The following is a 113482-nucleotide window of genomic DNA, read 5'->3' as shown; positions in this document are numbered from 1 at the left end:
AACAGTTCATGAAAAGCAATATGGGTGTTTTCATGAACATTATTCTCGGCATTATCGGCGCCATCGTCGCCAATTTCCTTCTGGGGCTCGTGGGCATTTCGCTCGGAGGCTGGATTGGTTATCTCATCGCCGGTTTCATCGGCGCCTGCATTCTCATCGCCATCGGGCGGGCATTTCGCCGCTAAGGGGAGGACACCATGAGCTTTTTCGACAAGATCAAGAACGCGATTTTCGGCAAGGCCGAGGCCGCACCTCAGACTTCGGCTCCGGCCGGAACACCGCCGACCACTGCAAGCCCGACCGCAGCAAGCCCGGCATCACCAGCCCCGACAGCGGCGGCTCCGGCGCCGACGGGCAATGTCGATGTCGCTTCCATTCTGGATGCGGCTGTCAAGAAGAACGGCCAGAAGCTCGACTGGAAACACTCCATCGTCGATCTTCTCAAGGCCCTCGACCTCGACAGCAGCCTGACGGCCAGAAAGGAACTGGCCGGTGAGCTCGGCTATACCGGCGACACCTCGGATTCGGCGACGATGAACATCTGGCTGCATAAGGCCGTCATCAAGAAACTGTCCGAAAACGGCGGCAAGGTTCCGGCCGACCTTCTGGATTGAACCGATAAACGGGAGAGCCGCGATGGACGACTATTCCAGCCTTCGAGAGCAGATCGGCCAGGACCTCGACACCCTGCACAGGACCGAGCATCCGAAGTCGATCTTCGAGATCGCCGACGACTATCTTCTGGGAAATCCAAATCTCAACAGAGTCATCGTCGAAGACATCATCAAGGAAGAAGCGGACAAGCGCGGCATCGCGATCCACTGAAGCCGCGCATCGCAGGCACGGCTGTTGTAACAAAAGGGCGGCATCCTAACCGGATGCCGCCCTTGTATATTTGGCAGAGTTGCATCATCCGCATTCCGTCACCCCGGACCAGATCCGGGGTCCAGCGCGATCAAGTCCTTGATCGCAAAAAGACTCTTCTCATGGCGCAGACGCGCCGTGGCTGGATGCCGGATCTAGTCCGGCATGACGGAGGAGAGGTTTTCGCCAAAGCTTTATTTATCCAGCTTCGCTTCGGCCTTTTTCGCGTTTTCTTCCATCAGCTCATACCACATCGCGTTCATGACGGCGAAGATGGCGGCGAGAGGCAGGCCGAGCAGCCAGGCGAAATACCACATGTTCGATCTCCTTCTTTCTTGATCAATAAGCGTGACCGCTGTCGTCGCGGATCGCCTTTTCGTCCACCTTGCCCCACAGCACGCGATAGACCCATGATGTATAGGCGACGATGATCGGGATGAAGATGAGGGCGACGACCAGCATGATGAACAGCGTCATATGGCTGGACGATGCATCCCATACCGTCAGGCTCGATTTCGGATCAACCGAGGACGGCAGGATGAAGGGAAACATCGCTAGCCCTACCGTTGAGATGATGCCGAAAATGGCGAGCGAGCTGGAAAGCAGCGCCAGCACCTCCTTGCGGGCCCTGAACAAGATGAAGGCCACGAGCGGGAAGACAAGACCGAGCGCCGGCGCCAGCATCATCCATGGATGCGCCGCATAGTTGGAAAACCAGACGCCGCTTGCGACCTCGACCGTCTTCGACAGCGGATTGGACGGACCATCGGTCACGATGTCAGAGGTGAAGCGATATCCATCGATACCGAGCCACAGAAAGACGCCGCCGAGCGCAAACAGAACTGACGTGGCAAGGGCCGCGATGCTGCCAAAAGCGCGGGCGCGGGCCGCCACCGGACCATCCGTCTTCAGCACCAGCCATGCCGCACCATGCATGATGAGCATGGCGACGGATACGAGGCCGCAGAGGATGGCGTAGGGGTTCAGAAGTTCGAACAGCGTCGTGCCGTCGTAGAAAATCCTGAGGTCGTCATTCAGGTGGAAGGGAACGCCCTGCAGCACATTGCCGATCGCCACGCCGAAGATCAGCGCGGGAACGAAGCCGCCGATAAAGAGCGCCCAGTCCCAGCCGGTGCGCCATGCGGTGCTTTCACGCTTGGAGCGATATTTGAAACCGACCGGACGCAGGATCAACGCAAACAGGGTGGCGAACATCGCCAGGTAAAAACCTGAAAACGACACCGCATAAAGCGGCGGCCAGGCGGCGAAGATGGCGCCGCCGCCAAGGATGAGCCAGACCTGATTGCCTTCCCAGACCGGGCCGATGGAATTGATGACGACACGCCGCTCGATATCCGTTTTCGCCACGAAAGGCAGCAGCGCGCCGGTGCCGAGATCGAAACCGCCGGTAACGGCGAAACCGATCAGCACCACGCCGAGCAGCAGCCACCAGATGACGCGGAGGATTTCGTAGTCGATGAGTTGGTGCAATATCATGATCGTTTACTCCGCAGCGACGAGTTTTTCAGGAACGAGCGGCGCTTCCGGCTCATGGTCCGGATCAGGCCCCTTGCGGATCGCCTTCAGCATCAGCCCCATCTCGACGATGAACAGCACCGTGTAGATGGCGATGAAACACAGGAGCGTGATGAGGACCGTAGAGGCGCTGAGGCTGGAAACGGCCGCCGCTGTTGGCAACACGCCCTCGATAATCCATGGCTGGCGGCCGAATTCGGCCACGACCCAGCCCATTTCCGCCGCGATCCACGGCAGCGGAATGGCGAAGACCGCCACTTTCAGCAGCAACGGATAATGATCCAGCCGGCGGCGGGCCGAAAGATAAAAGAACGTCGCCGTCAGAAGGATGAAGAACATGCCAAGGCCGACCATGATGCGGAACGCCCAGAACAGTGTCGGCACATGCGGAATGGTATCCGCCGCAGCTTTCGCAATCTGCTCTTCGCTCGCCTGGCGCGGATCATCGACATATCGTTTCAGCAGCAGGGCATAACCAAGCTCGTGGCCGAGTTCCGCAAAGGTGCCGCGCACCTCTTCGGGCAGTTGCGCGCCTTTACCGGTGGCGCGTATCTGCATCAGCGCGTCATAGGCCTTGATGCCGTCGCGGATGCGGGTCTTGGCCTGCTCCACCAGATCGTTGATGCCCGGAATTTGCGTATCGAGCGAGCGGGTGCCGATAAGACCCATCACCCACGGGATCTTCACCGCGAAATGCGTCTCGCGCGCTTCCTGATCGGGAAAACCGATGACCGTGAAGGGTGCCGGGGCCGGCTCGGTTTCCCACATGGCCTCGATGGAGGCGAGCTTCATCTTCTGGTGTTCGGTCGAGAGATAACCGCTTTCGTCACCCAGCACGACGACCGACAGCGCCGATGCGAGACCGAAGGAAGCGGCGACCGTCATCGAACGCTTGGCCAAATCGACATGGCGGCCTTTCAGCACATACCAGGCCGAAACGCCGAGCACGAAGATGGAGGCCGTCACGTAACCGGCGGAAACCGTGTGAACGAACTTCGCCTGCGCCACCGGGTTGAACAGGACCTCGAAGAAGTCCGTCACTTCCATGCGCATGGTCTGGGGATTGAAGGCAGAGCCCGTTGGGTTCTGCATCCAGCCATTGGCGATCAATATCCATAGCGCCGAAAAATTCGAGCCGAGCGCCACGCACCATGTCGCGACGAGATGGCCGAGTTTCGACAATTTATCCCAGCCGAAAAAGAACAGCCCGACGAAGGTGGCTTCCAGGAAGAAGGCCATCATGCCCTCGATCGCCAGCGGCGCACCGAAAATATCGCCGACATAGTGGCTGTAGTAGCTCCAGTTCATGCCGAACTGGAATTCCATGACGATGCCGGTGGAAACGCCAAGCACGAAGTTGATGCCGAACAACGTGCCCCAGAATTTCGTCATCTGCCGCCAGATCGTGCGGCCGGTCATGACATAGACCGTTTCCATGATGGCGATCACCACCGACAGCCCGATCGTCAGGGGAACGAACAGAAAGTGATATAAAGCCGTCACCGCAAATTGCAGGCGCGACAGCGCCACTATGTCGAGTTCCATAGTCTTACCCACCTTTTCCGGAAGGCCGGCCTTCCATTTCAAAGACGACGCCGGCTCTCAAAAAATCTCAGTCCGGGCGCAGTGTATTCAGCACTACGCCGTATTCCGGGGCGCCGCTTTGACATTCATCAAATTGACGCCCCTCTTTCAGCACGATGATGCGCTCGGCAAATTCCGCCTCGCGGCGATTATGGGTGATCATCACGACAGTCTTGCCGTGCGCCCTCGCAAACAGCCGGGTGAGGACGTCGCGGGCAGTCTCGCCGTCGAGCCCCTCCGTCACCTCGTCGAGAAGCCAGAGCGGCCGGTCGGCGAGCAGGAAACGGGCGAGCGCCAGCCGGCGCGACTGGCCGCCGGAAAGCCCCTGGCCTGCCTCACCAAGCCTTGTCTCCAGCCCGGCGGCCAAGGATTTGACATGTTCGGCAAGGCCTGCCGCCGTCAGCGCATCCCACAATTCATCCGCGGTTGCGGCGGGTTTCGCCAGCCGCAGATTGTCGGCGATGCTATCGCGAAAAAGCTGGCTGCGTTGCGTCATAAGAGTGGACGGCAGCGCGCTAACCGTGCCCGCAGCCGGCCGCAATTCACCCGCCAGAAGCTGGATGAGGCTCGTCTTGCCCGCGCCGCTCGGGCCGACGATCGCAACCCTCTCCCCGGCAGCGATTGCAAGGTTGATATTCGTCAGGACCGGATTGTCGTTCCCCTCCCGCTCCAGACGCACATCTTCGAGTTTTGCCGCCATCCCGCTGACCGGCAAGACGGGACAGCGACCCTCAACCGTTGCCGAGAGACGCGGCGCGATGCGCCGTGCGGAGAATAGCGTACGCCCAAGTTCCATCGCCCCACGACGCAGCGCCGTGAAAGGCTCCAGCGCAGCAAAACAGACGAGCAGCCCGAGCGCCGCAGCAGGCGCGCTCACCGCCCCCTGTTCCGCAAGCCAGGCCATGCCGAGAAGGGCTGCGCTCAAAAAAACGGCCGCTGCAACTCCGAAGGAAAAACCGGCATTGGTCTCGATACGGTTCAGGCTATCGTCACAGGCAGAGAGGTAATCATCCGCCCGTTTCACCGCCGCGACCTGCGCGGAAAGGCGGCCGGTGGTCAAGAGCTCCGTCTGTCCGCTCACGAGGTCGGCCGTGCGGGCCCGAAGCGCTTCAAGCCCGATTGCCCGGCGGCGCGAGAATGTTTCCGCCCGCAGGGCGGAGCGCGCCGAAATTCCAAGCCCCGCCACGATCAGGAAAGCTGCCGCCAGAATGCCGGCCATCGGATGGAGAAAAGCAAGCCCGAAGCCTGTTGCAATCGCGGCGAGGATCGCCACGGCGGCGGGAACCAGCACGCGCAGATAAAGCGAATCCAGCGCGTCGATATCCGCTGTCAGCCGGTTCAGCAGGCGGGCAGGCCTTGCCTCCAGGGATTTCGCGGCCTGCGGCGCGGCAAAACCGCGAAACAGCTTTTCCCGAAGGGCTGCAAGCACGGAAAGCGTGGCTTCATGGGTGGTCATGCGCTCGCCATAGCGGGCGGCGGTGCGCGCCAGCGCCAGAAGACGAATGGCGGCCGAAGGGGCAAAGACATCGAAGGCATAGGCCGTTGCGGGCAGAAGACCGGCAATCGCCGTTGCGGTGATGAACCAACCGGAAACGCCGAGAAGGCCAATGCCCGCCAGCACCGTCGTTACCGCCAGAACCGCGCCCGCCAGCAGCATGCCGCGCCGCGCCGACCAGAACAGGGCGATAACGGGTCTCAATATCGCAAAACGCGCGATCATGGCTGCCCCCTCGAATGGATCGCCGTCATATCCACGATCCTGTCCATGCGCGCCGCAAGCACCGGATCATGGGTCGCGACGATCAATGTCCTGCCATTTGCCAGTTGCAGCAGGTTATCCGTGACGAGAGCAGCCGTTTCCCGGTCGAGATGGGCTGTCGGCTCATCGGCCAGAACAAGCTGCGTTGCGGGGTCTGCGAAAGCACGCGCAATGGCAAGCCGCACCGCCTCCCCGCCCGAGATTCCATATCCGCCATCGCCGATCTGCAGATGCCGGCGCGCATGCGTCAATTCATCGAGCCCTGTGCGGCGCAGCGTCTCTTCCACCATGCCATCACTGACACCGGAACGACCGAAACGAATATTCGCCTTCAGCGAACCGGCAAAAAAGAACGGCTTCTGGCTGACCCAGCCGATCGTCCTGCGCAGCCCATCGGCCGTCGCATTATCGAGCTTTACGCCGCCGATCCTGATCGAGCCCTCTCCAGCCTCGGCCAACCCGGCAATCAAGGAGAGTACAGTGGATTTGCCACAACCGGAAGACCCAAGAATCGCAACTCGCTCACCCTGCTGAACCGTCAGGTTGAGATTTTGGATGACCGACGGGGTGTTCGGATAAGCGAAGGAGAGATTGTCGATCTCCACGAAGCCAGGCGTCGGGGATGGGACAGACGCCACATCCGCACCCTCGCCCGCGATGGCCGCACCACCAGCCGTCAGTTTGCAGAGCGCATCAAGCGCCGCTTCGCCGGCCGCGCGGTCGTGCCAGACGGCGGAGAGTTCCCGCAGCGGTTCGAAAAACGCCGGCGCCAGAAGCAGGATGAAGAGGCCTTCGGCTAGCGTCAGCTTGTGGCCCCAGGCGCCGAAATCCAGAAAACCGAGCAGATGAAAACCGATATAGACGGCGGTCATGGCAACGCCGAGCGCTGCGAAAAGCTCCAGCACCGCCGAGGAGAGAAAGGCGATCCTGAGCACCGCCATCGTCCGCTTCTTGAGGTTCTGCGCATCGGCGCTGAGACGCTCCGCCGTCAGATCGACGGCTTCGAGCGTGCGGATCGTTTCCAGCCCGCGCAGGCGATCAAGCAGGAAGGCATTCATATTGCCCGTCTCGGCAAGCTGCTTTTCACTGGCGGCCTTCGCCTGCCAGCCGATGAGCGCCATGAAAAGCGGGATGGTTGGCATGGCGAGCAGCAGCACCAGCGCCGCGATCCAGGTGAATGGCAGGATCGCCAGCACGAAAACCAGGGGAATGATGGTGGCCTTCATCCGCGCCGGCTGGAAACGGGAAAGATAGGGCACCAGCGCTTCCGCCGCCTCGGCCAAAACACCCGCCGCCTCACCCGAGGCGGTGCGCGACAGATCGAGCGGGGAAACCTTCGCCACAGCCTGCAGCGCTTCCAGCCGCCGCTGCGACAGCACCGCGCGAGCGGCACGAAACGACAGCCGTGCCGCCATCTTTTCCAGCCATGCCTTGACGAGGCCGAGGATGAGAACCGCAGCCGCAGCCGGCACGATCGCCATCATCGGCGCGCCATCGGCAATTCTTCCGACGGAAAAGGCAAGCAAAGCCGCCTGCGGCAGCCACAGTAAAGCCGCCAGCACATGCAGCAGGGCAACGGATCTCCCCACCACCGGCGCGCGTGTCATTTTCGCCCGCCCATCGGCTCTGTCGCGAGAGGTTCTGCGGTTGGCGTTACGCCGACCCATCGCATCGGGCGAGACTGCAGCCGGCGCGGGACAGACTGCGCCGTCACCATCGGCTCCCTGGCGGATTTCCACTGACATGCTCACGGCCGCTCTCCTCACCCGTCCTTCTTCGTGCCACGGGGTCTGGCAAGGGAGACGATCTTGTCCTTGGCCTCCAGCAGCTTCGTGACCTTCGAACCGAGCGCGAGAAGCGACGCCAGCCTTTCCGTCTCCAGCCGCTTCACATCGTCATACCAGCCGGTGAGCTGCTCGATCAGCGTCTTCATCTCGTCGATGCGCTTTTGCGCATGCCGCTCATCTTCGTTTTCCGGCGTCTCCATCAGAATTTCACGCAGCACGCTGAGCGTCGGATCGATCTCGCGTTTCTTGCGCTCCTCGGCAAGGGTGCGGAGAATTTGCCAGACATCGTCAGGCGTCGTGAAAAAATCGCGCCGGTCGCCGGGAAAATGCTTGAGAATTGCAAGGTTCCACGCCTGCAGCTCCTTCAGGCTCATCGACACGTTGGAACGGGAAATGCCAAGCGCCTCCACAATATCGTCCGCACACAACGGCTGCGGCGAAATGTAAAGCAAAGCATAGACTTGGCCAACGGTGCGGTTAATGCCCCAGCGGCTGCCCATCTCACCGAAATGCAGCACAAAGGACTGAACGAGCGGGGAGAGATTGGTTGGCATTTCTTTGTTTCCTGAATTTTCAGTAATTTCTGAAATTTCGATAACGCAAAAAAAGACAGGCGGCAAATCACCTTTTTGACCTGCGTCAAAATGTGCAAATGGGCAGAGACGACATCGGTGAAGATGCTCGTGGGTGCAGCCAGGGCAAAATATGCGGCAGTCGTGTTGGGGCTTTATGACAGGCTGGGCGTTTGCTCGGGTTCGTCACCCTCTCTCCGTCATTCCGGTCTTGAGCTGGAATAACGCACTCCAAAGCAGTTGATGATATCGATAACATAGCTGCAGGCCGCCGCAGGCAAAAATCCACCCATAAAAAATCGGCGGCGGAAAGATCCGCCGCCGATCGAAACGTCCGCACATTCCCCGTGCGGCAAAAGCGCTTACGAAAAAGCGATCTGCACCTTCATGGCGCGACTGCGGTCGGAGGCGAATTCGAAGGCCGAGATGGCGTCGTCGAGATCGACGGTCTGGGTGATGAACGGCTTGACGTCGATCAGGCCCTTGCGCATCAATTCCACACCGGTGGCGAACTCCTCATGGAAGCGGAAAGAACCGCGCAGATCCAGTTCCTTGGCGGTGATCGCCATCATCGGCAGGCTCATATCGCCACCAAGACCGAGCTGGACGATGATGCCGCGCGGACGAAGCGCCGTAATACCACCGGCAAGCGCCACCGCCGCACCCGAGCATTCATAGAGAACATCGAAAGTTCCCTTGTTCGCCCCATAAGCGGCAAGCGCGTCGGGTTCATCCTTGCTGTTGATGACACGGTCCGCACCCGCCTCACGCGCCTTGGCGAGCGTGAAATCGGAAAGATCGGTGGCGACGATTTCAGCCGCGCCGGCACGGCGCGCGGCCAGAATGGAGAGGATTCCGATCGGGCCACAACCCGTGACAAGCACACGTTTTCCCAGCAAATCACCGGCGCGGCGGGTGGCATGCAGCGTCACCGCGAGCGGCTCGGCCATGGCGGCCTCGCCGGCGCTCAGGCCATCGGCCGGCACGCATTGCAGGGCGTCCGCCACCAGAACCTCACGGAACGCACCCTGAATATGCGGAAAAGGCATGGCGCTGCCATAAAAGCGCATGTTGAGGCACTGGTTGTGCAGGCCTTCCTGGCAGAAGCGGCAGGTTCTGCAGGGACGGGACGGCGAAACGGCGACCAGACCGCCGACCTTCAGCCCTTCGACGCCCTCGCCCAGTTCTTCGATGACGGCCGAGACCTCATGGCCCAGCACCATCGGCTCACGAAGCCGCACCGCGCCGAAGCCTCCGTGATTGTAATAATGCAGATCGCTGCCGCAAATTCCGCCCCGGACCAGACGAAGCCGTACTTCTCCCGCTCCCGGCGCTTCCTCGGGCCGTTCCTCGATGCGCACATCCTTGGCCCCATGGGCAACAATCGCTCTCATAAATATCTCCCGTTCGACATCGCGCCTGAGCAGCACGACAAATAATCCGCATCCCTGTCACCGCCGCCTGCCGTGCATTTGCACGCCGTGCAGCCTCCCCGCCCGCCCGATCCGTACCGAAACCGGGCGTTTAAGCCTTGACATCCACGTCTGAAAGGGATGAATGTTATCGATAACATAAACCGGTATGAATGCAATGTCGAGAGACTGGAGGAAACAGTGGGCCTTAATTTGTTCGATCTTTCCGGCCGCCGCGCCCTGATCACGGGTTCGTCCCAGGGCATCGGCTTCGCGCTGGCGCAGGGGCTGGCGGAAGCCGGAGCGGAAGTGGTGCTGAACGGGCGCGATGAAGCGAAGCTGAAGGCCGCCGCCGCTGGCCTCAAGGGTGCGAAAACACTTGCCTTCGACGCCACCGATCATGGCGCGGTGCGCGAGGCCATCGACCGTTTCGAAGCGGAGGTCGGCCCCATCGATATTCTCGTCAACAATGCCGGCATGCAGCACCGCACGCCGCTTGAGGATTTTCCGGCGGATGCCTTCGAGCGCCTGCTGCAGACCAACATCGCCTCGGTGTTCCACGCCGGACAGGCTGCCGCGCGACATATGATCAGCCGTGGCCGTGGCAAGATCATCAACATCGCCAGCGTTCAGACCGCCCTTGCCCGCCCCGGCATCGCGCCCTACACCGCCACCAAGGGCGCCGTCGGCAATCTGACGAAAGGCATGGCGACGGACTGGGCCAAATACGGCCTGCAATGCAACGCCATCGCGCCCGGCTATTTCGATACGCCGCTCAATGCGGCTCTGGTTGCCGATCCCACCTTTTCGGCATGGCTTGAAAAGCGCACGCCGGCCGGCCGTTGGGGCAAGGTCGAAGAGCTCGTCGGCGCCTGCATCTTCCTGTCATCCGATGCCTCGTCCTTCGTGAACGGGCATATTCTTTACGTCGATGGCGGCATCACCGCTTCGCTTTAAAGACGCTAAAACCGGATGGCCGGCTGCTGCCGCCACCCGGTTTTGAACCGATGACACCACGACACTTTGGGAGGAGGCCGTGAACACCATGACCGAGAAGAACAAAGTCGCGCTGATCGGCGCCGGCGCCATGGGCGGCGCGATCGGCACACGGCTCATCGAGACCGGCAATCAGCTGACGGTTTTCGATCTGGATGCGGAAAAGGTGGCGGCGTTGACGAGCCTCGGCGCGCAGAGCGCCGGCACGGCGGCGGAAGCGGCTTCAGTTTCCGATGTGGTGATCCTCAGCCTCAATTCCCCGAAAATCGTTCGCATCGCCGTCTTCGGCAAGGATGGCGTGGCGGCGGGGGCAAAGCCCGGCACACTCATTATCGACATGTCCTCCATCGATCCGGAAGCGACCAAGGAGCTGGCGGCCGATGCTGCGGAAAAGGGCCTGCGCTGGGTGGACAGCCCGCTTTCGGGCGGTGCGCCCAAGGCGCTTGTCGGCCAGTTGACGCTGATGGCCGGCGGCAGCGAAAAGGATGTCGCCGATGCGCATCGCGTGCTGCGGCATGTGGCCAGCAACTATACCCACATGGGACCCTGCGGCGCGGGACAGACGACGAAACTCATCAATCAGGTTCTCTGCGGGCTGAATTTCCTTGCGGTGGCGGAAGCAACACAGCTTGCGCTGGATGCTGGCGTCAATGCCGCCAAAATCCCGCAGGCGCTGAAGGGCGGCCGCGCCGATAGCGCCATCCTGCAGGAATATATGCCGCGTTACGTGGCAAAGGATTACCGCCGCACCGGCCGTATCGACAATATGGTGAAAGACCTCAACGGCGCGCAGGATCTCGCCCGGCGCACCAACACGGCCATGCCGCTGACGGCACTTTGCGCCGAAGTGCACCGCATGCTGACGGCGGCAGGGCTGGGTGGAGAGGATCAGGCCGCACTGATGGAGTTTTTCAGCGGCGCGAAACGCACCTTTCCGGACTGATTGCCCCATGGGCATGAAATGGCAGGAGCCTGTTGATACAGCCCCCACGAGCCATTGCGAAATTGTCCTTCAGCGAAGATGATCGGGCGAATCGGCACGGCAGTTGCCCCGATCATCGCAGATGCATCCATGCAAAGGACAATTTCCCGATGACTACCTCCACGACAGGCACGGGGATTGCCGGTCTGACCGTTTCCGGAAACGGTTTCATTGCCGAAATCGCTTTTGAGGGCGCGACGCTTCTGAGCTGGCGGCCGATCTCTGCCGATGGCGGAGAAGGCGAAGATCTTGTCGACGGATATTCGACGCCTGCCGAACTGCAATCGCAAAACGGCGTGAGAAACGGCATTCTCGCACCCTTCACCAATCGCATTCCGGATGGCCAATTCAGTTTTGGCGGGCAGGCGCACCGCATTGAACCGGTGCTTGCCCATGAAACTCTCGTCTTCCACGGATTTGCCAGAGCCCTGCCCTTCGCCCTCGCGCAATCTTTTGAGGAAAACGGCGCTCACATCCTCGTCTTGCGCACTGAAATATCGCCTGCGGATTTCAAGGGTTATCCCTACCGTCTCGCCATCGAGGTGGAATATCGCTTCGCCGGCCATGAGGTCACCATCGACATACGCGGCATCAATCGCGACGACCGGCCCCTGCCTTTCGCCGCCGGCTGGCATCCCTATTTCCGCCTGCCCGGCGCGACGTCTATCGACGACCTTCTTCTCACGCTGCCCTCGCGCACGACGATTGAAACAGACAACGATCTGATCCCCCTTCGCGACCCACAGGGCGGGATAGTCAAACGGGACGACACCCGCTTTCTCTATGCGCCGCTGGCCGGCCATGTACTCGATGTCTGCTTCACCGATCTGGTCGCATCCGAAAACGGGCTTTACGAGACGAGGCTCGAAAACCGGCACGATGGTTCGAGCCTGACGGTATGGCAGGAGCGTGGGCACATGCATGTCTTCACCGGCGATACGCTCGCCCGCGACAGGCGGCACTCCATCGCGCTTGAACCCGTGGAAACACCAACCAACGCCTTCAACCACCAGGAACTCGCGGATGCGATTACCCTGCAACCCGGCGAGACTCGAGGCTTCCGCTTTGGCGTCCGTTTCAAGGCGGCGCGCTGATAAGGCTCGATAAGCCCTCAGATATGCGTCGTCGGCAGCGAAGATGACAGCTTAACCGTCTCCATGGAGATATAGGCGGACATGTCGTAAAGCTGCACGCGGCGCAGGATCTGTTTATAGACCGTGTCGTAATATTCGACATTCGGCAGCACCAGCTTCAGAATATAGTCGAAATTGCCGGTCAGCCGGTGAACCTCAACGATCTCAGGTATGGTGCTGACGGCGGCATGGAACCGGTCCAGCCAGTCCTCCGCATGCAGGCCCGTTCTCACCAGCAGAAAAACCGTGGTCGGCAGATTGATCTTCCGCCGGTCCAGCAGCGCCATCGTGCCCGTCACATAACCTTCCGTTCGCAGCCGTGTGATACGGCGCGAACAGGCCGATAGCGACAGGGAAACCTCCTCTGCGATATCCGCGAGTGGGGTTTCGGCATTTTCCTGGAGAATCGCAAGGATTCGGCGGTCACGGTCGTCAATCATCCGTTAAGAATGCACCGGTTAACGCAACGGCGCAAGAAATTTGCGATATTATCTAATATGGCGCGTTACATTTGCATACTTGCCGCGCAATCCTCTAAAAAACGCATGCCGTTTTCGTTTCGGTGGTGGCATTCTTGTCTTCAATCAAACTTGATAAGGGAACTCTTATGAAACGGATCGGCCTGATCGGCGGCATGAGCTGGGAATCTACCGCAACCTATTACCGCATGATCAATGAGGCCGTGCGCGACAGCCGCGGCGGCCTGGTCTCGGCCGATATCGTCATGCATTCGCTCGATTTTTCCGAGGTCGTCGCCCTTCAGAAAGCCGATCGCTGGGATGAGGCAGGCGCACTTCTGGGCGCTGCCGGTGCACGCCTTGCCAATGCGGGCGCCGATTGCGTGCTGATCTGCACCAACACCATGCATCTTGTCGCTGACACCGTAGCGAAAATGTCCGGCGTGGCGCTGATCGACATCATCGATGAAACCGCAGCAGCCCTGAAGGCGGATGGACGCCGCAAGCCGCTTCTGCTCGCCACCCTCTACACGATGGAGCACGGCTTCTACACCGACCGCATGCGCCGTCACGGCGTCGACGTGGTCGTGCCCGATGCGGAAGACAGGGCTGCGATCCACGACATCATCTTCGGCGAACTCTGCCAGGGCGAGATCAAGTCCTGCTCGCGTGAACGCTATCTCGCGGTCATCGACAAGGCTCGCGCACTCGGCGTCGATTCCGTCATTCTCGGCTGCACCGAAATTTCGCTGCTGATCGACCCCGACGCCCTGCCGCTGCCGGGTTACGATTCGACCGCCATTCACGCGAAGGCCGCCGTCGGCTTCGCGCTCGGAAACAAGGCTTTCGACAGAGCCGCATGAATGTGCCGCCTCTTTGCCTATTCCGGTAAACCCGTCTGGCTCGACAGCCTGCTGATCGAGCCGGAAGCATCACTGGTCAGCCAGTCCATGGCCGCAAGGGAAGCGAAAACCGTCGTCAATGGCGATGGTTGCGGCCTTGGCTGGTATGGTGACCGAGGAACGCCCGGCGTCTTTCGTGATACCAGGCCCGCCTGGTCGGATGCCAATCTCGCGGCACTCTGCCACCAGCTTCGCTCGGGCATGTTCATGGCCCATGTCCGCTCCGCCACCTCAGGCGAAGTATCCCGCGCCAATTGCCACCCCTTTGCCCATGGCCAATATCTCTTCATGCATAACGGCCAGATCGGCGGCTACGAGCAGATCAGGCGCGACATCGACTCCCTTATCCCCGACGATATCTATGCATCCCGACGCGGCACCGGCGACAGCGAAGCAATATTCCTCATCGCCGCCGGCCTTGGCCTTGATGCCGATCCCGTGCGCGCAATTTCCACCGCCCTTCGTCTCTGTCAGGAAAAGATGGTCGCGGCGGGCGTTTCCTCCGCACTGCGCTTCAGCGCCGTGCTGATGGACGGCGATTGCGTGCACGCCTTCCGCTGGTCGAGCGATGACAAGCCGCCGACGCTCTACTGGCGCGGCCTGGAAGAAGGCATCGCGTTGAGTTCGGAGCCCTTTTCCTTCGATTGCACTCCCTGGTGCGCCGTTCCGCCGAATACCCGCGTGACGATCCGCGCCGGGGAAATGACGACAGAGCCTTTTTTCCTGCCGTAAACATCGTCTTCGAGGACGGTGTTACTCCGTTTTCACACCGCCGCCACGCGAGACAAACATGGCTGTGGCGGCGACCCGTTTATTTTCATTGAATTTTTGCGGCCGCGAAGGCTAGTGTGTGATTTAGAGCATCGGACCGAAACATATGCGCGGTTTTCGGTCTGGTGTGTAAAGATAATAGAGCGAAACAGATTTCAGGACCGGTGAACCATTTAAAAGTGTTGCAACCTCTCTCCCTTTTTTGAACGATGCCCGGCATCGCGACCACCACGCAAACCTCTTCAGGAACGGCGGATAAAGGGCCGGCAATGCCTTCGGCGATCCTTGGGACGCGGAAGAAAAATTCTTATTTTTCATAAACCTAAGCCGTTCAACTTTCCGCAAAAAATGCTGTTGCCACACCTCCATATCGATGCATAAACTGGCATCAGCAAAGGCAACACGGATCGACCTCATCAGACCCTCTCCTCCCACCAAGGTGCTGACCGACCAATGATCAATAATCTAAACGCCGCCGATCTTCCCCGCCCCGCCCCGCGCAGTTCCAACCCGGAAATCATGGCGTCGGAAATCATCGAACGCCTCACCTACCGCATCGGTAAGGACGTCAAGGTCGCCAAGCCGCACGACTGGCTGACCGCAACCATCCTCGTCGTCCGCGACCGCATCATCGACAAATGGATGGAATCCACCCGCAAGGCCTATCACAACAATTCCAAGCGCGTTTATTACCTGTCGCTCGAATTCCTGATCGGCCGCCTGATGCGCGACGCCATCTCCAATATCGGCCTGATGCACGAAATCCGCGATGCGCTGTCCTCGCTCGGCGTCGATCTTGACGTCATCGCCGGTCTGGAGCCGGATGCAGCCCTTGGCAATGGCGGCCTTGGCCGTCTCGCCGCCTGTTTCATGGAATCCATGGCGACCGTCGATATTCCCGCCTATGGCTATGGCATCCGTTACGTGCACGGCCTCTTCCGCCAGCAGATGGCGGATGGATGGCAGGTGGAACTGCCGGAAACCTGGCTGGCGCATGGCAACCCCTGGGAATTCGAGCGCCGCGAAAGCTCCTATGAAATCGGCTTCGGCGGATCGGTGGAGACGATCGGCGGTTATGAAGATCCGCAGCGCTTCGTCTGGAAACCGGCCGAACGCGTCATCGCCATGGCTTACGACACGCCGGTCGTCGGCTGGCGCGGCACCCGCGTCAACACGCTTCGCCTGTGGTCGGCGCAGCCGATAGATCCCATTCTTCTGGCCGCCTTCAATGCCGGCGACCATATCGGCGCATTGCGCGAAAGCAACAAGGCGGAAAGCCTGACGCGGGTTCTCTACCCCGCCGATGCGACGCCGGCCGGTCAGGAACTGCGCCTGCGGCAGGAGTTCTTCTTCTCCTCCGCTTCGCTGCAGGACATTCTGCGCCGCCATCTGCAGCAGTACCCGGATTTCACCTCGCTGCCCGACAAGGTTTCGATCCAGCTTAACGACACGCATCCGGCCATTTCCATCTGCGAAATGATGCGCCTTCTCTGCGATGTCCATGGCCTTGAATTCGACGAAGCCTGGAAGATCACACAGGGAACCTTCTCCTACACCAACCACACGCTTCTGCCGGAAGCGCTGGAAAGCTGGCCGGTGCCGCTGCTCGAGCGCCTTTTGCCCCGGCACATGCAGATCGTTTACGCCATCAACGCCAATACGCTGCTCTTCGCCCGCAAGGAAAAGAAGATGGCGGATCAACAGATCCGTTCCATCTCTCTCATCGATGAAGGCGGCGAGCGCCGGGTGCGCATGGGCAACCTCGCCTTCATCGGCTCGCATTCCATCAACGGCGTTTCCGCACTTCATACCGAGCTGATGAAGGAAACGGTCTTTGCCGACCTGCACAGCCTTTATCCTGATCGTATCAACAACAAGACCAACGGCATCACGCCGCGCCGCTGGCTGATGCAGTGCAACCCCGGCCTGACGGGATTGATCAGGGAAGCGATCGGCGACGATTTCCTCGATGATGCGGAAAAGCTGACGGCACTCGACCGTTTCGCCGACGATGCCGGTTTCCGCGAGAAATTTGCCGAGGTGAAGCGTCTGAACAAGGTGCGGCTTGCCAATACGGTGGCGCAGCGCATGGGCATCCGCGTCGATCCCTCGGCCATGTTCGACATCCAGATCAAGCGCATCCACGAATATAAGCGCCAGCTTCTGAACCTTGTTGAGACTGTCGCCCTTTACGACCAGATCCGTTCCCACCCGGAACTGGATTGGGTGCCGCGCGTTAAGTTCTTCGCAGGCAAGGCGGCGCCGAGTTATCACAACGCGAAGCTGATCATCAAGCTTGCCAACGATATTGCCCGGGTCATCAACAACGATCCGGCCGTGCGCGGGCTTCTCAAAGTGGTGTTTGTTCCGAACTATAACGTCTCACTTGCCGAAATCATGGTTCCCGCCGCCGATCTTTCGGAACAGATTTCGACGGCCGGCATGGAAGCCTCCGGCACCGGCAACATGAAATTTGCGCTGAACGGTGCGCTGACCATCGGCACGCTCGATGGCGCGAATGTGGAAATGCTCGAACATGTCGGCGCTGAGAACATCGTCATCTTCGGCATGACGGCGGAAGAAGTGGCCAGAGCTCGCGCCGAGGGCCACAATCCGCGTGCCATCATCGAAGGGTCTGCGGAATTGTCGCAGGCTCTGTCGTCCATCGCGTCGGGTGTGTTTTCACCGGATGATCGTTCGCGGTTTTCTGCCCTCATCGACGGCATATACAACAGCGACTGGTTCATGGTCGCCGCCGATTTCGACGCCTATGCCGACGCACAGCGCAAGGTGGACGCGATCTGGAGCGATCAGGATAGCTGGAACACCAAAGCAGTGCGCAACACGGCGCGTATGGGCTGGTTCTCGTCCGACAGGACGATCCGCCAATATGCCACCGAGATCTGGAGAGCCTGATGAAAAAACCGCTCAATTCGGCCGAAGAGAAAAAGACTGGCGAAATCACGAAGGCTGAAATCGAGGCGATCAAGAGCGGTTTGCATTCCAATCCCTTTGCCCTTCTCGGCGTTCACGAGACGCCGGAAGGGTTTTCCGCCCGCTGTTTCATTCCGGGCGCCGAGGAGGTTTCCGTCCTCACGCTGGATGGAAATTTCGTAGGTGAATTGAAGCGGCTTGATCCTGATGGTTTTTTCGAAGGCCGGATCGATCTTTCAAAGCGCCAGCCGGTGCGGTACCGCGCCAGCCGCGACGATGCCGAATGGGCGGTGACCGACCCCTACAGCTTCGGCCCTGTTCTCGGACCCATGGACGATTATTTCGTCCGTGAAGGATCGCATCTCAGGCTCTTCGACAGGATGGGCGCGCATCCGCTGAAACTCGAAGGCGTCGAAGGTTTTCACTTCGCCGTGTGGGCGCCCAATGCGCGGCGTGTTTCCGTCGTCGGCGATTTCAACAATTGGGATGGCCGCCGGCATGTGATGCGCTTCCGCAAGGATACCGGCATCTGGGAAATCTTCGCGCCTGACGTCTATGCCGGCTGCGCCTACAAGTTCGAAGTCCTCGGCGCCAATGGCGAGCTTCTGCCCCTGAAGGCCGACCCTTATGCCCGCCGCGCCGAATTGCGGCCGAAGAACGCTTCCGTCACCGCGCCGGAACTGACGCAGAAATGGGAAGATCAGGCCCACCGGGAACATTGGGCGCAGGTGGACCAGCGCCGCCAACCGATCAGCATCTATGAGGTGCATGCCGGCTCCTGGCAGCGCCGCGAGGACGGCACCTTCCTCAGCTGGGATGAACTCGCCGCCCAGCTCATTCCCTATTGTACGGATATGGGTTTTACCCATATCGAATTTCTGCCCATCACCGAACATCCCTATGATCCCTCCTGGGGTTACCAGACGACCGGCCTTTATGCGCCATCCGCCCGTTTCGGCGATCCCGAGGGCTTTGCCCGTTTCGTCAATGGCGCGCACAAGGTCGGTATCGGCGTTCTTCTCGACTGGGTTCCGGCGCATTTTCCGACCGATGAGCACGGGTTGCGCTGGTTCGACGGCACCGCGCTTTACGAGCACGCCGATCCGCGTCAGGGTTTTCACCCCGACTGGAACACGGCGATCTACAATTTCGGCCGTATCGAGGTCATGTCCTACCTCATCAACAACGCGCTTTATTGGGCCGAGAAATTCCATCTCGACGGCCTGCGCGTCGATGCGGTCGCCTCGATGCTCTATCTCGATTATTCCCGCAAGGAAGGCGAGTGGATCCCCAATGAATATGGCGGACGCGAAAATCTCGAATCCGTCCGCTTCCTGCAGAAGATGAATTCGCTCGTCTACGGCACCCATCCCGGCGTCATGACGATCGCGGAGGAATCCACCTCGTGGCCGAAAGTGTCCCAGCCCGTCCACGAGGGCGGTCTCGGTTTCGGCTTCAAATGGAACATGGGCTTCATGCACGACACGCTGAGTTATTTCGCGCGTGAGCCGGTGCATCGCAAGTTCCACCATCAGGAACTGACCTTCGGCCTGCTTTACGCCTTCACCGAGAATTTCGTGCTTCCGCTTTCCCACGACGAGGTGGTGCACGGCAAGGGATCGCTGATCGCCAAGATGTCCGGCGATGACTGGCAGAAATTCGCCAATCTCCGCTCCTATTACGGCTTCATGTGGGGTTATCCCGGCAAGAAGCTGCTGTTCATGGGGCAGGAGTTCGCACAGTGGAGCGAATGGAGCGAAAAGGGGTCGCTCGACTGGAACCTGCGCCAATATCCGATGCATGAGGGCATGCGCCGCCTCGTGCGCGATCTCAACCTCACCTATCGATCCAAAGCTGCCCTGCACGCCCGTGACTGCGAACCTGACGGCTTCCGCTGGCTTGTGGTCGATGATCACGAGAATTCCGTCTTCGCCTGGCTGCGCACGGCGCCCGGCGAAAAGCCGGTGGCGGTCATCTGCAACCTCACCCCGGTCTATCGGGAAAATTATTATGTGCCGCTGCCTCTGGCGGGGCGGTGGCGGGAGATTCTCAACACCGATGCCGAAATTTATGGCGGTAGCGGCAAGGGAAATGGCGGACGCGTTCAGGCGGTCGATGCCGGCGGCGATATCGGGGCGATGCTCGTCCTGCCGCCGCTTGCCACGATCATGCTCGAACCGGAAAACTGACAGACAGAGAGGGAGGACACCATGTCGGAAAAAAGAGTTCAGCCTTTGGCGCGTGATGCAATGGCCTATGTCCTCGCAGGCGGCAGAGGCAGCCGCCTGAAGGAACTGACGGACCGCCGGGCAAAACCCGCCGTCTATTTCGGCGGCAAAGCGCGTATCATCGATTTTGCGCTTTCCAACGCGCTCAATTCCGGCATTCGCCGCATCGGCGTCGCCACGCAATACAAGGCGCACTCCCTCATTCGCCACCTGCAGCGCGGCTGGGACTTCTTCCGCCCTGAACGGAACGAGAGCTTCGACATTCTTCCCGCCTCCCAGCGCGTTTCCGAAACGCAATGGTATGAAGGCACCGCCGACGCGGTTTACCAGAATATCGACATCATCGAGCCCTATGCGCCGGAATATATGGTCATCCTCGCCGGCGACCATATCTATAAGATGGACTACGAATACATGCTGCAGCAGCATGTCGATTCCGGCGCCGACGTGACGATCGGCTGCCTTGAAGTGCCGCGCATGGATGCGACCGGTTTCGGCGTGATGCATGTGAATGAAAAAGACGAGATCATCGATTTCATCGAAAAGCCGGCCGATCCACCAGGCATTCCCGGCAATGAAGGTTTCGCGCTTGCCTCCATGGGCATTTATGTCTTCCACACGAAATTCCTGATGGAAGCGCTGCGCCGCGACGCCGCCGATCCGACCTCCAGCCGCGACTTCGGCAAGGACATCATTCCCTATATCGTAAAGCACGGCAAAGCCGTCGCCCACCGCTTCGCAGACTCCTGCGTCCGCTCGGATTTCGAGCATGGTCCTTACTGGCGCGACGTCGGCACCATCGATGCCTACTGGCAGGCCAATATCGATCTCACGGATGTGGTGCCTGACCTCGATATCTACGACAAGTCCTGGCCGATCTGGACCTATGCGGAAATCACCCCGCCGGCGAAATTCGTGCATGACGATGAGAACCGCCGCGGTTCGGCCGTGTCTTCGGTTGTTTCCGGGGACTGCATCATTTCCGGTGCGGCCCTCACCCGCAGCCTCCTGTTTACCGGCGTGCGCGCCAATTCATACTCCCGCCTTGAGAATGCCGTAGTACTGCCGAGTGTGAAGATCGGGCGTCATGCCCAGCTCAGCAATGTCGTCATCGACCATGGAGTGGTCATTCCGGAAGGACTGATTGTAGGAGAAGACCCAGAACTGGATGCCAAACGTTTCCGCCGCACTGAAAACGGCATCTGCCTTATCACCCAATCGATGATCGACAAGCTGGACCTGTAGAGCCCATGAATGTCCTTTCGGTTTCATCCGAAATCTATCCCCTGATCAAGACCGGAGGGCTCGCCGACGTTGCCGGCGCGCTCCCCATCGCGTTAGAAGCCCTTGGCGTCAGGACGCGGACATTGATACCCGGATATCCGGCGGTGAAAGCCGCCGTGACGGACCCCGTCAAATGTCTGGAATTTGCCGATCTGCTCGGCGAAAAAGCCGATGTGCTCGAAGTGCGGCATGAGGGGCTCGATCTCCTCATTCTCGATGCGCCCGCCTATTACGAGCGCTCCGGCGGCCCTTATCTCGACCAGACCGGCAAGGATTATCCAGACAATTGGAAGCGCTTCGCGGCGCTGTCGCTGGCAGCGGCCCGTATTGCCGCCGGCGCTCTTCCCGGTTGGCGGCCGGATATGGTGCATGCGCATGACTGGCAGGCCGCCATGACCCCTGTCTATATGCGTTATGCCGAAACGCCTGAGATTCCGAGCCTTCTGACCATCCACAACATCGCCTTTCAGGGCCAGTTCGGCGCCAATATCTTCAGCAAGCTGGCGCTGCCCCCGCATTCCTTCGGCATGGAAGGCATCGAATATTATAATGATGTGAGCTTCCTGAAGGGCGGCCTGCAGACGGCGACGGCGCTCAGCACCGTCAGCCCGTCCTATGCCGAGGAGATCCTCACCCCGCAATTCGGCATGGGCCTGCACGGCGTCATTGGCAGCCGCGCCCATGTGCTGCACGGCATTGTCAACGGCATCGACGCCGATGTCTGGAACCCGGCAACGGACCATCTGATCCACGACAATTATTCGGCCGCCAATCTCAAGAACCGCGCGCTGAACAAGAAAGCGGTCGCCGAACATTTCCGCATCGATGATGATGACAGCCCGCTGTTCTGCGTCATCTCCCGCCTCACCTGGCAGAAGGGCATCGACCTCATGGCGGAAGCCGTGGATGAGGTTGTTTCGCTCGGCGGCCGTCTCGTGGTGCTTGGCGCGGGCGATGTGGCGCTGGAAGGCGCGCTTCTGGCGGCGGCATCCCGCCACCATGGCCGCGTCGGCGTTGCCATCGGTTACAACGAACCGCTCTCGCATCTCATGCAGGCGGGCTGCGACGCGATCATCATTCCCTCGCGTTTCGAACCCTGCGGCCTCACCCAGCTTTACGCGCTGCGTTACGGCTGCATTCCGGTCGTCGCCCGCACCGGCGGCCTTGCCGACACGGTGATCGACGCCAACCATGCCGCCATCGCCAATAAATCGGCGACAGGCGTGCAATTTTCACCCGTCACGCTTGATGGTCTGAAACAGGCGATCCGCCGGACCGTCCGTTATTACCACGACCCGAAACTGTGGACACAAATGCAGAAACTCGGAATGAAATCCGATGTTTCCTGGGAAAAGAGCGCCGGCCTTTACGCCGCGCTATATAGCCAGCTTATTTCGAAAGGCCATTGAAACAATGATCAAGACCATCAAGACGACCCCCTTTCAGGACCAGAAGCCGGGCACATCCGGCCTGCGCAAGAAGGTGCCGGTCTTCGCCCAGGAAAATTACGCCGAGAATTTCATCCAGTCGATCTTCGACGCGCTTGAAGGCTTTCAGGGCCAGACGCTGGTGATTGGCGGCGATGGCCGTTATTACAACCGCGAAGTCATCCAGAAGGCGATCAAGATGGCCGCCGCTGCCGGTTTCGGCAAGGTTCTGGTCGGTCAGGGCGGCATTCTTTCCACACCCGCCGCCTCCAACGTCATCCGCAAATTCAAGGCCTTCGGCGGCATCGTGCTTTCCGCCAGCCATAATCCCGGCGGTCCGACCGAAGATTTCGGCATCAAATACAATATCGGTAATGGTGGTCCCGCACCTGAGAAGATCACGGACGCTATCTATGCCCGCTCGAAAGTCATCGACAGCTACAAAATCTCGGATGCCGCCGATATCGATCTAGACAAGATCGGCAGCTTCAAGGTGGACGAGCTGACGGTCGAGGTGATCGATCCGGTTGCCGACTACGCCGCCCTGATGGAAGAGCTGTTCGATTTCGACGCCATCCGCACGCTTATCGCCGGCGGCTTCAAGGTCGTGGTTGATTCCATGAGTGCCGTTACTGGCCCTTATGCCGTGGAAATCATCGAAAAGCGCCTCGGCGCACCGAAGGGTTCCGTCCGCAACGCCACACCGCTGCCGGATTTCGGCGGCCATCATCCCGACCCGAACCTTGTCCACGCCAAGGAGCTTTATGACGATGTCATGAGCCCGGAAGGCCCCGATTTCGGCGCCGCTTCCGATGGCGATGGCGACCGCAACATGGTCGTCGGCAAGGGGATGTTCGTCACGCCATCAGACAGTCTGGCCATCATCGCCGCCAATGCCAAACTCGCCCCCGGTTATGCGGCCGGCATTTCCGGTATCGCCCGCTCCATGCCGACAAGTGCGGCAGCCGACCGTGTCGCCGAAAAACTCGGCCTTGGCATGTATGAGACGCCGACCGGCTGGAAATTCTTCGGCAACCTCATGGACGCCGGCAAGGTGACGATCTGCGGCGAAGAAAGCTTCGGCACCGGCTCCAACCATGTGCGCGAAAAGGATGGCCTCTGGGCCGTGCTCTACTGGCTGAACATCGTCGCCGCGCGCAAGGAAAGCGTGAAAGACATCGTCACCAGGCACTGGGCCGAATATGGCCGCAACTATTATTCGCGCCACGACTATGAGGAAGTGGATTCGGATGCGGCGAACACGCTGGTCGCCACCCTGCGCGAAAAACTCGCGACGCTTCCCGGCACCAGCTACGGCAATCTGAAGGTCGCGGCGGCGGATGATTTTGCCTATCACGATCCGGTCGATCAGTCCGTCAGCAAAAATCAGGGCATCCGCATCCTCTTCGAAGGTGGTTCGCGCATCGTGCTGCGCCTTTCCGGCACCGGTACTGCGGGCGCGACGCTTCGCCTTTATGTCGAGCGTTACGAGGCGGATGCGGCCCGTCATGGCATCGAAACGCAGGAAGCGCTTTCCGACCTGATTGCCGTTGCCGATACGATCGCCGGCATCAGGGCCCATACCGGCCGCAACGCGCCGAGCGTTATTACGTAAGGGCTTGTCGCCCGCTCATGAGGGACGCACTGAAAGCGTCCCTCACTCGGCTTTGCCTCCCTTTCCGTTCTGGGAGAGAAACACCGTCCCCGGAGAGACTGATCATGCAGACAACTTCCGTTTTCCCCAAAGGCGCAATCCAGACGGAAAACGGAACGGAATTCACGGTCTATTCCCGGCATGCCTCCCAGATCGATCTCTGCCTTTTCGATAAAACCGGCGAAAGAGAAACGGCGCGCCTGCCGATGGTGCGCGGCGCAGACGATATTCACAGATTGATCGTCGCCGACGTCGGCCTCGGCACGCGATACGGCTTTCGCGCTCACGGCATTTACGCCCCCGAACACGGCCTCTGGTTCGATCCCGCAAAGCTGCTGCTCGATCCCTATGCCACGGAGATCGACCGCCCCTTCCGGCACGATCCGGCGCTTTACACCTTTGGCGCGGAGACCGGCGGGATCATGCCGAAGGCGATCCTTTCTGAGCACGAACCGGTCAAGCGCCATCAGCCGCATTTTGCCGAAGGCGGGCTGATTTATGAGCTTGCCGTCAAATCCTTCACGCAGTTGCATCCCGAGGTGCCGAAAGACATCAGAGGCACCGTCGCAGCACTTGCCCATCCCGCCATTCTCGCACACCTGAAAAAAATCGGCGTCGATGCGGTGGAATTGATGCCGATCACCGCTTGGATCGACGAGCGCCACCTGCCGCCTCTCGGCCTTTCCAATGCCTGGGGTTATAATCCCGTCGGCTTCATGGCGCTCGATCCGCGCCTCTGCCCCGGCGGCGTGCGGGAATTGCGAGATACGGTTGCGGCGCTGCATGCGGAAGGCATCGGCGTCATTCTCGATCTCGTCTTCAACCATACGGGTGAAAGCGATATCGAGGGCTCGATCCTGTCGTTGCGCGGGCTCGACAATCTCACCGCCTTCCGTCACCCACAGGGAAAACCGGGCGTGCTGGTCAACGATACCGGCACCGGCAATACGGTTGCCTGCGACCATCCCTATATTCGCCAGCTCATCGTCGATTCCCTCAGGCATTTTGTTCTGAATGCCGGTGTGGACGGCTTCCGTTTCGATCTCGCGCCGGTGCTCGGAAGAACGGCCGCCGGCTTCGACATGGCGAGCGAGACGCTGGCCGCCATGCATTCGGACCCGGCGCTTTACGACCGGATATTGATCGCCGAACCCTGGGATATCGGTCCCGGCGGATATCAGCTCGGCAATTTCCCTGAAAGCTTCCTCGAGTGGAACGATCGCGCCCGCGACGACATGCGCCGTTTCTGGCGTGGTGATGCCGGCACGACCGGGGCGCTGGCCAATGCGCTGTCCGGCTCATCGCCGATCTTTTCCCGCCATGGCCGCGCGAAAAGCCGCAGCGTCAATTTCCTTGCCGCCCATGACGGTTTTACCCTGTTCGATCTTGTCAGCCATGAACGCAAGCACAATGAAAGGAACGGCGAGAGCAATCGCGACGGCCACAATGACAACCGTTCCTGGAACAACGGTTTTGAAGGCCTGACCGATGATCCCGCCATTGTCGCCGCCCGGCTTGCGGATGTGAAAGCGCTGCTTTCCACGCTTTTCGTCAGCCGCGGCGCCCTGATGCTGACGGCGGGCGACGAGGGCGGCCGCAGCCAGCAGGGCAACAACAATGCCTATTGCCAGGACAATGAGATCAACTGGGTCGACTGGTCATCGCTTGTCCCCGAACTGATCGACCACACGGCCTTTCTTGCCGCATTGCGCAAACGTTTCGGCGTGTTTTCTGAGACGGGCTTCTTTTCCGGCAGGGACGATGTGACATGGCTTGCCCCCGCCGGAGAACCGATGACGACAGCAGATTGGGAAAGACCGGATGCGCAGGCCTTCGCCATGCTGCTTTCCACCCCGGACCGGGAGACCGGCGAGGATACCGAGCTTGCCGTTCTTATCAATCGCGGCCGCGAGATCGTTCCCTTCACCCTGCCGGGTGATGGCTGGCGCGCCATAGGTACGGATTTCGGCAATCCCGCCTTCCTGCCCGCCCGTTCGGTGGTGTTTTATCTGCGCAGTTGATCCCTTCGCGTCACGAGCCGTATAAGTCGCGGGAAACAATGCGGACGAGGTAACATGACAAAAGAAATTGCGCTGGCGGAAATGAAGGATCGCGTCGGCACGGAAATGGGCGTTTCCGACTGGATCACCGTTGACCAGACGATGATTGATGCCTTCGCAAAAGCGACGCTGGACGAACAGTTCATCCACACCGACCCGGAACGCGCCAAAGCGGAAAGCCCCTTCGGCGGCACCATCGCCCATGGCTTCCTGACGCTCTCCCTGCTTTCGGCCCTGAATTACGATGCCCTGCCCCGCATTCGCGAACAGACCATGGGCATCAATTACGGCTTCGATGCCATCCGTTTCGTCACGCCGGTCAAAAGCGGCGCGCGGGTGCGTGGCCGTTTCACGCTGGCGGAAGCGCGTTTTCGCGGGGCCGCCATGCTGATGACGACTTATGACGTGACGGTGGAAATCGAAAACGAGAAAAAACCGGCGCTTACCGCACGCTGGACCACCATCAGCCAGTTCAACCCGGAGGACAGGCCGCAAGACGCCTGAAACCGCCGCAAGGGAGAGAGCGCATGCATGACGAAGCCGTAAGGAATGCGTTTCTCGTGCAGGCAAGAGCCTGCGACAGCCTTGGCTCGCCCTTTACCGCACGGCTATGCCGCGCGGTGGCAGCAAGGCTCGACCGCCAGACGGAGGTGGGCGAGCGGATTTTATCCTGGCCCGGCGATGTCGGCCCCTCCGGCGATTCCGTTCCCCTGCGGTTGGCGGGCGCCCTGCATGCGCTTGCCATCAAGGAAAAGATCGCGCCGCTTGTCGATATCCCGCCGGAAGACGAGGAGGCTCTCTGGCAGGCTTGCGCCAGCGCCCTGCGTTTTCATTCCGCCTTCATCCTTGAAAGGTTGAAATCACCACCGCAGACCAACGAGGTTCGCCGTTCCGCCGTGCTGCTGCCGGGCTTTCTTTCGATTGCGGAATTGACCGGCAAACCGCTGGTGCTTTCCGAAGTGGGAGCCAGCGCCGGCCTCAACCTGCAATTCGACCGTTACCAATATCACCTCGGCAAACTCACCTGGGGCGAACAATCCGATGTTATCCTGTCACCAGAATGGCGCGGCAATACCCCACCCCATGGGCGGATCGAGGTTATCGAGCGCGCCGGCTGCGATCTCAACCCGCTCGATCCGTCATCGGCCGAGGATCGTCTGCGCCTGATGTCCTATGTCTGGGCCGACCAGACCGACCGTCTGGAGCGTACCGCCGCCGCATTACGGATTGCGGTGGAGAACGGCCTGCAGGTCGAAAAGGCCGACGCCGTAGACTGGCTGAAACGCCGCCTTGCCACGCAATATCCGGGTACTGCCCACGTCGTCTATCATACCGTCGCCTGGCAATATCTGCCCGATCCCTTGAAACAGGCAGGCGAGGCACTGATCGCCGAGGCCGGAACCCGTGCCACGCTGGAGGCCCCGCTTGCCCGCCTGCAAATGGAGGCGGATGCGACGTCCGGCAGTGCCGCCATTACCCTGCAAATCTGGCCGACCGGCGAGAAGCAGGAAATCGGCCGCGCCGATTTCCATGGGCGATGGGTGCAATGGCGGGGCTGGAAATAAGGGCAAAAAAATTTAGACGAAGAGATCGCCCAAAATCCAACTAGTACTTGTAAAATGAATACAACCATGCTCCTCTTCTTGAGACCTTATCTAGAGGGGGATTCTAATTGCGTATCAAAACCCCAAAAATCATAAATATTCTTATGTTTTGGACGTTAATTTCGACCCCGGTGCTCGCCCAGCAACAAATGGGATCGCAAGCCGCCATGAATGCGTGCGCAAACATTGCCACCTTACTGCAGATGGGAGGGCCACAACTGCAATCTGCATTTGGGCAGCATGCACTATTTGCAATTTTTCAACAAACTGGTGGAACAGGTCGCTATCTACCCCTAGTACAACTTGGACCTGTTCATAACGTTATGATAGGCGGGGAAAATGTACTTCCGTTGGGCAGTTTTTTGACTTGCCGGACCGTTCATCAGAATGGATATGCGGATTGGCAGCTTGCATTTTCTCAAATGACGCAGAGATTTGAGAATTTTCAGTTCAATTCGGTGCCTGGTGGAAACCCAAATCCAAACCCGACTCCGAATCCGACGCCAAATCCCAATCCCAATCCCAACCCGAATCCCACACCGAATCCGGTGCCAAAACCACCTTCGGATAATCAGGCCTGTCAAAAATTTCCCGAACTTTGCCCCTGAGGTGAACGCCATGATTACGAGACGCAGTCTTATTGTCGGATGCGGCGCAAGCCTCGCACTACCCGGGATATGCCGATGCCAGACATATAACGGATGCACGCTAACCGCCTCGGAGATTGCATCCGAAACGGATAACAAAACGATGGAGTTCTCCTACGTCGACGGCCAGGCTCCAATCGCCACGTCTGGAGACAAAGACTTCGACTACGCGCTGGCGCAGACCCTGAACTATCTCAGTAATCTTTTCGATGTCCTGCCCGGCTTCACTTATCTCGACGACGCGAAGGGGAAAAATGCCTATGCCAGTTCGGCCAACTATATGGGGCGCTCGGACGGTACGGTTCTTTTTGGCCTACGTTTTCTACAGGAATTTCTCAATCAGCCAGCCTATCCCGCCGCTTACATCGCAGCCGTATGCGCTCATGAGTTCGGGCATATCGCACAATATAAATATGGAATAGACGACCGATTGCGCGGGCAGCCGACCGTAAAAAGAATAGAGCTACATGCGGACTATCTAGCGGGATATTTTGCGGGCAACCGCAAGCTAGATAACGCAAATTTCCCGGCAGCGGTTATCGCCCAGGCACAATTCAGCGTGGGAGATCACGCAGTTGATAATCCCGGGCACCACGGCACGCCGGACGAGCGCGGAAATGCCGTAAAAGCCGGTTTTCTTGCCAGTTATCGTCAACGCCTAAAGTTCAAAGATGCACTGGAAGCCGGCGTTGCATATGTCCAAACCCTCTAAATTAAACACCCTGCCTGACTTTGGCTTTAAAAACTCCATGTCTTCAGACAGATATAAGCCGCTCTCTTTTTAAAGCGCTTGAAGAGTCTAAACCGCCACGTCCGCCGCCGCCTCCTGCAGCAGCCCGCCGACATATTCGGCAAAGGAGCGCCAGCATTCCACCCGGAACGTATCGTCCGCGGTGCGCAGCAGCACCACTTCCGCCTTGCCGAAGACGGTGCGTGAGCAAGCGCCGACAGGGAATTTTGCGTGAGAAAGGTCCTGCGGGCAGCCGGCATTGAGCGCTGCTTCCGCGCCAGCGCCGGAGACGATGACGGCCGTGTTGCGGTGGGAAACATCGGTTGCCGAAAACAGGCCCGCAACATTGGCGAGCGCTGCCATCAGGTCGCTTTCGCCCTGATCAATCACCAGCCATTCATCCGGCCCAATCCACAGGGCGGAACGCAGGCCCGACGTGACGGAACTCTTCGGGCTGGTGGGCAGCGCAAGACCGAGCGCTTCGGACAGCGCCGGTACGGCGCTTTCCCGTGCGCGTAGCGACAGCCGCGAGGCGGAAGCCGCAGGCTTGAGCGATACGAAGGGAGAGCCGCCGTGAAAATCCTCAAGCACGGATTTGCGTTTTGCGTGCAGCATGTCAGCCATTGAGACGGGCTCCTTCCTTGTCGAGGAAGACCATGTCGGTCACTTCGACGGCAATGGTTTTATCGGCAAGTGGAATATAGAGCGTTTCGCCCATGCGCGCCCTGCCATCCGCCACCAGCGCAAAAGCGATGGAATGGCCGAGATTTTCCGACCAGTAGGCGGAGGTGACATGGCCGAGCATGGTCATCGGTTTCGGCTGGTTCGGATCAACGACGATCTGGCCGCCCTCATCCGGAACGGTCAGCCGGTCCTTGGTCTTCAGGCCAACAAGCTGCTTACGGCCGGAGCGCGTGAGATCGGGGCGTTTCAGCCCGCGGATACCGACGAAATCCGTCTTCTTTTTCGAAACGGCCCAGGCAAGCCCGGCATCGTCAGGTGTCACCGTTCCGTCCGTATCCTGCCCTACGATGATGTAACCCTTCTCGGCACGCAGGATATGCATGGTTTCGGTGCCATAAAGGCAGCCGCCGACGGCTTCCGCCCTGTCGCGGATCGCACTCCAGACGGCGGCGCCATAATCGGCCGGCACATTGATTTCGAAGCCGAGTTCGCCGGTGAAGGAGACGCGGAAGAGGCGCGTTGGCACACCGCAGAACTTGCCTTCGGCTACCGCCATATGCGGGAAGGCTTCCGGCGACAGATCGATACCCTCAACGAAGGGCGCGATGACTTCCCGCGCCTTCGGCCCCTGCACGGCAATGACAGCCCACTGTTCGGTTGCCGAGGTGAGCCAGACGTCGAGATCGGGGAATTCGGTCTGGAGATAATCTTCCATGTGCTGGAGAACGCGGGGCGCGCCGCCCGTCGTGGTCGTGACATGGAACCGGTCTTCGGCAAGACGGCCGACAACACCGTCATCGTAAACGAAACCGTCTTCACGGGTCATGATGCCATAACGGCAGCGGCCGGGTTTCAGAGTATCCCAGGCATTGGTGTAGATAAGGTTCAGGAACTTCGCCGCATCCGGGCCGACCACCTCGATCTTGCCGAGCGTGGAGGCATCGAACACCCCGACGCTCTCACGCACCGTCTTGCATTCGCGGTTGATCGCCTCATGCATGTCCTCGCCCGCCCGCGGGAAGAACCAGGCGCGTTTCCAGTTGCCGACATCCTCGAACACCGCGCCGGCCGCAAGCTCTTCCTCGTGCATCGGCGTCTTGCGGGTGGGGTCAAACAGCGCGCCACGCGAATGGTTGATGAGCGTGCCGAAGGTGACCGGCGTATAGGGCTGGCGGAAGGTGGTGAGACCAACCTTGGGCAAATCCCGCCCAAGTGCCTCCGATGCGATGGCGAGACCATGCATGTTGGACATCTTGCCCTGATCCGACGCCATGCCGTTGGTGGTGAAGCGCTTGATATGCTCGACCGAATGCATGCCTTCGCGCACGGCAAGGCGAATATCCTTGGCGCAGACATCGTGCTGGAAATCGATGAAGGCCTTGACGCCGGTGCCCTCACCCGCGCCTTCGGCGGCACCGATCATGCCGCCCGTCCAGGCGCGCGCATTCTCGCCGGAAAACGCCACCGAACCGCCACCGGCAGCTGCCGCTTCGGCAATGATCGCGGAAAGATCATCCGTGCCGTTGCAGGCGCCGATGGAAACGCAGTTCTGCACATGGATATCCGGCAGGAAACGCTGGTTAGCCGCGTCAAACTTCAGCTTGCCGCGCGATTGCGAGAAGAGATGCACCGAGGGTGTCCAGCCGGCGGAAACGACAAGCGCATCGATGGCGATCTTGCGCTTGTTGGAGCCGCCATTGCGGCCAACGGTCATCGAGGAGACGCGCAGGCGGCCGGCGGTGTTGTAAACACTGTGACCCGCCAGCACTTCAATGCCGAGCGCCCGTGCTTCGTCCAGCAGGCGCTGATCCGGGTTCTCGCGGCAATCGACGATGGCGGCGATCTTCACCCCCGCCTTCTTGAGATCGAAGGCCGTCTCATAGGCCGAATCATGGGCGGTGTAGACCCCGACATTATGGCCGACGGCCACACCATAATGGTTGAGGTAGGTGCGGGCGGCCGCAGCCAGCATGATGCCCGGGCGGTCATTGTTAGCGAAGACCATGTGGCGCTCGATTGCGCCCGCCGCGAGCACGATCTTCTTCGCACGCACTTGCCACAGCCGCTCACGCGGCTGGTGTCTGGCGGGCGTGGCGAGATGGTCGGTCACGCGCTCGGCCAGCGCGACGAAATTGTGGTTGTAATAACCAAAGGCGGTGGTGCGCGTCAGAACCCGCACATTGGGCAGGGCTTTCAGTTCGGCGAAAACCTTCTGCGCCCATTCATAACCGGGCAGACCATCGATGGCTGCACCGGTATCGAAACGCAGCGCGCCGCCAACTTCGGCATTTTCATCCACCAGAATGACGCTGGCCCCGGTCTTTGCAGCAGCGAGCGCCGCCGTCAGGCCGGCAACGCCGGCGCCGGCGACCAGCACGTCGCAATGGGCATAACGACCGGAATAGTGATCCGCATCCGGTTCGCCCGGCGCCTTGCCGAGACCGGCGGCGCGACGGATCAGCGGTTCGTAAATCTTGTGCCAGGCAGCCTTCGGCCACATGAAGGTCTTATAATAGAAACCGGCCGCGAACATCGGCGACAGAAGATCGTTGATAGCGCTCAGATCGAAGGACAGCGACGGGAAACGGTTCTGCGAGGCGATGATCGCGCCGTCGAAAACCTCCTGAACCGTGGCGCGCACATTGGGCTGCTTGCGCAGGCTGTCGCGTGAGACATCGATCAGCGCATTCGGCTCTTCCGGTCCGGCGGAAAGGAAACCACGCGGCCGGTGATATTTGAACGAGCGGCCGATCAGATGCACGCCATTTGCCAGAAGCGCTGACGCGACCGTGTCGCCCTCCAGCGCCGGATAGATCTTGCCGTCGAAGGTGAAGCGTGCGGTTCTGGCGGGGGTCAGACGGCCAGCGCCCTTGATACGATAATCGCCGCTCATTTCCCGGCTCCCTTTTCTGCGGAAAGGACCGTTTCAGCATCGGGTTTCGGTTCACCCGCCTTGTAGGTCATCAGGAATTTGTCGCTCACCGAATCGCGGGCGGCGTTGAAGAAGCGGCCGCAGCCGTGAATGTGACGCCAGCGCTCGAAAACGAGGCCCTTGTCATTGTCGCGGATGAAGAAATACTCCGCGAAGGCCTCGTCGGAAATATCGGCGATGTTTTCCGGCCGGGCAATGTGGGCTTCGCCCGCCCAGCGGAATTCCAGTTCGGAACGGTCTTCCCCGCAATAGGGGCAATGGATCAGAAGCATCGTCGCTCCACCTAGAGAGAATTTTCCGGAAGCGCTGTTCCGGCGGGTTGGTCACACAGCCGTCTGCCCATCGAAACGAACGGAGAAAGCCGCTTTAAAAGTTGCTCGAAATTATCGAATGGCCTCAGCGCCGAGGCCCGGCCCATATTGACGATGGCAACCGCCATCATGTCGGTGTCGATCGCGAAGGGGTAGTCCTGCTTACCGTCGTCCTGCTCGCCGACGAAATAAACCATCTTCGTCGTAAGGCTCGGCGCGCAGAGAAGCAGGCCCTTTTCCGCCACGAAGGGCCAGTCTTTCTCACCCTGCATTTTCGCAATCTTCTGGCTGCGGAAATCCTTAGCCTCGGGAATGACGCTGCCGGCGGGCACGGCTGCAGCCGCGCCAGATATATTGAGCGCAAGCATAGCCGCCGCCAGCATCAATGCGCCACCGCGGCAGCGGCAGCCTCGTCGATAAGACGGCCGGTGCGGAAGCGGTCAAGCGTTAGCCCCGCCGCCAGGCGATGCGGTTCGCCACGGGCGATGAGATGCGCGAAGAGATTGGCCGAACCCGGCGTCGCCTTGAAACCGCCCGTGCCCCAGCCGCAATTGACGAAGAGGTTCTGCACCGGCGTCACGCTCTGGATAGCGGAACGATCAGGCGTGTTGTCGGTGATCCCGCCCCATTGCCGCATCATCTTGACGCGGCGGAAGATCGGGAACAGCTCGCAGATGGCGTCGAGCGTGTGGGTGATGATCTGCAGGCCGCCGGTCTGCGAATAGGAGTTATATTGGTCCGTGCCAGCGCCGATAACCAGCTCGCCCTTGTCGGACTGCGAGATATAGGCATGCACCGTGTTGGACATGACGACACAGGGGAAGATAGGCTTTAGCGGTTCCGACACCAGCGCCTGCAGCGGGTTGGAATGCAGGGGAACACGCACGTCCGCCATCTTCATGATGACCGAGGAATGACCGGCGGCGGAAACACCGATTTTTTTCGCGCCAATGAAACCGCGATTGGTCTCCACGCCCGTCACCGCGCCATCAGGCCCGCGGCGAATGCCCGTGACCTCACAATTCTGGATGATGTGCACGCCGCGGTCTGAAGCCGCGCGCGCATAACCCCAGGCTACCGCATCGTGGCGGGCCGTGCCGCCGCGACGCTGAAGGGCTGCACCATTGATCGGGTAACGCGCATTGCCGGATATATCGAGCGGCGGGCAATAGGCTTTCGCCTGCTCCGGCGTCAGCCATTCATTGTCGATGCCATAAAGACGGTTGGCATTGATATGGCGGCTGAAGGACTGCCGATCATGGATATTGTGCGACAGCATCATCACGCCGCGCGCCGAATACATGACGTTGTAATTGAGATCCTGGCTCAAGCCTTCCCACAGTTTCAGGGAATGCTCGTAAATATCCATGCTCTCTTCATAGAGATAATTGGAGCGGATGATGGTGGTGTTGCGGCCGGTATTGCCGCCGCCGAGCCAGCCTTTTTCCAGAACTGCGACATTGGTAATGCCGTGTTCCTTGGCAAGGTAATAGGCCGCTCCGAGCCCATGCCCGCCGCCGCCGATGATGACGACATCATAATCCTTGCGCGGCTCGGGTGAAGCCCATTGCGCATCCCACCCTTTATGACCCCGCAACGCCTCACGCGCCACGGCAAAAACGGAATATTTGCGCATTCGCAGTCTGCTCCTCAAGAACCGGCCAGAGGCCGTAAACATAGTTCCGGCCCGTATCATACACATGGCAAATCGGGATGGGAGGCAATATTCATTTTGCGACGTCGCAATGATTTTGTTTCGACATCGCAGGCGGAATTCCGGGCAGGCCGCATTTTGCTGGTTGATTATGCGCTAGCGGCTGGACTTGCTGCAAATGATCTGTTATTGCACGTCACCAATCGCCCAGCTCGACAGCCGGACGAACCATTTTTTGTTTGCGTGTGAATGCCTTTATTCACACAGCAAGATAACCAAACTAAAGGAACGGGTTTAACGTGCAGGTACTAGTCCGCGACAATAACGTTGATCAGGCGCTCCGCGCCCTGAAGAAAAAGATGCAGCGCGAAGGCATTTTCCGTGAAATGAAAATGCGCGATTATTACGAAAAGCCCTCCCAGAAGCGCGCCCGCGAAAAGGCTGAAGCCGTTCGCCGCGTTCGCAAGCTGGCACGCAAGCGTGCACAGCGCGAAGGTCTGGTTGCAGGCCCCCGCGCAGGCCGTTAATAGGCCGTCTTTTGGACGTTTTTGAATGCTTGTTGGGCGGGGGCGATCAATTCGCCGCCGCTCTTTGTGTTTGTGGCCGGAGAATGTTCTTGAGAATGATCGTGAGACCGGCCTGCGAGGGAACCCACACCGAATGATCGCTGTCGACGCCTGTGTTGTGAAAAACTCCGATGCCTCCACGCGCCGGGTGCCATTGAAAAACAACAGAGGGTTCCGCGCTTCTCTGGTCATCTGTACCGTCCTTGCCGGTCTTTCCGGCTGCGCGACATCCAACCAGACGGAAGATGTGTTCCGGATCGACCGCGCCCAGGGTTCGCAGGAAAATATCGCCTCGCTCACCTCGGTCATCAACGCCAATCCGCAGGATCCCGAAGGCTACAATGTCCGTGGCTCGGCTTACGGCCGCGCCGGCGATTCGCGCCGCGCCATCGAGGATTTCAACAAGGCGCTGCAGCTGAACCCGCGCTTTTACCAGGCCTACGCCAACCGCGCATTGGTTTACCGCAATAGCGGACAGCAGCAGCAGGCCTTGCAGGACTACAACGCCGCCCTGCAGATCAATCCGAGCTATGACGTGGCGCTGATCGGCCGTGGCAATCTTTACCGCCAGTCCGGACGCGTGAACGAAGCTTTCAACGATTTCTCCCGCGCCATCGAGCTTGAAACCACCGACGGACGCGCCTGGCACAATCGCGGCCTGATCTACCAGCTGCGCAACCAGCATGCCCAGGCCATCGAAGACTTCTCCAAGGCGATCTCGCTGTCGTCGACATCGCCGGAGCCCTATAACGGCCGCGGCCTTTCTTACGTCGCACTCAATGACGACGAAAACGCCTTCGCGGATTTCAACCACGCCATTTCGCTTGACGGTAATGTGGCAGAATCCTGGGCCAACCAGGCGCTCGTCTATGAGCGGCGCGGCGAGATGGCCAAGGCCGCCAAGTCCTATGGGCATGCGGCCCGGCTCGACCCGAAATACAAGCCTGCACTTGACGGCGTTGCCCGCACACGCGGCGCCGGCGCCTCCTGATCAAACGGACACGAACAAAAAAGCCGGCGGGTCTGTCACCCGCCGGCTTTTTTATGGAAAACCCTGAGGCTTCAATGGCTGTCTCGGCGTGCCTCGGGTGTGGCGTCACCCGCCCACAATTCCGCCTGCACCGCATTTTGAAACTCCATGACTTCACGCCGCATAGCGGCGTCCTCATAACCGAGTTCCGTCAGATAGGCGGCCAGTTCACGGCACTCCCTGCGCCAGAAATCATTCGCCTCCACACCATGCAGCCGGTCGAGCATGGTTGCACATCGTTTAACGTCGGCAATACGGTTCTTTGCCGGAAAGGCTATTACTTCTGAACTCGTTGTCACGCGGGCACCTTGCTCTTGCTGAGGAATCAATACCGACTTTTTAAAGGCGAGATGGTTAACGAAGTCTGCAGAGGACGTAAGACAGCGAGCAATGGCCGCAAGAGAAGGCTTTTATGCCTCTCAAAAGCATGGAATCGCATGGTAAGGCAGCCCCGATCGGGGGAAGTCAGCAATTACCGAGGAATTTACCAATCAAGATTACCGAAATTTCATGCCGCAACCGTTAGAAGAAGTATATGTGTGTTGAAACAGCACCGGTCTCATCGTATATTTCTTGCAAAGAAAAAAAATGCCGCAGCGCAGTCAAAAATGGAGAAATCGTTCTCGGGAGGAGAGCACCATGTATGCACCTCGTGTTTTTTTCAGCATGATCGGTGCATTGCTTGCCTTTGCGGTTGCGACATATTTCATCCACGGCTCCTTCTATACGGCATTCATCCAGACCCTCATCTGTGCGGTCATTCTGCAAGTCGGTTATTTTATTGGGATTCTTGTTCTGGTCGCCCGGGAAAAACGGCGCATGCGGGAAACCTTCGCGGGGGACCGTGGCACCGAGGCAATACAGGCGGACGCCGTAAAAAGCCCGCCGCCGCATGGCGCCAAACTGACCGATATGTGAGTTTTTACGCAGCTTCTTTTATTGCGTCGCAAAAAAATCGCTTGCATCCACACGCCTGACACTTTCTGCTGGCCAAATCCTGACGGTTGGTCAAAGCAGAAGGACAACACATGGTGAGTGGTTCACAGCCCATTTGCGTCATCATCGCTGCGAAAAATGCATCCGAAACGATCGATATAGCCATCCGCTCCGCCCTTGTGGAGCCGGAGGTCGGGGAAGTCGTGGTTATCGACGACGGTTCCACCGATACGACGAGCGATGTGGCGCATGCGGCGGATGATGGCACGGGCCGTCTGCGGGTCGTGCGATTCGATGTCAATCGCGGCCCTTCGGCCGCGCGCAACCACGCCATCTCGATTTCATCCGCGCCGTTGATCAGCATTCTCGATGCGGACGACTTCTTTTTCCGGGGTCGTTTCGCCGCCATGCTGGCCGATGACGACTGGGATCTCGTGGCCGACAATATTGCCTTCATCCAGCAATCGGTCCCCGGCGCATCCTCCATGCAGCCGGTCCGTTTCGAACCGCAGGCGCGGTTTCTGTCGCTCACGGAATTTGTGGAAGGTAATATTTCCAGGCCCGGTGTGGAGCGCGGGGAGACCGGCTTTCTGAAACCGGTGATACGCCGCGCTTTTCTCGACAAACATGCATTGCGTTACGATGACGGCCTGCGGCTTGGCGAGGACTACGAACTTTACGTGCGGGCGCTGGCCGCCGGTGCACGTTACAAGGTCATCCGCCATTGCGGTTACGGCGCGATCGTGCGCGGCAACTCGCTGAGCGGCCGTCACCGCACCGAAGATCTTCGCCGCCTATATGAGGCGGATAAGGCCATTCTCGCCGGTTGCCGGCTCTCGGCAGAGGAAACGGCGATCCTGCGCGAACATGAAAAACATATCCGCGCCAAATTCGAGCTCCGTCATTTTCTCGATGCGAAAAAGCAGAAGGGCATGGGCGGTGCGCTGAGCCACGCCCTGACGCGGCTGCCCGCCCTGCCCGCCATCACGCGCGGCATCTGGACCGACAAGACCGCGCGCTTCCGCAAACCGTTGCCAGTGCGGGATGTTCGTTATCTGCTGGATGGCACGCCGGTTTCGTGAGGGTAGAACCCACTGCCGCAAGAACGACGACAAGTCCGCCGTTCCCTCCTCCGTCATGCCGGACTTGATCCGGCATCCAGCCACGGCACACCTACTCCGTGAAAGAGTCTTTCGCGATCAATAACTTGATCGCGCTGGACCCCGGGCCAAGCCCGGGGTGACGGCCTGCGGATGCTCCGCTTTGCCAAACGCATAGGTGCCGCTGCACTTTATCCGTGGCGCGAAAGGAAGCACCGCCGCGGACTATCTTGGACCCTCAGAGATAGTCCCGCTTCACCGTTTCCAGAACGGCGGCGAAACGCTCCTTGCGCTCCTCCAGCCGGCCATCCGGGCTGAGACGCGGCTCCGCACGGCTTGCCTGCCAGAGCGCCAGTGTGGAAGGCGCGGCCAGCACCTGCTTGGCCAGTTTGCGCAGGGATCGGGGCTGCGTCTCCTGCGGTCGCACCAGCACATCGCCCTCATGCGCCGGGCCCCCATGCATCAGAACGGAACCGGTCTCGGCAATGACCGGGCCTGGCGGCGGCGGGAAACTCATGCCCCAGAAGCGCGAGCCCTTTTTCGCCGCCTCGGCGCGGGTTGAAACCGGCACGTAGCGCGGCTGATATTCGACACCCACGCTGCCGGCCCAGTCGCTCCATTTGAAGCTGTTGATCGACGGCGAGGTGCTGACCGCGACCCACGGCACGCGGAAGGCATCGGCAAGGATTGCGCCATGCATGGATTCGGCGACGATGAATTCCGACTGGGCGATGGCGCAGATGACCGCTTTCGCCTCGCCGCGCGGGTCGAGATAGGTTAGCCCCGCCGGTTCGCAGACCGTTTCCCACATGCCGAATTCCGCCGATTCCCAATGGGGAACGAAGGTCTTCCTGTAGAGCTTCGGCAGGCCTTTGAAGTCAGGCATCTCGGTGACCATGACAGCCGGGTCGACAATGCCCTTTTCAGGGGCGAGCCCGAGCTTGGCGGCGGTTTTGTCGCCGCGCACACAGCGAATATCCCAGAACTCGGTGCTGGTATCCGGCACTGCGCCATAACCATAGCCGCTGCCGATCACCAGCTTGCGCTGCTTTGCGGGCAAAAGAACATCGTTCAGCACGGTGCCGACGCCGACCAGCATGACATCGTCATGCACATCGCGCAGGCCCGGAAGCAGAAAGTCCCACAGCCACAGGTTGAGATCGTCACCGAAATTGCCGTGATGAGATTCCCAGTGGTAAGGTTTCATGAGGTCACTCCTGGGTGAAAAACATATAAATTCTTGTGGGCGAGAATTCGCTCATCTCGAGCGGACGATTTTTCCGGCACCGAGTTCGAAAGCAGCACGCAGCAGTGCGGGATCGCGCATCGCCCATTTCAGAAGCAGTCCGAATTCGGGCGCCTTGCGCCGTTTCAGATTGCCCGCCTGACTCCACAGCGCCTGTTTGCGCGCCGTGTTTTTATAGGAAGCGATGGAGGCGACATCGTCCGGCCGGCGTGAAAAACGGCCCTCCAGCGTATCGAGCGCCACCCAGGTATTGAACTGCTGGCGCAGGAATTCCGGAGAGGTATTGTCGATGCTGTGGAAGATATTGACGCCCATGCCACGCATCGCGCCGGCATCGTCACACAGAAGCGTCCGCTTCGATGCGAGGATGGAATCACAGAAAAACAGCACGTCTTCCGCCGCCAGACGCAGCGCCGGGTCGAAGCGGATCTTCTCGAAAAGAGGACGGCCGATCACCATGCAGGAGAGATGCAGGAAGCTCCAGTTGCGCAGCATGACACTTGCCAGATCCGGCAGTTCGATCACCAGCGGCTTCTCGGAAAGCCTTGCCGCACCCTCATTTTTTTCCAGCTCGGAAATGGCGAAATGATAATAAAATTCGTCACTTGCCTGCATTGAGGCCCAGTAGCACTCGCCGCCATAGGTCTGAAGCGCGAAGGCGGCATTGCGCAGATGATCGGGTGTCCAGATATCGTCGGAATCCAGAAAGGCGACATAGTCGGTGCCATCAGGGACATTGTCCAGACCGGTATTGCGGGCGCCGCCCGGTCCGCCGTTGGACTGTTTAATGACGATAATCCGGTCTTTCTGTTCCTGCGAAATTTCCGCAAGTTCCTGATCGATCGGGTATGGCGATTCGTCATCGACGATGACAAGATCGAAGTCCTGGTAAGTCTGCGCAAAAACCGATGCGAGTGCACGTCCCAAGATACCGTGCTGCTTTTGGTAGTAGGGAATGACGACAGTAAATCTTGCCATTGTTTCGCCCCTTGCGTTGATCAAGAAGTGTCGGGCCCGATCCTAAAAGCGGCCCCGATGGTATCGGCAACTCCCAACCGGCTTCCTCCCGCCGGCCTCCAGAAACAGGATGCTTGTATGCCCCCAGCGCCAAATGTAAAGACCATCACCACGAATGTCGGCTGGAGCGTTTTATCAAAAACAGGGACATTCGGGCTTAAATTTGTCACGGTCCCCATTCTCGCACGGTTGCTTTCCCCGGAGGAATTCGGGGTGGTGGCGGTAGGACTAACGGTTGTACAGTTTCTGACCATGATCGCCGGCGCGGGGCTCACCTCTGCCCTCATCGTCGAAAAGGAAGAGGATATGGAAACGATCCATACCGTCTTCTGGGCCAATCTGGCGATCTCCTGCACCATGGCTGCCGTCCTCTACATCTGGGCGGAGTTTTTCGGCGGGCTGCTGGGTGCAGTGGAAAGCGCCTATCTGCTGCGCATCATGGCCTTCCTCATTCCGCTGCAGCTTGCTGGCGATGTTGCCTATTCGCTGCTCGCCCGGCGCATGAATTTCAGCAAGGACGCGCTTTGGAGCATGGCGTCGGAAAGCATCGCCGCGGTTGTCGCCGTGGTGCTCGCCCTTCTCGGCTTCGGCGTCTGGGCGCTCATCATTCAGCTTTTCGCCGCCGCCCTCATCCGGCTTGTCGGGCTGTATGCCGTTTCCCGCTACTGCCCGCGTTTCGTCATGAAACCGCGCCGTCTCGTGCCGCTTCTCGGCTTCAGTTCGGGGCTGATGGGATCGGAAATCGCCAATTTCGTCACCTTCCAGTCACCGATGGTGGTCATTGCCCGACACCTGGGTCTGGCGGATGCCGGCGCCTATTCCGCCTCCAATCGTTTCGCCAGCATTCCCAATCAGGTGGTTCTGTCCGCCGTCATGGGCGTTCTGTTTCCCGCCTTCAGCCGCATGATGGACGATCCGCAGCGCCGTCGTGATGCACTGATGTTCAGCACGCAGGTTCTGACCGTGCTCTTGGCGCCGATGATGTTCGGCCTCTGGGCCGTGGCCGAGCCCGCCATGCTTGTCATCTTCGGGCAGAACTGGGCCTATGCCTGGCCGGTTCTCGGCCTGCTGGCGCTATCGAAGGCCATTCTGACACCATGCAGCACCTTCATCCCCTACCTGAAGGGTGCAGGTTACGGCCGCGTATTGTTCTGGTCGGCGACGATCCGCGCCATCGTCACCACGGTGGCAGTGTGGCTCGCAGCACTTTACGGCACGCTGATCGACGCCATGGTCTGGCTCTGCATCGTCAATGCGGTAACGCTGGTCGCCTATTCCTGGGCGGTGTTCAAGGCGAGCGACACACCGTTCTTCCGCGGCCTTTATGTCAGCAGCAGGCCGATGATCGCGGCACTCGTGATGGCCGTTGCGGTGCGTTATCTGCTTCACGTTCTGGCTGAGCGCATTCCCAGTGCCACCCTTCAGGTTCTCATCGGCGCAGCCGTGGGCGGCGTCATCTACGGGGTGCTGATCCTGCTCACCGAACGCGCGCTGCTTGGGAAAATCTTAGGCATGGTCAAATCGCGGCGTATGCGGGACACTGCAACCCAAGGTTAGAAATATAGCGGAAAAATGCGCCTCATTTCCGCCGTTAAGCGCCCTCGCCGCGAGGTTTTCATTCACCGCGGCGAGGTAAAGTCACCCGTCTTTTTGCAGCGCAACATCACGACAAATGACAAATTCACACGCTTCAGCGATTTTTAACGATGTGTGAGTTTGTAAAAATTGCAGTTATTTCAATTAGTTGACTTCTATTCAGCGAAGAAATGGCGCTGACGCCAGACATTCACCCGCAAAATCTAATCTTGTGTTTTTCCCGCGTCGCCACATTTTATCCCAAAGTCGAAACCAGACTTTCCAGTGCGGGCTTACGTTCGCTCTGGTTGCAACGCGGCGTGGGTGGACGCCGCCCAATAGGGGTGACTGATGTGACTGTCGATCAGAACCTATCCTCCCGTATCAACTTGATGCGCATATTGCTGATATCAGGAATCGTGTTCGTCCATGTGCCGCACGATGCCGAGACCAGCCCGTTTCTTGGCCTTTACGGCTTCTTCGACTGGCTGCGGGTTTTTCTGGGCGATGCGCTGTTTCGCATCGGCGTTCCCTGTCTCAGCGCCATTTCCGGCTATCTGCTGTTTCGCCGCGGCATGAGCGGGTTCGATTATCCGGCGACGATCCGCTCCAAGTCGAAAACCGTGCTGCTGCCTTTCCTTCTGTGGAATGGCGCGCTGTTTGCGGCCGTATTGCTGATCCAGCTCTTTGATGTCGGCATCGGGTATTTCCCCGATCTGTGGAATGCCAGCCCGCGTGAAATCATCAGCCATGGAACCGCGCTCGAAGAGCTGCCGGTAAATGTGCCGCTTTATTTCCTGCGCGACCTGTTCGTCTGCATTCTGCTGTCGCCGGTGCTCGCCTTTCTGATGCGCCGCTTCGCCCTGCCGACCCTCGCCATCCTGCTCTTCATCACCGCCATGCCTGACCTGACGATCTTCATCGTCCAGAAGAAATCCATTCTCTTCAGCTTCTCGCTCGGCATCGCGCTTGCCCTCCACCGTATCGACGTCAAGGCGCTCGACCCCTACGCCGTGCCGATCATGGCGCTGACCTTTGTCGCCTCGGCCATGTTGGCGACGGGACTTTATCTCACCGGGCCGGAATTCACCTTCTGGCTCAACATGTCGCGCAATCTGCTTGCCGTCTTCGGCGCGCTCGGCTTCTGGGCATCCTCCGCGCTGTTGATCCGCAGCCGGCTTGGCCAGCGGCTTGCCGAAACCGGCAGCCTGAGCTTCTGGATATTCTGCGCCCACTATCCCCTGCTCGTCATCATGTGGATGGTCTGGAACAAGGGCGGGCCGGACTTCTATCCCGCCTTCTATATCACCGCGACACTTTCCGCCTTTGTCATTCTGATCATCAGCAACGCGCAGACGCGGAAATATCTACCGGCCGTCTATTCCGTGCTCACCGGAAGCCGCAACGGCAAACGCAAGACGATGACCGATTTTGCGACCAAACGGGCCTCCATGATCGGCCCGCCCACATCCGAAACACTTTATTCGCAACGACAGAGGTGAACCAATGACAACATTTGTCACCCGCGTTCAGACACGCATTCTTCTTGCCACGGCTCTTTCGGCCGCAGCTTTTGCAACGCCGATCCACGCGCAGGAAGGCAACGGCACGTCCTTCATCGAGAACTTCGATTCCATGGACCGATCTTTCTGGTACGTTTCGGACGGCTGGAACAACGGCGCGCATCAGAACTGCACCTGGTCGAAGAAGCTGGCAACGGTGGAAAACGGCCAGCTCACGCTCGGTTTCGAGGAAGCCAAGGCCGGTGATCGCAACTTCGCCTGCGGTGAAATCCAGACCAAGGGGCGTTATCGCTACGGCACCTATGAAACACGGATGAAGGCCGCCACCGGCTCCGGCCTGAACTCCGCCTTCTTCACCTATATCGGCCCGACCGACAAGAAGCCGCACGATGAAATCGACTTCGAGGTTCTCGGCAAGAACACGGGCAAGGTGCAGCTGAACCAGTATATTTCCGCCAAGGGCGGTAATGAGAAGCTGGTGCCTGTGGAAGGCGGCGCCGATGCCGGCTTCAACGACTACGCCTTCGTCTGGGAGCCGCAACGCCTGCGTTATTACGTCAACGGCAAGCTCGTCCATGAAGTGACGGACGAGACGAAAATCCCCCAGAACGCCCAGAAGATTTTCTTCAGCCTGTGGGGTACCGACACGCTGAAGGACTGGATGGGCCGGTTCTCCTACGCGGGACCATCACAAATGATCGTTGACCGGTTTGCCTTCACGGCGCTCGGTGACAAATGCCAGTTTCCAGAGTCCATCGCCTGCGCCCTTAACTGACCGCATTTTTGAACCGCTCCGATTTTTTGCACCAAAACCTGAGCTGCGGCGTCTCTGACGCATGAAACCAACCGGAACCCTGCATGACCCATGTTCTTTATCTCGCGCATGATCTGTCGGACCCCGCCATTCGTCGGCGGGTACTGACCTTGCTTGCGGGCGGGGCACGGGTCACGCTGGCCGGTTTCCGGCGTGGGCAGAACCGGCTGGCGGAGATTGAAGGCGTCGTACCCGTTGTGCTCGGGGAAACCGCCGACGGGCAGTTTCTGCAGCGCATGGCGGCGGTGGCGAAAGCCAGCCTCTCGCTGGGCAAGACCCTGAACGACATCCCCGCGCCCGATGTCATTCTTGCCAGAAACCTGGAAATGCTGGCTTTGGCAAAGCGGGCCATGTCGATCTATGCCGGGCAGCCGGCACTGGTTTATGAATGTCTCGACATTCACCGCCTGCTTCTCAACAAGGGCAAGCCCGGGCAGATGCTGAACGCCGCCCAGCGTTATTTCGCCCGCGACGCGAAACTGCTGATCACCAGTTCTCCGGCCTTCGTGGAGCATTATTTCAAGCCCGTGTCGGGCCTCGACCTTCCCGTCCTGCTGCAGGAAAACAAGGTGCTGGCGCTCGACACCGCCGTTGCCGCCGCCCCGCAACCGCGCCCGCCCGCCCCCGGCGAGCCGTGGAAAATCGGCTGGTTCGGCGCGCTTCGCTGCCGCAAATCACTTGAGATCCTCGCCGAATTTGCCGGACGCATGCAAGGCAGGGTCGAAATCATCCTGCGCGGCCGGCCGGCCTATTCGGAGTTTTCAGATTTCGACGGTTTCGTAGCCGCCGCCCCGCATGTGCATTTCCACGGACCTTACAAGAACCCCGAAGACCTCGCCGCCATCTATAACGAGGTGCAGTTCACCTGGGCTATCGACTTTTTCGAGGAAGGCCAGAATTCGAGCTGGCTTCTGCCCAACCGGCTTTATGAGGGTTGCCTTTATGGCACCCTGCCGATTGCACTTGCCGGCACGGAAACTGCGCGTTTCATCGAAAAGCGCGGTATCGGCTTTGTCCTGCAGAATGCCGACGCTGACGATCTTGCCGCCCTGTTTGCGGAGATGACCCCGCAAATCTATGCGGACGCCTTCAACACCCTCTCGACAACAGACAGGAAACAATGGCTGACCGACCGCGACGATTGCCGTCAGCTGGTCCAGCACTTGTCCTCTCTCGCCAAATCCGCCTCCGGCCACGCCCGCGAAGCGCAGTTTTCACCCGTGTAGTGCGTAGGGGGCAAATCATGGAAGGTCTTGGTCATTCCGGCATCAGAACGCTGATCGTCATACCCTGCCTCAATGAGGCGAAGACGATCGAGCGGCTGCTTGTCAAATTTACCGATGCGATGCAAGGGCGTCTCTTCCGCATCGTGGTCGCAGATGGCGGCAGCACGGATGGAACCCGCGATATCGTTTCCGCCTTTGCCGCAAAGGACGATCGCGTCACGCTTCTCGCCAATCCGAAGCGCATCCAGAGCGCCGGCATCAATCTTGCCGTCGCCACCTTCGGCGAGGATTTTGATTACCTCATCCGCATCGACGCCCATGGCGATTATCCCGATGATTATTGCCAGAGGCTGATCGAGGACGCCGAGCGCACCGGCGCGGATTCCGTCGTCGTCGCCATGGATACGGTCGGCCACGGCCTGTTCCAGAAGGCGACGGCCATCGCCCAGAATTCCAAGCTCGGCAATGGCGGCTCCAAGCACCGCGAAGGCGCCAAAGGCCACTGGATCGACCACGGCCACCACGCGCTGATGCGGATCGCCGCTTTCGATGCGGTGGGCGGTTATGACGAGAGCTTCAGCCATAACGAGGATGCCGAACTGGATTTCCGGCTGCGCAAATCCGGTTTCCGCCTCTGGATGACCGACAAGACCCGCATGACCTATTATCCGCGCGCAAGCGTCATGCCGCTGTTCAGGCAATATCTCGCCTATGGCCGTGGCCGGGCAAAGAACCTCCTGAAACATCGCTCGATCCCGAAAATCCGCCAGATGATTCCGCTCGCCGTCCTGCCGGTTTTCATCCTCGCGCTACTGTCGCTCGTGCATTGGGCCGCACTTATTCCGCTCGGCCTCTGGATCGCCGCATGTGTGGGTTATGGCTTGTGGATGGCAATAGGTCAGCAAAACCCATACGGCCCGCTCGCCGCCTTTTCGGCGATGGTGATGCATCTGGCCTGGTCCACCGGCTTCTGGCTGGAACTCCTGAAATTCCGGGGAAGAAAGGCTGTCTCATGACCGACAACACCGTCACCGGCACGCAAAATCTCAAGACCGTCGATATCGGCATCTGCACCTACAGACGCCCGGCGCTCGTCGCCACACTTCTGTCACTCTTCGAGCTGGACGTGCCGGAAGGCGTGAAAGTTCGTCTGATTGTGGCCGATAATGACGAGGAGCCGAGCGCCAAGGCAAGCGTCGATCGCCTGCGTGAAACCGCGCCCTTCGAGATCACCTATGTTCATTGCCCGAAATCGAATATTTCGATTGCCCGCAATGCCTGCCTGTCGGAATGCAGCGCGGATTATCTCGCCTTTATCGATGATGACGAGACCGCCCCGCCGCATTGGCTGGCCGCCCTTCTGGAAAAAGCAGACGAGACCGGTGCAGAAACCGTCCTCGGCCCCGTAACGGCGGTTTACCGGGACAATGCGCCGGGCTGGATGAAACGCGGCGATTTCCATTCGACAGTTCCGGTGTGGGTGAATGGCGAGATCATCACCGGCTATACCTGCAACACGCTGCTCAAGATGGATGCGCCTTCGGTGAAGGGCCGGCGCTTCGCGCTGGCGCTCGGCCAGAGCGGCGGCGAGGACACCCATTTCTTCTCGCATCTTCACGCCGCAGGCGGCCGTATTGTCTTTGCTGAAGACGCCGTCTTGTCGGAGCCGGTTCCGGAAAATCGGGCAAGCTTCATGTGGCTGGCCAAACGCCGCTTCCGCTCCGGCCAGACCCACGGCCGCGTGCTGGCTGAAAAGAAACCCGGTGCACGCCGTGTGGTTCAGGTGCTGAAGGCAGGTTCGAAAGTGCTGTATTGTGGCGTATTCGCCGCCTTGAACGGCTTCAACGCCGTGCGCCGCAACCGTTATGCGCTGCGTGGCGCGCTGCATATGGGTTCGATGAGCGGCGCATTCGGTGTGCGCGAAATCCGCCAGTATGGCGCGGTGGAGGCGACCTGATGGAAAATCTCACCTCCCCGCCCGATATCAGCTTCGTCATCGCCGCCTATAATGCCGCCGATACGATCGAAGCCGCCGTTCAAAGCGCGCTCGACCAGCAGGGTGTGACGCTGGAGGTCATCGTCGTCGACGATCGTTCCGCCGACGATACCATCCCCTTCGTTGAGGCGATTGCCGCCATCGATCCCCGCATCCGCCTGCTTGCGCTCGAAGAAAACCGCGGTCCGGGTGGTGCACGCAATGCCGGCATCGAGGCCGCGACGGGACGCTGGATCGCCGTGCTCGATTCCGACGACGTCATCCGCCCGGAGCGTTCTGCCTGCATGATGTGCCGGGCGGAGGCCGCGAATGCTGACATCGCTGTCGATAATCTCGATGTGGTCTATACCGACGGCAGGCCGATGGAGACGATGTTTCCGGAAGAGTTTCTGGAGGAACGATCCACCCTCACGCTCGAGGACTTTATTTCCTCCAACATCCTGTTCCGCTCCACCTTCAATTTCGGCTACATGAAACCGATGTTCCGGCGCGATTTCCTCAATAGCGAGGCACTGCGCTTCCGCGAGGATATCCGCATCGGCGAGGATTATATCCTGCTCGCCTCGGCGCTCGCCGCCGGCGGCCTCTGCGTCATCGAACCGAAGCCGGGTTACATTTACAATATCCGCGAAGGCTCGATTTCGCGCGTGCTCGAACTTCATCACGTCGAAGCGATGATGCGGGCGGATCAGGAATTCCTGAGCCATTACACTCTGCTGCCCGCCGCCATGGATGCGCAGCAGGCGAGAGCCCGCAGCCTGCGGCTGGCGCATAATTTTTTGACATTGGTGGAAAACATCAAGAGCCGCTCGGTACTCGGCGCCTTGAAGACCACAATCCGAGATCCTGCCGTGCTGGGGCACTTAAGAATGCCGATTGCAGTGCGGCTGAGGAGGCTGCGGGACGCATGTTTGCGCCCGGAGCGAATACAGGGGTGAAAAGACAGATTTCGTGAAATTTACGCGTAGACGAAATCTGCGCGGGGACTGGGGACAGATCAAACCTTGATGAAGGAGAACGCGATGGACCTGAACAAAACTGTCAGAAAAGCCGTCATTCCGGTAGCCGGCAACGGCACGCGGTTTTTGCCCGCCACCAAGGCGATGCCAAAGGAAATGCTGACGATCGTCGACCGTCCGGTCGTGCAATATGCTGTCGACGAAGCCATGCAGGCCGGTATCGAGCATATTATTTTCGTCACGAGCCGCAACAAGACCGCCATCGAAGACTATTTCGACAGCGCGCCTGAACTCATCAATACGCTGACCCGCTCCGGCAAGACCGTGCAGGTACTGCAGCTGGAAAAGATGCTGCCGGTTGCCGGCACCGTCAGCTATACGCGCCAGCAGGTGCCGCTCGGCCTCGGCCACGCCGTCTGGTGTGCTCGCGAACTGGTGGGCAAGGAGCCTTTCGCGCTGCTTCTGCCTGACATGGTGTCCTATGGCGCACGCGGCTGCATTGCCGGGCTGATGGAGCTTTATGACGAAGTCGGCGGCAATATTCTCGGCGTCGAGGAATGCCTGCCCGAGGAAGTGTCGTCCTATGGCGTCGTCGGCGTCGGCCAGAAGGTCAATCACGGCTTTGCGGTCACCGAAATGGTCGAAAAGCCGGAACCATCCAAGGCGCCTTCGAATTATTACCTGAATGGCCGTTACATCCTGCAGCCGGAAATCTTCGATATTCTCGCCAAGCAGGAGCGCGGCGCGGGCAATGAAATCCAGTTGACCGACGGCATGAGGCGGCTTGCGGAAAAGCAGTCTTTCCATGCGCAGAAATATAGCGGTCGCACCTTCGACTGCGGCAGCAAGCAGGGCTTCATTGCCGCAAACGTCGCCTTCTCGCTGTTGCGCGCCGACATGGAAGCCCAGGTTCTCGCTTCGGTGAAGGAACTGGTGGCGAACCACGAAAGCCGCGTCCAGGCGGCCTGACTTTAATCGCGCCGCCGGGGGAGGCGGCCGGCGCACCAATAACGGGGGGCGGGAAGGCGAGTTTATTCGGCTTCCCGCGTACCATTTTTAATTCACAAGGTAGGTCCATGCACCACAAGACCTTTAAATCCAATATCGGTTTTCCGGAGTCCGGCAAGGATTCCGACACGTTCATCGACCTCGACCGCCTGTGGGCCGCCGTGGTGCGTCGTGCCAATGTCATTGCCGCCTCCGTCATTGCCGCCGTGGTTCTGGCCGGCCTTTATCTGGTGCTTGCGACCCCCGTTTACACCGCGATGACGCAGGTGCTGCTGGATGAAAGCCTTTCCCGTTATGCGGAAGAGGAATCGCCGGTGCCCGCCGCCCAGATCGTCGACAACCGCATCGCCAGCGCCGTGGAAATTCTGAAATCCAAGGAAATGGCGCTGACAGTGGTCGACAAGGCCAAGTTCGACGAGAATGACATCATCGTCAATCCGCCGATGTCGCCGGTCGAACTCGTCAAAACCTCCGTGCGTGGTATCCTTGATCTCGTCCTGCCGGGCGATCCGCCCGTCTCCGAAGCAGCAATCCGCGCCGGACGCCGCGAGAAGGCCGCCGCCGTGCTGCAGCAGTCCTTGACGGTGGAACGTGTCGGACGCAGCTCCGTCATCGCGATTTCCACCCGCTCGACCGACCGTCAGCTGGCAGCGCAGATCGCCAAGACCTATGCACAGGCCTACCTCACCGAACAGCTGAACGCCAATTTCGACGCCAGCGAGCGCGCTTCTGTATGGTTGCAGGAACGCATGACCGACCTCAACCAGCGCGCCCAGGCCGCCGAGCTTGCAGTTCAGAAATACAGGTCTGACAACAATATCGTATCCTCACGCGGTGAGCTTATGTCGGAAAGCCAGCTTGCCGATCTTAATGGCCAACTGATTTCCGCACAGGCGGATGCAGCTACTGCCTCTGCCCGCTACAGCCAGTACAAGTCGATTATCGACCGCGGGCCGGAGACAGCTGTCGACAATGCCGTCGTGTCGGCCCGTGATACCGACAACTCGGTCATTCAGGATTTGCGCAAGCGCTACATCACCATTTCCGACAGGCAGCGCGGCATCGTCCAGCAATTCGGCGCCGACCATCCGCAGGCGGCCGCGCTCGACGCCGAGAAAAAAGAGATTTCGCAGCAAATCTTCCAGGAATTGCAGCAGCTGACCGGCAGCTTCAAGAACGAGGTCGACGTTGCCAATTCGCGCGTGCAGTCATTGCGTGACAGTATCGACAAGGTAGCTGGTCGCAATTCTCAAGCCAACATCACCATGGTGCAGCTGCGTGAACTCGAACAGCGGTCCACGGCGCTGCGCACCCTTTATCAGTCCTATCTCGGCCGCTTCGAGGAAGCCTCGCAAAAGCAGTCGCTGCCGATCGCCAAGGCACGCATCATCTCCGAAGCGGGCCTGCCGACATCGCCTTCCAGCCCGAAAAAGACCATGACCATGGCGCTTTCGGTCGTTCTCGGCCTGATGCTGGGCGGGGGTATCGCGGCGCTTCTCGAGTTCCGGGACCGCTTCTTCCACACCGGCAATGACGTGCGTGACAATCTGCGCATGCGCTTTCTCGGCTACCTCCCCTTCATTGGGGAAAGGGGCGTGGAAAACGCCAAGGCCGGCACCAGCGCTGCCACCCCCGGCGGCGAACATGCCACGCTTGACGAAAGCGGGCAGGTCTCGTTCCAGAAAATGCTGCGCCTTGCCGTCGACAGCCCGCGCTCCAGTTTCGCGGAAACGTTGCGCAACGTGAAGCTGACCGCGGATGTCGTCATTCAGGAACGTCAATGCCGGGTCATCGGCGTCATTTCCTGCCTGCCGAACGAGGGCAAGTCGGTCGTGGCGCTCAATCTCGCCGGTCTGATCGCCTCCACCGGCAAGCGCACCCTCGTCGTCGATGCGGATATCCGCAATCCCGGCCTCAGCCGCATGCTGACGACGCGGCAATCCGCCGGTCTGGTGGAAGTTGTGCTCGATGAAATTCCGTGGACGCAGGCGGTAAAGGTCGATACGCGCACGAAAATGGGCATCCTGCCGGTTTCGACCAGCAACCAGTTCGCCCATTCGAGCGAGTTGTTGTCCTCCTCCGGCATGCGCAAATTCATCGACTCGGCGCGCGAGGCCTGCGATTACATCATCGTCGACCTGGCGCCTGTCGTCCCCGTCATCGATGCCAAGGCCTTTGCACCGCAGGTGGACGGTTTCGTCTTCGTCACCGAATGGGGCAAGACGCCGATCCAGATGGTGCAGAACCTGATGGCCAACGAGCCGCAGATCGCCAACAAGACGCTCGGTATCGTGCTGAACAAGACCGACATGACGGAACTGCAGCGTTATGCCGGCCCCGGCGGTTCGGAGCACTATCACGAGAAATTCTCGGCCTATTACGGCGATGCGAAGCCGCCGGTGAAGGAAGAGGCGTGATCGTGAAACGGCCCGGTGAAAACCGGGCCGTTTTATTCTGTGGAAGATTTGAACGATAAACCCATGGTATTGCCCCCCGAAATTGCGCATTGATGGCGTAAAGCTAAAATCGCAAGCAGGATCAGTCCCATGCCATCACCCATCGCCTTTGTTTCACGGATGAATGCGGAAACGGAAGCCGTCTGGAAACAGGCGCTACGCGCCGCCATGCCGCAGGAGGACATCCTCTCCTTCTCCGAATTGACGGACGAACAGCGACGGGCAGTGGACTTTGCCATCGTCGCTAATCCCGATCCCGCCGATATCGCCGCGCTTCCGGGCCTCACATGGATTCACAGCCTGTGGGCGGGCGTCGAGCGGCTGGTGCTGGAGCTGGGCGACAAGGCTCCCCCCATCGTCCGGCTGAAGGACCCGGAGCTTTCCCGCGTGATGGCCGAAGCCGTTCTGGCATGGACCTACTATCTGCAGCGCGACATGCCGGCCTATCGTGAAAACCAGCAAAAGGCCCTTTGGCAGGAGCTGGACTACCGCCATCCCGGCGAGATGACCATCGGTCTCCTTGGCCTTGGAGCGCTTGGCACCGCTGCAGCCGAACGCCTCACCCATGCGGGCTTCAACGTCGTCGGCTGGAGCCGCTCGGCCAAGGTGATCGAAGGCGTGGAAACGCTGACCGGCGATGCCGGGCTGCAAGCCCTGCTGGAAAAAAGCGACATTCTCGTCTGCCTCGTCCCGCTCACCGACGCGACGCGTGGCCTTCTCGATGCCGGCCGTCTCGCCGCAATGAAACAAGGGGCGGCGCTGATCAACTTCGCCCGCGGTGCGGTCATCGTCGCCGACGACCTGATCGCGGCGCTCGATTCCGGCCGCCTTTCGCATGCCGTTCTCGATGTCTTCGAACAGGAGCCGCTGCCCACGGCTTCGCCATTCTGGCAGCACCCGAAAGTCACGGTCCTGCCGCATATTTCCGCCCCGACAAGCCGCGAAAGTTCGGCGCGGATCGTCGCGGGCAATGTTCGCGCATGGCGCGAGACCGGCAGGCTGCCGGAAACGGTTGACATGATCAGAGGTTACTGAGCCGGCAACAAAGCGGCGGGCGTACTATTCCGCCACGGCGCTCTTTGCCGTATGGGCCTGCTCGACCGCCGAAACGATCTGCTGTTCGTCATAGGGCTTGGTGAGCAGCACCGCGCTTTCGGGCGCCCCTTCCGGCAAATGGCTGTCGCCCGTCGCAAACACGATGGCAAGCCCCGGCTTGCGGCGCAGAGCCTCCACCGCCAGCTCGCCGCCCTTCATGTCGGGCAGACCGAGATCGGTGACGAGAACATCTATGCGGTCTGCCTCGATCACCTTCAGCGCCTGAGCCGCATTTCCGGCCTCGACGACGGCAAAGCCGCTCTCCGCCAGCATCTCCGTCGAATTCATCCGGATCAGCTCGTCATCTTCGACCAGAAGGACGCGTATGGACCGGTTTTCGTTTTCGACCGTCCTCACCGGTTCGGAAGGCTTGGAATAACCCGGCGCAACTGCCGGCCGCGCTCTCGCCAAAGAAACCTGCTTGCGGTTGGCAATCACATGGCGGATGCGCCGTGCCAGCGCTTCGCGCGTATAGGGCTTGGAGAGAAGCTCCACCCCGGCATCCAGCTTGCCGCCATGCACGATGGAGTTTTCGGTGTAACCCGAGGTGAAGAGAACGGCGAGGTTGGGCAGCCTTTCCTGCGCGCGGCGCGCCATTTCCCGGCTTTTCAAAGGCCCGGGCATTACCACGTCGGTGAAGATGACATCGATCGGAATGCCGCTTTCCACCACCGTCAAACCGGCCTGCGCATCACGGGCGGTGAGCACCCGGTAACCGAGATCGCTCAGCGTCTCGACGACGGTGTTGCGCACTTCCTCGTCATCTTCCACCACAAGAATGGTTTCCGTTCCGCCCTCCACGGGGCCGGTCGGCATCACTACTTCCCGGTCCTCATCGGCGGCGGAGCGCGGCAGATACATCTTCACCGTCGTGCCCTGCCCCACCTCGCTATAGATGTTGACGTGGCCGCTGGACTGTTTTGCAAAACCATAGACCATCGAAAGGCCGAGACCGGTGCCTTTGCCCTCCGGTTTGGTCGAAAAGAACGGCTCGAAGACTTTTTCGAGGATCTCCGGCGACATGCCCGACCCGGTATCGGTGACGGCGAGCATGACATATTGCCCCGCCGAAACCTCCGAATGCTTGCGGGCATAATCGCGGTCGAGCACCGCATTGCCCACTTCAATGGTCAGCTTGCCGTGCCCTTCCATGGCGTCGCGCGCATTGATGGCGAGATTGAGAAGCGCGTTCTCCACCTGGTTGGGATCGGCATAGGTGTTCCAGAGACCGCCCGAGGTGATGACCTCCACCTCGATCGCCTCACCGAGCGAACGGCGAAGCAGATCGTCCATGCCGGTCACAAAACGGGAAATATTGATGACGCGCGGTTCCAGCGCCTGACGGCGGCCGAAGGCCAGCAGCTGGTTAGCCAGCTTTGCGCCACGATGGACACCGGCCAGCGCATTTTCCAGCCGCCTTTCGGCGCGCTCATTGCCGATCACATCCTTGGAGAGCAATTGCAGATTGCCGGCGATCACCTGCAGAAGATTGTTGAAATCATGCGCGACGCCGCCGGTCAGCTGGCCAATGGATTCCATCTTCTGCGCCTGTTGCAGGGCCTTTTCGGTCTGGCGGCGCTCCGCCATTTCCGCCTCGACACGGGCTTCAAGGCTTTCGTTCAATTGCCGAAGCTGCTCTTCCGCCCGGATGCGGTGGCGGATTTCGCGCTCGAGATTGCTGGCATGTTCCTTGAGGGTGTCTTCGGCCCGCCGCTGCTCGGTTATGTCGGTGTGGACGCCGACCCATTCGGCAATGGCGCCGGACCTGTCGAAAATCGGCACGCCGCGAATCAAAAAAGTGCGGTAGACGCCGTCATGACGGCGCACGCGGTGTTCCCAGACATAGGTCGACTTTTCCGCGACCGCGCTGTTCCAGCTTTCGACAGACCCCTGCCTGTCCTCCGGGTGGACGGCGTCCGCCCAGCCAAAGCCCTGATATTCTTCCGGAGTCTGGCCCGTCAGCGCCGCCCAGGCAGGCTGCTCGCCCAGCATCCTGCCATCGGCGCTGTTGGTCCACAGCACGCCGTGCACCGCATCCACCGCCGCACGGAAACGGTTGTTGCTGATGAGGATTTCCTGTTCTGAGCGCTTGCGGTCCTCGATATCGATGATCAGCACATAGATGCCATCGATGGAGCCATCCGTAATATAGCGCGGCACATAGCGGATTTCGGCGGCGCGCATGGTGCCGTCGGGCCTGCGGATCACGGTGTCGGAAACGATCTTCTCGCCGGCGAGCGCACGATCCAGATAGGCCCTGCGCGCCTCAAAAAACGCCTCGCCGACGATTTCGGGAACGCTGCGGCCGATCACCTCCTCGGCACGGCGGCCGAACCATTCCAGGTAGCCGTCATTGGCGAATTTATAAACGTAATCACGATCGACATACCCGACCAGAATGGGCAGGGCATTGGTGAGCCGGCTTAGTTCCTTGCGGCTCTGCTCCAGCGCCTCCACGGCCTTCACCTTGTCGGTATTTTCGAGCACGGTACACAAAACGCCGTCCACCGTGCCGCCCTCATTGTAGATCGGCGTGTAGAACAGATCGAAGATCACCTCTTCCGGCAGGCCATGTCGCATCAGCGTCATCGGCTGGTCGCGATAGGCCATGACCTCACCGCGAAAACCGGCTTCCAGAATACGGCTGTTCCAGTCCCATATTTCCGGCCAGATGCCGGGCACCGTTCCGCCCAGCGCCCGCGGGTGATAATTGCCGGCGATCTCCGCATAGCCGTCATTGTAGATCATCACGTGATCCCTGCCCCACATCAGCACCTGCGGAATGGGGGAATTGACGACGGAATTAGCCTTTTGCCTCAGATTTTGCGGCCATTCGCAAATAGGACCGAGCGATGTCTTCGACCAGTCGAAGCGGCGCACAAGCTCACCCGTTTCACCACCACCGATCGGCCATACCGGGGCAGCACGAAGATTGGTCATTCAACATCACCACAAAAACCGAGAGGAAATCTCCCGTAATACAGAACAAGATAAAAGTCCAAGAAAACAGAAACTTCCGTTTATTGTTCCCCCGGGTTTCTTCAAATACTGAAAAAGTTCCATTCTTCCGAAATATTGGGATGCGCGAGCGCAGGGGCACGTCGAATGCGGTGTCTCCACACCACGGATTTCAGGCTCGCATTCGCGGGACCGGATAATTGATTGATAATTGCCATCCTCAATACGCCAGAATCTGCCGCAAACGGAACGGCCAGAAAGCAATTATTAAGCCTCAATAAAGGCGCTGGCGGTCGCGGTGCCGTCAGCACCCGGGTCTTCGCCACACCGCGACCAGAGGGAACAAAAATGAAAATACTTTTGGGTGCCACAATTCTTTCCGCCGGCTTCGCCTTTTCAGGCGGCGCAGCCTATGCTGCCGACTGCGGAAACGTGACAATCGCCAGCATGAACTGGCAATCCGCCGAAGTTGCCGCCAACCTGGACAAGTTCATTCTTGAAAAGGGCTATGGATGCTCCGCCGAAATCGTGACCGGCGACACCGTGCCGACACTGACCTCCATGGCCGAAAAAGGCCAGCCGGATATTGCCCCCGAGGCATGGGTCAGCCTGCAGCCGGAAATCGTCAAGCAGGGTCTGGAAGGCGGCAAAGTGGTCGCGGCCGCAAAAATTCTTTCCGATGGCGCTGTTCAGGGCTGGTGGATCCCGAAATACCTCGCAGATGCCAATCCCGATCTCAAGACCATTCCGGACCTCTTCAAACATCCCGAGCTCTTCCCGTCGCCGGAAGACAAGTCGAAGGGCGCCGTGTTCAACGGCCCGCAGGGCTGGGGCGGCACTGTCGTCACCGCGCAGCTGTTCAAGGCTTTCGGCGGTGAAAAGGCCGGCTTCACCCTCGTTGACACCGGCTCCGCCGCAGGTCTCGACGGTTCCATCGCCAAGGCTTACGAAGCCAAGCAGCCATGGGTCGGCTATTATTGGGCGCCCACCTCGCTGCTCGGCAAATACGAGATGGTAAAGCTCGAATTCGGCACGGACTATGATGCGGCAGAATGGAAGCGCTGCACCTCGGTTGCCGATTGTCCGGACCCGAAGCCGAACGCATGGCAGGTGGACGACGTGCAGACGCTGGTCAGCAAGTCCTTTGCCGATCGTGCCGGCCCCGCTATGGACTATCTCAACAAACGCTCCTGGACCAACGCGACCGTCAACAAGCTGATCGCCTGGATGACGGATAACCAGGCGACCGGCGAAGATGGCGCCAAGCAGTTCCTGAAGGAAAACGAAGCTCTCTGGACGGGCTGGGTTTCTCCCGAGGTCGCGGAAAAGGTCAAGGCCGCCCTTTAAAAGCCGGTCCTTACATATCTGCCCGGCAACCGGCGTTCGCCAGCGGCAACGCCGCGCCCGCACCGGCTCCGAAATGCCCAAGGCTTTCGGTGGCGATGCGCCGGTTCAACAGAGCGTTCCGCCTTGCGTCCTGAAGGATGCGCGGCGCTCTGGCGATTTTGCTCCCGGAGCGCGGAGGACATCGATCCCCGCCTCCGGTTCGTCATGGAGAACAGGATATGGAATGGCTTTTCAAATTTCCGACCATGAATGACGATGCTCTGCGCGCGCTGAAAAAAGTCATCGACGAGGGGTTCCGGGCTTTTACCCGAACCTATGGCGGCGCAATCGAGGGGCTGTTTACCCCCCTTCAGAGCTTCCTCATCTGGGCGGAAAGGCTTTTGATCGGCGCACCCTGGCCGGTCGTTATTCTTATTGTCGCCGCGCTCGCCTGGTTCGGCAGCCGCAGCGCCACCATTGTTTCGCTGTGTTGCGGCATTCTCTTCGCCATCGGCTGGTTCGGCATGTGGGAAGACACGATGAAGACGGTCTCGATGATCTTCGTCTGTGCGGTGCTGTCCATCGTCGTCGGCCTGCCGATCGGCATCGCCATGGCGCGCTCCAACCGCCTGCAGAGCGTGGTCAATCCCGTTCTCGACGTGATGCAGACGATGCCGAGTTTCGTCTATCTCATTCCCGTCGTCATGCTGCTCGGCATCGGCCGCGTGCCTGGCGTCATCGCCGTCGTCATCTATGCCATTCCGCCGATGATCCGGCTCACCAATCTCGGCATCCGCATGGTCGACCGCGACGTGCTGGAGGCTGCCGATGCCTTCGGCTCCTCGAAGCGCCAGAAGCTTTTCAAGGTGCAGCTGCCGCTCGCACTCCCCACCATCATGGCCGGCATCAACCAGACCATCATGATGGCGCTCGCCATGGTCGTCATTGCCTCGATGATCGGCGTGCAGGGTCTTGGCCAGCCGGTGCTGAAGGCCATCGCCAACCAGTATTTCACGCTCGGCGTATTCAACGGGCTTGCCATCGTCGGCATCGCCATCATCTTCGACCGCATCAGCCAGGCCTATGGCCTTCGCCTGCAAAAACACCGGGAAGTGGCGCATGGCTAGTCAATCGATCGAAATTCGCAGCCTCTACAAGATTTTCGGCCCCAAGGCGGCCGACTATGTCGACCCCGTCAAGGCCGGCATGTCCAAGGCGGATCTCAATGCCAAACATGGCCACGTGCTCGGCCTGCGTGATATCAACATCACCATGCCGGGCGGGCAGATCACCGTTATCATGGGCCTTTCCGGCTCCGGCAAATCGACGCTGATCCGCCACGTCAACCGGCTGATCGACCCGACCGCCGGCGAAATCCTCTATGGCGGCACCGATGTCTGTCGCCTCAACGAAGCGGACCTGCTGGAATTTCGCCGCCACAAGACGGCAATGGTGTTCCAGAAATTCGGCCTCTTGCCGCATCGCAACGTGCTGCAGAATGTCGTCTATGGCCTTGAAGTGCAGGGCGTCGACAAGCGCGAGCGGGAGGAAAGGGCGGAAGTCTGGATCAGGCGCGTGGGGCTGGAAGGCTTCTCCAACCATTATCCCAACCAGCTTTCCGGCGGCATGCAGCAGCGTGTGGGTCTGGCGCGGGCGCTCACCAATAATGCCGAAATCCTTTTGATGGACGAAGCCTATTCTGCGCTCGATCCGCTCATCCGCGTCGACATGCAGACGGTGCTTCTGGAACTGCAGAAGGAATTGAAAAAGACCGTGGTCTTCATCACCCACGATCTCGACGAGGCGCTGCGGCTGGGCGACAAGATCGCCATTCTGCGCGATGGCGAAATCATCCAGCAGGGCACGGCAGCCGAAATCGTCATGTCGCCGGCCGACAGTTATATCGAGGCCTTCGTGGAGGAGGTCAATCGCGGCAGGGTCATTCGCCTCGGCGCCATCGTGCAGCCGGAGTTTTCCGGCCAGTCGCGGCTTCAGCTCGATGCGGATATGACGGTTGAAGAGGGCCTGCGCGCGCTCGTCCGGGAAAATGTCAGCAGCGCCACGGTCGTTGGAGAAAATGGCAAGGCGCTCGGCGCCGTCACCACCGACGCCATCATGCGCTGCCTCGTCAGGACCGCCTCGGGTGAGGAAGCGGGCGCGGCGGAACGGCTCTCAGGCTGAGCCTTCAAGCCACCCGGCCATGCCCTTCGCGGCGGCCTTGCCGGTGGCGAAACAGGCGGTGAGCAGATAACCGCCGGTCGGCGCTTCCCAATCCAGCATTTCCCCGGCAGCGAATATGCCGGGGAGCCTTTCCAGCATGTAGCTTTCATCAAGGCCGCTCCAGGCAATACCGCCGGCCGACGAAATCGCCTCGGCAATCGGTCTCGCCTGCAAAAGCGGTATCTCCGCATGTTTTATTCTCGCGGCGACAAACTCGTCCGGCATGGCGGCGATATCGGGAAATATTTCCCGCAGAAGCCCGACCTTCACAGCCGATAAGCCGGCCGCCTTGCGCATACGGTTTGCAAAACTCTCCTTCCGGCCGAGCTTCCCCAGATCGAGGCTGAGACGTTCCACCGTACGTGCCGGTGCAAGATCAATCGCGAGCGATACTTTGCCCGCCTGTTCCAGCCGGTCGCGCAGGGCGGCGGAATGGGCATAGATCACGCTGCCCTCAATGCCATGCTTTGTTATCACGAATTCGCCCTGAAAGGCTCCTGCCGGCGAAATGGTGACCGTGGATTTCACCGCTTCACCCGCAAAACGCTCACGGAAGACATCACTCCAGTCAACGTCGAAACCGCAATTGGCCGGGCGGAACGGGGAGAGCTCGACGCCTTTGGCCGCAAGCGCCGGAACCCATGCGGCATCGGAGCCGAGACGCGGCCAGCTGGCGCCGCCCAGCGCCAGCAGCACGGCATCGGCGTTGATAGTGATCTCGCCCTCCGGGGTCGAAAAAACCAGGTGCTCTCCGGAAAAACCCGTCCAGCGATGCCGCGTTCTGATGGTTACGCCCTGCGCCTCCAGCCGGGCGAGCCATGCCCGCAGCAGCGGTGAGGCCTTCATGACCGTGGGAAACACCCGGCCCGAGGTGCCGACAAAGGTCTCCTGCCCCAACCCCAGCGCCCAGTCGCGCAACATATCGGGGGTGAAATCATCGAGGGCGGCAAGCAGCCGTGGTTCCGCCTCGCCAAACCGCTGACGGAAACTGTCGTAGTCTTCGGCATGAGTGATGTTGAGGCCGGATTTTCCGGCCATCAGCAATTTGCGCGCCACGGTCGGCATCGCTTCGAACACCGTCACGGCATGGCCTGCGGCCGAAAGCACCTCGGCCGCCATCAGCCCCGCCGGCCCGCCGCCGATAACAGCAACCTGCCTCGCCTTGCTCAAAACCCTCTCCATCGCCATCTTCGCCATTCCGAGCCTTATACCGATTTCCGCATGCGAATATATGCGTTATTGAAACGCCCATGTTCACGCTCGACCGCCCCGTTTCCTTTTCGCAGGATATCAAGAAAAGCCGCTTCATCGCCTTTGCCGCGCCGGTGACGGGCGAAGAGGACGCGAAGAACTTCCTCGCGGCGCATTCCGATCCCGACGCGAACCATAATTGCTGGGCATGGCGAAGCGGCCAGACCTATCGTTTCAGCGATGACGGCGAACCCTCGGGAACGGCCGGGAAACCGATCCTTCAGGCCATCGACGGCCAGGCGCTGGATAATGTCGCGGTTCTCGTCATCCGCTGGTTCGGCGGCATTCTCCTCGGCAGCGGCGGGCTCATGCGCGCCTATGGCGGCACGGCGGCGGCCTGCCTGCGGTTAGGCGAGACGTCACCGGTCATCGCTTATGTCAGCGCCACGCTGAGCTGCCCCTTCTCCGATCTGGCGCTGGTGAAATCACGCCTGTCCGCCACCCAGAACCTGCGGATGGAAAGGGAAGATTTCACCGGCACCGGCGCGGATATGCTGCTCTCGGTTCCGGTCGAGGAAGCCGAACGGCTCACCCGGCTTCTGAGCGACCTGACCAGCGGGCGCGTCAATCTCCATATTCCCGACTAGCGGCCTGTCCGAATGTGCAATTCGTGCTAAGGAAGCGACATGTCATCCGAGCTTTCCAACCCCGTCTATAATCCGCCACTCGACCCCTGGCTCACCATCGTGCACCGCGACGAGGACCTGCTGGTGCTGGATAAGCCGAGCGGACTTCTCTCCGTGCCGGGGCGCGATCCGGCGCTTTCCGACAGCCTGATGGCGCGTGTGCAGAAACAGTTCCCGAAAGCGCTGATGATCAACCGGCTGGATAAGGACACGTCAGGCATCGTGTTGATGTCCCTGAACCGCAGGGCGCATGCGGCGATTGCGTCGCAGTTTGAAAACCGCCAGACGCGCAAATCCTATGTCGCCATTGTCTGGGGAGAGGTTGCCGGAGAGGCGGGAGAAGTGGATCTGCCACTCGCCATCGATCCCGAAAACAAGCCCCGCCACTGGGTCGACCACGAAAACGGCAAGCCCGCGCAGAGCCTTTGGCGGGTGCTGGAACGATTGCCGCTTCCGGCAACGCGGCTGGCGCTGACACCCCTCACCGGCCGCACCCACCAATTGCGGGTGCATATGAAAGCGCTTGGCCATCCCATTCTCGGCGATGAATTTTATGCCGAGGGTAAGGCGCTCGCCGCCGCACCGCGCCTGATGCTGCATGCGCAGGAGGTTGGCTTCCGCCATCCGGATGGGCGTGACGTCACCTATACCGTGCCCTGCCCGTTCTGAGGTCGCAGATGAAGGAACAAAACGAAAGCTTCGTGGTGGATTTTGTCGGCGGTGCGGTCGGACACCGTTTCCGTTCCGGCGAAGGGCGCGGACAGGCCCTGCCCAAGGCCGCGGGTTTCACCAAAGGCCGCACGCCAAAGATCGTTGATGCCACGGCGGGGCTGGGGCGCGATGCCTTCCTGCTCGCATCCCTCGGAGCTGACGTCACCCTCATCGAACGCTCGCCGGAAATGCATGCCCATCTCGCCGATGGCATTCGCCGCGCCCTGGAAGCGGGCGGCGCCTATGCCGAGGCGGCAGCGCGCATGACGCTGCTCAACGGCGATTCACGCTATCTGCTGAAGGAGCTTTCGCCCGAGGTGGTGATTGTCGACCCCATGCATCCGCCACGCCACAACACGGCGCTGGTAAAAAAGGAAATGCGGGTGCTGAGAGAACTGGTTGGCGCCGACCCGGACCAGGTGGAGTTGATGGAGGCTGCACTGGAGAATGCGACAAAGCGGGTGGTCCTGAAATGGCCCCTGCGCGCCGAGCCGATGCCGGGCATTCGCAAGCCTTCGCATCAGATAATGGGCAAGAACACCCGTTATGATGTCTTCATGATCTTCGGAAAATCTCTCGACGAGGAAGAATAATCAGCGGAAGCTCGGCTTGCGCTGCGCATTCATCAAAAGCTCGTGCCGCGAGGCGAACTCGCCGAACAGCTTTCTGAGCCTGGTCTCCTCCGCCTTGTCCAGCCGGTAACGCCGGCAGAATTCCGCGACGTTCAGGATCGGTCTGGTTCTGTTGCCGTCTATGGTCTTGTTGTCGATGATCTGCATGGCGCCCTCCTCATAACAGAGGCCAAACGTCGCTCACGCCTTGCGGTTCCCTATGAATTCGCATGGATGAGAAAAGAGCGTGCAGCCTGCACACGGACTGATCAAGTTTTCTTGAAACTATCGCAGGAAACGAAATCCTCCCCAAATGGTTCTCTGCCTGATGTAACGATGGAAGGGAGACCCATGTTCCACAACAACCGATTTCTGAGTTCGACGATCCTGTGTGCGCTGCTCGCCGTGCCCTTTGCCGGCGCTGCACACGCCCAGACCGCCCCGGCTGCCGAAACGAAACGGCCGAATGCGCCGGATCAGAAGCCGGCTTTTGAGGGCCAGACACGCGCGCCGCAGGCCGCCTCCCAGCCGAATATCGAAAAAACCATCGTCGCCGAGGGGCTGCCGCACCTGTGGTCCATGGAATTCCTGCCGGATGGCCGCATGCTTGTCGCCGCCAAGGAAGGGGCCATGCATATCGTCGCCGACGGCAAGGCCGGCCCGGCGATTGCCGGCGTACCGGAGGTGGCGTCCGACGGACAGGGCGGACTTCTCGACATCGCGCTCGCGCCCGATTTCGAAACATCGCGCACCATCTTCTTCTCCTTTTCCGAACCGCGCGATGGTGGCAACGGCACCTCCGTCGCGTCGGCCAAGCTGACCGAAGATGGCGGCGCGGCGAAACTGGAAAATGTCTCGGTGATTTTCCGCCAGATGCCGACCTATGACGGCGACAAGCATTTCGGCTCGCGCCTCGTCTTCGGACCTGACAACGAGCTTTATGTCACCGTCGGCGAGCGTTCGGATTCAAAGCCGCGCGTGCAGGCGCAGGATCTGTCGAGCGGGCTCGGCAAGGTCTTCCGCATCGATGCTGAAGGCAAGGCCTTTGAAGGCAACCCCTTCGCCGGCCAGCAGAACGCCCTTCCCGAAATATGGAGCTATGGCCACCGCAACCTGCAGGCCGCGGCACTTGATGGTCAGGGCAGGCTCTGGACCGTGGAACACGGGCCAAAGGGCGGCGATGAGCTGAACCTGCCAAAAGCGGGCCTGAATTACGGCTGGCCAGTCATCACCTATGGCGTCGAATATAGCGGCCGGTCCGTCGGCGAAGGCACCACCGCCAAGGAAGGCATGGAGCAGCCGGTCTATTATTGGGACCCGGTCATCGGCCCCTCCGGCATGGCCTATTATGATGGCGACCTTATTCCCGAATGGAAGGGCGCCTTCATCGTCGGCGGTCTGGTGAGCCAGGGCCTCGTCATCCTGCACATCGACGGCGACAAGGTCGCGACCGAAAGCCGTCTGCCCCTCGAGGCGCGCATCCGTGACGTGAAGGTCGGGCCTGACGGCGCGGTTTATGCCGTGACCGAAGAGCGCGGCGGCGGTGAATCGCAGATTCTGCGGATCGCCAAGGCCGGCTGAGAAAACTTACGACCGGAACGACAGGCCGCCGGAACGAAGGCGGCCTGTTTTTCGTTTGCCGCAGCGTGAAACCTGCCGGAAAAAACAATGCCACAACCGCCCACCCGCCTTCTTGCCAAAATCGGACTTGCCTATGTCAACGATCAGGAGCCGGGTATTTCCCGCGAAAAACGCGGGCGCGGTTTCTGTTACCGCCTGCCGGGCGGCGAGCTTCTCTCCGACAGCGTCGAACTGAAACGCATCAAATCGCTCGGTGTGCCGCCCGCCTATAAGGACGTCTGGATCTGCATCGACCCATCAGGGCATCTGCAGGCAACCGGCTTTGATGCACGCGGGCGAAAACAGTATCGCTATCACCCCGACTGGCACGCGCTCAGGGGCGAAACGAAGTTCTTCCAACTCAAAAGCTTCGGCAAGGCGCTACCCGCCATCCGCCGCCGCGCCATCGCCGATATCGAAAAGCAGGATCACGGGCAGGAGATGACGCTTGCCGCGCTCACGCTGCTGCTCGATGCCGCCTATCTGCGCGTCGGCAACCGCTCCTATCTCGAAACCAACGGCACCTATGGCGCAACGACATTGCTCAAGCGCCACGTTTCCTTCGGCGAAACAATTGAACTGCGCTTCGCCGCCAAGGGCGGGCAAAAGGTAAGACGGCAATTGCGCCACCCGCGCCTGCAGAAAATCCTCGAGGAGATCGCCGATCTGCCCGGCAAGGAACTCTTCGTCTGGCAGGATAGCGAAAACCGGGTGCATTCGGTCGATTCCAGCGATCTCAATGCCTACCTCTCGCGCATCGGCGGCACCGGCATTTCCGCCAAGACCTTCCGCACCTGGGGTGGAACGCTCGCGGCCTTCTGCAACGCAATGGAGCATGTGGCATCAGGTGAAAAACCGAGCATAAAAGGCATGTGCCAGGCGGCGGCAGTCGAGCTTTCCAATACGCCCGCCATCTGCCGCAAGAGCTATGTGCATCCCGCCGTTCTCGACATAGCGGCTGAGGAAAAAGCCCAGAAAAAACTCGGCCGCATCTTGAAGGTCGGGGCAAAGCCCGTCTCCGGCCTGAGGGCGGATGAAAGACGGCTGCTGGCCTTCCTGCCCTGAGGGGTCAGCGGCTCCCCGCCCATTCCGCCAGTTCGCGCTCGGCCCTTTCCAGCGCGCTGTAATTCAAAAGCTTGCGCAGAAAAGCGACGGTGACGGCGCGGGTTCGAAGATTATATCGCCCTTCCGCCTCGTCGTCGCCGGCTGCCTGATGCACGTTCAGTTTCTCATACAGGCTTTGCAGGCGGTTCTGCACGCTGCGCAGCGACAGGTTGCGGCGGCGCGCAATCGCCTTGTCGGTGAGGCCGAGCGCGACATCGACAAGGATTTCGTATTCGGAATCGGTAAAGCCATGCGCCTTGCCGAGGCTCTTTTCCTGCAGCCCGCGCACTTCCCGGTCGATCACGCATTGCGCCTCGATAAAGATGCTGCGCAAGGCCAGCCGCAGACGGTCATCGGATGCCGATTTCAGCACGTAACCATAAGCAGCACCCTCTGGCACGATGCGGGAGACACCACGCACATAGGCCTCGTCGGAATAGTTGGACCAGAACAGGATGCGGGTGTCCGGCCGCTCCTTCCAGATGGTGCGCGCCGCCTCTATGCCGTTGCGCTCGTTCATCTGCAAATCCATGACGATGTGGGCGGCGCGATTTTCCCGCGCCAGCTTTTCGCCGGTTCTGCCGTTGGCCGCCTCCAGCACATTGTCGCATTCCGGCAGGGCGGCTCTCACCGCCTCGTTCAGATAGGCGCGGTGCAGCGCATCGTCCTCAACGATCAGCACGTCCATGTCATAAATCCTCCCGCCGGTCGAAAGCATCCGCCGGCAAGGTCACTGTGATGCGGGTTCCCGCCCCCTTGCCGTTGCCGCCAATATCGAACCTGGCTGAAATCAGCCGCGCCCGCGTCTTCATGTTGCCGATGCCGAGGCCGCCGGACGCCCCGCCTTCGCCGCCGCCGCTGCCGTCATCACTCACCGTCACCCGCAAGCCTCCATCGATGGCGACAAGCGTTACGGCAATGGTTTCCGGCTGGGCATGGCGAATGGCATTGTTCACTGCCTCCTGTACGATGCGGAACAGCGATATCGCCACCGTCTTGTCGAGCCTTTCCACCAGCCCTTCCGTCTCATCGCTCACCGACCAGTCGATTGCCGACCCGCTGTCGCGCACGGAGCGGTCTACATAGGTCTCGATGGCCTCGACAACGCCGAACAATTGCAGGATGGAGGGTTTCGCCTCCTCGATGATCTCGCGCAGATCCTGCATGCAATGCTGCAGGCTGCGCACCACCGGCTCCAGCATTTCGCCCGAAACGTCGGGGGTATGGCTCATGCGTTCGATGCGCCGTGCAAGCCGGGTCAGGTCCGCCAGCGTCTGGTCGTGCAAATCCATGCCGATACGCTGCCGCTCGGCCTCCAGAGCCTCGGTCAATTGCAGCGCGCCAAGGCGCAGGCCCTCCTCGCGGGCATTGGCGCGCGCCTCCTCGATGGCAGAGCGTTTGGCCTGTTCGGCAGCGCGGATGGCGTAGAAATAGGGCGCCAGCAGATCCGCAACCGCGCGGGCGTTCGTCACATCCTCCACCGTATAGGCGTTCGACTGGTGCGACGAGCAACTGAGCGCGCCAATGATATCGCCGTGCACCTTCATCGGCACATGCAGGCGGCTATGCAGATTAAGTTCGATGATCGGGCTGGAAAACGCCCCTTCGAAGTGGAAGCGCGGATCGGAGCAGGCGTCACCGCTTAACAGGTGCTCGACCTCGCCTGACAGCAGCGAACGGATCGGGCTTCCGGTGAGAAGGGCGGGCGGCTGCCGGCTCCAGGCGCTGACGAGACCGCTCTCATAGGCGATGTGATATTTGTCATCCAGCTGCTTGATGCAGACATCCATATGGTCATGCGGGATGATATGGCTGATCTCGGTGGCGACCGCCTGAATGATGGCATTAAATTCCAGCTGCCCGGCAAGCAGCCGCGAAATGCCCATATAATGGTGAAAAAGAGCGCTTTTCGGCGTATCCAGCATGTGCGGACGCCCTCCCAAGCGTCTGCCTTCGACCTCTGCGGCGAAGTTTGAACCCATTGGGTGCCGCATCACACATTCTGCGCCCGGCAGTGGCGTTTCGTCCTGCGGGTTCCCGCAAGCTTTCTGCGGAAACCCGCAGGAAGATTGCCGCGATCCGCCTATACAAGCCAAATCTTCTTGGTCATTCTCGCTTCTACTGGGGAAAGGAGCTCCAGTGCAAAGGAATTCCACCTGCCGCAGAGGAGATTTGCGGCGCGCAGGAATTCCGGGCTCGAAAAGGGCAAGCCACGAGGGAGGAAATCAAATGGCTTTCAGGAAGATGCTTTTGGCATCGGCCGCTGTCGCATGCGCAGCTCTGCCGATCACCGCTCATGCCGATACGTCGGCCAAAAAAATCGCGCTTTCAAACAATTACGCTGGAAATTCCTGGCGTCAGGCGATGCTGACCAGCTGGGACAAGATCACCAAACAGGCGGTTGCCGACAAGCAGGTTGCCGCCGCAGACGCCTTCACGACCGCCGAAAACCAGGCAACCGAACAGGCGGCGCAGATCCAGAACCTCATTCTTCAAGGTTATGACGCCATCGTCATCAACGCCGCTTCGCCGACCGCCCTCAACGGCGCGGTGAAGGAAGCCTGCGATGCCGGCATCACCGTCGTGTCCTTCGACGGCATTGTCACCGAACCATGCGCCTGGCGCATCGCTGTTGATTTCAAGGCGATGGGCGCAAGCCAGATCGACTATCTCGCCAAGGCCATGCCGAAGGGCGGAAATCTGCTCGAGATCCGCGGTCTGGCCGGCGTTTCGGTCGATGATGAAATCCATGCCGGCATCGTCGACGCCGTCGCCAAAAACCCGCAGTTCAAGATCGTCGGTTCGGTCAACGGCGACTGGGCGCAGGATGTTGCCCAGCGCGCCGTTGCCGGCATTCTGCCGAGCCTTCCCGAAGTTGCGGCTGTCGTGACGCAGGGCGGTGACGGTTACGGTGCGGCACAGGCTTTCGCCGCCGCCAAGCGCCCGACACCCACCATCGTCATGGGCAACCGTGAAGACGAACTGCAATGGTGGAAACAGCAGAAGGATGCGGGCGGCTACGAGACCATGTCGGTCTCCATCGCTCCCGGCGTCTCGACGCTCGCTTTCTGGGTGGCGCAGCAAATCCTCGACGGCAAGGACGTGAAGAAGGACCTGACGGTTCCTTTCCTGCGCATCGACCAGGGCAATCTTGAGGAAAACCTCAAGAACACCCAGAAGGGCGGCGTGGCGAATGTGGAATATTCGCAGGAAGACGCCCAAAAGGCCATCGCATCGGCCAAGTAGGCCTCATCGGGTCACAGTATGAGTTGCGGCGCTCCTCAAGCGAGCGCCGCAACATCAATCGATAATATCCGATTTCAGATTACTGGCGTAATTGCTCATGAATGACATCATCGAGACGGAAGAAGTCGTCGCCGCGCGCGGCGTGAAGGTCGTGTTCGGCGCGGTCAAGGCGCTGGATGGCGCCGATCTCGTTATCCGCGCGGGGGAATGCCTTGGGCTCGTAGGCCATAATGGCGCCGGAAAATCCACCATCGTCAACGTCATCAATGGCGGGTTGACACCGCATGAGGGTTCCATCTCCTACCGCGGCGAGCAAGGCCGTCACGGCATCGCGGCCGCCCGCGCCAGCGGCGTTCGCTGCGTGTTTCAGGAATTGTCGCTCTGCCCCAACCTGACGATCAGCGAAAACGTCCGCATCATGCATGCCGCGATGAGCGGGCGGAACTGGCGTGGACGCGCGCTCACCATGATCCGGCATACGCTGGACGAGATTTTTCCCGGCCACGGCATCGATTGCGAACTGACGATCGCCGAACTTTCCATCGCCGAGCGGCAGATGGTGGAAATCGCCATCAATTTCTGCCAAACCCCTGATGCTCCGAGACTTGTCATCCTCGATGAGCCGACCTCCTCGCTCGATGCCGGTCTTGCCGAGCAGTTGATGGATTATGTCCGCCGTTTCGTTCGCACGGGCGGCTCCGTTCTGTTGATCTCGCATATTCTCGGCGAGATTCTTTCGACAGCCACCCGCATCGTGGTGATGAAGGACGGCCGCGTGGTCGCCGACCGGGCGGCGGCCGAGTTCACGACGCGCACGCTGGTGGAAGCCATGGGCAGCGTCGTCAAGGAACAGGACAGGCAAAAAGGCGAAAACCGCAAGGCGGGCGAAAAGGTGCTTGCCATGCCGGCGCGCCGGGGCGAAGGCCTCGCCTTCGAGGCTTTCCGCGGCGAAATCATCGGCCTTGCCGGTCTCGGCGGCCACGGCCAGACGGAAGCGCTTCTCGATCTTTATCTTGCCCGCAACAGCAGCTGGCTACCCGCACGCAAGACGGATATCGCCTTTGTCGCAGGCGATCGCAGCCTGAACGGCACCTTTCCGCTGTGGAGCATCCTCAAGAACCTTTCCATCGCCTCGCTGCGGGATATTTCATCCGCGGGCATGGTGGACAGGGGCAAGGAAACCGAACTCGGCGCGCAATGGAAAAAGCGCATCGAAATCCGCACGCCCGACATGGGCAACAAAATTCTTTCGCTCTCCGGCGGCAACCAGCAGAAGGTGCTATTCGCCCGCGCACTCGCCACCACGGCCAGTACCGTGCTGATGGACGACCCGATGCGCGGCGTCGATATCGGCACCAAACAGGAAGTCTACGATATCTTGAGAACCGAAGCCTCCCACGGCCGCACCTTCATCTGGTACTCCACCGAAATGGACGAAATCCGCCTTTGCGACCGCGTCTATGTTTTCCGTGACGGCGCTATTCAGGCCGAACTGGTGGGCGAGGACATCACCGAGCAGAATGTGCTGGCCGCCTCCTTTTCCGGAGAAGACCACGCATGAAACTCTCCGCCAGCGCCCTTCGCCTCATCATTCCCGCCGCCTCGCTCGCCTTCCTGCTCGCCGCCGTATTCTACATGCAGCCGCGCGCCATGAGCTATAACGGCCTCAACCTGCTGTTCAATCTGGCGGTACCGATTGCGCTTGCCACCATTGCGCAGATGCTGATCATGTCCGTCAACGATCTTGATCTGTCGATGGGCACCTTCGTCAGTTTCTGCGCCTGTGTCACCGCCACCTTCCTGCAAACCACGCCATTGCTCGGCATTGCGATCTTTGCCGGTGCGATTGCGGTTTATGCGTTGCTTGGCGCCATCATCCATATCCGCGCCCTGCCCTCCATCGTTGTCACGCTTGGCATGAGTTTCGTCTGGGGCGGCCTTGCCGTTCTCATTTTGCCCTCGCCCGGCGGCCAGGCCCCCGCCTTCATCCGCGCACTGATGACGGCAAAACCGCCTTTCGTGCCGATTGCCATCGTCGCCAGCATCGTGATTGCGGTCGTCGCCCATTACATCGTCATGCGCTCCTCCTTCGGCGTGCTGATGCGCGGCGTCGGCGGCAATTTCCGCTCGGTCGAACGCTCCGGCTGGTCGGTCGTCGGCATCCGCGCCGCCACCTTTGCGCTGGCCGGTTTCTTCGCGGTGCTGTCTGGTATCGCACTTGTCGGGCTGACGACATCGGCTGATGCCAATATCGCGCTTCGCTACACGCTGCTGTCGATTGCAGGCGTTATTCTGGGCGGAGGCGAATTCGTCGGCGGCCGGGTTTCGCCTATTGGCGCCGTCATCGGCGCGCTGACGCTGACGCTCGCCGGCTCTTTCCTGTCCTTCATGCGAATTTCCCCGGATTGGCAGATCGGCGCTCAAGGGGCGATCCTCATCATCGTGCTTGCGCTGCGCATCCTGCTCAACCGTCTCGAAAAGCGGGAGAAAAACCAATGAACGGGCTTTCGTCCTTCTCGAAAAAACCATGGGTCTGGTCGTTCGCCGCAACGGCTGCGGTGTGGATCGTGACCGTCATGTTCACCGGCGGCGCCAGCTCCTTCGGCCTGTCGCACGCAGCGCTGACCTTCGCGGCCTTTTCCGTGATCGTCGGTATCGGCCAGATGTTCGTCATCACGCTCGGGCCGGGCAATATCGACCTCTGCGTTCCCGCAACGATGACGCTATCAGGCACGCTGGCGCTGAAATTCATGGATGTGTCCGATGGTCTCATCCTGCCGGGATTGCTGATCGCCATTCTGATCGGCATCGCTATCGGCATCGGCAATTACACGCTGATCAAGCTCCTGCGCATCCCGCCAATCATCGCGACACTCTCCATGAGCTTCATCGTGCAGTCCATCGCCATCTGGTCGAACCGCGGCCTGCGCATCAAACCGCCGGAGACACTGGCCACATTCGCCACGTCGAGCTCTTTCGGCATTCCGAACGTGGCGCTCGTCGCGCTGCTGCTCTCGGTCATCGCCTGGCTGCTGCTCGACCGCACATTTTACGGACGCTGGATTTCCGCGATCGGCCAGAGCACCTTCGCCGCCCGCATGACAGGCATTCCGGTGGATGGAACCCGCTTCGTCACCTATGTGCTCTGCGCGGTGCTGGCGGCGATTGCCGGTTATCTGCTCGCCAGTTTTTCCGGCGGCGCAGCACTCAACATGGGATCGGAATACCTGCTGATGTCCATCGCCGTCGTTGTCATCGGCGGCACGGCGGTGGCGGGCGGCGATTCCAATGTTCCCGGCATCTGGGGCGCTTCGCTCTTCATGTTCCTGGTGGTATCGATGCTGAATACCTATGGTTTCGGCGCGGGTATCCGCCTCATCCTCACCGGCCTCATCATCATATCAGTCATCCTTCTGGCAAGCGGCCCCAAGGCCACGCGCTGAACCCCGAACGACAAGCCCTCAAGCGGACGACGCTCATGACCACAGACAAGACCTCCCCTTACGAAATCCACGATGACCGCTTCCGCCATCTGATCGTCGGCAACGCGGAACTGGAAGAGCTTTATTCCGGCTGCCGCTGGGCCGAAGGACCGGTGTGGGTTGCCGATCTGAACTGCCTGCTGTTCAGCGATATTCCCAATGAGCGTATGTTGCGCTGGGTGCCGGATGGCGGGATCTCGGTGTTCCGCCAGCCTTCCAACTTCACCAATGGCAACACACGCGACCGGCAGGGGCGACTTGTCTCCTGCGAACATGGCGGCCGTCGCGTCACCCGCACCGAAGTCGACGGCTCGATCACCGTTCTCGCCGACAGCTATGGCGGCAAGCGGCTGAACTCCCCCAATGACGTGGTGGTGAAATCCGACGGCAGTGTCTGGTTCACCGACCCCACCTACGGCATTCTTTCCGACTATGAGGGATACAAGGCAGAGCCAGAACAGAAGACGCGCAATGTCTACCGGCTCGATCCCGCAACCGGAAAGATCGACATCGCCATTGACGACTTCGTGCAACCGAACGGTCTCGCGTTTTCACCTGATGAAACGAAGCTCTATGTTGCCGACAGCTCCTACAGCCATGATGTCTCCCGCCCGCGCCATATCCGCGTTTTCGACGTGGTGGATGGCGTGAAGCTCGCCAATGGCCGGGAATTCTGCAATCTCGACAGCGGCCTGCCGGACGGTTTCCGTCTGGATACGGCTGGAAACCTCTGGACCAGCGCCGGTGATGGCGTCCACTGCTTTGCGCCTGATGGTACGCTCATCGGCAAGATCAAGGTGCCGCAGACAGTCGCGAACCTCACCTTCGGCGGCCCGAAAAAGAACCGCCTCTTCATCACCGCAACAAAATCGCTCTACTCCGTCTATGTCGCCGCAACCGGCGCGCAAACGCCTTGAGGTGGTGAAAAACCGGAGGACACGGGCCGGGAGCGAACTGGCAAGACGGCTTCACCGCGCTATAAAAGCGGAATGAACGATGATTCCAGCCCTTTCCTGACCGACGATATGGCCCTGGATGGTGAAACGCCGGCCGTTGAGCCCACCAGCCGCATGCAGTCCTGGGCGCGCAATTCCGCTCTCTACCGGCTGGAACAGCGCATGATGACGGAAAAGCAGCTGCGCGACGCCATCATGCGCAAGGCGCGGGAAAAATTCGAGGATATCACCCCGGCGCAGGTGAAGGCGCTCGGCGAATTTGCCGTCACTTTTGCTTATGGCATCAAGGCGCTCGACGACACCGCCTATGCGGAAATTGCCGTGCGGAGCGGCCAGCGCAGCGGCAAGTCGAAACGCGGGCTTGCGCAAAAACTTCAGACCAAGGGCGTCGCCCGGGAAACGGCTGCAGTCGCGCTGCAGGAAACCAATGATCTGGTCGCCGCCGTCATCTTTGCACGCAAGCGCGCCTTCGGGCCTTTTCGCCGGGTCGAGCTGGATGAAAAACGTAAGGCCAAGGAATTCTCCGCCTTCGCCCGCAACGGCTTCAGTTTTGAAATCGGCGCAAGAGTGATGGCGATGACGGCGGAGGAGGCCGAGGAGATTATCGCCGAAGCACCGCTCTGACACCTATTGCGGCATGGGATGGGTTTTCAGATAGGCGATCAGATCGGCTATATCCGTTTCGCTCCAGAGGCCGAAAAAGCGCATCGCATTTCCCGGGATAGCCTTCTTCGGGCTGGAAAGGAATTTTTGCAGTTCCTCCTCAGACCATACCCGGTCAGCCGCACCGGCATCCTTCAGCGCCTGCGAATAATGGCCGTAATCAGCCACGGAAGCCATCGGCCTGCCCACCACGCCCATCAGATGCGGCCCCATGCGGGTGCGCGGCGTGTCAACGCTGTGGCAGGTGGAGCAGCGGCTGAAGACCTTCTCGCCATGGGCCGCATCGCCCTCGGCAAAGGCGCTCGACGCAAACAGGAGGAAGAACGCGGTCGCCGCTGCAGCTTGTTGGGACATGAAAATCATGGTCCGGATAATACAACGCCCTCTCCGTCTGACAACGAAGAGGGCGTTTTTGACATGCGACAGAATGCCCGGTCAAAACACCGGGCATTTCGCCGATCAGTTCGTGGCCGTCAGCGTCACGGACGTACCGGTGGCAGCGAGGTTGAGACCAACCTGGCCGGTCACGCTGACCGTCTGCAGCTGGATGGAGCCGGAAGTGCCGCCAACGAGAACGTTGGTGCCGACGCCGAGACCGACGGTGACTTCAGCCGTAGCGCCCTGATAAAGGCCACCCAGCGAACCGCGGTGGTAACCGGCGGTCGGGGCGAAAACGGCCCAGACCAGACGGCCCTGCGTGGTGAAACCGAGGTCGACACCCATCTTGCGGATGGCGCCGGAGTAATGGTCGGTGCGACGGGCGCCCATGGTGGACTGGAAAGTGCAATCCAGTTCCTTGGCCGAGCCGAGAACGTAACCGACGCCGCCGCCGATATCGCAGGTGAGGTAACCGATCTTGACGCCGTTGCGATCGTCCTGCTCCTGCGGAGCCGGCTCATATCTTGCAAGGTCGGCAGCGAGGGCGGATGCGGTTCCGCCAAGGCCCATCGTCAATGCGGCAAAAGTTACGGCAACAGCCTTTTTCATCTGATTTTCTCCTGTTTTATTCCTACCCGCAGCAGCCCTTCTTGCCCTCTCCGGATATTGAATTCCGCACTGTTAACGTTTGTTCCCTGAAATCGATCCAAAACAACTTAATTGGAGGCGATGAAAGCGGAACGGTTAACAGTGTCTGATGGCGGTAGGATGCCATTAAGACATTGTTAGGGCGGGAAATGCGTGCGGAATCGCCATCAACAGCCAGCGTTGCCGGCCGTTGTTTTGCTGCAACAACTCAAAGCGGCAGAGCGACGGGAAAGCCGGTGGCGGCATGGGTCATGACATCCATGCGAACGCCATAGATGCGCTGCAACGTCTCCGGCGTCATGATCTCCTGCGGCGTTCCCCGTGCGATAAGCTGGCCGGAATGAAGCGCAACGATCTCATCGCAGAAGCGTGCTGCCATGTTGACGTCATGCAGCACCACGATGACGCCAAGACCCTTTTCGCGCGACAGTCTCTGAACCAGCGAAAGCACTTCGATCTGGTGCGCCATGTCGAGTGCGGAGATGGGCTCGTCTAGAAGCAGGCTTTCGGCGTTCTGGGCCACCAGCATGGCAAGCCACACGCGCTGGCGCTCGCCGCCGGAAAGCGTATCCACCAGCCGGTCGCGGAAGGCGACGGTATCGGTAAGCTCGATCGCCTCTTCCACCTTCTCCTGATCCGCCTTGCTAAATTGCCCGAGCGCCCCGTGCCAGGGATAACGGCCGAGCGCCACCAGCTCCTTGGCCAGCATGCCGGAAGCAGCCGGCGTATATTGCGGCAGATAGGCGAGCTTTCGCGCAAATTCGCGATTGCCCCAGACGCCGAGCGATTTTCCCTCGAACGAGACCTTGCCCGCCGTCGGTTCCTGAATGCGTGCGAGAATCTTGAGCAGCGTCGATTTTCCCGAACCGTTATGACCGATCAGACCGATGGTCTTGCCGGTCGCAAAACTTGCCGTCAGCGGGTGCAGCAATGTCCTGCCCGGCACTTCCATCATGACGCCATCAAGAGAAAAAAGCGGGATATCGTCGTAATCGACGGCAAGTGCTGCCTCACCCATGGTTCTCATCTCCGTAAATGTTCAAATAAATCATTGGCGCCTGCCTGAAAGCCAGATCAGATAGGGCGCGCCGGCCAGAGCCGCAAAAAGCCCGAGCGGCAGTTCATAGGGAAAGGTCACCGTTCGCGCCCCGAGATCGGAAAGCGCCATCAGCACCGCGCCGAACAGGAAAGAAGCTAACAGATGATCGCGCGGCGTGGTGAAGCCGGCGCGAAGCGCAATATGCGGCGCCATCAGCCCGACGAAGCTCAAGGGACCGACGAGCAGCGAGGCGGCCCCCGTGGCGATGCCGGCCACCGCGATGACGGCGATACGCGCCAGGCCGAGCGGCAGCCCGAGCGAGAGCGGCACATCCCGGCCAAGCGGCAGGATCGTCAACCAGCGCGTCACCGACAGGGCAGCCGCCAGAAGCACGATGGAAAGAATGGCGAGAAAGATTGCCGAAGCCGGTGTCGCGGTCGAACCAGAGCCGCTGAGCCAGGCGAGAATCTGCCATGCCCGCTGGTCACCAATCGCAAGCAGCGCCGAAAGCACCGCCGAGCAGAGCGAACTAATAGCAATGCCGGCGAGCAGGATTTTTTCTGGCGCCAGATGCCGGCGCACGGAAAAGAACAGGACGAGGATCATGACGCCCGCCGAGCCGATGCCGGCGCCGCAAAACAGCTCGAACAGACCGGCCGCCGGAAAAATCGTGATGGCGGCGGCAAAACCGAGGCCTGCGCCGCCGCTGACGCCGATGACCTCCGGGCTTGCCATCGGATTGCCGGTGAGCCGCTGCAAAAGAGCACCCGCCATGGCGAGAAGACCGCCGGCGGCGATGGCCGCCATCAGCCGGGGCCAGCGGAAGGGCAGAAGGCTTTGCAGGTCACCCGCCCCCAGCATTGTCCAGCCCTGAGGCCCCCTGCCGATGGCGAGTGCTGCAAAGATCAGCGCGGCCATGACGATGAGCATCGGCAGCAGGGCCGTAAACCCGCGTCTTGTCGCGAGATCGACGCCTTCGCCGCGATGCACGTCGGTCGGCCGGATTTTCGGCAGCAACCACAGAAGCAGCGGGCCGCCGATCAGGGCCGTCACCGCGCCGGTCGGGAAAACTTCCGCCGTCTTGTTTGCCAGAAGTTGCACGATACCGTCGCAGAACCAGAGCAGCAGGCCGCCCAGAAGCGGGGAAACGAAGAGCACCGAAGAGGAGCGCCGCACGCCAAGCGCCCGGGTGAGCGCGGGTGCCGCAAGGCCGATGAAGCTAACGAGGCCAACCGCCGAAGCGACGAAGGCGGCCAGCATGACGGCGACGGCGGCGACGGCGAGCCTGATCGAAAACAGCGATACGCCGAGCGATCGCGCGCCGGAATCGCCGAGACCGAGAACCGTCAGCGGCCTAACCAGCAGGCCCGTCAGGACAAGCCCCACGAAAAGCTGAAAGGTGAGAGACAGGGCGTTCGACCAATCCTGCTGACTGAGCGAGCCGCCATTCCAGACCACGAGCGACATCAGATATTCGCCCTGCGCGAGCGTGAGCGCGGCGGAAACGGACGCGGCGGTGATGCCGACCAGGAGCCCTGCCACCACCATGGTTACCGGTTCGAAGGAGCGTCGCCAGCCAAGCAGGAAGACAATACCGGCGGCAGCGGCAGCGCCGGCAAGCGCCACCAAAGCGCGGTTGCCATCCAGCACCGAGGGAAAGAACAGCGTGGCGATGACGATGGCCAGTTGCGCGCCAGCCGAGATGCCGAGCGTCGAGGGATCAGCGATCGGGTTGCGCAGCAATTGCTGAAAAAGCGCGCCCGAGAGACCCAGCATCGCGCCCGCCAGAATGGCGACCGCCACACGCGGCATCAGGCTGAAAGCGAGGATGACCTGATCCATCGACATGGCGGCGGCATCAAAAGGCAGGCCGGGCCATGCACCGAAAGGCAGCCGCAGCAGCCCGGCATGCAGGGAAAGACCGCAGGCCAGAATGAACAAAAGCCCGAAGAAAAGCGGGAGAGGCCGCACCATCACAGGGCTTCTCCCCGTGCCGAGAGCGCTTCGGTCAGAAGCCTCGCGAAACGCATGCCGGCGGTGATGCCGCCATAGGGGCCGACATTGGCAAGCGTCACCACCCGATTTTCGCGCACGGCAGGCAGCGCGCGCCAGATGGCGCTGTTGCGCAGAGTTTCCCGCGCCTCCACCGGAATATCGGAGACGATGACGATGCGCGCATCGGATGAGGCGGCGAGGTTTTCAAGCGGCACCGGGGCCGCGAAGGTGAATTGCGACCGATCCACCCAGGCATTGGTCAGCCCCAGACGGCCAAGAACATCCCCGAACATGCTATCCGCACCAAAGGCACGAAAATGCCGGGCGTCGCCTATGTTGATGACATAGGTCGGCCGTGCGGAAAAACCGGCAAGACGGGTCCGCATGGCTTGCAGTGCCGCTTCCGTTTCACCCAGAACCTTGCGCGCCTCTTCGGCCCGCCCGAGCTTTTCACCAAGCGCGGTGACCGCCGCCAGCGCCTTTTCGAAAGGCGGCTCGCCCTTCACGTAAAAGGGCAGCGAAAAGACGGGGGCGATCGCTTCCAGCCTGCCGGTATAACGTGTGTAGAAAGGCGAAATCAGAATGAGCTCTGGCCGGGTGAGCTGCAGAAGCTCGAAATTCGGAGCGCCGCGCAGGCCGAGATCGGCGACAGTTTCAGGGATATCAGGCTCGACCGCGCCGGCCCGGAACTGGATGAGTTCCGTCGCCGCCACCGGCATGACGCCGAGCGCCACAGATGTTTCCAGCATGGCCCAGTCGATGGCGGCGATGCGCGGCGTCACTGCTGCCCGCGCCTTGCCCGCAAGAGCCGAGGCGGCGAGCAGGCTTAAAAATTCCCGCCGCCCCCAGAGGGGGGAAATCCATCGATCCTTACGCGTCATGCCCCTGCTGCTTCACTTTGATATGGCGTTACCAACGGTAGGTCAGCTTGCCCATAACGGTCCTGCCGTCACCGTAATAGCATCCGAAAGTGGAGCAACTAGAAATATATTCTTTATCAGTCAAGTTTTGCACCAGAAGCGAGGCGCGGTAGCCGTTCTTCTCGTAATGCACGCCGAGATCGAGCAGGGCGAGGCCCTTCATTTCGAAGGCATTGGCCGCATCGCCATAACGTTTTCCGACATAACGGACACCGCCGCCGATGCCGAAACCTTCAAGCGCCGTATCTTCCGGGAAGGTGTAGTCGAGCCAGAGGCTGGCGGCGTGCCGGGGCGTGCTATCCAGCTCCTTGCCGCTGTTCACACGGCCGGAGACCTCGCTGTCCATGTAGGTATAGGCCGCCCGCAGGTCGAGCCCGTCTGCAAGGCTTGCGACGCCTTCCAGTTCGAGGCCTCTCACATGCGCCTCGTCCATCTGCTGCGTCACCCCGCCCACCGTCGTCGTGACGTTCTTCTGTTTCAGATCGTAGATCGCCGCGGAAAAGAAACCGTCAAAGCCCTCTGGCTGATATTTGATGCCCGCTTCCCATTGTTCGCCCGTGGTCGGTTTCGGCGCATCACCGACAGCCGGCTGCGGCACCGGCTCGAAGGAGGTCGCGTAGCTGACATAAGGCGCGATGCCGCCATCGAAGAGATAGCTGACCCCGACACGGCCCGTCAGCTTGTGGTCGTCCTTGTCGAGCGCGCGGTAGGTCGTTCCGTTGAACGTCGTACCGCCGGTGCTTGCCCAATCCTGCCGCAGGCCGGCGGTGACCCGCCAGTTCTCAAAAGCCATCTCGTCCTGCGCATAAAGACCGATCTGGGAAATATCCGTCTTCACATCGGCATAAAGCGTGCGCGAGGTGAGACTGATCGGCCCGCCATAAACAGGATTGACGGGATTGAGCGGCGTCGCGACCCAGAATTCGGTTTTGACGTTATTGTCGAAATAGCGGTAATCCAGCCCGACGAGCAGGGTGTGGTCGACTGGTCCCGTGGAGAACTCCGCCTGCAGGCTGTTATCGATGTTGAAGGTGTTCAGCAATTCATCCTGGAACGTCGCATTGCGGCGGATGAGATTGCCGATCATGCCGCCGCTGGTCGAAGACATGCCGAGCGCCCGGTAGGACCAGTCGAAATTGGAATAACGAGCATTTTGCCGGAAGGTGAAGGTCTCATCGAAACGGTGCTCGAACTCATAGCCGATATTGGTGAACTTGCGGCTTGAGGTATCGAAAGAGGGATCGCCGACATAAAAGCTGCGATCCAGCATGTTGCCTGGTCTCAGATAGGTCAGCGCCGGCGGCAGGCCAGACGGTGAACTCGGATTGTCGTGCTGATAGGAGGCGAGAACCGTCAGTTTCGTATCCTCGTCGGGCTGCCATGTCAGCGCCGGGGCGATGAAATAACGGTCATTCTGCAGATTGTCCGTCTGAAGATGGGCGTTGCGGGCAAGGCCGGTGAGGCGATAGGCAAAACTGTCGCTATCCGCGACCGGCCCACCAATATCGAACATCGATTGGTAATAATCGAAGCTGCCGATCTGCGCTCCGACTTCGCCGAAACGCTCGAAAGTCGGCCGCTTGCTGATGAGATTGATGAGGCCACCGGGATTACCCTGACCGTAAAGCACCGAGGCCGGCCCGCGAATGACTTCCACCCGCTCCAGACCGTAGACCTCATAAGACGGCGCACCGGCCGTGCGCATCAGCCGCAGACTGTTGAGGAACTGCAGCTGGTTACCCTGAAAGCCGCGAATGCGCGGCGCATCGAAACGTGGATCCGCCCCAAACGGCTGCGCGACGACGCCAGGCACATAATTCAGCGCCTCGCTGAGATTACGGACATTCTGCGCATCCATCTGATCCCTGGTGATGACGGAAACCGATTGCGGCGTCTCGATCAGGGATCGCCCCGTCTTGGTGGCGCTAGCGCTGGTTTTTGCCACATAGCCCTTCACCGGCGCCTTGGGGTCCTGATTTTTCGCGCCGTCCACGGTGATGGTCTGCAGCACCGTCGTTCCGGCTTCCTGCGCAAGGGCAACGCCGGAGGTCACGAACGCCACATAGGCGATGGCAGCGCAACCGCCCGCCAGAATGGAAATGTGTTTAGATTTTCCCTGCACGCCAAGACCCTTCATCAACCGCGCCGCCATGAGACGGTTATTTTTCTGGAGAATTTAAGTCATCTTATTACGCAAGGAGCGGATTGTGATCCAATAAGTGAAACTGGATTTTTTCAGAACTACTGATTATGAAAATTCTTACGGATAATAGCTTGGAATTATTCAAATCCGTCAGGAAAGGCAGTGATGATGGGCAGGAAACCGGCAAACCGGGCGGACGCGTTCGAGCTGCGGCACCTGCGCTATTTCACCACGCTGGTGGATGAGCGCAATTTCGAGCGCGCCGCCGCCCGCCTCGGCATTGCCCAGCCGGGTTTGAGCCAGCAGATCATGGCGCTCGAGCAGATCGTCGGCATGCCGTTGCTTGACCGGACACGGCGATCGGTGAAGCTCACCACGCCTGGCCAGCTTCTTTATGAGGATGCCCGCAAAATTCTCGCCAATGCCGAGGCGACACTTGCGGCGCTTAAACGCGTCGATCGCGGCGAGACGGGCCGCATCTCCATCGGTTATGTCGCTTCGGCCGCCTATTCCGGCCTGATGATCCAGTCCATCGCCAGTTTCCGCGCCTCTCATCCCGATGTGGAACTGCAACTGATCGAGATGGAGATGCGGCTGCAACTCGCCAAGATCGCCGACGGAAATCTGGATTTTGCCTTCATCCGCCCGCCTGCGCCCGTTCCGGAAGGTGTCACAACCCATGTGGTTCTGCGCGAACCGCTGGTGGCCGCACTTCCTGAAAACCATCCCCTGGCCTTTGCGCTGCAGGTCGACCTCAAGAACCTTGCCGACGAGACCTTCATCACACCGCGGCAGCCGCCGGATGTCGGCTTTCATTACAATACGATAGAAGCCTGCAACGAGGCCGGGTTCCAGCCAACGATAAGCCCGGAAGGCCGGGATTACACCACCATTACCAGCATGGTGGCGATCGGCCTCGGTGTGGCGCTGGTGCCGCGCTCGCTCGATTGTCTGCGGTTGCCCGGCGTGCGCTACGTGCCGCTTGCAGCAAGCGCCACGACTTCCGACCTCGCCATCGCCCACCGGAAAACGGAAGCCTCTCCCGCCGTCAGGGCCTTCATTCTCCATACCCGCAATTGACGCGACAGTACCCGTGGACGAAAAAACCGTCATCGTCCGTTTACGCGGCATCGGCGGCAACAGGCCGGGCGACGCAACCACATGAGATTACGGAAAGAATGGCGCTCTTTTCGGCAAACCGGAAGCAAGGCCTAAATCCCGTCCAGATATTTTCTGTTCCCGCTTTTCCCCGCGGCCGCGGCGCACCGCATAATCGCGGCAGATTTCGATTTACGGGAGACAGCAATGGCTGAGACTTACGAACACCACGCCGCAGGCCTCGAATCCCCGGCATCCCATGCTTTCGAGGTTGTTCCTGATGATACGAACCCGCTTCCTTCCCCCACGCGGGCCATCTATGTGGGCAATGCCTGACCCTGCTTTCCGGCGCGACGGTGACCTTCCAGAACCTGCCCGCAGGCAGCCTGCTGCCGGTCAGGGCCACCCGCATATTTGCAACCCGCACCACCGCCACAGGCATTCTGGGGCTCAATTGAGCGCTCCATCGCCGGCTGATCTCCTCGATCTGAAACGCAGCCCTCGCCAGAAGCCCACCAAGGAGTGTGACACTTTCATGACAAGCTTTCAGGTTGATGTCAGCAAAATGAAGCATCCGCCATTGATCGGCCCATGCGGCAGCTTGGACAGTGGCGTTCCCGCCCCTTTTTCGTTGCCGCCGGCCTATCGGAAATCTGGTGGATCTGGCAGTGGCTCTTTTTACCGCGAAAGCGACGGGAACAATAACGTATCGTCCGGAGATCGGCAGCGTGCCGCTCAGCCTGCTGACGGCGGCCTATCTGCTGTTTTTCACGAACCGGACATTCTGGTCGAAGGTTCACACCTATCTTTCCGCCTATCCGGTTGCCATCGTCGCGCTTTACGTTGCCATGGCCGCCCTTCTCGGCGCGCTCATCATCATTTTTTCCGCCAAATATCTCATCAAGCCGTTTGTGATCTTCCTGATCTTCGCCGCGGCCGCCGCTTCCTGGTTCATGGATCGTTACGGCATCGTCATCGACAGCGACATGATCCGCAACGCCATGGAGACGACACAGGCGGAGGCAGGCAATCTCATCACGCCCGGCTTTCTCTGGCATATGGCGATTTACGGACTGGTGCCGTCCCTCGTCATTGTCGCCATCCGCATCAGACACCGGCCGATCCTCGACAAGCTTTTGTGGAACACGATCAGCATCCTGATCTGTCTCACCATCGCCGGCATCATCAGCTTCGCCAATTCCAAGACATTCACCACCGCGGTTCGCCAGCACAAGGATATCGTCAAGAGCGTCGATCCATTGTCGCCGATCCTGTCGGCCGTCCATTATTTCACACTGGCCGGCAAGGAAGTCGATATTCAGGTCACGCCGGTCGGCAGGGATGCAAAGGTTCTCCCGGCATTGGGCGGGATCCACAAACCCCGCATCACCGTTATCGTTGCGGGTGAGACGGCGCGCGCCGCAAACTTTTCCCTGAACGGTTATGGACGTGACACCAATCCCGAACTCGCAAAACGCGGCGTGATCTATTTTCCGAACACCACCAGTTGCGGAACCGCGACAGCAATTTCCATTCCCTGCATGTTCTCGAAATTCCCGCGTTCGCAATATAGCCACAACAAGGCGCTCGCCAATGAAAACGTCATGGATGTCCTCGTCCATGCCGGCATTGGCGCCACATGGCTGGACAACAATACCGGCAGCAAGAATGTCGCCGACCGCATTGCCTATTTCGACCTGCCCTCCACCAATGACAGCCGCTTTTGCACTGGCGGAGAATGCCGCGACGATATCTTTTTCGACAAGCTCGACGCCTGGCTCAATAACGTCACCAAGGACAGCGTCATCGTGCTGCATCAGATGGGCAGCCATGGGCCGACCTATTATCTGCGCTACACCGACGAGTTCCGCAAATTCACCCCGGATTGCCGCACGGCCGAGCTTGGCAACTGCTCCGATGCGGAGATTGTCAACTCCTACGACAACACGCTTCTTTATACCGACCACTTCCTTTCGACCGTGATCGACAAGCTGAAGGCCCGTTCCGACAGGCTGGCGACGGGCATGATCTATGCGTCCGACCACGGCGAATCGCTTGGCGAAAACGGCGTCTACCTGCATGGTGCGCCCTATCTGCTTGCGCCCGACCAGCAGACCCATGTGCCGTTTCTCGTCTGGTTCGATGACGATTTCGCCAGATCCATGGGGCTGGATAAAGCCTGCCTGGCAAAAAGCGCGGCAGAGGGCGGGCGCTCGCACGACAATTATTTCCACAGCATCCTTGGAATGATGAACGTCTCCACTTCGGTCTACGATCCCTCGCTTGATGTATTCGGCGGCTGCACCCAGCGCCAGAACAGCTGAAACACCGTGCTTGACGCTTATCCGGAGAAAGAGATACGCAGGACGAAGCGATAGAGGGAGCTGTCTTGCGGGTTCTGCTTGTTGAAGACGATCATGTGCTGGGGGAAGCGCTGCGAGACCACGTCGCCGCGGCGGGTCACGCTGTTGACTGGTTCAAGACGCTGGGCGACGCCATGGCGGCGACGCTGACCATGGGTTATGGCCTGATCCTGCTCGACATGCGCCTGCCGGATGGCGAAGGCATCACCCTTTTGCAAACCCTGCGCAGGCGCGACGACGCTACACCTGTCATCATTCTGACTGCCCATGATCAGGTCTCCGACCGGATTGCCGGGCTGAATGCCGGGGCGGACGACTATCTGGTCAAGCCCTTCGATCTCAACGAGCTTTCAGCGCGCATGCTGGCGGTCTCGCGCCGTTACGAAGGGCGCTCGGCCCCCGTCATCCGCCTGCCCGGCATCGAGATCAACCAGGTGGCGCGCAATATCACGGTCGATGGAACGGCGCAGACGCTGAGCGCCCGGGAATGGGCCGTGCTCGAAAAACTCGTCGAACATCCCGGCGCGGTCGTCTCGAAAGCGCAATTGCACGACACGCTTTACGAATTCGGCGCGGAAATAGAAAGCAACACGGTCGAGGTCTATATCAGCCGGCTGCGCAAGAAAATCGGCCATGACCGCGTCGAGACCGTGCGCGGCGTCGGCTACACCATCAGGTAAGAACGGCAGGCAGGCAGATATGGCCAGACCGACCAGCATGACCCGCAAACTCGTCACAGCGCTGACGAGCGTTGTCGCCATATCTTGGCTTCTCGCCTGCGGATTGGGCGTCATGGTGATGCAGGACGAATTCGCCGAGATTTTCGACGCCGGTGTTGAGGAAACCGCAGAAAGGCTGCTGCCGCTGCTCGTGGACGACCTCAGGGAAAACAATACCGCGCCTGCCGCGCAAAAGCTCAACCAGACGTCGGAACGGGCGGAGTATCTGACCTATCAGGTTCGCGACCGGGAAGGACAGGTGGTGCTGCATTCGCATGACAGTTCGACGGAGCCTTTCGAGGTCTCGCTCGAACCCGGTTTTTCCGAAACCGCGACCCAGCGCATCTTTACGGTTGCGACACCGGACGGCAATTATTTCCTGCAGGTCGCCGATGCCTTCGCCAATCGCCGCGAGGCGATTGAAGAGGCGGGCACCGCGCTGCTGCTTCCCGTTCTCATCCTCATTCCCGCCAGCATTTTCGCCGTCATCGTCGTGGTGCGCAGGACACTGCGACCGATACAGACCCTGCGCGACGACATCAGCAAGAAGGATGGCGGCAATCTCGCACCGCTGCCAACACAGCCCTTTCCGGCCGAACTCCATCCCATCGCCCGTTCGGTCAATCTGCTGCTCGGGCGGTTGCGATCGGCAATCGAGGCGGAACGGGAATTCACCGCCAACAGCGCCCATGAATTGCGCACGCCGATTGCCGGTGCCCTGGCGCAGGCGCAGCGGCTCCATGCCGACATCCCGCCGGAACTGGCGCCGCGCGTGGAAAATATCGAAAAATCCCTGCAGCATCTCGGCCATCTCGCCGAAAAACTGCTTCAGATGTCGCGGGCGGAAGCAAGGATCGGGGTTACCGACAAGGCGAACGATCTCATTCCCGTTCTCGAACTCGTCATCGACGATATGATGAGAACGGCAATCGGCTCATCCCGCATCCGCTTCACCAATCGCTGTGAAGGCGGCCTGTCCTGCAGGATAGGCGCGGATGCCTTCGGCATCATCATCCGCAACCTCCTCGAAAACGCGCTGATCCACAGCCCGCCGGAAAGCCCCGTGCAGGTCGTCGCCGAAACAGACGGCACGATCCGCGTCGTGAATTCCGGCCCGGCAATCGACGGGGCGCTCCTACCCAAGCTGACGACGCGTTTTACCCGAGGCCAGACCGCGGCTGATGGCACCGGGCTCGGCCTTGCCATCGTCAAAAGCCTGGTGGAGCAGACCGGCGGAGAGCTGGTGCTTTCCTCTCCGGCGCCGGGCCGGCAGGACGGTTTTGAGGCCCGCATCGTTCTTCCGGTCGAAGCCGCCTGAATGCGCTCAAAACAAAAACCCCGCCGGGAAGGCGGAGCTTTTATCGGTTCGGATAGAGCGGAGGGGCTCAATCTTCGTGGATATGGCTGTGATCGCGCGTATCGCGCATCTTCACATAAACCACCAGCGACAACGCGATCATGATCGTCACATACCAGAAGAACCAGTTTTCGTGGCCGATCTGCTTGAATTTCAGGGCCACGAATTCCGCCGTTCCGCCGAATATGGTGTTTGCCAGCGCATAGGGCAGAGCCACGCCAAGCGCGCGGATATGGGCGGGGAACATTTCCGCCTTCACCACCGCATTGATGGAAGTGTAGCCGGTAACGATCAACAGACCGACCAGCACGAGGGCGAAAGCCATGATCGGATCGGTCGTCGTCGAAAGCGTGCTGAAGATTGCGTAGGTGAACAGCGTGCCAAGAATGCCGAAGCCCACCATCAGCGGCTTGCGACCGATCTTGTCCGAAAGCGCGCCGGCAATCGGCTGGCACAGCATGAAGACGAAGAGCGCAGCCGTGGTAATTTCGGTGGCGCTTTCCTTGCTGAAACCTGACGTGTTGACGAGGAACTTCTGCAGATAGGTCGTATAGGCATAAAAGGCGAGCGTGCCGCCTGATGTCAGCGCCATCACCATCAGCGCTTCCCTCGGATAGTGCTTGAACAGCGCCCATCCGCTGGATTTCGGCTTGTCGGCGGCTCCGCTCTTGGCGTTTTCGAAGGACTGCGTCTCGGCAAGGCCACGGCGGATATAGAACACCGCGATCGCCAGGATGCCGCCGATGAAGAAGGGAATGCGCCAGCCCCAGGAGCCAAGCTGCTCCGGTGTCAAGGCCCGCTGCAGCACCAGAAGCACCGCCAGCGCCAGAAGCTGACCGGAAATCAGTGTCACATACTGGAAACTGGAGAAGAAACCGCGGCGGTTCTTTCCGGCCATTTCGCTGAGATAGGTCGCGCTCGCGCCATATTCGCCACCAACGCTGATACCCTGCAGAAGGCGGGCGAAAACCAGAATGGCCGGTGCGGCAATGCCGATCATCTCATGGCCGGGCGTGATTGCGATCAGCAGCGAGCCGAGACACATCAGCGTGACTGACAGTGTCAGGCCGGCCTTGCGGCCCTTGCGGTCGGCATAGGTGCCCATGAACCAGGCCCCGATGGGCCGCATCAGAAATCCGACAGCGAAAACGGCGGCCGCACTCAGGAGTTCGGCGGTCTGGTTTCCGGAAGGGAAAAACACCGGCGCGAAATAAAGGGTGAAGGCCGAATAGACGTACCAGTCGTACCATTCGACGAGGTTGCCCGCCGATCCGCCGATAATGGATTTCAAACGGGTTTTCTGGTCCGGTGCCGTGGCAGGACCATTTGCCATAATATTCACGGGTAAACTCCAATTCATCTTCGTCTGGAGATGGAAGGGCGAACGGAAGGTGTGATAATTTGTCGCTCTCGGTGGGGGTATATACCCGTCATATTGCAGTGCGCAAGTTTATACCGCATCGCAATATTGCCGAGGAAACAGTCAGGGCTTCCAAGACCCTCGTGGCTCCCGACCTTTAACCACCGGTCTTCTCGTCGGGATTTTGGGTAGACACCGCGAAAGTAAAAAGCGCCCCGACTGTGATCCGCCTTGTAAGCCGCCCGCGCTCAAACTAAAAAATATCAATGATTTACGATATATCGGACATCCAGATCGAAAAGCTCCTCATTGCCGCCGCCCGTGCCGGCGAGGCGCTGGCGCGGCTGGACGAGCGGATCGATCGGTCACCGATGAAACACGGCTTCATCGAAAGGCAGGATTTCACCGACGCCATTTCCTCCATGTGGGTGGATGGCGAACTCGTCCATATGGAAGATCTGGTGCTGCATGACGCGCATATGGATGTGCGCGCACCGACCCATGAAATGACGGCGGCACACCGGATTCTCCGTTCAAGGCGGCTGATCTTTTCCAATGCCGCCGGCTGGGCCTTTACCGCACCGGGTCTTGCGAGGCTCCGCGGCAGGGCCGCGCTTGCCGAAGAGGCAGCGCCCCCCCGACAAACGCTCGATCACTCCCTTGATGAAGAAGCCGACGTGGAGGGGGAAACATCGCTGGATGGCGCTTTTTCCGAGCTGGACGCGCTTCTGGCGCGCAGCGCCGCAACGCTCGATGCGATTACCACAGGCAACGCGCTTCCGACGATGCACCGGGAGGAAAGCCATGCGATCATCAACGAACCCGACTGGGACGAGGATGAAAGACTGAAAGAATGGTGGGAGGTGCATGCACGCACAGAGGAATTACCCGCAATTCTTCGCACCGCCATCCTGCTCGACGCCTGGAACATGATCGAGGTGCTGCAACGCAGCCCCTGGCTCGGCCGGCTTCTGGCCTCCGCTTTCCTGCGCGACGGCGCCGTCACGCCCGATCACCTGCCGGCGCTGAGCGCCGGTCTTCGCGCGATCCCACGCGAGCGCCGGCACGCGAGACACCAGACGCAGCGCCTTATCGCCCTTCTCGACAGCTTCTACGAAGCGGCACAGGCCGGCATGAAGGAACATGACCGGCTGACCCACGCGCGCGACCGCATGATGCGCAAGCTGGCCGGCCGGCGTTCCTCCTCACGTTTGCCGGAACTCGTGGAGCTTGTCGTCTCCCGGCCGGTGGTCTCGGCGGCGATGATCGTCAAGGAACTCGGCACCACGCCGCAGGGCGCGATCGGCCTCGCCAACCAGCTGGAATTGCGGGAAGTGACGGGTCGTGGCCGGTTTCGCGCCTGGGGCATGCTGTAGCGAAAGCCGCCCTAACCCCCGCGGAAACCCCGAAAAACGGCATTTTTTCGGCCTTTTCCCGGCAAGACGCGCCGCAAGAATGCAGCGATCACGAATCTTAACAAAATTTAACTATTGCGTAGGTGGATGAAGCCGCTATGTTCCTCGCTGCGTTGCAACACCGATTTCTTCTCCGGCAACGCGGTCGCATTCGGCCCGGCAACTTTTCTTTGCCGCCCGCATTTAAGTGTCCACCATCAGGGAGATGCAAATGACAATTTCAGTCTCACAACCCGATTCCGATCACGAAACCGATGCTCCTTTCGCCAAAAAAGTCCTCACCGCTCGCAATCTCGCCGGATATACGGTCGAACAGCTTGCCGTGACCTGCGGTCTGACCACCAGCGAAATACGCGCCCTGGAAGACGGCACGGACAGCGATCCGCTGCGCATCAGGCGCGTTGCCGCCGCACTGCATATTCCCGTCGAAACCGTTATCTGATCCCTCTAGCGATCACCAAAAATCTCAGCGCCGCCGGTGGACAATGTTCCCGGGAACATCCGGGCGGCGCACTTGGCCTGATGCCGCCAATCCCCTCCGGAACATTTTCCGCGCCCCTCTTAACATTTTCGTTATCCGGCACCACATGGGGTTCACGAGCGACCATGTTCGGCCGAGTTCGACATGTGCCCTGCCCGTGCGAGAGCAGCAACAACCTCCGGAATCCTGCCATGACACTAAGTCTCGACACCGAAGAACGCGTTTCTTCAGCACTGGATGAATTGTGGCCAGCGGAAAAGACGGAAATTCTCGACTGGCTCATCACCGGCACCAAGGACGAACGCTTTATCGACGAGATATTCGTCGAGCTCTGCAGCAGGCTGCGGGCGAGCGGAATTTCCGTGGCGCGGGGCGTGCTCGCTTTCCGCATTCGCCATCCGCAATGGCTTGGCGCGCGCATTCTGTGGAAAGCCGGCCTGTCCTCCGCCGAGATCGCTACCTATGGCTACGGGTCGGAAAATACGCCCGAATATCTCAACAGCCCCATCAACGACATTCATCAGGGCGCCACCGAAGTTCGCCACCGGCTGAACGGAGAGGAGATCGATGAACCCGGCTATACGATCTACGAAGATCTGCGGGCCGAAGGGCTGACGGATTATTGCGCCTGGCCGATCGAACACACCTTTGGCAAGCGCCATGTCGCCACATTCTCCAGTGACCGGCCCGGCGGTTTTTCCGACAGTGAAATCCTCGCCTTGAAAAACCTGCTACCGGCGCTCGCGCTGGTCAGCGAAATACGCCTGAAAAACCGCATGACGCGCACCCTGCTGGAGACCTATGTGGGGCCGCATGCGGGTGAAAAGATCCTCAATGGCGCAACGACGCGCGGCAGCGGCATGACGGTGGGCGCGGCGATCCTGATCTGCGACCTGCGCAATTTCACCCATATTTCCGACCTCTGGCCGCGCGACGATGTCATCGAGCTTCTGAACGGTTATTTCGACGCCATGTGCGATCCCATCGAGGAATTCGGCGGCGAAATCCTGAAATTCATGGGCGACGGATTGCTGGCGATTTTCCCGCTCAGCGATCCCAAGGCCTGCGAAAACCTGTTGAAAGCCATCGCCAGCGCGCAGAAGAGCCTCGTTTCGCTCAATGAAATCAATCGCCGGAAGGGCCACGATTCCCTGGGTTACGGCATCGGCGTGCATGTCGGTGATGTCATGTACGGCAATATCGGTTCGAAAACCCGCCTCGATTTCACCGTCATCGGCCCCGCCGTCAACATCGCCTCGCGGCTGGAAACACTGACCAAGGAGACCGGGCGCAACGTGCTTTTCTCCGAAGAATTCGTCCGCATGGCAGGACATCAGGAAAAGCTCGAAAATCTCGGCCCATGGCTGCTGCGCGGACTGGAAACCCCGGTCGAGGTTTACGCGCTTCCGCCAGAGACGAACATAATCTCCGACTGAACGGGTCGCCTTCACCCACCTTGCTCCACCCCGCACGGCTCCTTCTGACGGAGGTGACGCTTTGTTGCGGGCGCCTTTTCGGCGATGCCGTTTCCGCTGTTCCGTCCCCTCTCAAAACGCTTGACACATCTGCGATGTCGATCTAGCAAAATAGAACATATATTCCATATCGAAACATTGCTTGCATTCATATTCTGTCTTTCCGGGAGTGAGGGACGGGTGTGAGAAACCGGAGGAAAGATGGTTACGAAATTGGCACTGCTCGGCGCTGGACGGATCGGCAAGGTCCACGCCAAGGCGATCACCACCGACAGCCGTGCGCAGCTGGTGGCCGTTGTGGACGCCATGGCCGGTGCTGCGGAAGCAATCGCCCGCGAAGCGCAGTGCAAGGTCAGCACGATCGATGAGGTTCTGGCCGACAAGACGATCGATGCCGTCATCATCTGCACGCCGACCAACACCCATGCCGACCTGATCGAGCGTTTCGCCCGGGCCGGCAAGGCGATCTTCTGCGAAAAGCCCGTCGATCTCGATGTTGCCCGCGCGGAAGCCTGCGCGAAGGTGGTTGAGGAAACCGGTGCAAAGGTGATGCTCGGTTTCAACCGCCGTTTCGACCCGCATTTCCAGGCTGTTCACAAGGCCATCGAAGATGGCCGCATCGGCAAGGTGGAAATGGTGACCATCACCAGCCGCGACCCCGGCCCGCCGCCGGCCGAATATATCAAGGTCTCCGGCGGCATCTTCCGCGACATGACCATTCATGATTTCGATATGGCCCGCTTCCTGCTCGGCGAGGAAGTGGAAAGCGTGTTCGCAACCGGTTCGGTTCTCGTCAATCCGGAGATCGGAGCGCTGGGTGATTTTGACAGCGCCAGCATCATCCTGACGACGAAAAGCGGCAGGCAGGCGGTCATTTCGAACTCTCGCCGCGCGACCTATGGTTACGACCAGCGCATCGAAGTGCACGGCTCGCTCGGTTCGGCAGCGGCCGAAAACCAGCGCCCGGTTTCCATCGAAATCGCCAATGCGGAAGGTTACACCCGCCCGCCGCTGCATGACTTCTTCATGACGCGTTACACGGCGGCCTATGCTGCGGAAATCACCGCCTTCATTGACAGCATCGAAAACAATGTCGCGCCCTCGCCTTCCATCAAGGACGGGCTGGTCGCGCTGAAGCTGGCCGACGCCGCGCTGAAATCCACCGCCTCGAAGGCGGCCGTAAAGATCGGCTGAAGCCACAATCGGGACGCTGTGCGTCTTGCTGAACCCTCTGTCCGCCGCACAATTGTTGACGGCGGACAGCCGTGCCTGTCCCAAGGCCTTCGGCAGCAGGCCCACATCATCCAAGCTCCACGTCAACCTGCAGCGCGTCGCACCTCTCAGATCTCACAATAGGCTGGCGCACCCACCGCCCTCATTCCTGTGCTCGTCACAGGAACAAGCCGACGCGCGTCTGCGCGGCGGGAGGACCGCTTTCAGTCCAAGGACTTGGACTGGCTGGATCCCTGTGACAAGCACAGGGATGAGGGGGAGAGCATCGCAAAATTACATTCCAACAATTGACCTTTGAGAAGGCAGCTTCCGGACTTGCATGGCAGCTATTCGGAAAATAAGGTTATCTGACAAGGTACGGCCATAACATATGGCTGTTACCCACCTCATTCACCCCGAATACTCTTTTGCCGGCGGCAGTCGGATAGCGGTTTTTTCATGCCATCACCCAAGACCGGCTTTGTTTATGCGCTTGTCGCTTTCACGATCTTTGCGGCGCAGGATGGCATTTCGAAGCATCTGGGCAGCGTCTATCCGCCGGTCTTCGTGGCAATGCTGCGATACTGGGCCTTTGCCGTTTTTGTTCTGCTGATGGCTGCAAAATCCTCCGGCGGCATCAGGGGCGCCGTCATGGCCAACCGTCCCTGGCTGCAAATCGGCCGCGGTGTGCTTCTTGCCGTGCAGATCGTTTTTTCCATCTTCTCCTTCGCCGTCGTCGGGCTGGCGCACAGCCACTCCATCCTCGCCTCCGCGCCGCTGATCGTTGCAGCATTGTCCACGCCGTTGCTGGGAGAACATGTGGGCTGGCGGCGCTGGTGCGCCATTTTTGTCGGCTTCATCGGCGTTCTCGTCATCCTCAAGCCTGATGGCGAAGGCTTCGACAACAAGCTGATCATCACCTTCGTGGCCGCCTTCATGCTGGCGCTCTACAGTGTCCTGACCCGCCTCGGCAGCAAGAGCGATTCAGCGATGACCAGCTTCTTCTATACCGGCGTGGCCGGTGCGGCGGCGCTGACGCTGGTCGGCCCGTTTTATTGGGTCAACCTCGCTCCGCAGGATTGGGGATGGATGCTGGCGCTCTGCATTACCGGCATGAGCGGCCATTATTGCCTGATAAAAGCATTCGAACTGGCGGATGCCGCCTCGGTGCAACCCTTTTCCTATTACCAGCTGGTGCTCGTCTCCATCATCGGCGTCACCATCTATGGCGAGGTCGTGACATCAAACATGGTGATCGGTGCGGCGATCGTTATTGCCGCCGGCCTTTTCACCATCTGGCGGGAACATGTGGTTGCCAGGAGGAGCCGCCGCCAAGCCTGAGCCTCACGCCCGGCGAGATCGATCAGACGAGAGCCGCCTCACAACGCAGAAGCATCCCAAACAGATCACGCGGCTCATCCGGATCGGCCAGCAGATCAAGCTCCGTATAAAGGCCCGTGGATGGCAGTTTTGAACGCACGTAACGCAAAGCCGAAAAATCTTCGGTCGCGAAACCAACGCTGTCGAACAGCGTGATCTGCCTGTCGCTTGCCCGTCCCTCCCTTGCGCCGGCAATGACCTGCCAGAGCTCGGTAACGGGATAATCCGCCGGCAATTGCTGGATTTCACCTTCAATGCGCGTCTGCGGTGGATATTCCACGAAAATATCCGATCGCAAGAGGATGTCCCGATGCAATTCCGTCTTGCCGGGGCAATCGCCGCCGACGGCGTTGATGTGAATGCCGGGCCCGACCATGTTGTCGGTCAGGATCGTCGCATATTGCTTGTCAGCGGTAACTGTCGTGATGATGTCAGCCCCTTCGACCGCTTCCTGCGCGCTCTCGCAGATCTTGATGGCAAAACCCTGCCCGGCGAGATTACGGGCGCATTTTTCACTGGCGGACCGGTCGATATCGAAAAGGCGCAACGTGTCGATGCCGAGAATGGCCTTGAAGGCGCGCGCCTGGAATTCACTCTGCGCGCCATTGCCGATGATGGCCATGGAGCGGGAATTTTTGCGGGCGAGATATTTCGCCGCGACGGCTGATGTTGCGGCGGTGCGCAGCGCCGTCAGGATCGTCATCTCGGTCAGGAGCAGCGGATAACCATTGCCGACATCGGAAAGCACGCCGAAAGCCGTCACGGTCTGGCGGCCTTCCTTCATGTTCTTCGGATGGCCGTTGACATATTTGAAGCCGTAAAGCGTGCCATCGCTGGTCGGCATCAGTTCAATGACGCCTTCCTTCGAATGCGAGGCGATGCGCGGCGTCTTGTCGAAGCTTTCCCAGCGGCGGAAATCCTCTTCCACCACATCGGCAAGCTCGCGCAGGAACGTATCGATGCCCACGCGCAGCACGAGTTTCATCAAGTGATCGACGCTGACGAAGGGCACGATATTGAGGTTCGGTATCACGGTCATCACATCACCCCTTTCAGCCGGCCCGTGTCGGGCGGTCCATGACCCGCTTGCCCAGCAGGCTGGCGGCAAGATCGACCATCAGGGTCGCGGTTCTGCCGCGCTCGTCGAGAAACGGGTTGAGTTCCACGAGATCAAGACTGCAGACCAGCCCGCTATCATGCAGCATTTCCATGACCAGATGCGCCTCGCGGAATGTCGCGCCGCCCGGAACCGTGGTGCCGACGGCCGGGGCGATGGAGGGCTCAAGAAAATCGACATCGAGACTGACATGCAAAAGACCGTTTGCCGCCTGAACCCGCGCCAAAAATTGACGCAGGAGAACGGCAACGCCGTGTTCGTCTATCGAACGCATGTCGTGAACGGTGATGCCGCTCTCTTCCAGTGCGGCCCTTTCGGCCGGATCAACGCTGCGGATGCCGATCATGCCGATATTGTCTTCAGGAACCGCATGGGAAAGCGGCGGGAAATAACCCTCAAACCCCTTTCGCCCGCTGAAATAGGCAACCGGCGTGCCGTGCAGATTGCCGCTGCGCGTCGTCTCCAGCGTATGGTAATCGGTATGGGCATCAAGCCAGAGCACAAAAAACGGCCGGCCGGTCTCGGCCACCCGGCGCGCCATGCCGGCGACCGTCCCCGCAGAAATCGCATGATCGCCGCCGAGGAAGATCGGCACAGCGCCGGCGCTTTCACGATAGGCAGCCTCCGTCAGCGCCTCCGTCCAGGCCACGGTTTCAGCCAGATGATGCACCGCCGGGTTGGGATGGCAAAATTCTCGCAACGGCGCGGGCGTCACATTGCCGGTATCGACGACCCGATGCCCCAGTTCTTCGAGAGCGTGTGCCAGCCCTGCGACGCGATAGGCGCTGGGGCCCATCTCGCATCCCAATTGCCCGGCCCCGATCTGCAGCGGCGCACCGATCAACCTGATTTCCATTCCCGTCCTCGCTTTCCTGCCAACACGCCCAGTTCAACACAATGACCTGGCGAAATGAACATCAAATATTGGCAATATTATCGAAATAAGCTATCGATCTGCTAAAATTAATTTATCAAACTGGTCATCATGGATAATCTCGACGAACGGCTCATCACCCTTTTGCGGCATAATGGCAGGCGCAGCATTTCTGATCTCGCAATCGAGACGGAAACCTCGCGCGCGACGGTGCGCTCGCGCATCGAAAGAATGGAGAACGACGGCACCATCATCGGTTACACCGTCATTCTACGCGCCGACGCGGTGGAGGCGGCGATCCGCGGCATCATGATGATCGAGATTGAAGGCCATGTGACTGATCGTGTCATCCGCACCCTTGGCGGTTTTCCGGAAATATCCGAAATCCACAGCACCAACGGCCGCTGGGACCTGATCGTGGAACTCAACGCCGCCACACTCAGCGATTTCGACGCGGTGCTCCGCCGCATCCGCCTGGTGCCCGGCATCACCGGCAGCGAGACCAGCCTCCTGCTCTCCACCCCGCGCTCCACCCGCGCACGGCTCTGACCCCTGAGACGAAACGCAAAACAGGGATAAAACGCATTTTTCGATTTTTTCGACTTGCGCCCCGCAATAAATCATCTATATGACGACCCACCAAAGCGAACACGGCAACGTGCTTCGGGCTTTTGGGGAATAGTTCAATGGTAGAACGACGGACTCTGACTCCGTTAATCTTGGTTCGAATCCAGGTTCCCCAGCCAAATTTCTCCAAATAAAATCAGCTTCTTGAGTTTGGAATGGTACGCGTCATGGCGATGCCCTGTTCAAACGCGATAAACGACCGCTCCACCAGACATGCCCGCGCCCGCAGCCGTTAAAAGCAGGGTTTCGCCTTGCAAAAAGGACCGTTCGGCATTGGTAATGGACAGCGAAAGCGGAATGGTTGCGGCGGAGGAATTGCCGAAGCTTTCTATCGTGCGAACCGTCTTTTGCCTGTTGATACCGAGATTGCCGCAGACGGCGTCAAACATGCGGGCATTGGCCTGATGGGGTACGAAACGGTCGATGTCGGCTGCCGTCATTCCGGCCTCGTGCAGCACCCTTTTCGAGGTCTCTGTCATCAGCATCACGGCGCGGGAGAAGACCTCGCGGCCATCGCGCATTGTCATTAGCACCTCTTCGGCGGATGTATCGGCAGAGAACGGCTGGCTACTGCCTCCCGCCGCTATCTGGATCAGATCATAACCGCCGCCATCCGCAACAAGATCGGCTGACAAAAGCCCACGCTGCGCCTCTTTGCAGGGCTTGAGTACAACGGCGCCGGCGGCATCAGCGAACAGGACCGCGCTTGCCCTTTCCACCGGATTGATACGGCGGCTCAATATATTGGCGGCAACGACGAGCACGGCGCGGCCGTGGGTGCGGACAAAGCCATCGGCAAGGGTGAGCGCATAAAGAAAGCCGGAACAGGCCCCAGCGAGATCGATCGCGCCGGATCGGACGAGGCCCAGCCGGTGTGCGAGCAGCGGCGCCGAGGGTGGCAGAAGATGATCCGGTGTAGAAGTTGCAAGCAGCGTCAGCGCGATCTCGGCGGAGCCAATTTCCGCATCTTCCAGCGCCATGCGGCCGGCTCTTGCGGCAAGGCCGCTCAACGTGTCACCCTCTTGCGCCCAATAACGCGTGCGGATGCCGGTGCGCCTCTCGATCCAGCCGGCCTCCAGCCTGAGGCTGGCCTCTATCTCGGCATTATCGACACATCTTGACGGAACGGCATGACCAAAACCGGCCATGCGGGAAGAACGGGTCTGCATTGTCAGGGCTTTCGGAGACGGTTCTGGAACAGGCTGAACATGGCCGTACGCTGTTTTCACGCGATGCCGGCCGCACGCGATTTTAACGATGCGGTTTCGGTGACGATCCCGGCCACCTCGTCGATGGCGTCAAAGGCGCTAGTCAGATCTTCCCCCGTCGAACAATAGGGCGGCATCAGATAAAGCACATTGCCGAGCGGGCGGATGACGAACCCGCGCTCGCGGAACAATCGCCGCATGCGCGGGCCCGCCTCGGCGAGATAACCACCGGCAGGCACCACGAGGTCGAGCGCCGCGATGGTCCCCATTTGCCGGATGCCGGTGAAACGCCGGTCATCCGCAAATCGCCGGAGATTGTCGCGCAGCATCTGTTGCAATTGCCCGATACGCTGAAGCACGGGCTCATCCCGCCAGACCTGAAGATTGGCGACAGCGGCTGCACAGGCAATTGGATTGGCCGTATAGGAACTGGAATGGAAAAAGGTCTTGCGGCGATCCGTTGAAAAATGCGCATCGAAGATTTCCGCGCTGCACAGCGTTGCCGCGAGCGGCAGCGAGCCGCCCGTAAGCCCTTTGGATGTGCACAGAATATCCGGCGAAATACCCGCCTGTTCGCAGGCGAACAGAGTTCCGGTTCTACCCCAGCCCGTCATTACTTCGTCTGCGATGACGAGGCATCCATGGCGCTCAGCGATCTGTTTCAGCCCGGCCAGTATATCCGCGCCGTACGTCTTCATGCCGCCGGCTCCGAGCACCAGCGGCTCGATCAGCAGAGCGGCGATACGGCCCGAACGGCAGAAACTCTCGAACATGTCCAATGTCTGCTGTTCGCCGCCCGCTTGCGGAAAAGCCAGCCGGTCGACGCCGAAGAGCAACGGTTCGTACGCGGCATTGAACACGCCGCGCTCACCTGTTGACATGGCGCCGATCGTATCGCCGTGATAACCATGCTCCATCACCACGATACGGTCGCGCTTTTCTCCGCGATTGTGGAAATATCCCAGCGCCATTTTCAGCGCCACCTCAACCGCAGTCGAGCCGCTATCGGAATAAAACACACGGCTTAGCCCGGCGGGCGCAAGCTCGATCAGCCCGCGCGCCAACGTTTCGGCGGGTTCATGGGAAAACTCGGCGAAAATGACCTGGTCGAAGGCTTCTGTCGCGGCGCGGATGGCGGCCATGATCGCGGGATGCCGGTGCCCGTGGGTGATGACCCACCAGGAGGAAATGCCGTCGAACAGGCGATTGCCGTCCTCATCGACGAGAAATGCGCCTTCCGCCGATACGACGCGCTTCATCGGCGGTTCCAGCCCATGCTGGGTGAAAGGATGCCAGACAGGGGAACGGCTCATGCAGGCGCCTCCAGAAAATCAGCGAGATTGAAGTGTCGGGCAAATGACTGATGCAGCGCCTCTGATGTCATCTCCGGCAGGCGCGGCAGACGGCCAAGCAGGCGAACAGCGCCGACATTGGCGATGACGCACTCATTTTCCCGGTTCTCGTCGCCGATGAAGACCACGCCCTGCACCGGAATGGCGCGACGCCGCAACGCCTCAAGCGAGAGCAGCGTGTGGTTGATGGTGCCAAGCGAGGTCCTTGCGCACAGCACAAGCGGAATTTGCCAGCGGGCGAAAATATCGGCGAACAGCAATGTGTCTGTCAGCGGCACCAGAAGCCCGCCCGCCCCCTCGATGACAAGAGGTCCATCCGTTTGCGGCGGCAGCAGCCGCGAGGGATCGATCGTTGCATTCTCGAGGCGGGCCGACAGATGTGGCGAGGCCGGCATTTTCAGGCGATAGGCCTCGGGCAGGATACGCGCCTGCGGCACGCCACCCAGTCGTTCCACCGTCTCACTGTCTGTTTCTTCCTCCAGCCCGGATTGCACGGGCTTCCAGTAATATGCCTGCAGGGCGTGGGTCAGCGCCGCGGAAAAAACCGTCTTGCCGATGCCCGTGTCGGTGCCTGAAATGACGAAACGAGGGCTCATTTCCGCTCCTCCGCCAGCGAAAGGGCAAGCAGCCCAATCATATCGGCGATCTGTCTCTCATCCACGTTGAGCGTGATGGCAATGCGCAGGCGCGCCGTGCCTTCCGGCACCGTCGGCGGGCGGATCGCCCGCACATCGAAACCGCCTTCCCGCAGATGCGCGGCGATACGAAGCGAGCGGGCATTGTCACCGATCATCACCGGTAATATCTGCGAGCCGCTGGGTGCAACGCCGAGCCGGGAGCGAAGCTCTTCGCCGGCAAAGTTTACCAGCTCCGCCAGCCGCAAACGCCGCCACGGCTCATCGACGATGATACGCAGGGCTTCCCGCACCGCCGCCGCCATCAGCGGCGAAGGCGCGGTCGAATAGATGAAACCGCGGGCGCGGTTGACGAGGTAATCGGCAAGAACCGCCGGCAGGCTCAAAAGCGCGCCGGAAAGGCCGAGCGCCTTGCCGCAGGTGTGCAACGCCACCACATTGCCGTGGCCTTCCAGCTCCGCGGCAAGGCCGCGCCCGCCGGGGCCGAACACGCCGGTCGCATGCGCCTCATCGACGACAAGGAAGCCCTCATGTTTCCCGGCAAGATCAGCCAGGGCCGCAAGCGGTGCACGGTCCCCATCCATGGAATAAAGGCTTTCGACGGCGATCCACGGGCGGCCCCGGCCACCCTCCTGCCGCCAGCGGATTATTTCCCGTTCGAATGCCTCGACCTGATTATGCGGCACGGCGATCACCTTCGCCTTGCCGGCGGCAATACCATCATGGACGCTGGCATGGATGAGGGCGTCGTGAAGGACGAGGTCTTCCCGCAGCGGCAATGTGGAGAACAGCGCGACATTGGCGGCAAAACCGCTGCCGAAATAGATTGCTTTTTCAGCCCCGAACAGCCCCGCTGCTTCCGCTTCCAGCGCCTCATGTTCGCGGTGGTTGCCGCGCAGCAGCCGCGAGCCGCCGGCCCCTGCCGGCACGCCCCTTCCGATGGCATCGGCAAATGCCTCCTTCAGCCGGGGTGAATCGGCAAGGCCAAGATAGTCGTTGGAGGTGAAATCGATCCCCTCCTGGGGAGCGAGCACGCGCAGCCGCGACTTGCGCTGCAGGCCGGCGAGCTTTGCCTCATAGGGGAAGAGCGCCGTGAGATTCACCGGCACCCTCCCGTCTCCCCAGACTGCAATTCCGTGGGCTGCAGTTCCATCGGCTTCAGGCCCAGCCGGCGGAAAAGCGCCGTATCGTGGTCCTCACCCGGATTATCCGCCGTCAGCAGTGTCTCACCGATGAAGATGGAATTGGCACCGGCCAGGAAACAGAGCGCCTGTGTCTCATCGCTCATCTCCGTACGCCCGGCCGAAAGCCGCACATGCGAACGCGGCATCAGGATACGCGCCAGCGCGATGGTGCGGATGAAATCGATGGGATCAACGGGATCGGCATTGGCGAGCTTCGAGCCGGGGATCGGGATCAGCATGTTTATCGGCACGCTTTCCGGCGGAACCGGCAGGTTGGCGAGCGTCACCAGCATCGAAATCCGGTCTTCCACCGTTTCCCCCATGCCGAGAATACCGCCGGCGCAGACCTTGATGCCGGCATCGCGGACATTGGCAAGCGTTTCCAGCCGGTCCTCGAAGGTACGGGTGGTAATGATCTGCGAATAAAACCGCTCGGACGTGTCGACGTTGTGATTGTAGTAGTCGAGACCGGCATCGGCCAGCCGTTCGGATTGTTCCGGGGTCAGCATGCCGAGCGTCATGCAGGTTTCCATGCCGAGCGCCTTCACGCCCTCGACCATGGCCACCACCGCCTCCATGTCGCGTTCCTTGGGATTACGCCAGGCAGCCCCCATGCAATAGCGCGTCGCCCCGCCTTCCTTCGCCTTGCGCGCCTCAGTCAGCACCCGCTCCACTTCCATCAGTTTGGAGGCCTTGAGGCCGGTGGGGTTGCGGGCGGACTGGCTGCAATAACCACAATCCTCCGGGCAGCCGCCGGTCTTGATGGATAAAAGCCGGCTCATCTGGATGGCATTGGGATCGAAATGACAGCGATGCACCTGCTGGGCGCGGAACAGGAGATCGTTAAACGGCAAATTATAGATAATTTTTGCTTCTTCGAGTGACAAGCTGCTGCCAATACCTGGAATCGGAGCTGGATTTCTGTCGATTTGCGTGAAAATCTGGTCCATCTGTCGATCGTTCCCTCAAAATAAATAGATAGAAGTTCTTTTTATCTATTTTTTTTGGGCTGCTTTTTGCAAGCACTTTTTTCGAGAAAAATTTCCGAGAGGAGAGATGGGCGGCACATGCGGGATCAGAAGCGCCGGATTTCAATGCTGAAATTCATTGAATACGCACGCACTCACGGAAAAGATCGGATCGGCCAATGGCGTGAAAACTCCGCACTTGCTAAGGGTGAGACATGATCGCACTTCGTCCCTCCGAGAGCCGCGACGCTGCCCGCATCCTCGACATATGGAGCAAAGCAGTCGACGCCACCCACCAGTTCCTCCTGCCGGCGGATCGCGCCGCGATCGGGAAGGAAGTCGAATCTTTCCTGCCGCAGGCGCCGCTGACGCTGGCGGTCGATGCTTCTGACCATGTCCTCGGTTTCATGTTTCTGCATGAAGGGCATATGGAGGCGCTTTTCATCGATCCGGACCATCATGGCCAAGGCATCGGCAAGACACTGGTGCAGAGGGCGCTTGCGCTTCATCCCGCGCTGACCACTGACGTCAACGAACAGAACGGCGAGGCCATGGGTTTTTATCGTCGGCTGGGATTCGAACCGACCGGACGCTCCGATCTGGACGGACAGGGGCGACCCTATCCACTCGTTCATCTTCGATTTCGCGCAACGGAAAAATAGGCCGCCGAGATCGTCGGGGAGGATCAAGCCACGAACACCATAGTCCGCTTCGCAACCGACGATTTTTTGCCCGAACACCGCTTCGACCAATGGCGCGAAGTGCGCGGCAAAAGCCTGTTTGGCGTGACGATCGAGCTTGCACGGGATCTTCGCCACAGTTTCAAGGGTTCGTTTCAGGCGCGCGCCGTTGCCGGCGCCGTGGCAACAGAAATGCGCGCTTCCTCTTACCGGGTAAACCGCACGGAAGCCGATATTGCCCGCATTGCCGGCAACAGCCTCTGCATCGGCCTGCAGGTCAAGGGTTCGGGGTTTCTGCATGCCGGCAGGGATCAGGTTCACGCCGTCGGCGGCGGCGATATCACCATCAACTATTCCGACTTGCCCTATGATGCGATACCGGGAAACGAGGCCGATTTTCACTACAAGATGCTGAAAATCCCCGTGGACTACGAGGTCATGCTCGGTCAGGCCACCGATGACCTGTTTGCGACGCGTTATTCGGAAAACAATAGTTTCGCCCTGCCCTTCCGGGCCCTTTTCAACGCGCTGAACGCTGCCCCCGGCAGGCTCATCGATCCCGCACGCGATGTCACGCATATCGCCCGGCTTGCCATGACGGCGCGCGGACGGCTTTCGCCCGCCATGCCGGAGGTGCGCGCCGCGCTCAGGACCGGGCTCTGTTATGCGGCCCAGGACATCATGATACGAAAAAAATCCCGGCAGAACCTCACCCCTGCCGCAGTCGCGAAGGAACTCGGCATTTCGCTTCGGCAATTGCATGTGGTTTTCGAGGGTGCGGAACTGTCGTTTTCCCGCACGCTCTCCTCCATGCGGATCGAGGAAGCGAAGCGGTTGCTGCTGGCATTCCCCGCTCTGCCGGTCACACAGATCGCCTATGGCTGCGGCTTCGACAGCCTTGCAACATTTTACCGTGTGTTCGCCGGCACCTATGGCATGACGCCCGGTGACGCCCGCGCTGAGGATATGCCGCCGGCTTAAAATTTCACCTCTGCGCGCAATGAGAAGACGCGCCATTTCAGCTCCTGTAAGGCCGCTAGACCATCCCATTCCGGAGCGCGGCCCATGACCAATTTTTTCGACTTTGCGATTTCCCGACTACCGGCCGTCGTCGCCGATGGCCGCGGTCCGGCACCCTGCGAAATAGAGGCGATGCTGCAGAAAGAGCCCTTCGCGGCCGCGCTGCGGCTTCTATCGGGTAGCTTTATCGCCCTCTACGAAGGCTCGCCCGAGATGACCGCGCTCTTCGCAACACGCCAGAACCGGCTTCTTTGCCATGCGCTTCTGGCGCTCTATTTTCAGAAATGCGGGGACTGTGAAACGGCAACGGGAGAAGCAGCCCTGACGCGGGAAGATTTCGGCCATCTGGCGCTCCGGCACGGGCTCGCCAGCCACAGCGTTGCCTATGCCTTCTTCAAAGAGGCGCTGAAACGCGGAATGACACGCCCGGTCGACCAATCCGGCAACGGGCCGGGCAATGGGGTGGTGCCTTCAGCCCCGGCGCTGGCGATGCTCGCGCAATGGTACGACGTGCATTTTCAGGCGCTGGACCTGCTCGATGAGGGCTTCAGGGCATCGCGCTTCATCAGGCGATCGGAAGCCCTGCTTCCCCATATCCACCCCCGTGTATCACAGGCGTTTCTGTCACATCCGGAGGTGCGCTGCCCCGGCCCGCTTTCCATCATTTTCAACTGGTTCGATGCGGGCGGCCTGCTGATGGACCGCCTTATCGCCGGGATCGACTGGGAAAGACCGCCCGAACAGGGCAGACGTGTGACCGATGTGGAAACCGTGACACAGCTGGCGACCTCCCTCTCCGTGTCACGCATCCATGTCGGCCGCAAGCTTGCCGCGGCCGAACTGATCGGCGGCATAGGCTGGAGCGGACGGCGCGGCCGTTCCGCGCTCTGGATCTCGCAGGGCTTTTACGAGGAATATGCCCGCACACAGGCCCGCAAGCTTCTCATTCTCGATGATGCCTTCATCGACTTCGTGTGAGCTGCGGACAAACTGCACGCCCTGCCATTCGACTGGAAGGTTTGGCTCCGCATCAAGCGCGACATAAAGGCTTTCGTTGATGGTTATGAGGGATATCCATTGACAAATCACAGGACTGCAGCTTTTCTATCCAGCATGCGTGAGATGTTGCGAGCATCGAAATTGATGGCCCTGTGGTTCAGACTGGTGATGATCCTGTCACTGGCGGGCTATAGCGTTTCCACTGTCAATGCCGCAATGCATCCTGCCGAAGCCGGTGGAATGCAGCACGATCAGTCCGCCATGATGGATCACGGCGCGATGATGGACCATGGCGGTTCAGCCATGATGTCCGACAGTCATGATCACAAAGATATGGCCGCCGAGCATGATAGCGGCGCCCAAAAAACCGCAAAGCCCCAATGCTGCGGCGATTTCTGTCTCGGCATGGCGGTCCTGATCAGCCACGACACCACTGGCAGACCCGTCGTCAACAGCATCCGTTCCTTCCTTGACGACAGCAAGGCGCTCGGCCAGACCCCGCTGCTTCACCGCCCCCCGAATATCTGAACAGGCAAAGCCCGCCTTTGGGCAATGACCGTGCGTGAGCGGCTTTAGCGCCGTCGCGCCGTTGCATCTCCTGTTCGGAAAATATCCATGAACCCGATTTATATTGTGGTTGCAGCGCCCCTGCTTCTGGGCGGCTGCACAGCCACATCCCTGATGAACGACGCCGCCTCCTATGACGATGCGGCAAACCCGACGCTTGGCGCGGGGCCCATCCGCTATCAAACCCCGGTTGCGGGTTACACGCACCGCGCGCCGGTGGACCCGAAGCCCTGGCGTAACCAGAACGATGCACAGGCTCCGAAAGGAGATGCATCATGACATCACGCACATTCAAGCTCGGCGCTAAACTCGCGGCCACCCTTTGCCTGCCGTTTCTTCTCGGCGGCTGCGTCACAGCCGCCCAATATGCGTCGCGCGACGCCGGTTTCACCAATGTTTCGGCCCGAACATCCGAAGCAACAGGCAAGCAGGCGGTCTGGGTGCAGAACCGGGCCGAGGCGCAGGCGACGCAGGCCCGCGTCAAATCGCTGATGACAACCAGCAAGACCCTTGATGTCGAGACGGCGGTGCAGGTTGCGCTCCTGAACAACAAGGGCCTTCAGGCGGCCTATGCCGATCTCGGCGAATCCGCCGCCACCGCATGGCAATCCACCATGCTGGTCAATCCGCGGGTCGGCATTGGGCTGACGGGGATCGGCACCCCGGGGCTCAGGGCCTACAAGGCGATCGAAGGTGTCGTCGTCACCAATATTCTGGCGCTCGCTACCCTCAAGGAAAATGTCGAGATCGCCGATACCGGTTTCCGCAAGGCGCAGCTCGCGGCCGCGCTGAAGACGCTGCAACTGGCGTCGGATACCCGCCGCGCCTGGATCACCGCAGTGGCAGCATGGGAAAATGTCGGCCAGCTGGCGCAGGCGCAGACCGCGGCGGATGCCGCCTCGGAACTTGCCGTCAAGCTTGGAGAAGCCGGCTCGCTCAACAAGGAAGGTCAGGCCCGCGAGCAGGTCTTTTATGCCGAACTGACCGGTCAGATCGCCAAGGCGCGACTTGAGGCCCGTCTTGCCAAGGAGGAACTGACGCGGCTGATGGGACTGTGGGGAGCGGATATCGAATACACCATTCCCAACCGCCTGCCCCCGCTTCCGAAGGCGCTTAACAAACGGGACATGATCGAGGCCGAGGCGCTGCAGCGCCGTGTGGACCTACAAATGGCCAGGCTCGATCTGGAGGCCACCGCACGATCGTTCAAGCTCACCGAGGCCACCCGATACGTGACCGATCTCGAAATCCGCTCGGGCTTCGAGACCGAACGCGAGCTGGAAGACGGCGAAAAACACAAACAGACGACCGGCAATGCCGAGCTGGAATTCGTCATTCCGATCTTCGATTCCGGTCAGGCGCGCATGCGGGAATCCGAACTTGCCTATATGCGCGCGGCAAACCTGCTGGCGGAAAAGGCGGTCAATGTCCGCTCGGAAGCCCGCTCGGCCTATCAGGCCTATCGCTCGAATTACGACATCGCCCGGCACTATCGCAACAGCGTGGTGCCGCTGCGCACCAAGATCGAGGAGCAGTCGCTGCTGACCTATAACGGCATGATCACCAACACCTTCGAACTGCTCGCCGACAGCCGGGAAAAGGTCAATTCAAGCCTGCTGGCCATCAATGCCAAACGCGACTTCTGGCTCGCGGAGGCCGGCCTCGCTCCCGCCATCTACGGCGGAGGTACAGGTGCTGCGGCAGGTGCGGAGACCGAGGTTGCCGCCGCTGGCGGCGGTGGCGGACATTGAGAAAGGAAATCACCATGTTCAATAGAAGAAACTTTCTGGGTGTCGGCGCCGCTATGGTCTCCACGGCGGCCTGGGCGAAAACATCGAATAGCAGCCTGCCGGAAGCAGCCGTGATGGAAACGGCCGCGACCCAGGCTCCGGTCAAGCCCACCACCGGCCCCGATTACAACCCGGTCGTTACCCTCAACGGCTGGACCCTGCCCTTCCGGATGAACAATGGCGTCAAGGAATTCCACCTTGTCGCCGAGCCGGTGGAGCGCGAAATGGCGGAGGGCATGACCGCCCGGCTGTGGGGCTATAACGGCCAGTCGCCGGGCCCGACCATCGAAGCCGTCGAAGGCGACCGGGTGCGTATTTTCGTCACCAACAAGCTGCCGGAACATACAACGATCCACTGGCACGGCATGATCCTGCCGTCGGGCATGGACGGCGTCGGCGGCCTGTCGCAGCCGCATATCCCTGTCGGCAAGACCTTCGTCTACGAGTTCGATCTCGTGAAGTCGGGCACCTTCATGTACCACCCGCATTCGGACGAGATGGTGCAGATGGCGATGGGCATGATGGGCTTTTTCGTGATCCACCCGAAGGACCCGGCATTCATGCCCGTGGATCGCGACTTCGTGTTCCTCATCAATGCCTTCGACATCGATCCCGGCTCCTATGTGCCGAAGATCATGACCATGACCGACTTCAATCTGTGGTCATGGAACAGCCGGGTGTTTCCGGGCATCGATCCACTGGTGGTTTCCAAGGACGACCGGGTGCGCGTGCGCGTCGGCAACCTGACCATGACCAACCACCCGATCCACATGCACGGTTACGATTTCGAAGTGACCTGCACGGATGGCGGCTGGGTGCGGCCCGAGGCGCGATGGCCGGAGGTCAGCATCGACATCCCCGTGGGTGCGATGCGCGCCTATGAATTCGACGCCAAATATGTCGGTGACTGGGCAATCCATTGCCACAAGTCGCACCACACGATGAACGCGATGGGCCATGACGTCCCGACCTTCATCGGCGTCGACAAGAAGACCGTCACCGAAAAGATCCGCAAGGTCCGGCCGGAATATATGCCGATGGGCACCGCCGGCATGGCCGATATGGGCGCGATGGAAATGGAGATCCCTGAGAACACCGTTCCGATGATGACGGGATGGGGTCCGCACGGCCCCATCGAGATGGGCGGCATGTTCTCCGTGGTGAAGGTTCGTGAAGGCATCTCCGCGGGCGATTACGCCGATCCCGGCTGGTACGAAAACCCGCCCGGAACCCAGGCCTGGGAATGGACCGGCGAGTTGCCGGATACACAGAAAAACACCGACCCCAAAACGCAGATCACGCCGCAACCGATGAAACACGGCTGATTGCGCAGACCAACGACCCCATCAAAATCAAGGAACATACAGAATGACCAAATTGAAACTTGCACTGCTTCTCACCGCTCTCGCCACGCCTGCCCTGGCATCGGGCACCCACGGCGGCGGCCATGCAGCGATGGCGATCGGCGAACCCGGCGACAAGGCCAAGGTGACCCAGACCATTCAGGTGACGATGAAGGAAACGCCCGACGGCAAGATGCTGTTCACGCCCGCCAAGTTCGAATTCAAGAAGGGTAAGACGGTTCGCTTTGTCGTGAAGAATGTCGGCGAACTGGACCATGAATTCATTCTCGATGAACAGAAGGCCAATCTGGAGCACAAGGCCGCCATGGAGAAGGCGCCGGAGATGGAACACGACAATCCGAACGCGATCAGCCTCGCGCCGGGCGAGAGCGGCGAAATCGTCTGGAAATTCACCAATGACGGCATGTTCGAATTCGCCTGCCTGAAACCCGGACATTACGAGGCCGGCATGCGCGGCGATCTCAAAGTTTCTGCAAAATAATCCAGCAACAAAGGAATATGACCATGAAGACCATCGTTAAAATCACCGTCGCAGCAGCACTCCTGCTCACCGCTCCCCTCAGTGCATTCGCAGAGGAATTCACCAAGGGAACGGTCAAGAAGGTTGATGCTGCGGCCAAAAAGGTCACCATCATCCATGAAGAACTGAAGAACCTCGACATGCCGGCCATGACGATGGTGTTCCGCGTCAAGGACGATGCGCTCCTCGCCAGGCTCAAGGAAGGCGCCAATATCGAGTTCATTGCAGAACGCGCCGAAGGCAAGCTTGTCGTCGCACAGGTGAAATAAGGCCTCAGCAGCCGGTCCAAAAGAAACAGAAAGGGCAGCGGTTTTCCGCTGCCCTTTCTGTATTGGTGTCAGGACGTCCTGCGAACTCTAGTGTTCGGCAAATGGCCTTGGTCCTACGGCGGGCCGCGACCCGCCGACCTTGGGCGAGAAGGCCGCGTCTATCGCCTGCCGATTGTTCATGAACGGCCGTTGGAGCAGAAGGAACACCACGAGCATCAAGGGCCATGCAATCAGGACATCGGAGAGGAAGTGAGCCCCCATCGCCACCCTGTTCAGGGAGACAATCACGATAAACGGCGCCAGTATTGCGGTGCCTATCAGGCGAAATTTCTCTGGCAGGAGGATGATGAAGGCCAGGAGGGCGACTGCGGAAGCACTTTCACCGGAAGGAAAAGAGCAGTTTCGGGCGCAGCTGCCATTGAGGGAAAGAACCGGCGTAAAAACCAGCTCTCCCCCGAACTCTGCGAGATGCCGCGGCCTTGCCCTGCCGAACAGGTTTTTCAGGGCATGCACCGTGGCTCCTGGTCCAATAGCAAAAAATACCATAATAAACAGTAGCTTATGTGGCGGCAAAAGCCGCGGCAAGCCGCGCGAAAATGGCATGGCGAAAAGCATGCCCGCAAGTCCTGATAACAAGACCGCCGGAAGCATGCGGTTCAGATCACGGACGGCAATCAGGAACTCGTCCTCACCGAGGGTGAAACCGCCCGCCCAGAATTGCCGGCTCACTTCAAGATCGATATCCGGCCTGATCGTAAAGACGATCATCATCGCAAAGGCGACCAGCAGAGCCTGCAGAGAGGGGCTGCCGGAAGCACTCGCAAATGCCTGACGGACGACAAAGACGGCGTTTGCGCGAAATTTCGACCGCCGGGTCCAATTCCGCTTCTTTTGGTGGGTTTTACTGGCGAGAGACTGGTGCATGACCAGTTCTCTTCCGCAGAAATGTCAAGGCATTGCGGAGAAAGACACAAGACTGCAAGGAAAGCGGTGCGCATTGGCTTTATTAGAGGATAGAGGCTCTTGCCCGACGTTTCGCATCCGCTTAGCGTCCCGCCACCACCACAGCCTATATATGAATAAATTTGCGGGTTCAGCATGGACAAAGGGCTTATTCTGATCGTCGAAGACGACCCTGATATCATTCAGATTCTGGACGCCTATCTCATTCGCGAAGGATACAGAACCGTCAGAGCCAGCGATGGAGAAACGGCGCTGACCCATTTCTCCATGTTGAGGCCGGATCTGGTTCTCCTCGACATCCGCCTGCCGAAATTCGATGGCATCGAGGTGCTGAACCGCATCCGGCGGGAACGGGAAACGCCCGTCATCATGGTCACCTCTCTTGCGGAGGATATGGACAAGCTGACCGGCCTTCGCCTCGGCGCTGACGATTACATCGTCAAACCTTTCAACCCGCATGAGTTGATCGCCCGGGTGAATGCCGTGCTGAAACGCACGCGACAGCCAGGCTCCGGCGGGGTTTTGCGCTTCGGGGCCATCGAAGTGGACACCGAAGCTTATGTTGCGGCCGTCTGCCATGGTGGAGAGCGGGCCGTTCTGCCCCTGACGCTGAGCGAGTTCCGGATCCTCGCCCATATGACGCGCCGTCCCACCCACGCCTTTCAGCGCGCCGACATTCTCGACGCCTGCCTGCCGGAAAGCGATGCGCTGGCGCGCACCATCGACACACATATCGCCAATCTGCGCAAGAAACTGACGGATCATGGCGCCTGCGGTTATCTGGTCTCGGTGCGCAGCGTCGGTTATCGGCTGGCCGGGGAGCAAAAACCATGAAGCCCTGGCGACTCCGCCTGCGCACGATGACGGCGATCATCATCACCACGATGCTCATCTTTGCCGTTGCTTTGGTCTATTTCGGCGTTTCCTGGTATGCGGACAACATTGAGGAGCGCATCATCGCCCAGCTGTCGCCCGATGCCGCCAAGGCCTTCTCGGATATCGACCTGGGCATGATGCCGGATCAACGCCAACTTCAAGCCCTTGTCGAGGTTTTGCCGGGCCTGGAAGATCAGGCAGATAACGAGCTTATCAAATCGGTGTTCGTCTTCGGATTGCTCGGTGTCTTCCTGTGCAGCTTGCTTGGTTATTTCATATCTCGGCGCATTGCCGCACCTCTCGGCGAACTTGCTGATGCCGCGCGGCGCATGGCGACCGGCAACTTCAGCGGCGGCGCAAAGATCAAGGCGAGCCCCATCACCGAAGTCGCATTTCTGGTCGACAGTTTCGAGACTCTGACGCGGGAACTTCAGATGATGGAACGCCGGCTGAAGTTCAACACGATGGCAGTGGCCCACGAGCTGCGCACCCCACTCACGATCCTGCGGGGCCGTTTGCACGGCATCGCGGATGATGTCTTTCCCCTCGACAAGCAAGCCATTCGCCACCTCATCGTCCATGTTGAGGGACTGGCGCGTCTTGTTGACGATTTGCGCACACTTTCGCTGGCGGAAACCAACAGTCTCGTCAAAGACACCGAACCGCTTGATCTTGCCGCCGAATGCGCGGCGGTGGCTGAAGCGGCCCGGCCACTGATGGATGAGGTCGGCATTGATCTCAATATGTCGCTGGAGCCCGCACCCGTTTGCGGCGATCGACAACGCCTTCGGCAGCTTCTGCTGATTCTGATGGATAATGTGCGCCGCTACGCGGCGAGCGGCGGGTTTCTGCGTTGTTCGACCGGGGTTCAGGACGGGCGCGCCTTTGTCGCGATCGAGGATAAAGGGCCGGGCTTTCCCGCTGGCGTCGAGGCGCACGGCATCGAACTCTTCTGGCGGACGGAACCGTCGCGCGCGCGCAAAACCGGTGGCACAGGTCTCGGCCTGTCGATTGCCCGCGCAATCGCACGGGCGCATGACAGCGATCTGCAGATAAAGGCGCGGCCGGATGGCGGAACTATCGTGACGATTGTCTTCGGGGAAGCCTCCTAAAATATCCCGGCCAACCGTCTCTTTGCGGTTGCTTGTTTTTGCGCTGAGGCGGCGAACCGGTCTTCACATGGGACAGGCTGTTTCTCGACAGAATCTTGACAATTCCGGCGCATGCCCCGGCTGAACACCATGTTCTGCCGGAAGCCCATTTATGTCGCGCATTCAAGATGCTGCCGTTCTGGCAGAGAAACTCCCGGTCACGGATGATGTGGCCGAGACAGTTTCGGAAACACCCCGTTTTTTGTTGTTCTGGAGAATTATGACCTTTACCCGGCGCGCCTACTGGAAGCGGGCGGTTCTTTTCTGGCTGCGTTTTGCGATCAATCCATTGGTCACCTTTCGGTGGTGGCGGTTTCTGGCGGATTTTTCAACAGAGCGAAAATTACCGCTCCCGCATGACGACCTTCTCCAGAAACCTCTGTCGAAACTCCTCATCAATAAAGTTTCCCAGAAGAGACGGCTGGCTTTTCTCATGGATAATTTCGCAATTGCGGACCGGCATTTTTCCAGGAGCGTGATGGCCGGGCTGTGGGCGGGAAAAACCATTGATATGGGCACGGTTTGCGGCCGGAACGATGAATATCGATGCGTCCTGGCCTTGGCGGATTGTTGCGGCGGCCGACACGAGGGTGCGTTTTCCATCAGACTCATGGAGAGCCATGACAACACCGTTCTGTGGACGGCAACGTTCACTTTCGTTGAAGGGCGCGAAACACAGAACCACACGATTGTCGTTGGCGGCATGCAGGGTCCGCGCGCCGCGAAGGAACAAATGGTGTCGATGACGCGCGATCTCTCGGGACTTCGTCCCAAGGAGGCCGCACTGATGGTTCTGCAAGGTCTCACCGGTGAGGGTGCACATGACTATTTCGCTGTCGCCCACTCCAGACACCCCATCCGCTACCGGCGCGCCCGAAGGCAAAAAATGATGGTTTCGGACATCGATGCATTCTGGCGGGAACGCTCTGGCGAGCCGGATGAAATATTCGGTTTCAAGGTGCCCTTCTCCAGCCTTGAGGGTGGAGATAAACGCAGCCAAATGAAGTCCTCTTTTTTCAGCCTCGGCAAACGTCTCGCCGAGGCCGGAGTAAACGAAAGCGCCTGAGGCTCGTCCCAGGTTGCCTGGGACTTCGCGCTAACCATGGGCA

The 113482-nt window shown here is 60.1% G+C and carries 105 protein-coding genes, 1 tRNA gene and 1 pseudogene (2 of these 107 cut by a window edge); 70 read left to right on the top strand and 37 right to left on the bottom strand.

Translation table 11 applies throughout. The annotated features are described in order from the left end of the window. The 3 genes in view from MRBLRC7O_RS19650 to MRBLRC7O_RS19640 are tightly spaced (at most 22 nt apart) and all read left to right on the top strand, a layout consistent with a single transcriptional unit that may run on beyond the window. Window positions 1–185, top strand: partial view of a GlsB/YeaQ/YmgE family stress response membrane protein gene (locus MRBLRC7O_RS19650; protein WP_003508605.1) — the 3' portion only. Its footprint begins 67 nt before the window's first position; 185 of the gene's 252 nt are visible here — the last part of the coding sequence; the start codon falls outside the window, past its left edge; its stop codon occupies window positions 183–185. A 12-nt stretch (window positions 186–197) separates the two neighbouring features. Next, complete coding sequence (locus MRBLRC7O_RS19645; protein ID WP_003508604.1) at window positions 198–614, top strand: DUF3597 domain-containing protein; 417 nt, start codon at window positions 198–200, stop codon at window positions 612–614. 22 nt (window positions 615–636) lie between these two features. Further along, window positions 637–825, top strand: coding sequence for a hypothetical protein (locus MRBLRC7O_RS19640; protein WP_003508603.1), 189 nt, complete (start codon window positions 637–639; stop codon window positions 823–825). 233 nt (window positions 826–1058) lie between these two features. Here MRBLRC7O_RS19640 and cydX read toward each other — a convergent pair whose 3' ends face one another. From cydX to MRBLRC7O_RS19605, 7 genes are all read right to left on the bottom strand, one after another. Continuing rightward, entirely contained in the window at window positions 1059–1181 is a 123-nt protein-coding gene (gene cydX, locus MRBLRC7O_RS19635; RefSeq protein ID WP_003508602.1) for a cytochrome bd-I oxidase subunit CydX, read from the bottom strand. A gap of 22 nt (window positions 1182–1203) precedes the next feature. Beyond that, complete coding sequence (cydB, locus tag MRBLRC7O_RS19630; RefSeq protein ID WP_060723432.1) at window positions 1204–2361, bottom strand: cytochrome d ubiquinol oxidase subunit II; 1158 nt, start codon at window positions 2359–2361, stop codon at window positions 1204–1206. A gap of 6 nt (window positions 2362–2367) precedes the next feature. Beyond that, on the bottom strand, window positions 2368–3945 hold the full coding sequence (locus tag MRBLRC7O_RS19625) for a cytochrome ubiquinol oxidase subunit I (protein WP_111820660.1): 1578 nt from the start codon (window positions 3943–3945) through the stop codon (window positions 2368–2370). Window positions 3946–4012: 67 nt separating this feature from the next. Continuing rightward, on the bottom strand, window positions 4013–5704 hold the full coding sequence (cydC, locus tag MRBLRC7O_RS19620) for a thiol reductant ABC exporter subunit CydC (RefSeq protein ID WP_111820659.1): 1692 nt from the start codon (window positions 5702–5704) through the stop codon (window positions 4013–4015). Continuing rightward, window positions 5701–7488, bottom strand: coding sequence for a thiol reductant ABC exporter subunit CydD (gene cydD / locus MRBLRC7O_RS19615; RefSeq protein ID WP_111820658.1), 1788 nt, complete (start codon window positions 7486–7488; stop codon window positions 5701–5703). The genes cydC and cydD overlap by 4 nt, the downstream gene beginning before the upstream one ends. A 17-nt stretch (window positions 7489–7505) precedes the next feature. Beyond that, on the bottom strand, window positions 7506–8084 hold the full coding sequence (locus MRBLRC7O_RS19610) for a GbsR/MarR family transcriptional regulator (protein WP_080867085.1): 579 nt from the start codon (window positions 8082–8084) through the stop codon (window positions 7506–7508). 380 nt (window positions 8085–8464) lie between these two features. Next, window positions 8465–9496: an L-idonate 5-dehydrogenase gene (locus tag MRBLRC7O_RS19605; RefSeq protein ID WP_111820657.1), complete on the bottom strand. Its 1032-nt coding sequence runs from the start codon at window positions 9494–9496 to the stop codon at window positions 8465–8467. Window positions 9497–9715: 219 nt separating this feature from the next. Here MRBLRC7O_RS19605 and MRBLRC7O_RS19600 point away from each other — a divergent pair, with 219 nt between their 5' ends. From MRBLRC7O_RS19600 to MRBLRC7O_RS19590, 3 genes are all read left to right on the top strand, one after another. Further along, a complete protein-coding gene (locus MRBLRC7O_RS19600; protein WP_060727559.1) occupies window positions 9716–10471 on the top strand; it encodes an SDR family oxidoreductase in 756 nt (251 codons plus the stop codon). Between the two features lie 88 nt (window positions 10472–10559). Then, window positions 10560–11453, top strand: coding sequence for an NAD(P)-dependent oxidoreductase (locus MRBLRC7O_RS19595; RefSeq protein WP_035213322.1), 894 nt, complete (start codon window positions 10560–10562; stop codon window positions 11451–11453). Window positions 11454–11602: 149 nt separating this feature from the next. Then, complete coding sequence (locus MRBLRC7O_RS19590) at window positions 11603–12586, top strand: aldose 1-epimerase (RefSeq protein ID WP_111820656.1); 984 nt, start codon at window positions 11603–11605, stop codon at window positions 12584–12586. A 17-nt stretch (window positions 12587–12603) separates the two neighbouring features. Here the strand turns inward: MRBLRC7O_RS19590 and MRBLRC7O_RS19585 are convergent, their stop codons facing one another. After that, window positions 12604–13065 (bottom strand): Lrp/AsnC family transcriptional regulator, encoded by a 462-nt coding sequence (locus MRBLRC7O_RS19585; protein WP_003508584.1) that lies wholly within the window; start codon window positions 13063–13065, stop codon window positions 12604–12606. A 167-nt stretch (window positions 13066–13232) separates the two neighbouring features. Here MRBLRC7O_RS19585 and MRBLRC7O_RS19580 point away from each other — a divergent pair, with 167 nt between their 5' ends. The 12 genes from MRBLRC7O_RS19580 to MRBLRC7O_RS19525 all read left to right on the top strand — a co-directional run bounded on the left by MRBLRC7O_RS19580 (window position 13233) and on the right by MRBLRC7O_RS19525 (window position 29306). After that, the gene (locus MRBLRC7O_RS19580) at window positions 13233–13946 is read left to right on the top strand and encodes an aspartate/glutamate racemase family protein (protein WP_111820655.1); all 714 of its coding nucleotides are present in this window, start codon (window positions 13233–13235) and stop codon (window positions 13944–13946) included. Continuing rightward, window positions 13947–14717, top strand: coding sequence for a class II glutamine amidotransferase (locus MRBLRC7O_RS19575; protein WP_107677756.1), 771 nt, complete (start codon window positions 13947–13949; stop codon window positions 14715–14717). Between the two features lie 492 nt (window positions 14718–15209). After that, window positions 15210–17672, top strand: a complete 2463-nt coding sequence (locus MRBLRC7O_RS19570; RefSeq protein ID WP_003508578.1) for a glycogen/starch/alpha-glucan phosphorylase — start codon at window positions 15210–15212, stop codon at window positions 17670–17672. Beyond that, window positions 17672–19879 (top strand): 1,4-alpha-glucan branching protein GlgB, encoded by a 2208-nt coding sequence (gene glgB, locus MRBLRC7O_RS19565; RefSeq protein ID WP_003508576.1) that lies wholly within the window; start codon window positions 17672–17674, stop codon window positions 19877–19879. Before MRBLRC7O_RS19570 ends, glgB begins: the two co-directional genes overlap by 1 nt. A 21-nt stretch (window positions 19880–19900) precedes the next feature. Further along, window positions 19901–21163, top strand: a complete 1263-nt coding sequence (glgC, locus tag MRBLRC7O_RS19560) for a glucose-1-phosphate adenylyltransferase (protein ID WP_003508574.1) — start codon at window positions 19901–19903, stop codon at window positions 21161–21163. A gap of 5 nt (window positions 21164–21168) precedes the next feature. Next, window positions 21169–22611, top strand: coding sequence for a glycogen synthase GlgA (gene glgA / locus MRBLRC7O_RS19555; protein ID WP_060727526.1), 1443 nt, complete (start codon window positions 21169–21171; stop codon window positions 22609–22611). A gap of 4 nt (window positions 22612–22615) precedes the next feature. Continuing rightward, window positions 22616–24244, top strand: a complete 1629-nt coding sequence (locus tag MRBLRC7O_RS19550; protein WP_020809525.1) for an alpha-D-glucose phosphate-specific phosphoglucomutase — start codon at window positions 22616–22618, stop codon at window positions 24242–24244. 104 nt (window positions 24245–24348) lie between these two features. Continuing rightward, a complete protein-coding gene (glgX, locus tag MRBLRC7O_RS19545) occupies window positions 24349–26304 on the top strand; it encodes a glycogen debranching protein GlgX (RefSeq protein ID WP_111820654.1) in 1956 nt (651 codons plus the stop codon). Window positions 26305–26358: 54 nt separating this feature from the next. Continuing rightward, complete coding sequence (locus MRBLRC7O_RS19540; RefSeq protein WP_020010027.1) at window positions 26359–26847, top strand: MaoC family dehydratase; 489 nt, start codon at window positions 26359–26361, stop codon at window positions 26845–26847. Between the two features lie 23 nt (window positions 26848–26870). Continuing rightward, on the top strand, window positions 26871–27908 hold the full coding sequence (locus MRBLRC7O_RS19535; RefSeq protein WP_111820653.1) for a DUF2332 domain-containing protein: 1038 nt from the start codon (window positions 26871–26873) through the stop codon (window positions 27906–27908). A gap of 107 nt (window positions 27909–28015) precedes the next feature. Continuing rightward, window positions 28016–28555 carry a hypothetical protein gene (locus tag MRBLRC7O_RS19530; protein ID WP_162690784.1) on the top strand — a complete coding sequence of 180 codons (540 nt, stop codon included), beginning with the start codon at window positions 28016–28018 and terminating at the stop codon, window positions 28553–28555. Between the two features lie 142 nt (window positions 28556–28697). After that, complete coding sequence (locus MRBLRC7O_RS19525) at window positions 28698–29306, top strand: hypothetical protein (RefSeq protein ID WP_003508557.1); 609 nt, start codon at window positions 28698–28700, stop codon at window positions 29304–29306. Window positions 29307–29393: 87 nt separating this feature from the next. Here the strand turns inward: MRBLRC7O_RS19525 and MRBLRC7O_RS19520 are convergent, their stop codons facing one another. The 5 genes from MRBLRC7O_RS19520 to MRBLRC7O_RS19500 are packed head-to-tail and all read right to left on the bottom strand — an operon-like array spanning window position 29394 to window position 34887. Further along, complete coding sequence (locus MRBLRC7O_RS19520) at window positions 29394–29948, bottom strand: sarcosine oxidase subunit gamma (RefSeq protein ID WP_020809522.1); 555 nt, start codon at window positions 29946–29948, stop codon at window positions 29394–29396. Beyond that, window positions 29941–32901, bottom strand: coding sequence for a sarcosine oxidase subunit alpha (locus tag MRBLRC7O_RS19515; protein WP_111820652.1), 2961 nt, complete (start codon window positions 32899–32901; stop codon window positions 29941–29943). Before MRBLRC7O_RS19515 ends, MRBLRC7O_RS19520 begins: the two co-directional genes overlap by 8 nt. Beyond that, window positions 32898–33212: a sarcosine oxidase subunit delta gene (locus MRBLRC7O_RS19510; RefSeq protein ID WP_020809520.1), complete on the bottom strand. Its 315-nt coding sequence runs from the start codon at window positions 33210–33212 to the stop codon at window positions 32898–32900. Before MRBLRC7O_RS19510 ends, MRBLRC7O_RS19515 begins: the two co-directional genes overlap by 4 nt. Window positions 33213–33223: 11 nt before the next feature. Continuing rightward, window positions 33224–33634, bottom strand: a complete 411-nt coding sequence (locus tag MRBLRC7O_RS19505) for a hypothetical protein (RefSeq protein WP_162690783.1) — start codon at window positions 33632–33634, stop codon at window positions 33224–33226. Further along, window positions 33634–34887, bottom strand: coding sequence for a sarcosine oxidase subunit beta family protein (locus MRBLRC7O_RS19500; protein ID WP_003508543.1), 1254 nt, complete (start codon window positions 34885–34887; stop codon window positions 33634–33636). Before MRBLRC7O_RS19500 ends, MRBLRC7O_RS19505 begins: the two co-directional genes overlap by 1 nt. 317 nt (window positions 34888–35204) lie before the next feature. Here MRBLRC7O_RS19500 and rpsU point away from each other — a divergent pair, with 317 nt between their 5' ends. Continuing rightward, window positions 35205–35432, top strand: a complete 228-nt coding sequence (gene rpsU / locus MRBLRC7O_RS19495; RefSeq protein WP_003508541.1) for a 30S ribosomal protein S21 — start codon at window positions 35205–35207, stop codon at window positions 35430–35432. Window positions 35433–35565: 133 nt separating this feature from the next. Further along, on the top strand, window positions 35566–36462 hold the full coding sequence (locus tag MRBLRC7O_RS19490; RefSeq protein WP_020010033.1) for a tetratricopeptide repeat protein: 897 nt from the start codon (window positions 35566–35568) through the stop codon (window positions 36460–36462). Between the two features lie 71 nt (window positions 36463–36533). On the opposite strand, the gene MRBLRC7O_RS19485 is transcribed toward MRBLRC7O_RS19490, so the two are convergent. Beyond that, window positions 36534–36800, bottom strand: coding sequence for a DUF6074 family protein (locus MRBLRC7O_RS19485; protein ID WP_020812422.1), 267 nt, complete (start codon window positions 36798–36800; stop codon window positions 36534–36536). A 340-nt stretch (window positions 36801–37140) separates the two neighbouring features. Here MRBLRC7O_RS19485 and MRBLRC7O_RS19480 point away from each other — a divergent pair, with 340 nt between their 5' ends. Both MRBLRC7O_RS19480 and MRBLRC7O_RS19475 read left to right on the top strand, forming a co-directional pair. Then, window positions 37141–37419: an exopolysaccharide production repressor protein gene (locus tag MRBLRC7O_RS19480; RefSeq protein ID WP_003508530.1), complete on the top strand. Its 279-nt coding sequence runs from the start codon at window positions 37141–37143 to the stop codon at window positions 37417–37419. Window positions 37420–37529: 110 nt separating this feature from the next. After that, the gene (locus MRBLRC7O_RS19475; RefSeq protein WP_107677762.1) at window positions 37530–38519 is read left to right on the top strand and encodes a glycosyltransferase family 2 protein; all 990 of its coding nucleotides are present in this window, start codon (window positions 37530–37532) and stop codon (window positions 38517–38519) included. Between the two features lie 256 nt (window positions 38520–38775). On the opposite strand, the gene MRBLRC7O_RS19470 is transcribed toward MRBLRC7O_RS19475, so the two are convergent. Together MRBLRC7O_RS19470 and MRBLRC7O_RS19465 are read right to left on the bottom strand one after the other, a co-directional pair. Then, a complete protein-coding gene (locus tag MRBLRC7O_RS19470) occupies window positions 38776–39744 on the bottom strand; it encodes a polysaccharide pyruvyl transferase family protein (protein ID WP_111820651.1) in 969 nt (322 codons plus the stop codon). 51 nt (window positions 39745–39795) lie between these two features. Next, window positions 39796–40761, bottom strand: a complete 966-nt coding sequence (locus MRBLRC7O_RS19465) for a glycosyltransferase family A protein (protein WP_060723447.1) — start codon at window positions 40759–40761, stop codon at window positions 39796–39798. Between the two features lie 117 nt (window positions 40762–40878). Between MRBLRC7O_RS19465 and MRBLRC7O_RS19460 the strand changes: the two genes are divergently transcribed. The 10 genes from MRBLRC7O_RS19460 (at window position 40879) to MRBLRC7O_RS19415 (ending at window position 53392) form a co-directional block, all read left to right on the top strand. Continuing rightward, window positions 40879–42357 (top strand): lipopolysaccharide biosynthesis protein, encoded by a 1479-nt coding sequence (locus MRBLRC7O_RS19460; protein WP_060723448.1) that lies wholly within the window; start codon window positions 40879–40881, stop codon window positions 42355–42357. Window positions 42358–42728: 371 nt separating this feature from the next. Beyond that, on the top strand, window positions 42729–43877 hold the full coding sequence (locus tag MRBLRC7O_RS19455; protein ID WP_077998598.1) for an acyltransferase family protein: 1149 nt from the start codon (window positions 42729–42731) through the stop codon (window positions 43875–43877). A gap of 4 nt (window positions 43878–43881) precedes the next feature. Beyond that, complete coding sequence (exoK, locus tag MRBLRC7O_RS19450; protein WP_003508517.1) at window positions 43882–44673, top strand: endo-1,3-1,4-beta-glycanase ExoK; 792 nt, start codon at window positions 43882–43884, stop codon at window positions 44671–44673. An 83-nt stretch (window positions 44674–44756) separates the two neighbouring features. Beyond that, window positions 44757–45938, top strand: coding sequence for a glycosyltransferase family protein (locus MRBLRC7O_RS19445; RefSeq protein WP_003508515.1), 1182 nt, complete (start codon window positions 44757–44759; stop codon window positions 45936–45938). A 17-nt stretch (window positions 45939–45955) separates the two neighbouring features. After that, on the top strand, window positions 45956–46954 hold the full coding sequence (locus tag MRBLRC7O_RS19440) for a glycosyltransferase family 2 protein (RefSeq protein WP_111792917.1): 999 nt from the start codon (window positions 45956–45958) through the stop codon (window positions 46952–46954). Next, window positions 46951–47895: a glycosyltransferase family 2 protein gene (locus MRBLRC7O_RS19435; protein ID WP_060723807.1), complete on the top strand. Its 945-nt coding sequence runs from the start codon at window positions 46951–46953 to the stop codon at window positions 47893–47895. Before MRBLRC7O_RS19440 ends, MRBLRC7O_RS19435 begins: the two co-directional genes overlap by 4 nt. Further along, complete coding sequence (locus MRBLRC7O_RS19430; protein ID WP_111820893.1) at window positions 47895–48872, top strand: glycosyltransferase family 2 protein; 978 nt, start codon at window positions 47895–47897, stop codon at window positions 48870–48872. Before MRBLRC7O_RS19435 ends, MRBLRC7O_RS19430 begins: the two co-directional genes overlap by 1 nt. Window positions 48873–48956: 84 nt before the next feature. Continuing rightward, window positions 48957–49862: a UTP--glucose-1-phosphate uridylyltransferase gene (locus MRBLRC7O_RS19425; RefSeq protein WP_003508507.1), complete on the top strand. Its 906-nt coding sequence runs from the start codon at window positions 48957–48959 to the stop codon at window positions 49860–49862. A gap of 107 nt (window positions 49863–49969) precedes the next feature. Next, window positions 49970–52318: a polysaccharide biosynthesis tyrosine autokinase gene (locus tag MRBLRC7O_RS19420; protein WP_003508505.1), complete on the top strand. Its 2349-nt coding sequence runs from the start codon at window positions 49970–49972 to the stop codon at window positions 52316–52318. Window positions 52319–52447: 129 nt separating this feature from the next. Further along, window positions 52448–53392, top strand: a complete 945-nt coding sequence (locus MRBLRC7O_RS19415; RefSeq protein WP_003508503.1) for a 2-hydroxyacid dehydrogenase — start codon at window positions 52448–52450, stop codon at window positions 53390–53392. Between the two features lie 24 nt (window positions 53393–53416). Here the strand turns inward: MRBLRC7O_RS19415 and MRBLRC7O_RS19410 are convergent, their stop codons facing one another. Then, window positions 53417–56392, bottom strand: coding sequence for a PAS domain-containing protein (locus tag MRBLRC7O_RS19410; protein ID WP_111797446.1), 2976 nt, complete (start codon window positions 56390–56392; stop codon window positions 53417–53419). Between the two features lie 366 nt (window positions 56393–56758). Here MRBLRC7O_RS19410 and MRBLRC7O_RS19405 point away from each other — a divergent pair, with 366 nt between their 5' ends. The 3 genes from MRBLRC7O_RS19405 (at window position 56759) to MRBLRC7O_RS19395 (ending at window position 59917) form a co-directional block, all read left to right on the top strand. Further along, the gene (locus tag MRBLRC7O_RS19405) at window positions 56759–57757 is read left to right on the top strand and encodes an ABC transporter substrate-binding protein (protein ID WP_020812972.1); all 999 of its coding nucleotides are present in this window, start codon (window positions 56759–56761) and stop codon (window positions 57755–57757) included. A gap of 218 nt (window positions 57758–57975) precedes the next feature. Next, window positions 57976–58863, top strand: coding sequence for an ABC transporter permease (locus tag MRBLRC7O_RS19400; RefSeq protein WP_003508495.1), 888 nt, complete (start codon window positions 57976–57978; stop codon window positions 58861–58863). Then, window positions 58856–59917, top strand: coding sequence for a quaternary amine ABC transporter ATP-binding protein (locus tag MRBLRC7O_RS19395; RefSeq protein ID WP_003508494.1), 1062 nt, complete (start codon window positions 58856–58858; stop codon window positions 59915–59917). The genes MRBLRC7O_RS19400 and MRBLRC7O_RS19395 overlap by 8 nt, the downstream gene beginning before the upstream one ends. Here MRBLRC7O_RS19395 and MRBLRC7O_RS19390 read toward each other — a convergent pair. Then, entirely contained in the window at window positions 59909–61153 is a 1245-nt protein-coding gene (locus tag MRBLRC7O_RS19390; RefSeq protein ID WP_020812970.1) for a TIGR03862 family flavoprotein, read from the bottom strand. The two genes, MRBLRC7O_RS19395 and MRBLRC7O_RS19390, sit on opposite strands and share 9 nt — an antisense overlap. A gap of 53 nt (window positions 61154–61206) precedes the next feature. On the opposite strand from MRBLRC7O_RS19390, the gene MRBLRC7O_RS19385 reads away from it, so the two are divergent. Genes MRBLRC7O_RS19385 through MRBLRC7O_RS19375 form a run of 3 tightly spaced genes read left to right on the top strand, consistent with a single transcriptional unit; the run spans window position 61207 to window position 63137 of the window. Beyond that, a complete protein-coding gene (locus tag MRBLRC7O_RS19385) occupies window positions 61207–61794 on the top strand; it encodes an IMPACT family protein (protein ID WP_003508491.1) in 588 nt (195 codons plus the stop codon). A gap of 39 nt (window positions 61795–61833) precedes the next feature. Next, the gene (locus tag MRBLRC7O_RS19380) at window positions 61834–62502 is read left to right on the top strand and encodes a pseudouridine synthase (protein WP_111820892.1); all 669 of its coding nucleotides are present in this window, start codon (window positions 61834–61836) and stop codon (window positions 62500–62502) included. An 8-nt stretch (window positions 62503–62510) separates the two neighbouring features. Then, a complete protein-coding gene (locus MRBLRC7O_RS19375) occupies window positions 62511–63137 on the top strand; it encodes a class I SAM-dependent methyltransferase (protein WP_020812968.1) in 627 nt (208 codons plus the stop codon). On the opposite strand, the gene MRBLRC7O_RS19370 is transcribed toward MRBLRC7O_RS19375, so the two are convergent. Beyond that, on the bottom strand, window positions 63138–63323 hold the full coding sequence (locus tag MRBLRC7O_RS19370) for a hypothetical protein (RefSeq protein ID WP_020812967.1): 186 nt from the start codon (window positions 63321–63323) through the stop codon (window positions 63138–63140). A 183-nt stretch (window positions 63324–63506) separates the two neighbouring features. Here MRBLRC7O_RS19370 and MRBLRC7O_RS19365 point away from each other — a divergent pair, with 183 nt between their 5' ends. Both MRBLRC7O_RS19365 and MRBLRC7O_RS19360 read left to right on the top strand, forming a co-directional pair. Next, window positions 63507–64736, top strand: coding sequence for a PQQ-dependent sugar dehydrogenase (locus MRBLRC7O_RS19365; RefSeq protein WP_111820891.1), 1230 nt, complete (start codon window positions 63507–63509; stop codon window positions 64734–64736). A gap of 87 nt (window positions 64737–64823) precedes the next feature. Further along, window positions 64824–65840 (top strand): DNA topoisomerase IB, encoded by a 1017-nt coding sequence (locus tag MRBLRC7O_RS19360; RefSeq protein ID WP_003508482.1) that lies wholly within the window; start codon window positions 64824–64826, stop codon window positions 65838–65840. Window positions 65841–65844: 4 nt separating this feature from the next. Here the strand turns inward: MRBLRC7O_RS19360 and MRBLRC7O_RS19355 are convergent, their stop codons facing one another. Together MRBLRC7O_RS19355 and MRBLRC7O_RS19350 are read right to left on the bottom strand one after the other, a co-directional pair. Further along, window positions 65845–66567: a response regulator transcription factor gene (locus MRBLRC7O_RS19355; protein WP_003508480.1), complete on the bottom strand. Its 723-nt coding sequence runs from the start codon at window positions 66565–66567 to the stop codon at window positions 65845–65847. Window position 66568: 1 nt separating this feature from the next. Continuing rightward, a complete protein-coding gene (locus tag MRBLRC7O_RS19350; protein ID WP_020812965.1) occupies window positions 66569–67804 on the bottom strand; it encodes a GAF domain-containing sensor histidine kinase in 1236 nt (411 codons plus the stop codon). A 304-nt stretch (window positions 67805–68108) separates the two neighbouring features. Here MRBLRC7O_RS19350 and MRBLRC7O_RS19345 point away from each other — a divergent pair, with 304 nt between their 5' ends. From MRBLRC7O_RS19345 to recX, 6 genes are all read left to right on the top strand, one after another. Continuing rightward, window positions 68109–69125: an ABC transporter substrate-binding protein gene (locus tag MRBLRC7O_RS19345; RefSeq protein WP_107677772.1), complete on the top strand. Its 1017-nt coding sequence runs from the start codon at window positions 68109–68111 to the stop codon at window positions 69123–69125. A gap of 97 nt (window positions 69126–69222) precedes the next feature. Beyond that, a complete protein-coding gene (locus MRBLRC7O_RS19340) occupies window positions 69223–70686 on the top strand; it encodes an ATP-binding cassette domain-containing protein (protein ID WP_111797444.1) in 1464 nt (487 codons plus the stop codon). Then, window positions 70683–71624 (top strand): ABC transporter permease, encoded by a 942-nt coding sequence (locus tag MRBLRC7O_RS19335; RefSeq protein ID WP_020812962.1) that lies wholly within the window; start codon window positions 70683–70685, stop codon window positions 71622–71624. Before MRBLRC7O_RS19340 ends, MRBLRC7O_RS19335 begins: the two co-directional genes overlap by 4 nt. Then, window positions 71621–72568 (top strand): ABC transporter permease, encoded by a 948-nt coding sequence (locus MRBLRC7O_RS19330; protein ID WP_020812961.1) that lies wholly within the window; start codon window positions 71621–71623, stop codon window positions 72566–72568. The genes MRBLRC7O_RS19335 and MRBLRC7O_RS19330 overlap by 4 nt, the downstream gene beginning before the upstream one ends. Before the next feature lie 35 nt (window positions 72569–72603). Beyond that, entirely contained in the window at window positions 72604–73524 is a 921-nt protein-coding gene (locus MRBLRC7O_RS19325; RefSeq protein WP_003508469.1) for an SMP-30/gluconolactonase/LRE family protein, read from the top strand. A 72-nt stretch (window positions 73525–73596) separates the two neighbouring features. Then, the gene (gene recX, locus MRBLRC7O_RS19320) at window positions 73597–74187 is read left to right on the top strand and encodes a recombination regulator RecX (RefSeq protein WP_020812960.1); all 591 of its coding nucleotides are present in this window, start codon (window positions 73597–73599) and stop codon (window positions 74185–74187) included. A gap of 3 nt (window positions 74188–74190) precedes the next feature. Here recX and MRBLRC7O_RS19315 read toward each other — a convergent pair whose 3' ends face one another. From MRBLRC7O_RS19315 to MRBLRC7O_RS19290, 6 genes are all read right to left on the bottom strand, one after another. Continuing rightward, entirely contained in the window at window positions 74191–74589 is a 399-nt protein-coding gene (locus MRBLRC7O_RS19315; RefSeq protein ID WP_111792929.1) for a c-type cytochrome, read from the bottom strand. Window positions 74590–74685: 96 nt separating this feature from the next. Continuing rightward, window positions 74686–75213, bottom strand: a complete 528-nt coding sequence (locus tag MRBLRC7O_RS19310) for a DUF992 domain-containing protein (protein WP_003508463.1) — start codon at window positions 75211–75213, stop codon at window positions 74686–74688. 247 nt (window positions 75214–75460) lie between these two features. Continuing rightward, window positions 75461–76270 carry an ATP-binding cassette domain-containing protein gene (locus tag MRBLRC7O_RS19305; RefSeq protein ID WP_060727534.1) on the bottom strand — a complete coding sequence of 270 codons (810 nt, stop codon included), beginning with the start codon at window positions 76268–76270 and terminating at the stop codon, window positions 75461–75463. 30 nt (window positions 76271–76300) lie between these two features. Next, entirely contained in the window at window positions 76301–78268 is a 1968-nt protein-coding gene (fhuB, locus tag MRBLRC7O_RS19300; protein WP_111797443.1) for a Fe(3+)-hydroxamate ABC transporter permease FhuB, read from the bottom strand. Beyond that, on the bottom strand, window positions 78265–79167 hold the full coding sequence (locus MRBLRC7O_RS19295) for an iron-siderophore ABC transporter substrate-binding protein (RefSeq protein WP_020809213.1): 903 nt from the start codon (window positions 79165–79167) through the stop codon (window positions 78265–78267). Before MRBLRC7O_RS19295 ends, fhuB begins: the two co-directional genes overlap by 4 nt. A gap of 28 nt (window positions 79168–79195) precedes the next feature. Beyond that, window positions 79196–81358, bottom strand: a complete 2163-nt coding sequence (locus MRBLRC7O_RS19290) for a TonB-dependent siderophore receptor (RefSeq protein ID WP_162690836.1) — start codon at window positions 81356–81358, stop codon at window positions 79196–79198. 156 nt (window positions 81359–81514) lie between these two features. Here MRBLRC7O_RS19290 and MRBLRC7O_RS19285 point away from each other — a divergent pair, with 156 nt between their 5' ends. The 5 genes and pseudogenes from MRBLRC7O_RS19285 (at window position 81515) to MRBLRC7O_RS19265 (ending at window position 86847) form a co-directional block, all read left to right on the top strand. Continuing rightward, the gene (locus MRBLRC7O_RS19285) at window positions 81515–82429 is read left to right on the top strand and encodes a LysR family transcriptional regulator (protein ID WP_004431656.1); all 915 of its coding nucleotides are present in this window, start codon (window positions 81515–81517) and stop codon (window positions 82427–82429) included. A gap of 225 nt (window positions 82430–82654) precedes the next feature. Further along, window positions 82655–82905 (top strand): annotated as a pseudogene (locus MRBLRC7O_RS19280) (spike base protein, RCAP_Rcc01079 family). Between the two features lie 198 nt (window positions 82906–83103). Beyond that, complete coding sequence (locus tag MRBLRC7O_RS19275) at window positions 83104–84771, top strand: phosphoethanolamine transferase (RefSeq protein ID WP_031233522.1); 1668 nt, start codon at window positions 83104–83106, stop codon at window positions 84769–84771. A gap of 65 nt (window positions 84772–84836) precedes the next feature. Beyond that, complete coding sequence (locus MRBLRC7O_RS19270) at window positions 84837–85490, top strand: response regulator (RefSeq protein ID WP_020809211.1); 654 nt, start codon at window positions 84837–84839, stop codon at window positions 85488–85490. Window positions 85491–85509: 19 nt separating this feature from the next. Beyond that, window positions 85510–86847 (top strand): sensor histidine kinase, encoded by a 1338-nt coding sequence (locus MRBLRC7O_RS19265; RefSeq protein WP_031233521.1) that lies wholly within the window; start codon window positions 85510–85512, stop codon window positions 86845–86847. A gap of 67 nt (window positions 86848–86914) precedes the next feature. Here the strand turns inward: MRBLRC7O_RS19265 and MRBLRC7O_RS19260 are convergent, their stop codons facing one another. After that, entirely contained in the window at window positions 86915–88219 is a 1305-nt protein-coding gene (locus tag MRBLRC7O_RS19260; RefSeq protein ID WP_003508443.1) for an MFS transporter, read from the bottom strand. 293 nt (window positions 88220–88512) lie between these two features. On the opposite strand from MRBLRC7O_RS19260, the gene MRBLRC7O_RS19255 reads away from it, so the two are divergent. The 5 genes from MRBLRC7O_RS19255 to MRBLRC7O_RS19235 all read left to right on the top strand — a co-directional run bounded on the left by MRBLRC7O_RS19255 (window position 88513) and on the right by MRBLRC7O_RS19235 (window position 94170). Then, a complete protein-coding gene (locus MRBLRC7O_RS19255; RefSeq protein ID WP_020809210.1) occupies window positions 88513–89622 on the top strand; it encodes an RHE_PE00001 family protein in 1110 nt (369 codons plus the stop codon). Window positions 89623–89872: 250 nt separating this feature from the next. After that, window positions 89873–90103, top strand: coding sequence for a helix-turn-helix domain-containing protein (locus MRBLRC7O_RS19250; RefSeq protein ID WP_020809209.1), 231 nt, complete (start codon window positions 89873–89875; stop codon window positions 90101–90103). A gap of 230 nt (window positions 90104–90333) precedes the next feature. After that, a complete protein-coding gene (locus MRBLRC7O_RS19245) occupies window positions 90334–91578 on the top strand; it encodes an adenylate/guanylate cyclase domain-containing protein (RefSeq protein WP_031233519.1) in 1245 nt (414 codons plus the stop codon). Window positions 91579–91818: 240 nt separating this feature from the next. Continuing rightward, window positions 91819–92811, top strand: a complete 993-nt coding sequence (iolG, locus tag MRBLRC7O_RS19240; RefSeq protein WP_026363582.1) for an inositol 2-dehydrogenase — start codon at window positions 91819–91821, stop codon at window positions 92809–92811. 477 nt (window positions 92812–93288) lie between these two features. Further along, window positions 93289–94170 carry a DMT family transporter gene (locus tag MRBLRC7O_RS19235; protein WP_060727536.1) on the top strand — a complete coding sequence of 294 codons (882 nt, stop codon included), beginning with the start codon at window positions 93289–93291 and terminating at the stop codon, window positions 94168–94170. 22 nt (window positions 94171–94192) lie between these two features. On the opposite strand, the gene MRBLRC7O_RS19230 is transcribed toward MRBLRC7O_RS19235, so the two are convergent. Both MRBLRC7O_RS19230 and rocF read right to left on the bottom strand, forming a co-directional pair. Continuing rightward, window positions 94193–95248, bottom strand: coding sequence for an ornithine cyclodeaminase (locus MRBLRC7O_RS19230; protein WP_060727537.1), 1056 nt, complete (start codon window positions 95246–95248; stop codon window positions 94193–94195). A 13-nt stretch (window positions 95249–95261) separates the two neighbouring features. Next, a complete protein-coding gene (gene rocF, locus MRBLRC7O_RS19225; protein ID WP_080864627.1) occupies window positions 95262–96182 on the bottom strand; it encodes an arginase in 921 nt (306 codons plus the stop codon). Between the two features lie 129 nt (window positions 96183–96311). On the opposite strand from rocF, the gene MRBLRC7O_RS19220 reads away from it, so the two are divergent. Both MRBLRC7O_RS19220 and MRBLRC7O_RS19215 read left to right on the top strand, forming a co-directional pair. Beyond that, complete coding sequence (locus MRBLRC7O_RS19220) at window positions 96312–96749, top strand: Lrp/AsnC family transcriptional regulator (RefSeq protein WP_003508428.1); 438 nt, start codon at window positions 96312–96314, stop codon at window positions 96747–96749. 123 nt (window positions 96750–96872) lie between these two features. Further along, window positions 96873–96946 (top strand) — tRNA-Gln (locus tag MRBLRC7O_RS19215). 63 nt (window positions 96947–97009) lie between these two features. On the opposite strand, the gene MRBLRC7O_RS19210 is transcribed toward MRBLRC7O_RS19215, so the two are convergent. Genes MRBLRC7O_RS19210 through bioB form a run of 5 tightly spaced genes read right to left on the bottom strand, consistent with a single transcriptional unit; the run spans window position 97010 to window position 102156 of the window. After that, complete coding sequence (locus tag MRBLRC7O_RS19210) at window positions 97010–97996, bottom strand: 3-oxopimeloyl-[acyl-carrier-protein] synthase BioZ (protein WP_020810252.1); 987 nt, start codon at window positions 97994–97996, stop codon at window positions 97010–97012. Window positions 97997–98052: 56 nt separating this feature from the next. Further along, a complete protein-coding gene (locus MRBLRC7O_RS19205; RefSeq protein WP_020810253.1) occupies window positions 98053–99348 on the bottom strand; it encodes an adenosylmethionine--8-amino-7-oxononanoate transaminase in 1296 nt (431 codons plus the stop codon). Further along, window positions 99345–99983, bottom strand: coding sequence for a dethiobiotin synthase (gene bioD / locus MRBLRC7O_RS19200; RefSeq protein ID WP_020810254.1), 639 nt, complete (start codon window positions 99981–99983; stop codon window positions 99345–99347). Before bioD ends, MRBLRC7O_RS19205 begins: the two co-directional genes overlap by 4 nt. Continuing rightward, window positions 99980–101125: an 8-amino-7-oxononanoate synthase gene (locus MRBLRC7O_RS19195; RefSeq protein ID WP_111820895.1), complete on the bottom strand. Its 1146-nt coding sequence runs from the start codon at window positions 101123–101125 to the stop codon at window positions 99980–99982. The genes bioD and MRBLRC7O_RS19195 overlap by 4 nt, the downstream gene beginning before the upstream one ends. Beyond that, window positions 101122–102156 carry a biotin synthase BioB gene (gene bioB / locus MRBLRC7O_RS19190; RefSeq protein WP_111792942.1) on the bottom strand — a complete coding sequence of 345 codons (1035 nt, stop codon included), beginning with the start codon at window positions 102154–102156 and terminating at the stop codon, window positions 101122–101124. The genes MRBLRC7O_RS19195 and bioB overlap by 4 nt, the downstream gene beginning before the upstream one ends. Before the next feature lie 233 nt (window positions 102157–102389). On the opposite strand from bioB, the gene MRBLRC7O_RS19185 reads away from it, so the two are divergent. From MRBLRC7O_RS19185 to MRBLRC7O_RS19145, 9 genes are all read left to right on the top strand, one after another. Further along, on the top strand, window positions 102390–102836 hold the full coding sequence (locus MRBLRC7O_RS19185) for an acetyltransferase (protein WP_087746325.1): 447 nt from the start codon (window positions 102390–102392) through the stop codon (window positions 102834–102836). 99 nt (window positions 102837–102935) lie between these two features. Next, complete coding sequence (locus MRBLRC7O_RS19180; RefSeq protein WP_162690838.1) at window positions 102936–103835, top strand: AraC family transcriptional regulator; 900 nt, start codon at window positions 102936–102938, stop codon at window positions 103833–103835. An 84-nt stretch (window positions 103836–103919) separates the two neighbouring features. Next, complete coding sequence (locus tag MRBLRC7O_RS19175) at window positions 103920–104852, top strand: hypothetical protein (protein WP_080864629.1); 933 nt, start codon at window positions 103920–103922, stop codon at window positions 104850–104852. A gap of 165 nt (window positions 104853–105017) precedes the next feature. Next, window positions 105018–105401 carry a hypothetical protein gene (locus MRBLRC7O_RS19170; protein WP_049832294.1) on the top strand — a complete coding sequence of 128 codons (384 nt, stop codon included), beginning with the start codon at window positions 105018–105020 and terminating at the stop codon, window positions 105399–105401. Between the two features lie 87 nt (window positions 105402–105488). Beyond that, window positions 105489–105719 carry a hypothetical protein gene (locus MRBLRC7O_RS19165; protein WP_003508366.1) on the top strand — a complete coding sequence of 77 codons (231 nt, stop codon included), beginning with the start codon at window positions 105489–105491 and terminating at the stop codon, window positions 105717–105719. Continuing rightward, window positions 105716–107191: a TolC family protein gene (locus tag MRBLRC7O_RS19160; protein ID WP_060727539.1), complete on the top strand. Its 1476-nt coding sequence runs from the start codon at window positions 105716–105718 to the stop codon at window positions 107189–107191. The genes MRBLRC7O_RS19165 and MRBLRC7O_RS19160 overlap by 4 nt, the downstream gene beginning before the upstream one ends. Before the next feature lie 14 nt (window positions 107192–107205). Next, on the top strand, window positions 107206–108555 hold the full coding sequence (locus tag MRBLRC7O_RS19155; RefSeq protein ID WP_080864632.1) for a multicopper oxidase family protein: 1350 nt from the start codon (window positions 107206–107208) through the stop codon (window positions 108553–108555). A gap of 43 nt (window positions 108556–108598) precedes the next feature. Continuing rightward, the gene (locus MRBLRC7O_RS19150; protein ID WP_003508363.1) at window positions 108599–109075 is read left to right on the top strand and encodes a cupredoxin domain-containing protein; all 477 of its coding nucleotides are present in this window, start codon (window positions 108599–108601) and stop codon (window positions 109073–109075) included. 23 nt (window positions 109076–109098) lie between these two features. Beyond that, entirely contained in the window at window positions 109099–109383 is a 285-nt protein-coding gene (locus tag MRBLRC7O_RS19145) for a copper-binding protein (protein ID WP_003508362.1), read from the top strand. Window positions 109384–109470: 87 nt separating this feature from the next. Here MRBLRC7O_RS19145 and MRBLRC7O_RS19140 read toward each other — a convergent pair whose 3' ends face one another. Beyond that, the gene (locus MRBLRC7O_RS19140; RefSeq protein ID WP_031234596.1) at window positions 109471–110307 is read right to left on the bottom strand and encodes a phosphatase PAP2 family protein; all 837 of its coding nucleotides are present in this window, start codon (window positions 110305–110307) and stop codon (window positions 109471–109473) included. A gap of 174 nt (window positions 110308–110481) precedes the next feature. Here MRBLRC7O_RS19140 and MRBLRC7O_RS19135 point away from each other — a divergent pair, with 174 nt between their 5' ends. The 3 genes from MRBLRC7O_RS19135 (at window position 110482) to MRBLRC7O_RS19125 (ending at window position 113439) form a co-directional block, all read left to right on the top strand. Continuing rightward, window positions 110482–111180 (top strand): response regulator, encoded by a 699-nt coding sequence (locus tag MRBLRC7O_RS19135; protein ID WP_020010098.1) that lies wholly within the window; start codon window positions 110482–110484, stop codon window positions 111178–111180. Then, the gene (locus tag MRBLRC7O_RS19130) at window positions 111177–112334 is read left to right on the top strand and encodes an ATP-binding protein (protein ID WP_111820889.1); all 1158 of its coding nucleotides are present in this window, start codon (window positions 111177–111179) and stop codon (window positions 112332–112334) included. The genes MRBLRC7O_RS19135 and MRBLRC7O_RS19130 overlap by 4 nt, the downstream gene beginning before the upstream one ends. Window positions 112335–112485: 151 nt before the next feature. Further along, window positions 112486–113439 carry a DUF535 family protein gene (locus MRBLRC7O_RS19125; RefSeq protein WP_003508358.1) on the top strand — a complete coding sequence of 318 codons (954 nt, stop codon included), beginning with the start codon at window positions 112486–112488 and terminating at the stop codon, window positions 113437–113439. Window positions 113440–113469: 30 nt separating this feature from the next. On the opposite strand, the gene MRBLRC7O_RS19120 is transcribed toward MRBLRC7O_RS19125, so the two are convergent. Next, window positions 113470–113482, bottom strand: partial view of an MFS transporter gene (locus tag MRBLRC7O_RS19120; RefSeq protein WP_020813630.1) — the 3' portion only. It continues 1505 nt past the right edge of the window; the window shows 13 of its 1518 coding nt (coding positions 1506–1518); its start codon lies off the right edge, out of view; the stop codon is at window positions 113470–113472.

The sequence above is a fragment of the Agrobacterium radiobacter genome (assembly GCF_040801995.1).
Lineage (GTDB): Bacteria > Pseudomonadota > Alphaproteobacteria > Rhizobiales > Rhizobiaceae > Agrobacterium > Agrobacterium radiobacter.
Note: the sequence above shows the minus strand (reverse complement) of the source record. Positions and strands in the feature narration are given on the sequence as shown.

What these genes read in the sequence shown, in the direction of transcription:
- rocF (WP_080864627.1), bottom strand. Translation starts at nt 96,182, where the DNA reads ATGGAAATCAGGTTGATCGGTGCGCCGCTGCAGATCGGGGCCGGGCAA.
- MRBLRC7O_RS19390 (WP_020812970.1), bottom strand. Translation starts at nt 61,153, where the DNA reads ATGGCGAAGATGGCGATGGAGAGGGTTTTGAGCAAGGCGAGGCAGGTT.
- bioD (WP_020810254.1), bottom strand. Translation starts at nt 99,983, where the DNA reads ATGAGCCCTCGTTTCGTCATTTCAGGCACCGACACGGGCATCGGCAAG.
- MRBLRC7O_RS19250 (WP_020809209.1), top strand. Translation starts at nt 89,873, where the DNA reads ATGACAATTTCAGTCTCACAACCCGATTCCGATCACGAAACCGATGCT.
- MRBLRC7O_RS19475 (WP_107677762.1), top strand. Translation starts at nt 37,530, where the DNA reads ATGGTGAGTGGTTCACAGCCCATTTGCGTCATCATCGCTGCGAAAAAT.
- MRBLRC7O_RS19360 (WP_003508482.1), top strand. Translation starts at nt 64,824, where the DNA reads ATGCCACAACCGCCCACCCGCCTTCTTGCCAAAATCGGACTTGCCTAT.
- MRBLRC7O_RS19445 (WP_003508515.1), top strand. Translation starts at nt 44,757, where the DNA reads ATGACCCATGTTCTTTATCTCGCGCATGATCTGTCGGACCCCGCCATT.
- MRBLRC7O_RS19490 (WP_020010033.1), top strand. Translation starts at nt 35,566, where the DNA reads ATGATCGCTGTCGACGCCTGTGTTGTGAAAAACTCCGATGCCTCCACG.
- MRBLRC7O_RS19440 (WP_111792917.1), top strand. Translation starts at nt 45,956, where the DNA reads ATGGAAGGTCTTGGTCATTCCGGCATCAGAACGCTGATCGTCATACCC.
- MRBLRC7O_RS19625 (WP_111820660.1), bottom strand. Translation starts at nt 3,945, where the DNA reads ATGGAACTCGACATAGTGGCGCTGTCGCGCCTGCAATTTGCGGTGACG.
- MRBLRC7O_RS19385 (WP_003508491.1), top strand. Translation starts at nt 61,207, where the DNA reads ATGTTCACGCTCGACCGCCCCGTTTCCTTTTCGCAGGATATCAAGAAA.
- MRBLRC7O_RS19540 (WP_020010027.1), top strand. Translation starts at nt 26,359, where the DNA reads ATGACAAAAGAAATTGCGCTGGCGGAAATGAAGGATCGCGTCGGCACG.
- MRBLRC7O_RS19235 (WP_060727536.1), top strand. Translation starts at nt 93,289, where the DNA reads ATGCCATCACCCAAGACCGGCTTTGTTTATGCGCTTGTCGCTTTCACG.
- MRBLRC7O_RS19130 (WP_111820889.1), top strand. Translation starts at nt 111,177, where the DNA reads ATGAAGCCCTGGCGACTCCGCCTGCGCACGATGACGGCGATCATCATC.
- MRBLRC7O_RS19520 (WP_020809522.1), bottom strand. Translation starts at nt 29,948, where the DNA reads ATGGCTGACATGCTGCACGCAAAACGCAAATCCGTGCTTGAGGATTTT.
- iolG (WP_026363582.1), top strand. Translation starts at nt 91,819, where the DNA reads ATGGTTACGAAATTGGCACTGCTCGGCGCTGGACGGATCGGCAAGGTC.
- MRBLRC7O_RS19435 (WP_060723807.1), top strand. Translation starts at nt 46,951, where the DNA reads ATGACCGACAACACCGTCACCGGCACGCAAAATCTCAAGACCGTCGAT.
- MRBLRC7O_RS19170 (WP_049832294.1), top strand. Translation starts at nt 105,018, where the DNA reads ATGGCCCTGTGGTTCAGACTGGTGATGATCCTGTCACTGGCGGGCTAT.
- cydD (WP_111820658.1), bottom strand. Translation starts at nt 7,488, where the DNA reads ATGTCAGTGGAAATCCGCCAGGGAGCCGATGGTGACGGCGCAGTCTGT.
- MRBLRC7O_RS19595 (WP_035213322.1), top strand. Translation starts at nt 10,560, where the DNA reads ATGACCGAGAAGAACAAAGTCGCGCTGATCGGCGCCGGCGCCATGGGC.
- cydB (WP_060723432.1), bottom strand. Translation starts at nt 2,361, where the DNA reads ATGATATTGCACCAACTCATCGACTACGAAATCCTCCGCGTCATCTGG.
- MRBLRC7O_RS19420 (WP_003508505.1), top strand. Translation starts at nt 49,970, where the DNA reads ATGCACCACAAGACCTTTAAATCCAATATCGGTTTTCCGGAGTCCGGC.
- MRBLRC7O_RS19315 (WP_111792929.1), bottom strand. Translation starts at nt 74,589, where the DNA reads ATGATTTTCATGTCCCAACAAGCTGCAGCGGCGACCGCGTTCTTCCTC.
- bioB (WP_111792942.1), bottom strand. Translation starts at nt 102,156, where the DNA reads ATGGACCAGATTTTCACGCAAATCGACAGAAATCCAGCTCCGATTCCA.
- MRBLRC7O_RS19355 (WP_003508480.1), bottom strand. Translation starts at nt 66,567, where the DNA reads ATGGACGTGCTGATCGTTGAGGACGATGCGCTGCACCGCGCCTATCTG.
- MRBLRC7O_RS19415 (WP_003508503.1), top strand. Translation starts at nt 52,448, where the DNA reads ATGCCATCACCCATCGCCTTTGTTTCACGGATGAATGCGGAAACGGAA.
- MRBLRC7O_RS19230 (WP_060727537.1), bottom strand. Translation starts at nt 95,248, where the DNA reads ATGACCGTGATACCGAACCTCAATATCGTGCCCTTCGTCAGCGTCGAT.
- MRBLRC7O_RS19580 (WP_111820655.1), top strand. Translation starts at nt 13,233, where the DNA reads ATGAAACGGATCGGCCTGATCGGCGGCATGAGCTGGGAATCTACCGCA.
- MRBLRC7O_RS19175 (WP_080864629.1), top strand. Translation starts at nt 103,920, where the DNA reads ATGACCAATTTTTTCGACTTTGCGATTTCCCGACTACCGGCCGTCGTC.
- MRBLRC7O_RS19350 (WP_020812965.1), bottom strand. Translation starts at nt 67,804, where the DNA reads ATGCTGGATACGCCGAAAAGCGCTCTTTTTCACCATTATATGGGCATT.
- MRBLRC7O_RS19310 (WP_003508463.1), bottom strand. Translation starts at nt 75,213, where the DNA reads ATGAAAAAGGCTGTTGCCGTAACTTTTGCCGCATTGACGATGGGCCTT.
- MRBLRC7O_RS19145 (WP_003508362.1), top strand. Translation starts at nt 109,099, where the DNA reads ATGAAGACCATCGTTAAAATCACCGTCGCAGCAGCACTCCTGCTCACC.
- MRBLRC7O_RS19460 (WP_060723448.1), top strand. Translation starts at nt 40,879, where the DNA reads ATGCCCCCAGCGCCAAATGTAAAGACCATCACCACGAATGTCGGCTGG.
- MRBLRC7O_RS19610 (WP_080867085.1), bottom strand. Translation starts at nt 8,084, where the DNA reads ATGCCAACCAATCTCTCCCCGCTCGTTCAGTCCTTTGTGCTGCATTTC.
- MRBLRC7O_RS19295 (WP_020809213.1), bottom strand. Translation starts at nt 79,167, where the DNA reads ATGACGCGTAAGGATCGATGGATTTCCCCCCTCTGGGGGCGGCGGGAA.
- glgX (WP_111820654.1), top strand. Translation starts at nt 24,349, where the DNA reads ATGCAGACAACTTCCGTTTTCCCCAAAGGCGCAATCCAGACGGAAAAC.
- MRBLRC7O_RS19505 (WP_162690783.1), bottom strand. Translation starts at nt 33,634, where the DNA reads ATGCTGGCGGCGGCTATGCTTGCGCTCAATATATCTGGCGCGGCTGCA.
- MRBLRC7O_RS19345 (WP_107677772.1), top strand. Translation starts at nt 68,109, where the DNA reads ATGGCTTTCAGGAAGATGCTTTTGGCATCGGCCGCTGTCGCATGCGCA.
- cydC (WP_111820659.1), bottom strand. Translation starts at nt 5,704, where the DNA reads ATGATCGCGCGTTTTGCGATATTGAGACCCGTTATCGCCCTGTTCTGG.
- MRBLRC7O_RS19570 (WP_003508578.1), top strand. Translation starts at nt 15,210, where the DNA reads ATGATCAATAATCTAAACGCCGCCGATCTTCCCCGCCCCGCCCCGCGC.
- MRBLRC7O_RS19160 (WP_060727539.1), top strand. Translation starts at nt 105,716, where the DNA reads ATGACATCACGCACATTCAAGCTCGGCGCTAAACTCGCGGCCACCCTT.
- MRBLRC7O_RS19550 (WP_020809525.1), top strand. Translation starts at nt 22,616, where the DNA reads ATGATCAAGACCATCAAGACGACCCCCTTTCAGGACCAGAAGCCGGGC.
- MRBLRC7O_RS19515 (WP_111820652.1), bottom strand. Translation starts at nt 32,901, where the DNA reads ATGAGCGGCGATTATCGTATCAAGGGCGCTGGCCGTCTGACCCCCGCC.
- cydX (WP_003508602.1), bottom strand. Translation starts at nt 1,181, where the DNA reads ATGTGGTATTTCGCCTGGCTGCTCGGCCTGCCTCTCGCCGCCATCTTC.
- MRBLRC7O_RS19125 (WP_003508358.1), top strand. Translation starts at nt 112,486, where the DNA reads ATGTCGCGCATTCAAGATGCTGCCGTTCTGGCAGAGAAACTCCCGGTC.
- MRBLRC7O_RS19365 (WP_111820891.1), top strand. Translation starts at nt 63,507, where the DNA reads ATGTTCCACAACAACCGATTTCTGAGTTCGACGATCCTGTGTGCGCTG.
- MRBLRC7O_RS19290 (WP_162690836.1), bottom strand. Translation starts at nt 81,358, where the DNA reads ATGGCGGCGCGGTTGATGAAGGGTCTTGGCGTGCAGGGAAAATCTAAA.
- MRBLRC7O_RS19135 (WP_020010098.1), top strand. Translation starts at nt 110,482, where the DNA reads ATGGACAAAGGGCTTATTCTGATCGTCGAAGACGACCCTGATATCATT.
- MRBLRC7O_RS19395 (WP_003508494.1), top strand. Translation starts at nt 58,856, where the DNA reads ATGGCTAGTCAATCGATCGAAATTCGCAGCCTCTACAAGATTTTCGGC.
- MRBLRC7O_RS19375 (WP_020812968.1), top strand. Translation starts at nt 62,511, where the DNA reads ATGAAGGAACAAAACGAAAGCTTCGTGGTGGATTTTGTCGGCGGTGCG.
- glgA (WP_060727526.1), top strand. Translation starts at nt 21,169, where the DNA reads ATGAATGTCCTTTCGGTTTCATCCGAAATCTATCCCCTGATCAAGACC.
- MRBLRC7O_RS19590 (WP_111820656.1), top strand. Translation starts at nt 11,603, where the DNA reads ATGACTACCTCCACGACAGGCACGGGGATTGCCGGTCTGACCGTTTCC.
- exoK (WP_003508517.1), top strand. Translation starts at nt 43,882, where the DNA reads ATGACAACATTTGTCACCCGCGTTCAGACACGCATTCTTCTTGCCACG.
- MRBLRC7O_RS19335 (WP_020812962.1), top strand. Translation starts at nt 70,683, where the DNA reads ATGAAACTCTCCGCCAGCGCCCTTCGCCTCATCATTCCCGCCGCCTCG.
- MRBLRC7O_RS19525 (WP_003508557.1), top strand. Translation starts at nt 28,698, where the DNA reads ATGGAGTTCTCCTACGTCGACGGCCAGGCTCCAATCGCCACGTCTGGA.
- MRBLRC7O_RS19165 (WP_003508366.1), top strand. Translation starts at nt 105,489, where the DNA reads ATGAACCCGATTTATATTGTGGTTGCAGCGCCCCTGCTTCTGGGCGGC.
- MRBLRC7O_RS19585 (WP_003508584.1), bottom strand. Translation starts at nt 13,065, where the DNA reads ATGATTGACGACCGTGACCGCCGAATCCTTGCGATTCTCCAGGAAAAT.
- glgC (WP_003508574.1), top strand. Translation starts at nt 19,901, where the DNA reads ATGTCGGAAAAAAGAGTTCAGCCTTTGGCGCGTGATGCAATGGCCTAT.
- MRBLRC7O_RS19480 (WP_003508530.1), top strand. Translation starts at nt 37,141, where the DNA reads ATGTATGCACCTCGTGTTTTTTTCAGCATGATCGGTGCATTGCTTGCC.
- MRBLRC7O_RS19265 (WP_031233521.1), top strand. Translation starts at nt 85,510, where the DNA reads ATGGCCAGACCGACCAGCATGACCCGCAAACTCGTCACAGCGCTGACG.
- glgB (WP_003508576.1), top strand. Translation starts at nt 17,672, where the DNA reads ATGAAAAAACCGCTCAATTCGGCCGAAGAGAAAAAGACTGGCGAAATC.
- MRBLRC7O_RS19510 (WP_020809520.1), bottom strand. Translation starts at nt 33,212, where the DNA reads ATGCTTCTGATCCATTGCCCCTATTGCGGGGAAGACCGTTCCGAACTG.
- MRBLRC7O_RS19325 (WP_003508469.1), top strand. Translation starts at nt 72,604, where the DNA reads ATGACCACAGACAAGACCTCCCCTTACGAAATCCACGATGACCGCTTC.
- MRBLRC7O_RS19260 (WP_003508443.1), bottom strand. Translation starts at nt 88,219, where the DNA reads ATGGCAAATGGTCCTGCCACGGCACCGGACCAGAAAACCCGTTTGAAA.
- MRBLRC7O_RS19205 (WP_020810253.1), bottom strand. Translation starts at nt 99,348, where the DNA reads ATGAGCCGTTCCCCTGTCTGGCATCCTTTCACCCAGCATGGGCTGGAA.
- MRBLRC7O_RS19255 (WP_020809210.1), top strand. Translation starts at nt 88,513, where the DNA reads ATGATTTACGATATATCGGACATCCAGATCGAAAAGCTCCTCATTGCC.
- MRBLRC7O_RS19465 (WP_060723447.1), bottom strand. Translation starts at nt 40,761, where the DNA reads ATGGCAAGATTTACTGTCGTCATTCCCTACTACCAAAAGCAGCACGGT.
- MRBLRC7O_RS19285 (WP_004431656.1), top strand. Translation starts at nt 81,515, where the DNA reads ATGATGGGCAGGAAACCGGCAAACCGGGCGGACGCGTTCGAGCTGCGG.
- MRBLRC7O_RS19140 (WP_031234596.1), bottom strand. Translation starts at nt 110,307, where the DNA reads ATGCACCAGTCTCTCGCCAGTAAAACCCACCAAAAGAAGCGGAATTGG.
- MRBLRC7O_RS19605 (WP_111820657.1), bottom strand. Translation starts at nt 9,496, where the DNA reads ATGAGAGCGATTGTTGCCCATGGGGCCAAGGATGTGCGCATCGAGGAA.
- MRBLRC7O_RS19535 (WP_111820653.1), top strand. Translation starts at nt 26,871, where the DNA reads ATGCATGACGAAGCCGTAAGGAATGCGTTTCTCGTGCAGGCAAGAGCC.
- MRBLRC7O_RS19305 (WP_060727534.1), bottom strand. Translation starts at nt 76,270, where the DNA reads ATGGGTGAGGCAGCACTTGCCGTCGATTACGACGATATCCCGCTTTTT.
- MRBLRC7O_RS19155 (WP_080864632.1), top strand. Translation starts at nt 107,206, where the DNA reads ATGTTCAATAGAAGAAACTTTCTGGGTGTCGGCGCCGCTATGGTCTCC.
- MRBLRC7O_RS19210 (WP_020810252.1), bottom strand. Translation starts at nt 97,996, where the DNA reads ATGCAGACCCGTTCTTCCCGCATGGCCGGTTTTGGTCATGCCGTTCCG.
- MRBLRC7O_RS19640 (WP_003508603.1), top strand. Translation starts at nt 637, where the DNA reads ATGGACGACTATTCCAGCCTTCGAGAGCAGATCGGCCAGGACCTCGAC.
- MRBLRC7O_RS19410 (WP_111797446.1), bottom strand. Translation starts at nt 56,392, where the DNA reads ATGACCAATCTTCGTGCTGCCCCGGTATGGCCGATCGGTGGTGGTGAA.
- MRBLRC7O_RS19220 (WP_003508428.1), top strand. Translation starts at nt 96,312, where the DNA reads ATGGATAATCTCGACGAACGGCTCATCACCCTTTTGCGGCATAATGGC.
- MRBLRC7O_RS19500 (WP_003508543.1), bottom strand. Translation starts at nt 34,887, where the DNA reads ATGCGCAAATATTCCGTTTTTGCCGTGGCGCGTGAGGCGTTGCGGGGT.
- MRBLRC7O_RS19370 (WP_020812967.1), bottom strand. Translation starts at nt 63,323, where the DNA reads ATGCAGATCATCGACAACAAGACCATAGACGGCAACAGAACCAGACCG.
- MRBLRC7O_RS19380 (WP_111820892.1), top strand. Translation starts at nt 61,834, where the DNA reads ATGTCATCCGAGCTTTCCAACCCCGTCTATAATCCGCCACTCGACCCC.
- MRBLRC7O_RS19150 (WP_003508363.1), top strand. Translation starts at nt 108,599, where the DNA reads ATGACCAAATTGAAACTTGCACTGCTTCTCACCGCTCTCGCCACGCCT.
- MRBLRC7O_RS19400 (WP_003508495.1), top strand. Translation starts at nt 57,976, where the DNA reads ATGGAATGGCTTTTCAAATTTCCGACCATGAATGACGATGCTCTGCGC.
- MRBLRC7O_RS19645 (WP_003508604.1), top strand. Translation starts at nt 198, where the DNA reads ATGAGCTTTTTCGACAAGATCAAGAACGCGATTTTCGGCAAGGCCGAG.
- MRBLRC7O_RS19330 (WP_020812961.1), top strand. Translation starts at nt 71,621, where the DNA reads ATGAACGGGCTTTCGTCCTTCTCGAAAAAACCATGGGTCTGGTCGTTC.
- MRBLRC7O_RS19575 (WP_107677756.1), top strand. Translation starts at nt 13,947, where the DNA reads ATGTGCCGCCTCTTTGCCTATTCCGGTAAACCCGTCTGGCTCGACAGC.
- MRBLRC7O_RS19470 (WP_111820651.1), bottom strand. Translation starts at nt 39,744, where the DNA reads ATGAAACCTTACCACTGGGAATCTCATCACGGCAATTTCGGTGACGAT.
- MRBLRC7O_RS19340 (WP_111797444.1), top strand. Translation starts at nt 69,223, where the DNA reads ATGAATGACATCATCGAGACGGAAGAAGTCGTCGCCGCGCGCGGCGTG.
- MRBLRC7O_RS19245 (WP_031233519.1), top strand. Translation starts at nt 90,334, where the DNA reads ATGACACTAAGTCTCGACACCGAAGAACGCGTTTCTTCAGCACTGGAT.
- MRBLRC7O_RS19430 (WP_111820893.1), top strand. Translation starts at nt 47,895, where the DNA reads ATGGAAAATCTCACCTCCCCGCCCGATATCAGCTTCGTCATCGCCGCC.
- MRBLRC7O_RS19185 (WP_087746325.1), top strand. Translation starts at nt 102,390, where the DNA reads ATGATCGCACTTCGTCCCTCCGAGAGCCGCGACGCTGCCCGCATCCTC.
- MRBLRC7O_RS19405 (WP_020812972.1), top strand. Translation starts at nt 56,759, where the DNA reads ATGAAAATACTTTTGGGTGCCACAATTCTTTCCGCCGGCTTCGCCTTT.
- recX (WP_020812960.1), top strand. Translation starts at nt 73,597, where the DNA reads ATGAACGATGATTCCAGCCCTTTCCTGACCGACGATATGGCCCTGGAT.
- MRBLRC7O_RS19425 (WP_003508507.1), top strand. Translation starts at nt 48,957, where the DNA reads ATGGACCTGAACAAAACTGTCAGAAAAGCCGTCATTCCGGTAGCCGGC.